94 protein-coding genes (2 of these 94 cut by a window edge) are annotated in these 115,343 nt (G+C 44.5%); 59 read left to right on the top strand and 35 right to left on the bottom strand.

Annotation, left to right across the window (positions count from 1 at the left end):
- The 4 genes in view from INQ51_RS07950 to INQ51_RS07935 are tightly spaced (at most 34 nt apart) and all read right to left on the bottom strand, a layout consistent with a single transcriptional unit that may run on beyond the window.
- Positions 1-5,185 carry the 5' portion of a choice-of-anchor D domain-containing protein gene (locus INQ51_RS07950; RefSeq protein ID WP_233377441.1) on the bottom strand. The gene continues 1,973 nt to the left of window position 1, outside the view, so only the first 5,185 of its 7,158 coding nucleotides appear in the window; it begins with the start codon at positions 5,183-5,185; its stop codon lies beyond the left edge, outside the window.
- 10 nt (positions 5,186-5,195) lie between these two features.
- Positions 5,196-6,335, bottom strand: coding sequence for an ABC transporter substrate-binding protein (locus INQ51_RS07945; RefSeq protein WP_233377440.1), 1,140 nt, complete (start codon positions 6,333-6,335; stop codon positions 5,196-5,198).
- Between the two features lie 7 nt (positions 6,336-6,342).
- Positions 6,343-6,858 carry a phage tail protein gene (locus INQ51_RS07940; protein WP_233377439.1) on the bottom strand — a complete coding sequence of 172 codons (516 nt, stop codon included), beginning with the start codon at positions 6,856-6,858 and terminating at the stop codon, positions 6,343-6,345.
- Positions 6,859-6,892: 34 nt separating this feature from the next.
- Positions 6,893-8,113 carry an ABC transporter substrate-binding protein gene (locus tag INQ51_RS07935; protein WP_233377438.1) on the bottom strand — a complete coding sequence of 407 codons (1,221 nt, stop codon included), beginning with the start codon at positions 8,111-8,113 and terminating at the stop codon, positions 6,893-6,895.
- A gap of 515 nt (positions 8,114-8,628) precedes the next feature.
- Here INQ51_RS07935 and INQ51_RS07930 point away from each other — a divergent pair.
- From INQ51_RS07930 to INQ51_RS07835, 20 genes are all read left to right on the top strand, one after another.
- The gene (locus INQ51_RS07930) at positions 8,629-9,222 is read left to right on the top strand and encodes a DUF4255 domain-containing protein (RefSeq protein ID WP_233377437.1); all 594 of its coding nucleotides are present in this window, start codon (positions 8,629-8,631) and stop codon (positions 9,220-9,222) included.
- Between the two features lies 1 nt (position 9,223).
- A complete protein-coding gene (locus INQ51_RS07925; protein WP_233377436.1) occupies positions 9,224-10,102 on the top strand; it encodes a hypothetical protein in 879 nt (292 codons plus the stop codon).
- A gap of 19 nt (positions 10,103-10,121) precedes the next feature.
- Positions 10,122-12,053, top strand: a complete 1,932-nt coding sequence (locus INQ51_RS07920; protein ID WP_233377435.1) for a phage tail sheath family protein — start codon at positions 10,122-10,124, stop codon at positions 12,051-12,053.
- Between the two features lie 29 nt (positions 12,054-12,082).
- Positions 12,083-12,529, top strand: a complete 447-nt coding sequence (locus INQ51_RS07915) for a phage tail protein (protein WP_119439243.1) — start codon at positions 12,083-12,085, stop codon at positions 12,527-12,529.
- Positions 12,526-12,966, top strand: a complete 441-nt coding sequence (locus tag INQ51_RS07910) for a phage tail protein (RefSeq protein WP_233377434.1) — start codon at positions 12,526-12,528, stop codon at positions 12,964-12,966. Before INQ51_RS07915 ends, INQ51_RS07910 begins: the two co-directional genes overlap by 4 nt.
- A gap of 2 nt (positions 12,967-12,968) precedes the next feature.
- Positions 12,969-13,127 (top strand): DUF5908 family protein, encoded by a 159-nt coding sequence (locus INQ51_RS07905; protein ID WP_233377433.1) that lies wholly within the window; start codon positions 12,969-12,971, stop codon positions 13,125-13,127.
- Position 13,128: 1 nt separating this feature from the next.
- A complete protein-coding gene (locus tag INQ51_RS07900) occupies positions 13,129-13,848 on the top strand; it encodes a hypothetical protein (RefSeq protein ID WP_233377432.1) in 720 nt (239 codons plus the stop codon).
- Between the two features lies 1 nt (position 13,849).
- Positions 13,850-15,598, top strand: a complete 1,749-nt coding sequence (vgrG, locus tag INQ51_RS07895) for a type VI secretion system tip protein VgrG (protein WP_233377431.1) — start codon at positions 13,850-13,852, stop codon at positions 15,596-15,598.
- A gap of 1 nt (position 15,599) precedes the next feature.
- Entirely contained in the window at positions 15,600-15,890 is a 291-nt protein-coding gene (locus INQ51_RS07890) for a PAAR domain-containing protein (protein ID WP_233377430.1), read from the top strand.
- A 2-nt stretch (positions 15,891-15,892) separates the two neighbouring features.
- Positions 15,893-16,303 (top strand): GPW/gp25 family protein, encoded by a 411-nt coding sequence (locus INQ51_RS07885; RefSeq protein WP_233377429.1) that lies wholly within the window; start codon positions 15,893-15,895, stop codon positions 16,301-16,303.
- A gap of 11 nt (positions 16,304-16,314) precedes the next feature.
- Positions 16,315-19,563, top strand: coding sequence for a baseplate J/gp47 family protein (locus INQ51_RS07880; RefSeq protein WP_233377428.1), 3,249 nt, complete (start codon positions 16,315-16,317; stop codon positions 19,561-19,563).
- The gene (locus tag INQ51_RS07875; RefSeq protein ID WP_233377427.1) at positions 19,551-22,304 is read left to right on the top strand and encodes a hypothetical protein; all 2,754 of its coding nucleotides are present in this window, start codon (positions 19,551-19,553) and stop codon (positions 22,302-22,304) included. Before INQ51_RS07880 ends, INQ51_RS07875 begins: the two co-directional genes overlap by 13 nt.
- Positions 22,305-22,315: 11 nt before the next feature.
- Entirely contained in the window at positions 22,316-26,539 is a 4,224-nt protein-coding gene (locus tag INQ51_RS07870) for a PKD domain-containing protein (protein WP_233377426.1), read from the top strand.
- A 1-nt stretch (position 26,540) separates the two neighbouring features.
- The gene (locus tag INQ51_RS07865) at positions 26,541-28,091 is read left to right on the top strand and encodes a contractile injection system tape measure protein (RefSeq protein WP_233377425.1); all 1,551 of its coding nucleotides are present in this window, start codon (positions 26,541-26,543) and stop codon (positions 28,089-28,091) included.
- A 3-nt stretch (positions 28,092-28,094) separates the two neighbouring features.
- The gene (locus INQ51_RS07860; protein WP_233377424.1) at positions 28,095-29,999 is read left to right on the top strand and encodes a DUF4157 domain-containing protein; all 1,905 of its coding nucleotides are present in this window, start codon (positions 28,095-28,097) and stop codon (positions 29,997-29,999) included.
- A gap of 38 nt (positions 30,000-30,037) precedes the next feature.
- Positions 30,038-33,610, top strand: a complete 3,573-nt coding sequence (locus INQ51_RS07855; protein WP_233377423.1) for a DUF4157 domain-containing protein — start codon at positions 30,038-30,040, stop codon at positions 33,608-33,610.
- A 10-nt stretch (positions 33,611-33,620) separates the two neighbouring features.
- Positions 33,621-34,484: a tetratricopeptide repeat protein gene (locus tag INQ51_RS07850; RefSeq protein WP_233377422.1), complete on the top strand. Its 864-nt coding sequence runs from the start codon at positions 33,621-33,623 to the stop codon at positions 34,482-34,484.
- Between the two features lie 27 nt (positions 34,485-34,511).
- Positions 34,512-35,840, top strand: a complete 1,329-nt coding sequence (locus INQ51_RS07845; RefSeq protein ID WP_233377421.1) for an ATP-binding protein — start codon at positions 34,512-34,514, stop codon at positions 35,838-35,840.
- Positions 35,841-35,942: 102 nt separating this feature from the next.
- Complete coding sequence (locus tag INQ51_RS07840; RefSeq protein ID WP_233377419.1) at positions 35,943-37,211, top strand: hypothetical protein; 1,269 nt, start codon at positions 35,943-35,945, stop codon at positions 37,209-37,211.
- A gap of 29 nt (positions 37,212-37,240) precedes the next feature.
- Complete coding sequence (locus tag INQ51_RS07835; RefSeq protein ID WP_233377418.1) at positions 37,241-37,957, top strand: DUF1080 domain-containing protein; 717 nt, start codon at positions 37,241-37,243, stop codon at positions 37,955-37,957.
- Between the two features lie 159 nt (positions 37,958-38,116).
- On the opposite strand, the gene INQ51_RS07830 is transcribed toward INQ51_RS07835, so the two are convergent.
- Positions 38,117-39,379, bottom strand: a complete 1,263-nt coding sequence (locus tag INQ51_RS07830) for an aminotransferase class I/II-fold pyridoxal phosphate-dependent enzyme (protein ID WP_233377416.1) — start codon at positions 39,377-39,379, stop codon at positions 38,117-38,119.
- A 278-nt stretch (positions 39,380-39,657) separates the two neighbouring features.
- Between INQ51_RS07830 and INQ51_RS07825 the strand changes: the two genes are divergently transcribed.
- From INQ51_RS07825 to INQ51_RS07800, 6 genes are all read left to right on the top strand, one after another.
- Complete coding sequence (locus tag INQ51_RS07825; RefSeq protein ID WP_410796204.1) at positions 39,658-40,461, top strand: outer membrane protein assembly factor BamD; 804 nt, start codon at positions 39,658-39,660, stop codon at positions 40,459-40,461.
- A gap of 3 nt (positions 40,462-40,464) precedes the next feature.
- Complete coding sequence (locus INQ51_RS07820) at positions 40,465-40,800, top strand: DNA-directed RNA polymerase subunit omega (protein WP_233377412.1); 336 nt, start codon at positions 40,465-40,467, stop codon at positions 40,798-40,800.
- Between the two features lie 12 nt (positions 40,801-40,812).
- Positions 40,813-42,015: a bifunctional phosphopantothenoylcysteine decarboxylase/phosphopantothenate--cysteine ligase CoaBC gene (gene coaBC / locus INQ51_RS07815; RefSeq protein WP_233377411.1), complete on the top strand. Its 1,203-nt coding sequence runs from the start codon at positions 40,813-40,815 to the stop codon at positions 42,013-42,015.
- Between the two features lie 4 nt (positions 42,016-42,019).
- Positions 42,020-42,931 carry a DUF4835 family protein gene (locus INQ51_RS07810; RefSeq protein ID WP_233377410.1) on the top strand — a complete coding sequence of 304 codons (912 nt, stop codon included), beginning with the start codon at positions 42,020-42,022 and terminating at the stop codon, positions 42,929-42,931.
- A 114-nt stretch (positions 42,932-43,045) separates the two neighbouring features.
- A complete protein-coding gene (recN, locus tag INQ51_RS07805; RefSeq protein ID WP_233377409.1) occupies positions 43,046-44,701 on the top strand; it encodes a DNA repair protein RecN in 1,656 nt (551 codons plus the stop codon).
- Positions 44,702-44,703: 2 nt separating this feature from the next.
- Positions 44,704-45,543, top strand: a complete 840-nt coding sequence (locus INQ51_RS07800; protein WP_233377407.1) for a S1 RNA-binding domain-containing protein — start codon at positions 44,704-44,706, stop codon at positions 45,541-45,543.
- 12 nt (positions 45,544-45,555) lie between these two features.
- On the opposite strand, the gene INQ51_RS07795 is transcribed toward INQ51_RS07800, so the two are convergent.
- From INQ51_RS07795 to INQ51_RS07780, 4 genes are read right to left on the bottom strand one after another with little or no spacing between them, the layout of a single operon-like run.
- Positions 45,556-46,767 (bottom strand): DUF6340 family protein, encoded by a 1,212-nt coding sequence (locus INQ51_RS07795; RefSeq protein WP_233377405.1) that lies wholly within the window; start codon positions 46,765-46,767, stop codon positions 45,556-45,558.
- 2 nt (positions 46,768-46,769) lie between these two features.
- A complete protein-coding gene (locus INQ51_RS07790; protein ID WP_233377404.1) occupies positions 46,770-47,789 on the bottom strand; it encodes a DUF6340 family protein in 1,020 nt (339 codons plus the stop codon).
- Entirely contained in the window at positions 47,789-48,838 is a 1,050-nt protein-coding gene (locus INQ51_RS07785) for a DUF6340 family protein (protein WP_233377402.1), read from the bottom strand. Before INQ51_RS07785 ends, INQ51_RS07790 begins: the two co-directional genes overlap by 1 nt.
- Positions 48,839-48,864: 26 nt before the next feature.
- A complete protein-coding gene (locus INQ51_RS07780; RefSeq protein WP_233377401.1) occupies positions 48,865-50,952 on the bottom strand; it encodes a hypothetical protein in 2,088 nt (695 codons plus the stop codon).
- Positions 50,953-51,226: 274 nt separating this feature from the next.
- Here INQ51_RS07780 and INQ51_RS07775 point away from each other — a divergent pair, with 274 nt between their 5' ends.
- Positions 51,227-52,993, top strand: a complete 1,767-nt coding sequence (locus INQ51_RS07775; protein ID WP_233377399.1) for a M20/M25/M40 family metallo-hydrolase — start codon at positions 51,227-51,229, stop codon at positions 52,991-52,993.
- A gap of 63 nt (positions 52,994-53,056) precedes the next feature.
- Here INQ51_RS07775 and INQ51_RS07770 read toward each other — a convergent pair whose 3' ends face one another.
- Entirely contained in the window at positions 53,057-53,779 is a 723-nt protein-coding gene (locus INQ51_RS07770; RefSeq protein WP_233377397.1) for a YdcF family protein, read from the bottom strand.
- 51 nt (positions 53,780-53,830) lie between these two features.
- Here INQ51_RS07770 and INQ51_RS07765 point away from each other — a divergent pair, with 51 nt between their 5' ends.
- The 3 genes from INQ51_RS07765 (at position 53,831) to INQ51_RS07755 (ending at position 57,625) form a co-directional block, all read left to right on the top strand.
- A complete protein-coding gene (locus INQ51_RS07765) occupies positions 53,831-55,264 on the top strand; it encodes a phosphotransferase (RefSeq protein WP_233377396.1) in 1,434 nt (477 codons plus the stop codon).
- 255 nt (positions 55,265-55,519) lie between these two features.
- The gene (locus tag INQ51_RS07760) at positions 55,520-56,230 is read left to right on the top strand and encodes a YebC/PmpR family DNA-binding transcriptional regulator (RefSeq protein ID WP_233377394.1); all 711 of its coding nucleotides are present in this window, start codon (positions 55,520-55,522) and stop codon (positions 56,228-56,230) included.
- 171 nt (positions 56,231-56,401) lie between these two features.
- Positions 56,402-57,625, top strand: a complete 1,224-nt coding sequence (locus INQ51_RS07755; protein ID WP_233377393.1) for a class 1 isoprenoid biosynthesis enzyme — start codon at positions 56,402-56,404, stop codon at positions 57,623-57,625.
- 20 nt (positions 57,626-57,645) lie between these two features.
- Here the strand turns inward: INQ51_RS07755 and INQ51_RS07750 are convergent, their stop codons facing one another.
- The gene (locus tag INQ51_RS07750) at positions 57,646-58,128 is read right to left on the bottom strand and encodes a glutathione peroxidase (RefSeq protein ID WP_233377391.1); all 483 of its coding nucleotides are present in this window, start codon (positions 58,126-58,128) and stop codon (positions 57,646-57,648) included.
- Positions 58,129-58,320: 192 nt separating this feature from the next.
- On the opposite strand from INQ51_RS07750, the gene INQ51_RS07745 reads away from it, so the two are divergent.
- The 4 genes from INQ51_RS07745 to INQ51_RS07730 all read left to right on the top strand — a co-directional run bounded on the left by INQ51_RS07745 (position 58,321) and on the right by INQ51_RS07730 (position 60,429).
- Positions 58,321-58,617 (top strand): ArsR/SmtB family transcription factor, encoded by a 297-nt coding sequence (locus INQ51_RS07745; RefSeq protein WP_233377390.1) that lies wholly within the window; start codon positions 58,321-58,323, stop codon positions 58,615-58,617.
- A 67-nt stretch (positions 58,618-58,684) separates the two neighbouring features.
- Positions 58,685-58,927, top strand: coding sequence for a thioredoxin family protein (locus INQ51_RS07740; protein ID WP_233377388.1), 243 nt, complete (start codon positions 58,685-58,687; stop codon positions 58,925-58,927).
- The gene (locus INQ51_RS07735; protein WP_233377386.1) at positions 58,920-59,945 is read left to right on the top strand and encodes a permease; all 1,026 of its coding nucleotides are present in this window, start codon (positions 58,920-58,922) and stop codon (positions 59,943-59,945) included. The genes INQ51_RS07740 and INQ51_RS07735 overlap by 8 nt, the downstream gene beginning before the upstream one ends.
- 1 nt (position 59,946) lies before the next feature.
- Positions 59,947-60,429, top strand: coding sequence for a thioredoxin family protein (locus tag INQ51_RS07730; RefSeq protein ID WP_233377385.1), 483 nt, complete (start codon positions 59,947-59,949; stop codon positions 60,427-60,429).
- Positions 60,430-60,536: 107 nt separating this feature from the next.
- Here the strand turns inward: INQ51_RS07730 and INQ51_RS07725 are convergent, their stop codons facing one another.
- The 8 genes from INQ51_RS07725 to INQ51_RS07690 all read right to left on the bottom strand — a co-directional run bounded on the left by INQ51_RS07725 (position 60,537) and on the right by INQ51_RS07690 (position 67,757).
- On the bottom strand, positions 60,537-61,847 hold the full coding sequence (locus INQ51_RS07725; protein ID WP_233377383.1) for a DUF3570 domain-containing protein: 1,311 nt from the start codon (positions 61,845-61,847) through the stop codon (positions 60,537-60,539).
- Positions 61,848-61,858: 11 nt separating this feature from the next.
- Complete coding sequence (locus INQ51_RS07720) at positions 61,859-62,074, bottom strand: DUF4266 domain-containing protein (RefSeq protein ID WP_119438176.1); 216 nt, start codon at positions 62,072-62,074, stop codon at positions 61,859-61,861.
- Positions 62,071-63,054: an FAD:protein FMN transferase gene (locus tag INQ51_RS07715; RefSeq protein ID WP_233377382.1), complete on the bottom strand. Its 984-nt coding sequence runs from the start codon at positions 63,052-63,054 to the stop codon at positions 62,071-62,073. Before INQ51_RS07715 ends, INQ51_RS07720 begins: the two co-directional genes overlap by 4 nt.
- On the bottom strand, positions 63,051-63,503 hold the full coding sequence (locus INQ51_RS07710; RefSeq protein WP_233377380.1) for a thioredoxin family protein: 453 nt from the start codon (positions 63,501-63,503) through the stop codon (positions 63,051-63,053). The genes INQ51_RS07715 and INQ51_RS07710 overlap by 4 nt, the downstream gene beginning before the upstream one ends.
- Before the next feature lie 232 nt (positions 63,504-63,735).
- Positions 63,736-64,095, bottom strand: a complete 360-nt coding sequence (locus INQ51_RS07705; protein WP_233377378.1) for a hypothetical protein — start codon at positions 64,093-64,095, stop codon at positions 63,736-63,738.
- Between the two features lie 54 nt (positions 64,096-64,149).
- Positions 64,150-65,064: a mechanosensitive ion channel family protein gene (locus tag INQ51_RS07700; RefSeq protein ID WP_233377377.1), complete on the bottom strand. Its 915-nt coding sequence runs from the start codon at positions 65,062-65,064 to the stop codon at positions 64,150-64,152.
- A gap of 47 nt (positions 65,065-65,111) precedes the next feature.
- A complete protein-coding gene (locus INQ51_RS07695) occupies positions 65,112-67,331 on the bottom strand; it encodes an amino acid permease (RefSeq protein ID WP_233377375.1) in 2,220 nt (739 codons plus the stop codon).
- Between the two features lie 75 nt (positions 67,332-67,406).
- Positions 67,407-67,757, bottom strand: coding sequence for a thermonuclease family protein (locus INQ51_RS07690; protein ID WP_233377373.1), 351 nt, complete (start codon positions 67,755-67,757; stop codon positions 67,407-67,409).
- Positions 67,758-68,005: 248 nt separating this feature from the next.
- On the opposite strand from INQ51_RS07690, the gene INQ51_RS07685 reads away from it, so the two are divergent.
- Together INQ51_RS07685 and INQ51_RS07680 are read left to right on the top strand one after the other, a co-directional pair.
- Positions 68,006-69,544, top strand: coding sequence for an SLC13 family permease (locus INQ51_RS07685; RefSeq protein WP_233377371.1), 1,539 nt, complete (start codon positions 68,006-68,008; stop codon positions 69,542-69,544).
- A gap of 106 nt (positions 69,545-69,650) precedes the next feature.
- A complete protein-coding gene (locus tag INQ51_RS07680; protein WP_119438181.1) occupies positions 69,651-71,138 on the top strand; it encodes a Gfo/Idh/MocA family protein in 1,488 nt (495 codons plus the stop codon).
- A 62-nt stretch (positions 71,139-71,200) separates the two neighbouring features.
- Here the strand turns inward: INQ51_RS07680 and INQ51_RS07675 are convergent, their stop codons facing one another.
- The 8 genes from INQ51_RS07675 to INQ51_RS07640 all read right to left on the bottom strand — a co-directional run bounded on the left by INQ51_RS07675 (position 71,201) and on the right by INQ51_RS07640 (position 79,713).
- On the bottom strand, positions 71,201-72,652 hold the full coding sequence (locus INQ51_RS07675) for a monomeric [FeFe] hydrogenase (RefSeq protein ID WP_233377369.1): 1,452 nt from the start codon (positions 72,650-72,652) through the stop codon (positions 71,201-71,203).
- A gap of 141 nt (positions 72,653-72,793) precedes the next feature.
- Positions 72,794-73,558: a hypothetical protein gene (locus tag INQ51_RS07670; protein ID WP_233377367.1), complete on the bottom strand. Its 765-nt coding sequence runs from the start codon at positions 73,556-73,558 to the stop codon at positions 72,794-72,796.
- Positions 73,559-73,777: 219 nt separating this feature from the next.
- Positions 73,778-75,046: an NADH:ubiquinone reductase (Na(+)-transporting) subunit F gene (nqrF, locus tag INQ51_RS07665; protein WP_233377366.1), complete on the bottom strand. Its 1,269-nt coding sequence runs from the start codon at positions 75,044-75,046 to the stop codon at positions 73,778-73,780.
- A 21-nt stretch (positions 75,047-75,067) separates the two neighbouring features.
- The gene (gene nqrE / locus INQ51_RS07660) at positions 75,068-75,685 is read right to left on the bottom strand and encodes an NADH:ubiquinone reductase (Na(+)-transporting) subunit E (protein WP_119438186.1); all 618 of its coding nucleotides are present in this window, start codon (positions 75,683-75,685) and stop codon (positions 75,068-75,070) included.
- A 20-nt stretch (positions 75,686-75,705) separates the two neighbouring features.
- Positions 75,706-76,350, bottom strand: coding sequence for an NADH:ubiquinone reductase (Na(+)-transporting) subunit D (locus INQ51_RS07655; RefSeq protein WP_119438187.1), 645 nt, complete (start codon positions 76,348-76,350; stop codon positions 75,706-75,708).
- Between the two features lie 3 nt (positions 76,351-76,353).
- Positions 76,354-77,052: an NADH:ubiquinone reductase (Na(+)-transporting) subunit C gene (nqrC, locus tag INQ51_RS07650; protein WP_233377364.1), complete on the bottom strand. Its 699-nt coding sequence runs from the start codon at positions 77,050-77,052 to the stop codon at positions 76,354-76,356.
- A gap of 12 nt (positions 77,053-77,064) precedes the next feature.
- Positions 77,065-78,246 (bottom strand): NADH:ubiquinone reductase (Na(+)-transporting) subunit B, encoded by a 1,182-nt coding sequence (locus INQ51_RS07645; RefSeq protein WP_233377363.1) that lies wholly within the window; start codon positions 78,244-78,246, stop codon positions 77,065-77,067.
- Positions 78,247-78,366: 120 nt separating this feature from the next.
- Positions 78,367-79,713: a Na(+)-translocating NADH-quinone reductase subunit A gene (locus INQ51_RS07640; RefSeq protein WP_233377361.1), complete on the bottom strand. Its 1,347-nt coding sequence runs from the start codon at positions 79,711-79,713 to the stop codon at positions 78,367-78,369.
- 423 nt (positions 79,714-80,136) lie between these two features.
- Between INQ51_RS07640 and INQ51_RS07635 the strand changes: the two genes are divergently transcribed.
- Complete coding sequence (locus tag INQ51_RS07635) at positions 80,137-81,423, top strand: DUF5103 domain-containing protein (RefSeq protein WP_233377359.1); 1,287 nt, start codon at positions 80,137-80,139, stop codon at positions 81,421-81,423.
- 136 nt (positions 81,424-81,559) lie between these two features.
- On the opposite strand, the gene INQ51_RS07630 is transcribed toward INQ51_RS07635, so the two are convergent.
- Positions 81,560-83,527, bottom strand: a complete 1,968-nt coding sequence (locus INQ51_RS07630; protein ID WP_233377357.1) for an ATP-binding protein — start codon at positions 83,525-83,527, stop codon at positions 81,560-81,562.
- 451 nt (positions 83,528-83,978) lie between these two features.
- On the opposite strand from INQ51_RS07630, the gene pruA reads away from it, so the two are divergent.
- The 3 genes from pruA (at position 83,979) to INQ51_RS07615 (ending at position 86,700) form a co-directional block, all read left to right on the top strand.
- Positions 83,979-85,616 carry an L-glutamate gamma-semialdehyde dehydrogenase gene (gene pruA, locus INQ51_RS07625; protein WP_233377355.1) on the top strand — a complete coding sequence of 546 codons (1,638 nt, stop codon included), beginning with the start codon at positions 83,979-83,981 and terminating at the stop codon, positions 85,614-85,616.
- A 102-nt stretch (positions 85,617-85,718) separates the two neighbouring features.
- Positions 85,719-86,024, top strand: a complete 306-nt coding sequence (locus INQ51_RS07620) for an FtsB family cell division protein (RefSeq protein ID WP_119438194.1) — start codon at positions 85,719-85,721, stop codon at positions 86,022-86,024.
- An 85-nt stretch (positions 86,025-86,109) separates the two neighbouring features.
- The gene (locus INQ51_RS07615; RefSeq protein ID WP_119438195.1) at positions 86,110-86,700 is read left to right on the top strand and encodes a YqgE/AlgH family protein; all 591 of its coding nucleotides are present in this window, start codon (positions 86,110-86,112) and stop codon (positions 86,698-86,700) included.
- A 116-nt stretch (positions 86,701-86,816) separates the two neighbouring features.
- Here INQ51_RS07615 and INQ51_RS07610 read toward each other — a convergent pair whose 3' ends face one another.
- From INQ51_RS07610 to INQ51_RS07600, 3 genes are read right to left on the bottom strand one after another with little or no spacing between them, the layout of a single operon-like run.
- Entirely contained in the window at positions 86,817-87,104 is a 288-nt protein-coding gene (locus INQ51_RS07610) for a co-chaperone GroES (protein ID WP_233377354.1), read from the bottom strand.
- Between the two features lie 30 nt (positions 87,105-87,134).
- Entirely contained in the window at positions 87,135-87,641 is a 507-nt protein-coding gene (locus tag INQ51_RS07605) for a thioredoxin family protein (protein WP_233377353.1), read from the bottom strand.
- 11 nt (positions 87,642-87,652) lie between these two features.
- Positions 87,653-88,231, bottom strand: a complete 579-nt coding sequence (locus tag INQ51_RS07600) for a glutaredoxin domain-containing protein (RefSeq protein WP_233377351.1) — start codon at positions 88,229-88,231, stop codon at positions 87,653-87,655.
- Positions 88,232-88,400: 169 nt separating this feature from the next.
- Here INQ51_RS07600 and INQ51_RS07595 point away from each other — a divergent pair, with 169 nt between their 5' ends.
- A complete protein-coding gene (locus tag INQ51_RS07595) occupies positions 88,401-89,105 on the top strand; it encodes a hypothetical protein (RefSeq protein WP_233377350.1) in 705 nt (234 codons plus the stop codon).
- A 141-nt stretch (positions 89,106-89,246) separates the two neighbouring features.
- Positions 89,247-91,331: a S9 family peptidase gene (locus INQ51_RS07590; RefSeq protein ID WP_233377349.1), complete on the top strand. Its 2,085-nt coding sequence runs from the start codon at positions 89,247-89,249 to the stop codon at positions 91,329-91,331.
- A 52-nt stretch (positions 91,332-91,383) separates the two neighbouring features.
- Here INQ51_RS07590 and INQ51_RS07585 read toward each other — a convergent pair whose 3' ends face one another.
- Both INQ51_RS07585 and INQ51_RS07580 read right to left on the bottom strand, forming a co-directional pair.
- Positions 91,384-92,208, bottom strand: a complete 825-nt coding sequence (locus tag INQ51_RS07585; protein ID WP_233377348.1) for a glycoside hydrolase family 16 protein — start codon at positions 92,206-92,208, stop codon at positions 91,384-91,386.
- The gene (locus INQ51_RS07580; protein WP_233377347.1) at positions 92,205-93,461 is read right to left on the bottom strand and encodes a M14 family metallopeptidase; all 1,257 of its coding nucleotides are present in this window, start codon (positions 93,459-93,461) and stop codon (positions 92,205-92,207) included. Before INQ51_RS07580 ends, INQ51_RS07585 begins: the two co-directional genes overlap by 4 nt.
- Before the next feature lie 180 nt (positions 93,462-93,641).
- Between INQ51_RS07580 and INQ51_RS07575 the strand changes: the two genes are divergently transcribed.
- The 4 genes from INQ51_RS07575 (at position 93,642) to INQ51_RS07560 (ending at position 99,324) form a co-directional block, all read left to right on the top strand.
- A complete protein-coding gene (locus INQ51_RS07575; protein ID WP_233377345.1) occupies positions 93,642-94,745 on the top strand; it encodes a Gfo/Idh/MocA family protein in 1,104 nt (367 codons plus the stop codon).
- Positions 94,732-96,216: a 4-alpha-glucanotransferase gene (malQ, locus tag INQ51_RS07570; RefSeq protein ID WP_233377344.1), complete on the top strand. Its 1,485-nt coding sequence runs from the start codon at positions 94,732-94,734 to the stop codon at positions 96,214-96,216. The genes INQ51_RS07575 and malQ overlap by 14 nt, the downstream gene beginning before the upstream one ends.
- An 888-nt stretch (positions 96,217-97,104) precedes the next feature.
- Positions 97,105-97,656, top strand: coding sequence for a helix-turn-helix domain-containing protein (locus tag INQ51_RS07565; protein WP_233377343.1), 552 nt, complete (start codon positions 97,105-97,107; stop codon positions 97,654-97,656).
- A 12-nt stretch (positions 97,657-97,668) separates the two neighbouring features.
- Positions 97,669-99,324, top strand: a complete 1,656-nt coding sequence (locus INQ51_RS07560; RefSeq protein ID WP_233377342.1) for an AMP-binding protein — start codon at positions 97,669-97,671, stop codon at positions 99,322-99,324.
- Between the two features lie 225 nt (positions 99,325-99,549).
- On the opposite strand, the gene INQ51_RS07555 is transcribed toward INQ51_RS07560, so the two are convergent.
- Together INQ51_RS07555 and INQ51_RS07550 are read right to left on the bottom strand one after the other, a co-directional pair.
- Positions 99,550-100,353: an alpha/beta fold hydrolase gene (locus tag INQ51_RS07555; RefSeq protein ID WP_233377340.1), complete on the bottom strand. Its 804-nt coding sequence runs from the start codon at positions 100,351-100,353 to the stop codon at positions 99,550-99,552.
- Positions 100,354-100,428: 75 nt separating this feature from the next.
- Positions 100,429-101,142 (bottom strand): pyridoxine 5'-phosphate synthase, encoded by a 714-nt coding sequence (locus INQ51_RS07550; protein ID WP_233377338.1) that lies wholly within the window; start codon positions 101,140-101,142, stop codon positions 100,429-100,431.
- Between the two features lie 70 nt (positions 101,143-101,212).
- Between INQ51_RS07550 and INQ51_RS07545 the strand changes: the two genes are divergently transcribed.
- The 13 genes from INQ51_RS07545 to murI form a co-directional block, all read left to right on the top strand.
- On the top strand, positions 101,213-101,875 hold the full coding sequence (locus INQ51_RS07545) for a CBS domain-containing protein (RefSeq protein WP_233377337.1): 663 nt from the start codon (positions 101,213-101,215) through the stop codon (positions 101,873-101,875).
- 12 nt (positions 101,876-101,887) lie between these two features.
- Positions 101,888-102,769, top strand: coding sequence for an NAD kinase (locus tag INQ51_RS07540; RefSeq protein WP_233377335.1), 882 nt, complete (start codon positions 101,888-101,890; stop codon positions 102,767-102,769).
- Between the two features lie 313 nt (positions 102,770-103,082).
- Positions 103,083-103,835 (top strand): DUF6089 family protein, encoded by a 753-nt coding sequence (locus INQ51_RS07535; RefSeq protein ID WP_233377333.1) that lies wholly within the window; start codon positions 103,083-103,085, stop codon positions 103,833-103,835.
- A gap of 2 nt (positions 103,836-103,837) precedes the next feature.
- Positions 103,838-104,584 carry an isoprenyl transferase gene (locus INQ51_RS07530; protein WP_233377331.1) on the top strand — a complete coding sequence of 249 codons (747 nt, stop codon included), beginning with the start codon at positions 103,838-103,840 and terminating at the stop codon, positions 104,582-104,584.
- A 4-nt stretch (positions 104,585-104,588) separates the two neighbouring features.
- A complete protein-coding gene (gene bamA, locus INQ51_RS07525; RefSeq protein ID WP_233377329.1) occupies positions 104,589-107,267 on the top strand; it encodes an outer membrane protein assembly factor BamA in 2,679 nt (892 codons plus the stop codon).
- A 67-nt stretch (positions 107,268-107,334) separates the two neighbouring features.
- Positions 107,335-107,847 (top strand): OmpH family outer membrane protein, encoded by a 513-nt coding sequence (locus INQ51_RS07520; protein WP_119438216.1) that lies wholly within the window; start codon positions 107,335-107,337, stop codon positions 107,845-107,847.
- Between the two features lie 43 nt (positions 107,848-107,890).
- Positions 107,891-108,415, top strand: a complete 525-nt coding sequence (locus INQ51_RS07515) for an OmpH family outer membrane protein (RefSeq protein WP_233377327.1) — start codon at positions 107,891-107,893, stop codon at positions 108,413-108,415.
- An 815-nt stretch (positions 108,416-109,230) separates the two neighbouring features.
- Entirely contained in the window at positions 109,231-110,142 is a 912-nt protein-coding gene (locus tag INQ51_RS07510; protein WP_233377326.1) for a hypothetical protein, read from the top strand.
- A 22-nt stretch (positions 110,143-110,164) separates the two neighbouring features.
- Positions 110,165-110,806, top strand: a complete 642-nt coding sequence (locus INQ51_RS07505; protein ID WP_233377324.1) for a porin family protein — start codon at positions 110,165-110,167, stop codon at positions 110,804-110,806.
- Positions 110,807-110,911: 105 nt separating this feature from the next.
- Positions 110,912-111,727 carry a helix-turn-helix domain-containing protein gene (locus tag INQ51_RS07500; RefSeq protein ID WP_233377322.1) on the top strand — a complete coding sequence of 272 codons (816 nt, stop codon included), beginning with the start codon at positions 110,912-110,914 and terminating at the stop codon, positions 111,725-111,727.
- 74 nt (positions 111,728-111,801) lie between these two features.
- Complete coding sequence (locus tag INQ51_RS07495; RefSeq protein WP_233377321.1) at positions 111,802-112,422, top strand: DUF417 family protein; 621 nt, start codon at positions 111,802-111,804, stop codon at positions 112,420-112,422.
- A gap of 322 nt (positions 112,423-112,744) precedes the next feature.
- Positions 112,745-114,556: a glycosyltransferase gene (locus INQ51_RS07490; RefSeq protein WP_233377320.1), complete on the top strand. Its 1,812-nt coding sequence runs from the start codon at positions 112,745-112,747 to the stop codon at positions 114,554-114,556.
- An 11-nt stretch (positions 114,557-114,567) separates the two neighbouring features.
- Positions 114,568-115,343: the 5' portion of a glutamate racemase gene (gene murI / locus INQ51_RS07485; RefSeq protein WP_233377319.1), read on the top strand. It continues 55 nt past the right edge of the window; the window shows 776 of its 831 coding nt (coding positions 1-776); the start codon lies at positions 114,568-114,570; its stop codon lies beyond the right edge, outside the window.

Raw genomic sequence — 115,343 nt, 5'->3', positions numbered from 1 at the left:
TTGAACCGGAAGATGCAATATCTGAAGCTGGCTGTGACTGTATGCTGAATTGAGATACATCGGCTCCGGTGAGACTCAACGGGGTAGAAAGTAATAAGCCGCCTTGCCCACTGTTTCTGATTTCAAATGTTGTATCAATGGTTGCGTTTACCAGGTGGTTCCCAAAGCTAAACGATTCGCCGTTGGCAATGGCCGTAGTTCCCTGGAAGAGATCTATCTCAGGCGCAAGCACTGAGATGGTAATGTCAGCAGTTCCGGTTGCTGCGTATACACTGGCATCGGTAAGAGAAATCGTAAAAGTGCGGTCGTCTATCCCCGATGGAACGGTGTAACGCAAAGCTCTAAGCAACGCCTGTACTCTTTCCCTGGTTGCGTTGGAGCTGAAGAAAAAAAGACTGAGATTTTTCCCATTTTGTCCGTTAAGAATGGCATCAACGAAAGCAATGGCAACCCCGTCAACAAAAATAACTTCAGCACCGGAAATAGCTCCGTCAGCCGTTGTGGACATATTTCCTGATGAAACCCCTGTTGTACCCGAACCTGTGAGCGAGAAGCTGCCGTTGGCAGTCCCTGAATTCTGAACAATGGATAAATTACCTCCCAAAAAGTTGCTATTATCAATATCAGTAACCGTAGCATCTCCTCCAACATCAATATTGCCTGGCGCTCCACCCACCAGTATCTGGGCATTGTCTCCATCAATGTTTGCCAGTACAGGAGCACTGGGCACAACGTTGATGGTAAAGGTGGCGGTCGTATCCTGATCTCCACCGTTGGCAGTTCCGTCGGCGTCGTTAAGTGTCAATGTAAAAATGCGTTCACCAAATCCTGAAGGAGCAGAATAGGTTAATGCCCTTAATAAGATTTGTATGTTTGCACTGGTTGAATTTGCACTGTTAAAGTTAATTTCGAGTGCATTTCCTCCCTGCCCGTCGTTGGTGGCGTGAACCGTTCCAATCGAAGTGCCATTCACTGAAATGGTTTCGCCGGCTGAAATTATTGAATCACCACCCGAAGTGGTAGTTGTACCGTCAAGCCCCCAGTTGGCGATTGTCGATCCGCTACTTTGGGTAATGGTGATGAAACCTCCGTTCATATCGTACGAATCAATATCCGAAACAGTCGCATTATCAAACAAGTCAATATTTTGAGCTTCGATAACCCGGAAGATATCCGAGGATTCTCCGTTTACACTGTCGATTACAGGCGGGTCGTTTACCGGGGTGATATCCACATTTACTGTTCCTAAAACCACATTGGTTCCACCGCCTGTTCCGGTATTACCGTTATCGTTCAGCATAATTGTAAGAACATCAGCTGCTGTTCCACTCACATTCGGATTTCCTTTATAAGTAAGGTTGGTAATTAAATCGATATAATCATTTAATACCGATATGGGGCCTGTTAGTTTTATCGTATCCATAAAATTTCCGACGTACTGGACGATACCGGTAAAGGCAGCAATTGTCAGTGTTCCGTTATCTGCCGAAATGATTAAGGTAAGGTTTGAATTTCCTGCATCCACATCATAGAGGGTTACCGATGATAAATCAATTGAGGTAGTCCGTATATCTTCAATGGCGCTAATACTGGCAGGGAATCCTGTGGCGGTTGGATCATCATTCACTGCTTGGATGTTAACAGTGTGGGTTACCACCAGGGCTGCTGTGCTTCCATCGCCCACCGTAAAACTGATTGTACGATTCGCACCGCTTGCATCAGGTGTATCTGAATTGTTGCCGTATTTTACCGCTCTTAGCGCAGTTTCCCATTCGGTTAAAGTAGCAGTTGCACCTGATGATGTTAACGAAAGGGCGCCGTTGACAGAGTTATAACTGCCCGTAATATTTCCCATTCCGCTTGTATTGGCAAATGAAAGAAAGTCATTTCCATTTTGGAAATTTGCGGAGATAAAAATTAATGCTGACGCGAGCGTCATATTGTCAACATCGGTTACAGTAATGAAACTATCAATTACTACAGCACTGCCTCCTTCTGTAAATGTAGAGATACTGGGTGAAGTTGTTACGACAGGTGCATCATTTACTGCGGTAATATCGATATTAACCGTTCCCAAATCAACGTCAGAGCCTCCACCAAGACCGGTATTTCCACTATCGTTGGCAACCAGCGAAAGGGTAGTGGCATTGTCACCATAATCATTCAGCTCTCCGGTGTATTTTATGTTTGATGCCGTATTCAAATAGGTATCAATGTTGACTGGAGTTCCGGTTAATTCGAGGACTAATGTTCCTGATCCATTCACCGTGACGCCTCCTCCTGAGCTGGCAGTCAGCGTTCCTTTTCCAACGGTTAAAGTCAACATAACCGTACTGTCTCCGGCATCATCCGTGAAGAGCGCCGCAGAAAGATCAACATTGCTTGCAACATCTTCCGTTACCGTAACGTCGGTTGGCAGGCCTGTTATTAACGGATCGGTGTTGTAATCGATCACAATATCCAAACTGTCGAAAGGCACTGTTGATAACGTTTGGTTGGTTTGAGCATACAGCCAGTTACTGAGGTCTTGAAAATTGGCATCATCCACCAATACGTTTCTTTTTGTCGGATCATATTCGGTCCGGTTGGGTGCTGTAGCCGCAAAACCATCAACTACCAGTGCCTGTATGTATATTCCGGAGGGATCCTCAGAAGTTGGAATTGTTCCACCGGATGAAGAAACCACGCCTGTATATAAAACCGAATAAATATCTTCCACTCCGTTCGTAGGATCATTGTCGTTATCCTTGTAGGCATAAAAGGTTTCTCCGTCGGTCGCCAGTGCCAGGTCTCCTGACTCCAATACTATACTTCCTGTCTCAGGAGAACCGTTGCTTCTTGTAATCGTGAAAACATCGGGGCTTGTTTCGGTAACAACCATTACCTGGCCGGCTGGTACAATGGATGCCGGTGAGGTCCAGGACAGTACTGCTTCTCCCGAAGAGAACATCAGGGTATTCTTATCGAACGAATTATCCGTAAAATAGACTTTTGTGTTGGAGGGGATATCTTGCGCTGCCACAAATGAGAAGCCATCCGGATCTACATGGTTTAAACCGGTGATGGCCACCAGGGGATCCGATGCGCTGGTATCGTCGTTTGAAATAGTACCTGTTGCATCGTTGGGAGAGCCTCCGTCGTAACCTGTTCCCGAAGTAATGGTAAGTTGAACAGACTCCTGAATTTCGACATCGGAATCGGGCACCGGAACAACCGCCAAAACAGCAGAAGATGTTCCGTCTGTAATTACGATACTACCTGAAGACGCCGTGAAAGTTGCAGCTCCGTCAACCGTGTAATCTGACGTAAAATTAGCAGTTCCTGCAACGTCAAAATTTATGGTTATGTCTCCTGAAGCGGGCGCAATCATCGTAAAAGTATAGAAAAGTGTATCTCCTGCGTCTTCCACTACATTCGAAGGTGAAACCGCGAGGGTTACAGTAGGATTGGGAGAACCGGTTGTTATGATGATATTGCTGAACGGTACAACTGACAAATCCTGGTTACTTAGTCCATGTAGCCAGTTGCTTACGTTTTGAAAGTTTGCATTGTCGACCGTTATATTTCTTTTGGACGGATCGTACTCTGTTCTGCCTGGAGCAGTTGCTGCAAATCCATCAACAACCAAAGCTCCGGTGTAAACTGATGAAGGGTCTTCTGCTGCCGGTATATTTCCACCGGAAGTGGAAGAATTACCGGTATACAGCACCGAATGAACTTCGGTAACGCCATTTAGAGGGTTGCTGTCGCCATCGGTGTAAGCATAAAAACCTTCTCCAGTAGTGGCAAAAGACATTGTTCCGCTAATGAGCGAAATACTGCCACTGTTGCCACTGTTACTGCTGGTAGTAAAAGTATTTGCCGGATTTTCTTTTACAACAATTACTTCTCCGCGAAGAACGCCACCGGCTGGTGCAGTCCAGCTTAAAACCGCCTCTGTACCGGTAAATGCCAACGTATTTGTGTTGAATGAATTTTCAGTAAAATAAATAAGTGTTCCACCTGAAATATTATCGAGAGCCACGAAGGAAAAGCCTTCCGGATCTTCCTGGTTTGTTCCGGTTATTGCCACCAAAGGAGTAACAGATTGTGTGTCGTCGTTTACAATTGTTCCACTCGCAGATGAAGGACTTCCGGCATCATACCCTGTTCCGGAGGTAAGCGTTAGGACGATAGTTTCGTCTGGCTCCAGACCGGCATCTCCAACCGGTGTTATTGTTATTGATGCAGTATTGGTTCCTGTTGAAATAGTTACGGTTCCGGCAGACGCATTAAAGGATGCAGCCCCGGATTGCGTATAATCGGTGGTTAAGGTGGCGATTCCTCCAACGCTGAAATTTGCAGTAATGTTACTGCTTGCATTCTCACTCAGAGTAAAGGTATAAGTGATTGAACTGCCACTGTTTTCAAGTACGGAAACAGGCGATGCAGAAACAGTCAAAACAGGGTTGGCTCCCGACAAATTAAAGTTTGTGAATGGAACTAATGATAGGTCCTGAGCAATTGCGTAACTCAAATAGTTGTTGGGATTTTCCAAGGCCGTTTGGCTAACCGCATTTCTCTCAGCTACGGGATCAAATTTGTATTCTACTCTTATGGGGCCGGCAAGGTCATTTGCATCATTGGGAAAACCATCCACAACAACAGCATTGGGATAATCACTAACAGGATTCTCGCCAGCAGGAATTGCTCCACCATTTTGGATGGGGGTCTCTCCCGAACCGGTGTACATTACAGAATAGATTTGGGTGATACCATTGGTCGGAATCTCGTCATTGTCTGCATAGGCATATAATCCATCTCCGTTGGAAGTTATATTGAAAGTTTGATCTGGTTCACTTGAGATGATAGCTGTTCCGGTACCACCACTACCGCTAACAGTAAAGGTGTTGGATGAAACTTCTTTTACAAAGACAACATCGCCGGTAGAAAGAGCCGATGTCACTGTAAATACAACAACTGCCTCTCCAGTTAATTGACCATTAAAGGTAAAAGCATTGGCAGCATCACTGTATTCGTTATCCGTAAAGTAAATTACTTCATTTACAGGAATGTTTTCTGTTGCTACGAACGAGAATCCGTCAGGAGTTTCGTGGTTCATACCAATCACAACAACCTTTTGAGCAAAAAGCGATTGTGCTGAAACCATTAGTATTAAAGAAAGAATGAACGTAAATGTTTTCATGCGAAATGTTTTAAGTTATGATGTAGGGATTTTGCCACCCGGAAACAGGGAGGTCTTTAAATTGTTCGTACAGTTTTTCTTCACCATTTAAGGCAAGTGTTTTTATGACTGTACGAGAGTATGGCTGCTCTGTAAAATCGTATTGCTGTACGAAATGTGCAGGCGTCTGAGATTCATGGTATGAATTATAGGTCAATTCTCCCCGGGGGCCTCTGGTTAACAGCCCGGATGAGAAGGCTCCAAGTTCTGGAGGAAGTTTTCCGCTGCTGTCGACTGAATTTAAAACGGTTAAAGCCGCTTCATATCCCAATAGATTGATTAGGTTGGGGGGGCAACTGAATTTCTTTGTGTGGGCATTTTGGAAACTTTGCATTTCCGGTTCGTCCGAATTAAAATTCCAGGTAGAGAAGGAAAGAATCCTTTTTAAGGCATAATCTTTCGAAACTTCATCGCGGAGGTCAATCAATGGAGACCAGATAAAGGGCAGGTCCTTATTTCCCAATTTTTCAGAAAGGACTTTTAACACCTTTTGTCCTTCTTTGTGGGTAAAAAGAGAGTACACAAAATCAGGTTTGTGGTACTGAAGTCCGTCAACTAAATTTTGATAAGATTCTGATTTATAATCGAAGGGAGCCACATAGGGAAAGATGATCGTTCCTCCTTTGGCGGTAAATCCCCGGACGAAGCTTTCCACAAGATGATATCCTCCGTCGTAAAAAGAAGCTGCAACTGCTGCATTTTTACCTATTTCGAGGGCCGCTGTTTCTCCTGCTCTATAGGCTGATTGCCATAGGTTCAAGGAGTGGTGTATGACAAACGGACTAACATGTTCGCGGTTTATGATATTGCCTCCAAAATCAATGTGAATGAGATTCTTTTTATAGGCAGTAAACGCCTCCACAAGTTCCCGGAGGTGGAAGATACCACAAAAGGAGATGGTCAAATCGACATTTTCCTGCAGTATCATTTTCTCTGCCGTTTTTAAAACAGAATCTCCGGTTGCATTTCCAATGCTTTCAATCAATAGTTTGGGAGCTTCAGCATTGTCACCCCGGACAGAAAGTGCCAACCTAAACCCATTGAGAAAATCAAGGGGCAGGGTCGGAAACATGTCCGACCGGGGTAACAGTATGCCTATTTTAATGCTCATCTGAAACTTAGTTTCTTGAAGGAAAAATTCCTACCAAAGCAATAGAGGTGTAAATTCCTACAAATGGATTCCGAATGTTGAATGGTTGGCTACCTCCAGCACTCAAATTGCTCACTCCTGCCAGGTTGGCGCCTGAAGTTGGGTCTTCTGCATATGCACCGGCGTGAGCGGCAAGGTAGCCGGTAGGGCTGGAGGCTTCACCTGATCCGGTATTTACAATAACCGAAGAGTTATGGTTGTGCGACGGCATATTCAAGGTTGTAAGCGTCACTTGCTCTACTCCGGATTTTTGTCCCCAGTTAACTGTACTTAATCCGGGACCGTGGCCGGGATGTACAATGGTTCTTCCCCGTAAATCAGGCAAGGCAAAAGTATTTCGTCCATCGCCTCCGAAGGTTGTCCCCAGTAAAGAGAACAAAGCGGTGTACGATGCAATCGGTAATAATTGTCCATCACAAAATGCCCAGCCACGTGGTGCAAAATTGAATCCAAAAGCTTGAATCTGACCAATAAATGGTTCCATAATTAAAAAGATTTAATGGTGAATATTAATTGTATTAGACAAACAGGTAAGGATTAAGCCAGCCTGAATGAATGTTTTCTTCATTATGATTGTTTACGAAAGTGTTTTTCGTTTCGATTTTGTCGAGTACAAAGTTCTCGGGTAGTGAGAAGATTCCTTGCGATGTCCTGCATAAATAAGCCGGGCCTTCAATCATCCCGGTTTGGGTATCCATTTTTAATTGACCGACCGGAGAATCAATGGCGAAATCACCGGAAGTGATATTTTTGCTTTTGTTGTTTTGGATTCTCTCTGCAATCAGTCCTGTTTGATAGCCCAATAAACTAAACTGATCGGGATCAACACCGTATTTATCGATGTAAGCGGATACAAAACGTAGGTTTTCCTTATTATCCAGGTTTTTAACCCACGAACTCAGGTGATAAACGTTATTGAGTGCATTTCCCGCATGGAGCAACTCTTTTTCTTCGGTAACAAACGAAGTGGTCATTACCGGGATTGATATTTTTTTGCGGGAATAAGCCTGCAGGAAAGTATTGGCTTCCTCTCCGTTCATAAGGAGAAATAAACCTTCCACTTCCTTTTCCTTCAGTTGCTTTATTGTGTGGTCGTAGAATTGCTTTTTATCCTGTTTATTGATAAAAACATTTGTAATCGTTCCGCCTGACTCTTTAACGGCGTGTTGGAATGCGTATATGGCGTCATAACCACTGTCGTACAAACCGGAAACCAGAGCCAGCTTCTTTCCAAAATTCTCCACCATAAATTTACCGGCAAGGGCCGAGTTGCGACAAAGATCCAATGTGTTAAAAACCAGGTATGGATTGTGTATCATTTCGTCGTTAGGGAAGTTTTCGCCTGCGTTGGCAATGATGGTTGGTATTTTGGCAGGAGAGGTAATTTCACTGATGCTTTGGGCCACTTCCGTATTCAAAAGCCCTACAATTAAGTCAACCTGGTTTTCATTTACTAACTTCTGGGCTTTCCTTGTTGCCTGGGAAGGGTAGCCAAATTTTACCGACTCTATGATCAGCTCAATTCGGCAACTTTCAGCAGAAACACTACTCAATGCCAGGTTTATACCGTTCATAAACGATTCGGGATATTCAGCATGTTTCAACGAAGTGGGTAATAGAATTCCAGCTTTGTAAGAATTCGTTTTTGTATTTGATGCTTTTACTGAAAAAGGAACACTTGTAGCAGCTGTACCCAGAGCCAGGCCGGCATATTTTAGAAAATTTCTTCTACTATTCATGAAGATTTGTGGTATTGAAAATTTAAAATCCATACAATTTAAGACAATAATATCTTAAATGAAAGCCTATGCATATATTGTTTAATCGATAATCTTTATGTGTTTTTAGGAAAAAAGAGTAGTGTTGTTAAAATAGACCTTGTTTCCATCAAATTCTCAGGACGTTTTAATGACATCGGATGTAGGCATTCAGAATCTATTTTTCAATGACCTTTGCGGATTTTTGTATAAATAATTTTGATTTTAGTAAAGTTTGTTGATTTAAAAGTTTTGATTTTCAGTCATTTGTTGCTTGATTGTTATTTAGAATCAATATGAGTGTTGACTGGTGTATGATATTGTCGTAAATTGCATCAACTGTTAAATCACTTGAATTCATTTTAAGAATTCATTTTAGTACAGAAGATAGACGCCAAAGCCCTTTTATCATTAGAATTTTACACGTAACCCTTGTGGGATACATAGTATTAGTGTGTTTCGGTTTTACAATTTACAAACCCTAACGTGTATAAATAATGATATACGAAACCTTGCAAATTCTAAAAGAACAGCTTGAAAAATATTTTGATGAAGTAGGCCTAAACGTATCGCTTATTCTGGATAATGTTGCCTTGTGGGAATCGGGTTCCAAAGATGCCGACAAACTGGATGGAAAAGTGATTCTGACTTTGCTAAACATAGAAGAAGAGGTGACGATGAAGAACGTGACGGCCACTCGCGTTGTGAACAATAAAACGGAATACAGAAACCCTCCGGTTAATCTGAACATCTACCTCTTGGTAAGTGCCAATTGTAACTCGTATGATTACTCATTGCGCAGTGTTTCCCGGACGCTTGAATTTTTTCAGGGGAAACGGATCTTTACTTCATCCAATACCATTTACAACCGGGCAAATGTCTCTTTTGATGTGTTGGATTATTTCAAATTCATTGTTGATCTGTACACCCCTGGATTTGAAGTGGTCAATCATATTTGGGGAACACTTGGAGGCCGGCAGTTACCGTCGGTTCTGTACAAAATCCAGATTTTGCAGATTGACCGGGAGAAAAAACTATCAACCGGAGAAGTGATCACACACATTGGTGGAACCCTCGAAAATCTACAATAAAATGACATTCTCAATAAAATATAAACCGCTTTTTGAAGTGAGAATTCTTCACCAGTATTTCCTGAATAAAGGAGCCAGTGACTTTTTCTCGATGAGCGAAGCGGATAAAGAAAAACAACTTGCCGGCTACAAAGTCTCAAAATTCTTTTTGGTCGTTCCTACAGCAAAAAGCCGCAACTTACTGGCCGGTCAGCATTTGGTTTTCTCGTTGACGAATACCGGCTTCATGATTTGGGTACAGGTAAGCGATGGCAATGATGTCGTTCCACTGATTTCGTTGGACGATGCATTGGAGCTTACCTTTTTGTTGCAACCATTAAATCACACATTCATTAACTATACCAATCTCATGTTTTCGAGCGCCGGCAAGTTGTTTTTCTTTAGCAATACAAAGCTGGATTCAGAACCTGTTTCTTTTCCTCTTATTCCACTACTGGATGATCATCTGGTAGTGTCAGAAAATTTTGTTCTTACTACCGACGGACAGAAAGATATTCAGTCGGAACTCACTCCGAGTGAACTGAAAAAGAATCTTTTCGGACTCATAAAAATACGAATGAAAGCGGATGTGGCTCCATTAAACGTCACTGTAGGTCCGAACGAAATCAAGACCTCTGTTCCCGTATTTGAAATTCTTTTCGAAAACCGGAAAACAGTATGGCGCTACATTTTTGAAACAGATCAGCAGGTAAAAAACAAAGACGATGTAAAAAAAGAAAACGGCAGTGCAAGACAGTTGATAACCAAAGATTTTCAGCCGTTGACGGAAAAAGGTTTTGTATCCATCGAACTGGACGGGGACGAACTTCCAAACCCTAATGCACAGTTGGTAAAGCCCAATTCCATCGACAACAAGATATACTCAGAAATATATATGTAACAATCAAAATTAAACAGTTATGGCAACAACGTACAAAACACCCGGCGTTTATGTGGAAGAGATATCCATATTCCCGCCATCGGTCGCTCAGGTAGAGACCGCAATCCCCGCCTTTATCGGCTACACCCAATCGGCTGTAATTGATGGCGTTGACTTTCATGCCGAAAGTATTCTCAAACCCATAAAAATTGGCTCGTTAAAAGAATACGAGTTCTTTTTTGGAGGTGCTCCCGATCCGACAACCATTAACATTGAGTTGAAAACTGATAACTCGGTGAAGTCGGTGGTTGTAAACGGTGATTTCCTTTTATACGATTCACTGCGTATGTTTTTTGCCAACGGCGGTGGCGATTGTTTTATCGTTTCGGTAGGAAGTTACGCTTCCGATCCGTTTGCCCCGGCAAACATTTCAAATACAAAAACGGCGCTGTTAAACGGACTGGCGACACTCGAAAAAGAAGACCTTCCGACACTGCTGGTGATTCCGGAAACCGTTCATCTTTCGGAGGCCGGTGCCGGTGAAGTACATGCTGCCATGTTGATGCAGTGTAATAAATTACAGGATCGTTTCTCTGTTATGGATATTGTAAACGGTGACAAGGAAGCGACTCCAACCGCTGACCCGGTGTTGAAATTCAGGAACAATGTGGGGATGAATTACCTGAAATACGGTGCAGCCTACTATCCCTGGATCAAGACTACCCTGCCCTTTAAAATTGATTACGATGCAATTGTTAACGGAACCTATAAAAAGGGAGCTGACAATAATTTCCCTGTAAAAACAGTCTTTAATAGCGGTTTGGTTGGTATAATTGATCAGTTGGATACAGATATTGCAGCAAAAGCCGCTGCCACCGCATTAACGGCAATAACTAGTCGTCCGCAACTGGTAGCACAGGCCGGAGTAATTTATGCGCGGTTTAAGGCATTTCACGACTTAACGTTTACAGATAACGATACCAATGATCCAAAATCGGCCGCCAGTCAGCATGCGAAGGCGATCGACACAGATACTCCTTTTCAGAAGTTGGTAAAACTTTTCTACGAATATGTTTATTTCAGCGATGCTGATAACGGAAGTTCACCCGCTGGAACATGGGACGATCCAATTCTGACCCTGGCAGACTTCGGTACTGACTTTCCAGCGTATATTTTCCCTGTTCCGGCTAATGACGCCAATGATATTTATACCGCAACAAGTACAGCATTAAATGCAGCGCCTTATTTCATTGCGGTATACGACAAGCTGAATGCTCTGATCAACAGTTTCTACGCAGAACTGACCGCCACACGGAAGTTCCGCACAGAAACCCTGCAGCAGATTGATCCGGTTTACTCGGGCATTATATCAGCGATTCAGCAAAAAGGTGTGGTTTTGCCACCAAGTGGAGCAGTTGTTGGAATTTATGCGGCTGTTGACGAAAACCGCGGAGTATGGAAAGCTCCGGCCAATGTCAGCATTTCGGCAGTAAAAGGTCCCGCTGTGAATATTACTTCAGAAGAGCAGGAAAGTTTAAATATTGATACGGAGGCAGGTAAATCGGTAAATGCCATTCGCGCATTTACCGGAAAAGGAACTTTGATTTGGGGAGCACGCACACTTGCCGGAAACGACAACGAATGGCGTTACATCTCCGTTCGCCGGTTTTTTAACATGGTGGAAGAATCGGTTAAAAAAGCCACCGGTGTTTTTGTGTTTGAACCCAACGACGCCAATACCTGGGTAAAGGTAAAGGCGATGATCGATAATTTCCTGAACAAACAGTGGAAGGCTGGTGCACTCGCAGGACCAACACCTGATAAAGCATATTTCGTAAAAGTTGGTTTGGGTGAAACCATGACGGCTCAGGACATTCTGGACGGTTACATGATCGTTGAAATTGGAATGGCTGCCGTTAGACCGGCAGAATTCATCGTTTTGAAATTCTCTCACAAAATGCAGGAAGCTTAATAATCGAATAATCTTTAAATGTTATAGTTATGGCAACATCATATCCAATTCCAAAGTTTCATTTTAAAGTTAGCTTTGGTGATACAGAATTTAATTGCACAGAGGTTTCCGGCCTCGATTTCGAAGCCGAGGTGATCGAATACCGTTCGGGCGCCGATGCTGAATACCACAAAACCAAACAGCCCGGTCTTTCAAAATACAGCAACATTACTTTAAAGCGGGGCACTTTTGTGGATAAAGGGCGCGAGTTCTACGAGAAGTGGATCAAAACCGTCTATTTCCAGGAAAAGGGCGAGCAGTTCAGGGGAGATCTGGTGATCAGCCTTTTGAACGAAAGCCACGAGCCTGTAGTAAGTTGGAAAGCGATCAACGCCTACATCACAAAAATTCAATCCACCGACTTAAAAGCAGATGGAAACGAAATTGCGATTGAAACAGCAGAGTTTGTGCATGAAAAACTGACCATGATCGAATGACAGGCTATTATCCACCCATAGGATTTCATTTCAGCGTTGAGTTTCCGGAGATTTCTTCCAATGGCAAAGATCAGCAGTTTCAGTCGGTTACCGGCTTGTCGGTTGATATTGATACGGAAGAAGTTGCGGAGGGCGGCGAAAACCGGTTTAAACACAAAATCCCGGTTCGTACCAAATATCCAAACCTGGTATTAAAGCGAGGTTTGCTGGTCGATTCGGAAGTGATAAAGTGGTGCCGCGACGCTGTGGAGAACTTTCAGTTTAAACCCACCGGGATCATTGTAAAACTGTTAAACGAGAAACACGAACCACTGGTTAGCTGGAGTATCGTTCATGCGTATCCCGTGAAATGGAGTCTTGTTGATCTGAATGCCGAAGAAAGCAAACTGGCAATTGAAACGCTGGAATTAACCTACAACTACTTTAAAGTGATTTAATCATGCCGATCGAGATAAAAGAACTACACATTCGAATCAATGTGTCGAACGATGCCGGCCAACCTGCAACTTCCGCAGCGCCTGTCCATTCAAAAGAGGAAATTATTGAAGCCTGTGTGGAACAGATAATGGAAATTCTGGATAGAAAGGAGGAGCGGTAAGATGTCAGGAGAACTGGTAAAACTTCAGATAAAAGCATACAGCGATGAGCAGTTTAATAACGAGGTAGCCAATGGCGAATTTCGTACCCTGTTGAATCCTGAGAAGTACGTCTTCAAATATAAGGTGGAACAGAACAGTCAGCAGGCCTCAGGGACGAGTTCGTCGGCGCCGCGTTATAACCGCACACCGCCCGAAGACCTGGATCTGGAGTTTATTTTTGATCGAACAGGTGTTCTTTTAAACTACGGGGATCCATCCACTGCTTCCGACGATCATTTATCGGTTGACGAGGGAGTGGGGATTGCCGACGATGTGGATCAGTTCAAACGAGTGGTTTTCGACTACAATGGCGACGAACACCGTCCGAACTACCTGATCATCACTTGGGGGGCACTTTTGTTTAAAGGTGTGCTCACCGAAATGGACATCACTTTTAAGTTGTTTAAATCCGACGGAACGCCGCTGCGTGCCACAGCCACAGCCAAGTTCAAAGGTTTTATCGAGGACAATCTCAGGGTGGCTCTGGAGAACAATAATTCTCCCGACTTAACTCACGTGAGAGTTGTAACGGAAGGTGATACACTGCCCTTGATGACATTCCGGATTTACGGTGATTCAAAATATTACCTGGAGGTGGCAAAAGTGAACAAGATCACCAATTTCAGAAAACTGAAAGTTGGTCAGCAAATTTTCTTTCCACCCATAGAAAAAGTATCGTAATATGCCCGAACAAAGAGTCATACCAACACAACGGTCTGCCGACCTGGTTACCTGGAAAGTACTGATTGAAGGCGAGGAATTGTCTTCAACCTACCAGGTACTGAGCATTGCCGTTGAAAAGGAGATCAACCGGATTCCGTGGGCAAAGATTGTTTTGCTGGACGGCGACCCGTCGGCTCAGGATTTTGCTTTAAGCAATGAATCATTCTTTGTTCCGGGGAAGGAGATCGAAATAAAAGTTGGTTATCATTCCGATGAGGAAACCGTTTTTAAGGGCATGGTTATTCGTCATAATTTATCGATCCGATCCGACAAGGCACAACTGGTGATCGAGTGCAGGGATAAAGCGGTGAAAATGACGATCGGCCGAAAAAGCAAATATTTCTACGAAAGTAAAGACAGCGATATTCTGGAAGAAATCATTAGTGCCCATAATCTGGAAACGGATGTGGAAGCAACGTCGGTAGATTATCCTGAAATGGTGCAATACCGTGTCAGTGACTGGGATTTTATGATCGCACGCGCGCAGGCCAACAGCAAGGTTTGTGTTGTGGACGATGGAAAGGTCTCGGTGGTGACACCTGATTACAGTCAAGAAGAAAAACTAACGCTGGTTTACGGTGCTACCATCCTTCATTTTGACGCGGAAATTGATGCCCGGAACCAGTTTGGAAACATTACCTCCTTTGGTTGGGACGTGGCAAATCAGGATGTTTGGGAGCGGGAAGCAGCAGCATTGAATGTTCCTTTGAACGGTAATATTTCGGCGGATGAACTGGCTTCAGTGATCGATCTGGAGAAACTGGAGTTAAAAGATGGCAGCGGGCTTAGCGATGCCGGGTTACAGGCCTGGGCTGATGCCCGGAACCTCTTTAACCAGCTTTCAAAATGCCGGGGAACCGTCCGTTTTCAGGGAGTTGCTGATGTGAAACCGAATACAACCATTGCTCTGGCCGGAGTTGGCGATCGCTTTAACGGGAAAACCTATGTGTCAGCTGTTCGCCATCACATGACGGAAGGAAACTGGACTGTTGATGCTCAGTTTGGCATCGATTCAAAATGGTTTACCGATAAATCGGATATCAACGAGCTTCCGGCGTCGGGCTTGCTCGGAGCTGTGCACGGACTACACATCGGAAAAGTAACACAGTTACAGGACGATCCGGAAGGAGAGTACCGGGTGTTGGTGCGGATGCCGCTGATCAATAACGACGAACAAGGCGTCTGGGCTCGGGTGGCAACACTTGATGCCGGTAATAACCGCGGCTCGTTTTTCCGGCCAGAAATTGACGATGAGGTAATCATCGGCTTTCTGAATGGAAGTCCGAACGACCCTGTAATTCTTGGGATGCTAAACAGCAGTGCCAATCCTGCTCCGCTGGAGCCGGAAGATGCCAACAACGAAAAAGGCTTTGTGACACGCAGTGAAATCCGCTTCATTTTTAACGACGACGATGTGAGTGTGACCATGGAAACACCCAACGGTAATAAAATGGTGATCAGCGATGCGGATGGCGGAATAAAACTGGAGGATGAAAACGGCAACCTGATCCAGATGGATGCGAACGGAATTAAGATCGAAAGTGCGAAGGATTTGAATTGTAAATCTTCAGCAAATACGGTAATTGAAAGCGATGTAAATCTCGAACTATCGGCGGGTGCACAATTTAAAGCCGAAGGTGGAGCGGGCAGCAGCCTGGAATCATCGGCTATTACAGAGATAAAAGGATCAATGGTGAAAATTAACTGATATGCCACCAGCAGCAAGAATAACCGATATGCATGTTTGCCCGATGGTGACCGGAACCGTTCCGCATGTGGGAGGGCCGATACTTCCCCCGGGATGCGCAACAGTGCTGATTGGCGGACAGCCGGCCGCGCGGGTAGGAGACATGGCAACTTGCACCGGGCCACCTGATACTATAGCTATGGGATCAGGAACTGTAATGATCGGCGGAATGCCCGCAGCAAGATTGGGAGATTCAACAGCACATGGTGGAACAATTGTAAGCGGATTTGGAGCCGTAATGATTGGAGGATAAAAATGGAAAAACAACACTCATTTTTAGGGACAGGATGGAGCTTTCCGCCTGAATTTCAAAAAGAAAACAAAGTAGTGAAAATGCTTCAGGACGAGGAAGACATCAACAGCAGTCTGCACATTTTGTTGACGACCCGTTTGGGCGAACGTATAATGGTGCCTGATTACGGTTGTAACCTCGATGAGTTGCTGTTTAAACCATTGAACCTGACGGTGAAAACCTACGTGATCGACTTGATAAAACGGGCTATTCTTTACCACGAACCACGAATTGATGTCAACAAGATTGCGATTGATCCGGTGAATGAATTGGAAGGCCAACTGCTGATCAACATCGATTACACGATCCGAACGACTAATTCAAGAAGAAATATGGTTTTCCCGTTTTACAAAACCGAGGGTACCGAACTATAAAAACACACTAAATGGCAGGTTGCGGAAAAGACATATTATTAACGCGTGAAGGAACGGAGCAAACACAACGTTTCAGCGAGACGCTTGATCCTTCTTGGGTTAAACTCAATAATTTTGGTTTAAGCGAATGGATGAAGTTTGCCTGGAACTTTGCAGCTCATCTTCAGTATTACGGGGTGGACGACGACGAAGTGCCTTCCGGAAACTGGCAGGATTTCTTTTTCTCGAAAGAGGAATTGGAAGCTTTCCTGGCAAAAGTGAAAGAAGGGCAGGAAATTACACCTCACCTGGCTTTGTTTGTAACCTTTGTAAAGCTGCTGGAGGTTACACAAAAGCATTTTAACAGCCTTACGCAAAGTCACCTCGATTTTTATTTCAACCGGGTATTGAAAATTGAAAAGCAGGCCGCTGTGGGTGATCAGGTTCATATTCTTTTTGAACTGGCAAAAAATGCCGTGGACGAAAAGATTGCAGCAAAAACACAACTGGATGCAGGAAAAGATGCAGCCGGAAAGAAACTGATCTATCAAACAAAAGGAGAGCTGATTGCAAATCAAACCGTTGTGGCACAGCTGAAAAGTGTTTACAACGATCATGATTTCAGTAAAATAAAGGCGGCGGAAGTGGCCAATTCCTTTGACGGATTGGGTGAAGATTTTCCGAATAAAGAAATAAAATGGTGGCCTTTTGGGTATTTCGAACCTGCTCCAAAAGATGGTGATCCCGATTTGCGTGAATATCCCGAATTGGTCGATGCAAAAGTTGGTTTTGCTGTTTCGGGCGAAATACTCGAATTGCAGGAAGGCGAACGCGATGTTTTGATACAATTGAAGTTCGACAGCAACCTCTCCGGAAGTATTTCCCGCGATGATCTGGAAGCCAACCTCGAGGTGTTTTGTACCGGAGAAAAAGGTTGGATCGGACCTTTGGAAATCCTGGCACAGTCAGGAGGAGAGGACGAAGATCCGGTATCATTTAGTTCAGGTGTAAAAAGCGGCGACCTGAAAACACTGAATATTTTGTTTCGGGTTCCGAAAGAGGAAAAAGCGGTGGTGAAATACGATGCAAAAGTACATGCAGAGCATTTCAATGCCAGCTTTCCGGTTTGCCGGGTACTGTTCAAAACCGCTGATCCGGATGCGCACAAGCTCTATCGTGAGCTAATTAGCAAAGAACTGATTTCGGCAAGTGTCAGCGTTTATGTGAAGGGTATCGAAAGCCTTTCCTTGTCGAACGATTTTGGAGACATTAATGCCGCCAAGCCTTTTTATCCTTTCACAACTCAACCTGTCAAAAAATCAAAGTTTAACATCAACTATCCCGAACTATTCAAAAAGAAATGGGGAGATCTTCATGTAAAAATTGACTGGAAAAACACACCGGATACTTTTAAAGAATGGTATGCTGCCTATCGGAAGAGTTTCAAATTTCAGATGACCTCGCTCGATTATAGCAATCAGATTTTTAGCAAAGCTTACATCGATTCACTGACAGCTTCTCCACCTGCCGGAATAGGTAAGGTAGTCGGAATGGCTAAGTTCAATTTTAGCAACCTGATCATTTCGTCTGACGTAGATTTTACGGCTGCAGTTGAGATTTTTCAGAACGAAGACTGGGAATTTGTAGCCAATAAAAAGGAAATCCCCCTGTTTGATACAAAAGAAGATGACGGAGCCTTTTCGATGAATTTTGATGTTTCCAACCCAGAATCAGATGATGATAATACCGGACCCATCCGCTTGTCATTGATTCAGCCTTTCCTTCACGATATGTTCCCGCGACTGTATGCAGTGGCGATGAGTAGTGAAGATAAAAATATACTGATTCCGAATGAACCTTACACACCCTTTGTTGAAAAAATAACACTCGATTATACCGCAAAAGCTGAACTGAAACCCAGTGGAGAAAGCTACGATATCGAGGACTTTGAATTGTTTCACGAACATCCGTTTGGGCAGGCAAAAGAATCGATTACCGGCAAGTTATCCAATAAAATAGTGGCAAAACAGGAAGCCACCAAATTGCGGGCGGTTCCGAATTATTGCAAAGGCGGTGAATTGTACATCGGCCTTGAAAATGCGCAAAAACAGCAGATCGTTTCGTTGCTGATTCAGGTTTTGGAGGGAAGTGAAAATCCGGAGGCAGAATCTTTTGTTGGCAAGCAAAAAGTGGAATGGTGGATGTTGTGTAACAACGACTGGAAACAGTTGGATACGACTGCGATTATAGTCAACGAAACGGATAATTTGCTGAAATCGGGGATTTTGAAATTCACGGTTCCCAAAGAGGCGACCAATGACAATACCTTGCTTCCGGCAGGCTACATGTGGCTGAAGGCCCGGATTCATAAAAAATACAATGCGGTTTCGAAAGCCATCGGAATTCATGCGCAGGCCGTGGTTGCTGAGTTTTCCGATAATGGAAACGATCTTTCGCACCTGAAAAACGGTTTGCCGGGAGATACCATTTCGAAAATGATTTTCAGAATTCCGAAGGTAAAAAGCTTATCGCAGCCTTACAGTTCGTTTGGAGGTACACCCGAAGAAAGCGATGCCGATTACTACCGTCGTGTCAGCGAACGATTGCGACATAAAAACAGGGCCATTTCATTGTGGGATTACGAACACCTGGTGCTTCAGAATTTTCCCGAAATTCATAAAGTAAAATGCCTGAATCACACCTGTTCCAAGATTGTAAACATGCAGCGAAAAACACGTTACCTGGCACCTGGAAGTGTTGTCGTTGTTGTTGTTCCGGATATAGTCAATAAGAATGTGTTTGACATTTATCAGCCGCGGGTGAGTAAAGCCACCTTGAATAAAATTGAAAACTACCTTAAAAAACTCAACTCTCCTTTGATAAATACGGTGGTTATTAATCCCGAATACGAGGAAGTAAAAGTGGTGCTAAAGGTTCAGTTTAATACCGGTTTTGATAATGTCTATTACAAAAAAATACTGAAAGAGGATTTAACCAAACTGTTGTCGCCGTGGGCGTTTGATACCACCGCCGAAATTCGTTTTGGTTTGTCGCTGCACAAAAGCGTGGTGATCAATTATGTCGAGAAACTGCCTTATGTGGATTTTGTAAGCGATGTAAAACTCTTTCAGAAAATCGCCGGAGCGGAAGAAGAAGTAAAAGTAGCCGTTCCGTCAAGCCCCGAAACCATATTGGTGTCCTCAAAAGCACATGTTGTGGATGACCTGATAAACGACTGTTCCAAAAAAGAAATTGAACCAGCAGAAAAATGTCAGAGCTAACAAAACATATTACCATACCCAAAGACGTGGCATCGCACGATGATCAGGATTATGCATTCCTGCGACAGAAAGGACAGGAATACATCGAACAGCTTTCCGGAAAAGTATGGACGGATTACAACGAACACGATCCGGGCATCAGCATCATGGAGGTGCTGTGTTATGCGATAACTGATCTTGGTGCGCGCATCAGTATGCCGCTCGAGAACATTCTTACTCCTCCGGCAGGAAGCGGGTTTATTAGTGATCAATTTTTTAAAGCCACTCAGATACTGCCGTCGAAACCTGTAACGGAAGCCGACTATCGCAAGCTTTTTATCGACATTGAAGGCGTTAAGAATTGTTGGCTGAAGAAATACGAGAAAACAGTTTATGTGGATTGTAAACATGATCTGCTCTCGTATGATCCGGATGATTTTTCGGGGCTTGAAAAACACAACAAAAATGAATTTATCCTGAATGGATTGTACCGGGTTATTGTGGATTTTGACGAGCAGTTTTTGAGTGAGTTTGAAGATGAAGACGCGAAAAAGGAGGAAATCAAAAAGCAGATCATCGACACATACCATAAAAACCGCAATTTGTGCGAGGACCTGGTGGAAGTGGAAGAGGTAACAACCTTTCCGGTGCAGGTTTGTGCCAGCATTGAAGTGGAAGCGGATGTGGATGAGGAAAGAGTACATGCGCAGATTTTACGTGCCATCGATAAGTATTTGTCGCCCGATATCTGGTTTTATTCCCTGCAGCAAATGTTTGACAGGGGATATACCTCGGATCAGATTTTTGCCGGCCCGGTTCTGGAAAATGGTTTTATCGATTCGCAGGAACTGGAAAAGGCCCGGCTGAGAAAAGAAGTCCGACTTTCGGATTTGATGCAGCTGGTGATGAACATCGAGGGCGTGAAACTGATCAAAGACATGTCGGTCAACGATTGCGCAAATCCTGCAAGCGACAAAGACGTATGGCTGGTTTGCGTTCCGGACGATAAAAAGCCAGTTCGTTGTCATCTCAGTGCTTTTTCTTATTACAAAGGCGTTCTTCCGGTCAACATAAATAAGAAGGCGGTTAATGCCTATCTCGCAACGTTTGAGGAAGAGGAAAAAGCTTTGCAGGAGGAGGCCAAAATCGGAAAAGAGATTCTTGTACCTGAAGGAGAGTACCTGCAAACCGGGGAGACAACTACCATTCAGAATGATTTTCCTGAAACCTACGGAATTGGGCCGGTTGGTTTGCCCAAACGTTCCACTGTTGCCCGAAAGGCACAAGCCAAACAACTGAAAGCTTATTTGTTGTTTTTTGACCAGGTTTTTGCCAGCTATTTTGCTCACCTGGGTAAGGTGAAAGATTTGCTGTCGGTAAACAATGAACTTTCAAAAACCTACTTCACACAGGCCGTTAGCGACATAAAAAACTTCCATGAAATCGTTCAGGATTATCCCCTGGAGGATGACGATTTGCTGACAGAACAATTGTTGGCTGACCTGGACGATAATATTGCGCGAAAGAACCGCTTACTCGATCACCTGCTGGCCCGTTTTGCCGAGCGATTCAGTGAATATGCTTTTCTGATGAAAACTTTGTATGGAAAATTTGCCGATCAGTCGATTGTGGATACCAAGCAACTTTTCCTGTCAGAATACGGCGAAATCACGGATGCTGACAACAACATCGAAAACAAGGGAATCAGTAACTGGCGCGGAAGTGCTTTTAACTATTTTGAACAGGCGAACGAGGATCTTTGGGATACCGAAAATGTGGCCGGAGTTCAAAAACGAATTGCCCGTTTGTGTGGAATGAAAGATTACAGCCGCCGCAATCTCTCTGAATCGTTTGTTGAAGTGTACGATTTGATCGATTCCGAGGGAGAAAAAGTATATCGATGGCGGATCAAAGATACAACCGGAACCCCGGCTTTGTCGGCTACGGTCAACTACAAATCGCCCCGGTATGCAGAAGACGAGATGTATTTCTCGATTCTGAAAGTGATCGAAACTTCACCTGAAACCATCCAAGAAGCTTTTCGGAATGAAATCGGTGATGAGTACGAGGTAGGGAATTTTGAAATACAAAAAGCAGAAAGCGGAATGTATTCGTTTGACGTGATCAACACCGAGGCCGATCCCAGCAGCGTGGACCGGATTATCGCCCGTCAGTTTTTGTATTATGAAACACAGGAGGAACTGAAAGATGCCATTATCAGCCTGATCGACTTCCTGAGAAACGATTTCACGGATGAAGGGATGTATATCGTTGAGCACATTCTTTTGCGTCCGGATGTCACCGCGGAAGAAGGATTAGCAGACGAATTTATGCCGGTTTGCACCGACAACTGTGAGAATTGCGAACCCATCGATCCGTATTCGTACCGGGTAACCGTTGTGTTGCCGGGCTGGACGTACCGTTTCAGTAACATGGATTTCCGGAATTTTATGGAAGAGCTTATCCGCCGCGAACTTCCGGCACATATTCTTGCCCGGATTTGCTGGATTGGCGACCGCAAAGGCAGCGTTGAAGATGAGAAGAATGACATGCTTCATTTCGAGAAAGATTACAAAGCCTTTTTGCTGGCCAAAACAAACATCGGGCAGGCACAGGACAAAACAGCATTGAAGAATTTGATAAAGTCAATCACCGAATTAAACACCATTTATCCATCTGGCAGGTTAATCGATTGCGACGATGAGGAAGATTCACTGCAAGGCCGGATCATATTGGGGAGAACAAACATTGGAAACCTTTAATTACAGAAGCAATGACACCGAAACTAACAGAAATTACTACCAAGTACCATACATTTGTCGAAAACCAGGTACTCACGGATGTACAACTAAACGAATTTATCGAATATTTCGATGATCAGGACCGGCTGACCCGGGCATTTTTGATCGGTGTAGGCACCGTTTGTGGTTTTGAGGTTTCCCGATCGGGCGCCAACATTGTGTTGACACAGGGCGTTGGAATTACCACCGATGGCGATTTACTGCAACTGAAAGAGGAGGGAGTCTCGCCTAAAAAACTGGTAAAGAATTCAGTTACCTATTCCCATTATAAAAAGTTTGACGATAACGAGGCTGCTTATGCGCCTTTCCGAAAACTTGTGGGTAGCGAAGAACTTACCACTACTGTGATGGATCTTTATGAGATTCTACCCACAGCGGTTGAAAATTCTTCGCCTTTGAGTGAACTGCCCAACCTGAATGAAATGGCGGTTTTGCTTTACCTTGAATCATACGCTGACGACGGCGACTTATGTACTGCCATTGATTGCGACAACCAGGGAATTGCACAGATCAATCGCCTACGGGTGTTACTGGTTTCCAAAGCCGATGCAGAATACATCGCTGCCAACGATTCTATCTTTTCAGCGCACAATAAAATCGATCAGTATTTTGATCTTCCTTCAGTGGCGGTGCGACGTGTTGTACTGAACCAGATCAATACTTCAAAATACGAAGAACTGAAACGCGCTTATCATACGGCCATCAACAGCGACGATTTGCTGAAAAACCTAAGTAATGGTATCAGTTTAATCGTGAAGAATTTTGGCGGACTTTTGCAGCTCGGAATCAGCCCGGCTACACTCAATTCAACCTTAAACAGTTTGAAGGCACAGTTTACATTCGCGGCTTACAAAACGCCTTTCGATATTCAGTATCGCTACGATTATTTAAAAGACCTGGTGGATACGTACGATGAAATCAGGCAGGAATTACTGAGCCTGAAAGAAATTTGTTCGCCCGATGTGAATGCTTTTCCGAAACATTTGTTGCTGGGATTGCTTTCGGAAATAAACACTGTTCCCAAACACCTGCGTCACGGCTTTTACCGCTCGCCGGCTTTAAGCAGTTGCGATAAATTGGAAAAAGTAAAGTCGCTGGTGCTTCGTTTGTTGGAGCAGATCAAGAACTACGGAATAAAGGTCGGTGCAATAAAAATAACGCCTTCGAATAAATTACCGGAATTGGGCAAACGCAGTATTCCGTTTTATTACAACGTAGGTACGGCTTTTCTGAAAAACTGGGATTTTTCCAAAACGAAAATATTCCGGGAGAAATTTAACCTGAGTTATCGCACGGAGAACCTTTCTACTGCACCACAAATTCAAAACCCACTCGCTTTTAATACTGATTCTTCTGATTTTCTCAGAATTGAAGGGCACCAGGGCAAAGATTACCGCGATGTGCTGGAAGAGTTGGACGACCTGAAAAAAGAATACGGACTTTCGTTCGACGTAAAGGCACTTTCAGTAAATATCAATACCGAAACGCTCGATATCGACGATTATGAATGCGAGTTCGAGGACCTGAAAGTGATGTTAAAAGCCTGGACCTCGGAACAGGATTGTATTTTGGCGCAGGTATCCAGTTTCTTTTCGGGCTTTAGCACCCGGGTTCCGGGAGCCAACATAAAAGAGGCGGAACTCGATCTCAAATCAAATCTGAAAGTCGCCTCCATTTCTACCAACTACCGAAGCGTTGATTACAATACAACTTTTCTGAAAGAGGCTACGGTGAGCAAAACAAAACTGCTCTATCAGGCAGTTGCTGGAAGTTCTGTGATTTCGGATAACATGAGCAGTGTGGAAGATACCCTGGGGGTTGAACTAAAAGCGGCCATCGACGAAAACAAAGGTGGTTCGGCTAACGATATTATTGCCAGTGCACGAACAAAGCTTCAGGAGAAAATAAATACCGAAGAGTGGAATGCCGTGCCCGATATTAAAGATTTTGTAGCCAACAAATCGGTAGAGTTGATGGCGCATACCTACATCATCACACAACGGATGCCGCTCGCGGTTCATTTGGTCGACACGGTTAAGGTGCGCGATTACAAACTTTCGCTTACACAGTTATGCGCGCTGGTTCAGAAATTAAAAGCCGGGTACCAGTCCACTTCTTTGTCGGTGGGGTTACGTGCTTTTATTGGCTTGTTGATTAACCAGCTTTCTACGGTTTGCTGTTCTGGCAAAAAAATGGAAGTCCTTTTGGATGAGATCAATAACCGGAAGGAACAGATCTTACTTCGGCTGCAGCTTTCAAAATTTATTGAGCAGCATCCGGGACTGGAACACAAAGCGGGTGTGGAACCCGGCGGCACCTTTGTTTTGGTGTATAAAAATGCGGAAGTAAGCACTGATACCGGTTCTGTAATCGATCGTGTTTCTGATGCAAACATTTTTTCAAAAGTGGATCTTTCTGCTTCAAAATCCTTACTCTCCAATCAGTTAATGAATGCTGAGAAGTTGACTTTTGCCGAGAGATCGACGGTGCTGAAAAGTGCAACGGAAATATTGAATTACGAAAGCTACATCAACAGGATAAAAGACATTCAATCATTAAATCGTTTGATTGCGCCTTCATCGGTTCCTGACAACACGGTGGTTGCAGACTTTGCATTGCCTTACATGTGTTGCTCCGATTGTGCTCCGGTGAATTTCATCATTGCCAAACAACCGGCAACACTTCGCTTGGAGCGGGATAAATATTGCCTGTTGACCGATACGGAGCCGATTTTGTACGAAGTCAGCCCGGCAGATGGTGTAGTGGCGCCCAATCCGGCAGTGGATGGAGTGAGCGTTGAAAACGGCAAAATTGTGATCCTTGCTGATGCATTCCCGGCAACACAAATAGGTGTTCCCATTAAATTTACGGTGGATAACCAGGTAACCGATGCTGTTCTAACAGTTTATGCCGGAATAAAGGCCGATTTTTCGGTGCCACAGGAACCCACCAACCAGGCAACCCACCGTTTTGTGGTAACAGGTGAGAACCTTGAAGGTGCATCTTATTTGTGGGAATTTGGAGACGGAGCTACCTCCAGCGAAGCAACACCTTCGCATACCTACAAATTGCCGGTAAACGAAGAAAACAAAGTGACCGTTAGCCTGACTGTTACGGCTTCAAACGGAATTTGCAAATATACGGTTGAACACGATATCGCCTTTGTAGAAATTAAGCCGGCCGTTCAGTTGGATGCTACCGAGTATTGTGCCAACGATAAAAACGAATACGCATTTGCGGTAAGTCCCGAAAATGCCCAGGTTGTAATTTCCGGGCCGGGTGTGATCCCAAATAATGCGGGAGGATTTAGTTTTATCCCGGCTGCCGCTACCGTTGGAACCTTTGGGTTCCTGGTAAACGGCGAAGACGCTGGTTTTAATGTTACATTATTCGCCCCTCCTGTGGCCGGTATTTCTCCGAAACAGGTCGGCAATCAGTTGATTATTTCGAATACTTCGAAGAACGCGAACAAGTTCGATTGGTCGATCAATGGTACGCCACAGAGCACCACGAATCTTAATCCGATTGTGATCAATCTTACGCCAAACAGTCCGACTGAATGGCGAATAGCACAGGTAGCTGCGGGAGCAGCAGTTTGCCCGGTGAGCCGGACTTCTGTTGGAATAACCACCAAATATGTGGAGGAACCGCCGGTAAGCAACTGTGTGGATGAAGCAAAAACAGCGATTCTCAGGGACTTGAAAATTCTGTTAGCGACCAAGCCTGACGAAGCCGGAGTGATTGGAAACATTCTCGTTCAAACACAAAGTATTTATGGTGGTACAAGTGGTTTCAACAAAGGGGTAATCGACCGGATCGATGAGTTCCTGAGCGGAAAAGCCAACAGCGAGGTTCAGGTTATGTTTGAAAAACTTTGGTTTGAAACATTCAACATGATCATTAAAACGAGCACGCAGCCCGAAATTCAGAAACTACTGATGATCTTGTTCGAACTTCAGATCCGGCTGTTCTACAATGTAATGGGTTGTCAGAGCAACGAAACGCTCAAAGCGTTTGGTGATATTCTGAACGACTTGCTCAACCAGCTAGTACAGTACTTTGAAGAACTGAAGGAACGTAAGATTTCATTCAGTGAAGCAATGAAAGCTTTTATAAAAAACTATGCAGAAAAAGTCGCCGACCGGCTTTTCCTGGCCGAGCAGACAAAATTTATAGTTGATAATGTATTAATCTGATTTGGCAACATTTGGCAACCATATTATAAACAGGGTTTTGGTGGATGTAAATCTTCGGAACGAAGAGACAGCCCACCAGATCAAAGATAACATCAGTGGGTTCTTGCAAAACGAGGTATTTCCTGAGTTGGAAAGTCTGTTGGATGAATTGAATGCAGGAAATCAGATCGTTCGATACAAGCAACTTGTTTTTGACCTGAAAATCGAAAATTGGGAGCAGCGTCATCAGGTAAAAAAAGAGCTGGTGCAGAACCTTCGGCAAAATATTGTCGAGTCGTTGGGTGTAAAGGTCCCTGCAAACGGGGAACGGTGGCGACTGGATGGAACCGGAAAAATTGCGAGCACCGGTTTGCAGGGTGAATTTGTAAGTCCTGAACAGAAAAATCGCAAAACGCTTTTGTTTTTTCTGGAGCATGGCTACTTGCCCTGGTACGGGAAACGAACGAATTTGGAGGAGCTGGTGGAGGAAAAGACATGGGAGAAACTGGTAAGTGACAATTCTTTTTCTGTTCAGCTGATTTCACTTTTTGCAAATAAAGAGAGTGCATTAAAACGCTTTGTTTTTCAGTTTTCTCACTCGCAGATTCTCTCTTTTATAGATGCCGCTAATCCTGTTTTTACTGATCGCTCCGGGTTTGAGAAGTTTCTGCAAACACTTTCAGCAACAACTCAAAAATTACTCATCGAGTATTTACTATGGGTTTCTGTGTCCTCCGGAAAAGAAATTTTCGGAAGTAGATTTTTGCAGCTGTTGCGTACTTTTTTGAAAGAGGGAATAATTTCTGTTTCAGAAAATTCAGACGATATAAATACTGAAATTCATAAAAAAATCGGGAAATACTTGAAGGACAATGTTGTTCGTCGGCATTTTCAAATTGGGGAGGAAGAACTTAAGGAAACTGTGATGTTTGAAGGGCATCACCCGGTCGAACACACAAAAAGGGGGTCTACTAAAAGCAAGGGGTCAATCGTTGAAAATGACCCAACCGTTATTTCAAAAGGATCAGTACATACTGAAAACGAAAAGGAACCGCTGTTTTTCGAAAATGACGCTGGTGAAATCACCGTTCGAAATGCAGGCCAGGTTCTTTTTCATCCTTTTTTGCTTTACTTTTTTGAACACTTCGATTGGCTGGACAAGGAAAGCAAAATCAAACAAGAATACCGGATGCTGGCTTTGCAGGCGGTACATTTTTGTGCCACCGGTGCAGAAACTTTTTGGGAGGAAGAGATGATACTGGAGAAGTTTCTTTGCGGAATTCCACTGGGAACACCCGTTCCCGCTTATAGTTTGCTAACGCCGGAAATAAAAAACGAAGCCAATGAAATGTTGCAACAGCTTGTGGACAACTGGAAAGCACTAAAAAATACTTCGGTGGAAGGAATGCGCGAGATGTTTTTCCAGCGGGATGGAAAACTGGTTCGGACGAATCAGCATTTCAAGCTGATTGTGGAACGCAAAGCACAGGATATTTTGCTGGACAAACTGCCGTGGGGCGTGTCCATCGTAAAATTACCGTGGAGAGAGCAATTGTTATTTGTTGAGTGGTAAGCTATGAGAAGAGGAAACAGAATTTACAGATCGAATTACAGTGGCCGAAGAAATCATTCTCCGCTGTTTTCACAATCCGGGGAGTCATCTTTTTTTCCGGCACAGGCCAAACTTACGGTAGGCCAGCCAGGAGATCGTTTTGAACAGGAAGCGGATCGTGCGGCAGATGCGGTCGTTAATCAAAATGTACCGGATAGCTCGTTAAACGGATTGGATAGCAATGGATTCAGGAATACCGGAGAAAGTATTTCAGAAGGAATAACACCGCTTGTTCAGCAGGAAATGGAAGACGTTGGCATTGCACAACGCCAGCCAAAGGAAGAAGAGGAGGAAATCGCACAACCAAAACTGCAGGAAGAGGAGGAACCGGTTCAGGCGCAGGCAGAAGAAGAGGAGGAACCGGTTCAGGCCAAAGAGGAAGGCGAAGAATTGCAGATGCAAGAGGAAGAGGAGGCGATACAAGGTCAGGCTGAGGAAGAAGAGGAGGAGTTGCAAATGCAGCCGGAGGAAGAGGAAGAAGAAATAATGCCAAAAGCAGAGGGCAGTGCTCAACTTGCATCAAGTGTGGAAAGCACTTTGGCTTCAAGTCCGGGAAGCGGATCAAAAATGGACAACAACATTCGCTCTGAAATGGAAAGCGGCTTCGGAGCCGATTTTAGCCAGGTTCGGATTCACACGGGGCACGATGCCGTAAACATGAACCGCCAAATGGGAGCACAGGCTTTTGCACATGGCAACGATATTTATTTCAACGAAGGAAAATACGATCCAAACTCGGAAAAAGGTAAACACCTGCTGGCACACGAACTTACGCATACCATTCAGCAAAAAGGATTTGTTAAGGCCAATGTGCAAACTACGATGGACGATAACCGGGACCTTGTTGCGGATCGGTTTAGTGGTAATTTGCGGTTGGAAGCCTGTTTGGATGGAGAACGAACGCTTGGCTATGGAAGTACAGGTAAGCCTGTTTCATTGATACAACAGGCTTTGGTGGATGCCGGATTCCCTTTGCCGGTGTATGGCGTTGACGGGATCTTTAAAAATGAAACCAAAGCTGCAGTGGAAAGCTTTCAGCGTTCGTCATCTTTGCCTGTAACAGGAATAATCGATGCCCGGACTATGGCCTCGTTTGACGGATTATTTTCGTGGGGAGCGCCAACTTTGCCCACCGGAACTCCGGCCACAGAAGCTCCTTCCATCACTTCTTCAACGATCAGCATCGCACCCGACGGAACAGCCGATGAACGTACCTTGGTGGGAGTGGGGGAATTTGTTCGCTTTACCGGAAATACGGAAGGCACCTGGACTGTCACCGGAGGAAGGATTATCGGATTAAATACGGGACAGAACATGGTGTGGGAAGCTCCGCCTGTTCCGATGGTCAGCATCATTACACTTACCAATCAGGCAGGTTCAGCGTCTATGATCATGTCAACCAAAGCACCCGACTCAATTACCTTAGAACGGTCGGCAATTCTACCCATACCTGTCGGAACGCTTGGCGCAGCAATGGAAGCTGCTATTACCGTTCATCCCTTGAACGTAAACTTTGGCCGTACGCAGTGGTTCGAGGAGCCCGGTCCGGCAACAAGTGTAAGTGGCTATTTTAACCAGTTTTCAGCGGCAGATCTTCACCACGACCCAAACCCGGATTATTTACCATTTGACGACATGAATACCGGGCTAACCGATGAGGCGGCCTGGAGGGGCGGGAATCCACCGTTCAGCAGAGGTTATCACGAGTGGGTGATCCCAAACAAATACAAGATTGACGGAGAATCGGATGCCCAGGGAAGGGTATTTACCAATGTTACACAGTCGTTCTTCGTAACCCCGGGAGGCAGTTTTATGGTGGCCAAAGCGGGAGCATTTATTTTTAGGACGCTGAACAACTTTACGATATAAACGGCAAATTTTGAATTGATAAAAGGAACCAATGATTTATGTACGAATCAAAATCGGCACAAAAAAGTAGTACTCACTCTTCCGCTGCAAACCGGAACGAGCCTTTTATTCAGCCAAGTTTAAAGGTTGGACAACCGGGAGACAAGTACGAAGTGGAAGCTGATCAGATGGCCGATCAGATTGTACAGCAAGGCAGGGCACAAAACACTTCTCAGGACACTTTTTTTTCTGCCTCCGAAAGTGTAAATGCCAAGTCGCTGAATTCCTCCGGGGGATTTTTTGGTGCGGGAACAAGCGCTGAAAGATCGGAAGAAGAAGAGGTGCAAATGAAAGCGGAAGACAGGCAAAACGATTTGCTGGTTCAGAACTCGGTTGACAACAATTTTGTTTCATCCATTCCCGCTTTACAGGCCAACTCAATCGGTTCGGCTGAAGAAGAACAAGTAAAAGAACCGGAAGAGGAAGATGTGCTTCAAACTGAATCAGTGGTTCAAAAAAGTACCGATATTCCTGAAGAAGAACCAGAGCTGCAAACTAGGTCGGATTCTCCCAACGACGCAAGTTCCGTGGAATCATCTCTTGATGCCTCAAAGGGCGGCGGAAGTCCGATGAGCGGCGATACAAAAAGTGAGATGGAATCGGGTTTCGGGGCGGATTTTGGCAATGTGAGGATTCACACCGGAAGCGATGCGGTGCAAATGAGTGAAAACCTCAATGCACAAGCTTTTACACACGGCAACGACATTTACTTCAACGAAGGAAACTATAACCCGGGAACCGAATTGGGAAAACATCTGCTGGCGCACGAGCTGACGCACACGGTTCAGCAAGGAGCTTCTGTTCAACGCCAAATGATTCAGAAGCAGGAAAACGATACAACAGCTGAAAACCCGGAAGATATACTAAAGAAATTTTACCTCCCGGCAGTAAAAGCCCGGCATTTATCGCTCTATCAAACCTGGGCATCGCAGGGAAAATTGAAGCGTTTTCAGGGCTACAGCCGGGGAAGACCAAATCAAATCAGCGTCTGGAAAAATCATTTCTGGGATAAGATGCAAAACACGGAGAGACTCGGACTTCATGAAGAGTTTTCCGGTGTTAAAAAGATAAAAACTCCGGGAGATAAAGAAATACGGGGACGGCGGGCGACTTTGCTAAAGAAGCTCACCATCGCCAACTGGGACAAACGCGGCCGGGTGCTTAAAGATACATTGGAAGTTGACCACATTGTTGAACTTCAAACCGGAGGCTGGCCTAATTCAACCACGCCCAATGAAATTGAAAACATGGAGCTGCTCGATAAAAGCTCCAATGCTGCTGCGGGGGCAAAAACCAAGTCGAACATTGTGGCTATTGTCCGAAATTATCTGGAAGCTTCCGGTGAATCGAATACTCAATCCGATGCGGAAACCTACATGGCGGCCAACACCATTAATTTTGAACAGGTGGAGCTTGGGCAAGGTGATTTTGCCGGACAAGGAGGAGAGAGCCAGTATTGGACCCGGGAAGAAATTGAGCAGGGCTTGCATTTGAACGATTTGGAGGATTTGGGAAATATCGGCGAACCGGGATCGCCTAATGAATTTGCCTTGATGACTCCCGACAACGGCTACTTGATGGAATTATTTCCGCACGAAGAAAACAGTTTATCGATTCAGTTAGGACCCGATAATGCCAAAAGCAAAGCGGTGGCCGGTATGAAAATCTCAAACATTTCACTCAATTCCGGTTATGATGCAATTGCCGCTGATCTGCCCATGGGGCAAATTACCGCAAATTGGGATCTTCCATCTGATTTTAATGCCCCGGAAGGACCTTTTACTATTTCTGTAAAAAAATCGACTAGCCAGTATGCCGGGAAAGTCGGCGATGTACCATCAATGGGGATGGATTTTGAATACCTGAGTCCCATCGAGCTATCCGGCGAATTTGGAATTAACGAGGATGGTTTTTTTGCTGAAGGAAGACTGACACCTTCTATTGAATTTTTACGAGGAGCCGAATTGGTGGTTGGAGTGCGGGGAACAGAGGCCTATTTTGCAGCCGAGTATTCTCCTTCCGATCTGAATATTCCGGTTCCGGGATTAAGCATTGATAGTTCCAGTTTGTCGGTTGGTTACAGTACCGTTGACGGATTTGGAGTAGATGGAAGTATTGAATTTCAGATGGACCCGATCGGAAGCGGTGCCATTGAAGCTGGTTTTAACCAGGAGAATGGCTTGAGACTGCGAGGCGATATTACTTTCGACGAACGACTTTTTGGTCGGAGTGAGGCCAGTGCCAGAATGGCTTATGAAAATGGTTTGTGGAGTATTGGCGGTACCTTGACGATTCCCCGAAACAAAGTGCCGGGAGTAAAAACAGCCACTATAAGCGTTGATTTCTCGGAAGAATCGGGGCTATCTGCCACCGGTGATGCCGAACTCGATATTCCTGGAATTGAACAGGGAACCTTGTCGATCAACTATGGTGATGAAGGCTTTTCGATTTCCGGCGATTTTAACCTGAGTTCTGAAATCCCAGGTATACAGGGCGGGACAGTGTCTGCTCGCGTGGGCAAGCAGGAAGGAGCAGAAGGTTATGATATTATGATTTCCGGAACAGCACAACCTGATATTCCCGGAATTGATTCAACGCTGACCGTTAGTTACGAGAATGGCGCACTAACCATTGAAGGACAGGCAGCCTACGAACGTGGAATGCTCAGCGGAAATATACGGGTGGGAGCTACCAACCGGACCATTGGTGAAGACGGTCAGCCAACCGGAGAGCCGGATGATACCATGCGGGTTTACGGTGGCGGCGATCTCACGCTGCAACTTACGCCATGGCTGGAAGCAACTGCCGGTGTTCAGTTTTTGCCCAACGGCGAGATGGAAGTAACCGGCCGAATTGGTTTGCCCAGTGCGGTGGATGTTTTTGACCGGCGCGAATTCCGCAGAAGCCTGTTTACAGTGCCAACGGTTGAGATTCCGATTTTTGCCATTCCACTCGGACCTCGTAGTATTGGTTTGGTAGCACAAATAAGTGGCGGACTCGATTTCTCCGCTGGTTTTGGTCCGGGGCAGTTGCGCGAAGTGTATGCCGAGGTTACCTACAATCCGGACCGGGAAGATGAAACAGAAATTCATGGTCACGGCGAGTTTGCCATTCCTGCGGATGCCGGACTTACACTTCGTGGCGATCTTGGACTGGGAGTTAGCATTGCCATCGCCAGTTTGTCGGGTGGCATCGAACTGGCCGGAACACTTGGTCTGGAAGGCGAAGCATCGGCCATGGTTGATTTATCGTGGAGTCCGCAAACAGGAGTGGTACTCGATGCGGAAGGACGAATCACGGTAAATCCAAAGTTTGTGTTCGACGTCAATGCCTTTGCCCGCGCCAGCCTTGGGATTGGCTGGTTCTCTATTTCCGAAACCTGGCGATACAACCTTGCCTCGTTTAGCTGGGGACCCGATATTCAGTTTGGACTGGTGTTCCCGGTTCATTACCAGGAAGATCAGCCTTTTGATATTTCATTCGACGATATTGAAGTGATCTATCCCGACCTGGATGTGATTGACATGGCGAAAGGACTGGCGCGCGACGTAAAAGATGATATGTTTGATTAATGATTTAGATATGGACAAACTAATTGAATTAAATAACCAGGGAGTTTCACACTTTCTAAACCAGCGGTTTAAAGAAGCGGAAGATTCATATAACAAAGTGCTGGAAATAGATGAACACAATGCCACAGCATTGAATAACCTGGGATTGTTGTATCACCAGCAAAAACAATACAAGGATGCCGAAAAAAGTTTTGAAGAGGCGATTGAGGCAAATCCCAGATCTTCCTATTTTCTCAATCTTGCCAATGTGCAGGTATTTTTGAAGAAATGGGCGGTGGCTGAAAAAAATTATATAAAAGCCTGCGAGCTGGATGCCAAAAACGTGAAAGCCAAAATTAGTATGGCCCGTTTTTATGAAGCGCAACGATTGTTTTCGAAAGCTGCTGATGTTTGGTTCAGCCTGATCATGCAAACCAACGAAACCCAATACAAGATAAACCTGGCCGGAAACAAAATGGCAATGGGGCAGTTTGAGGAAGCATTGGGCATTCTTTCAAATTTAACAGACCAGAAAGAAGCTGCCACGGTTTATCATCAGATCGGGATTTGCGAATTGAACCTGAAGAATTACGGCCTGGCGCTGCTGGCTTTTCGCAACAGCCTTGGGCTCTCTCCTGATAATCTGGCTACGCGTCATTACCTGGCGATAACCATGCTGGCGGCCGGAGAGCATGAAAAGGCTTTGGAAGAATTCGACTTTCTTCTGAAAATGAACCCCGAAAGTATAAAGTTTCGTTTGGACAAGGCTTCGGTGTTGTTGTCGCTTCAGCAAACCGGAGAAGCTAAGGAATTGATCGATGAGGTTTTACAACGGGATCCCGGGAATAATAAGGCGGCCAAATATCTTACTTTGATAAAGGGTGAGGAAAAATAGAGTATGCATGTATCGGCAACAAATAAAATGGAGAGTATTTATCAGCAAGTGTTTGCTTTTGTCCGGCTGGGAATTCAGCACCGGCTAAACCAGGATTTCAAAAAAGATGCTAATTCAAGTTCTGTAATCCCGGATTTTTCGTATGCTACGGATACAACTTTAGGGAAGTTCATCGCTGAAAATAAGTTAAGCAGCGAAGAAATTTTTTGTCTGTGTATGGCGCTCATGCCACACTTATCGCCCGGATTTATTTCGGGAGTAGTAGGGGCATATCTTCCCAACGGTGGCGAGTTTCCGGAGTTTGGCGGAGTAAAAGGTAAAAATCACCGGGGAATCATTCCAACCGGTGAAACGGTTCTATACCTGCTGGCCGGAAAAGACCTGGCAAAAAGAGCCGCAATGATCCGGATGTTTGAAGAGGATCACCTGTTTGCGCGGAAGAATGTACTTTTCCTGGATCAGGTTCCGATGGGAGAACCCAAAATGAGCGGTCGCCTGATTATGGATGACGAGTATGTAGATCTTTTTATTGCCGGTAAAATCTCGAAACCAAAGCTGAGCAGCGATTTTCCGGCACAGTTGATTACTACTGATTTGGAATGGAAGGACTTGGTTTTGCATGAAAAAACAATTGAGGATATTCGGGAGATTGAAACCTGGCTAAAATTCAATGCCAGGTTGATGCAAGACTGGAAACTTCACGGAAAGGTAAAGCCCGGATACCGGGTTTTGTTTCACGGGCCACCAGGAACCGGAAAAACAATGACAGCTTGCCTGCTCGGAAAATACACGGGTCGGGATGTTTTCAGGATAGACTTGTCAATGGTGGTGTCGAAGTACATTGGTGAAACCGAAAAGAATCTTTCGAAGTTGTTTGACAAGGCAGCCAACAAAGACTGGATTCTGTTTTTTGATGAGGCCGATTCGATTTTCGGGAAACGCACTAACGTTAGGGATGCGCACGACAAATATGCGAACCAGGAGGTTTCTTATTTGCTTCAGCGAATCGAATCGCACGAGGGGCTGGTTATTTTGGCTACCAACATGAAAGCCAATATTGACCCGTCGTTTACCCGCCGTTTTAATACGTTTGTGGAATTCGATAATCCCGGAGTCGAAGAGCGTCGCCGCTTATGGGAAAACTATCTGCCGGATTCAAAAAAGCTTGAAAAAGAAATTCAGGTAAAAGAACTGGCGCGTTTGTACGAATTATCGGGCGCCAATATCGTTAATGTTATTCAGTATGCCGGGCTGCAAACCCTGCGAAAAGACAACCGGCAACTTCAACTGGAGGATCTTCTGAAAGGGGTAGAGAAAGAGTATCTGAAAGAAGGAAAAATGCTCAGAAAGAACTGAGGTTTCCATTTTTATTCTTGCTTTCAATGTATCTTTTGGTCATTTGTTGAAATAAACATAAAGAAGTATTTTAGCCAACTACGACCAATTAAATACTCAAAAATGAAGATCCTGATTTCAGCATTTGTTTTAATTCTTTTGTTTCCAGTCTGGGGCATAGCACAAGCTGAAGCCAATTATGACGAAAGTAAAGTTCCTGCGTTTAAGTTGCCCGATCCTTTGGTAACTTTTAACGGGAAAAAAATCAAAAATGTAAAACAATGGGAAAAGAAGCGACGACCCGAGTTGCTCCACTTTTTTACCGAAAATTTTTACGGTGAAGTTCCCGGTGAGCTGAAAATCGATGATGTTCATTTGATTGAAGAGAGTGAAAGCGCATTGAATGGAAAAGCACACCGCAAACAGGTGGTTCTGTCCTTTAAAAAGGACAATCATACGCTCGATTGCACGATGCTCATTTATTTGCCCAGAAATGTGGAAAAAGCCCCGGTGTTTTTAGCGTACGACTTTCTTGGAAATCATACCATCACCAAAGATCCGGAGATTGTTATTTCGGAAGCCTGGGTGGCCGATAAACCTTCGCTGGGAATCATCAACAATCAGTTGACGGAGCAATCGAGGGGAGTACGTTGCGACCGTTGGCCGGTCGAGAAAATCGTGGAAGCCGGTTACGGGCTTGCCGTGATTTATTATGGTGAAGTGGATCCCGATAAAAACGATATGACCGATGGTATTCACCCGTTCTTTTATGTCGACGATCAGGAACAGCCTGCCAATAACGAATGGGGGGCAATTGCTGCCTGGTCGTGGGGACTGGGAAGAGCCCTGGATTATTTGGAAACGGATGCAGACGTGGATGCTTCGAAAGTGATTGTGTTTGGGCATTCGCGTTTGGGAAAAACGGCTTTATGGGCGGGAGCTACCGACCAGCGTTTTGCCGCTGTTATTTCCAATAACTCGGGTTGCGGGGGAGCAGCTCTTTCCAAGCGTCGGTTTGGAGAAACCATTGCGCGTATTAACCGCAGTTTCCCGCACTGGTTTTGCAACAACTTCAAGAATTATAGCAACAACGAACAAACTTTGCCGGTAGACCAGCACGAGTTGATCGCCTTGATCGCTCCCCGTCCGGTGTATGTGGCCAGTGCCGAAGAAGACCGCTGGGCCGATCCGAAGGGCGAATTTCTTTCTGCGCTCTATGCCACACCCGTGTTTGAATTGTACGGGAAAAAAGGAATTTCGCAGCAGGAAATGCCGCCGGTAAACCAGCCGCTTTTAAATACTGTCTCCTATCATATCCGAACCGGAGAGCACAATGTAAAGGACTACGACTGGGAGCAGTACATTCGCTGGGCCGACATGTTTGTAAAATAATACAGAGAATAACTTAACACCTACCTATTATGAGAGCACCTTTTTCCCTTTTGTTAATAACCGTTTTGTTTACGGCATGTAATCTTTCAAAAAAATCGGAACCTAAAGATCCAACCGTTCACCTTTTTAACGGGAACGATCTTTCGGGATGGCACGCCGATGTTCCGGCTGCCGATCAAAATCCGGATACTGTGAAATCCTTTATTGTTCGGGATTCGTTGTTAGTGAGCATGGGCGATCCGCGCGGGCATTTGATCACCGATTCAGTTTACAGTAATTACCGTTTGGACGTGGAATATCGTTTTGCCGGAACGCCTGGAAACTGTGGCGTTTTGGTGCATGCATCAACACCGCGGGCACTGTACCAGATGTTTCCGAAATCGCTGGAAGTGCAAATGCAGGATGGTCAGGCGGGCGATTTTTGGTGCATTGTAGAAGATGTTACCGTCCCCGACATGATTGAACGACGCGGCCTTGAAGAAAGCTGGGGAATAACCGAAGGTAAAAAACGGCGGATTTTAAATCTTACCGACGGTTCTGAGAATCCGGTAGGGGAATGGAACCACATGGTAATTGAATGCGTGGCAGATACCAGCAAAGTTTGGGTGAACAACGACCTGGTTAATTACGGTTACAACTGTACCGCACAAAAAGGACAAATCGCGGTTCAGGCGGAAGGATCGGAAGTGGAATTCCGGAAAATAGATTTAAAACCGATTGAGAAAACCACCCCTATACAACTATAGATTTTTGATTTTGATTTGTTTTGAAATACTTGCCAATCGTCCTTCCTTGCTCGCAGGGAAGGAAATGAGGATGGGGATGAATGTATTACCGGAACGGATTTGACTTTTATAAAAAAAGGGAGCCATGAGCTCCCTTTTGTATGTTGTTGTTTTGATTGATTACATATCAACTTCCACTTTGGCAATTTTACCGGTGCGGTATTCGCCTGCCAACAATTTCTTTCTGGTTTCTTTAAAAGCTGCCAGTGTCAATTCAACATCTTCCAGCGTATGCATGGCTGTTGGAATTAAACGCAGCAAGATCTCGCCTTTAGGAATTACCGGGTAAACCACAATTGAGCAGAAGATTCCGTAATTCTCACGCAGGTCGTAGATCATTTGAGTAGCTTCTTCCTCGCCACCTTTCATATAAACCGGGGTAACCTGGGTATTTGTTTTGCCCAAATCGAAACCGGCTTCTTTTAACCCGTTTTGCAGTGCGTTTACAACTGTCCACAGTTTTTCGCGCAACTCAGGCATCGTACGGATCATATCCAAACGTTTCAGCGCACCCATTGTCATAGCCATTGGCAACGACTTGGCAAAAGTTTGCGAGCGCATGTTGTAACGTAAAATGTAGCAAATGTCGGTTTCGCAGGCAATAAAGCCACCAATACCGGCCATAGCTTTGGCAAAGGTTCCGAAATATAGGTCGATGCCATCCTGTACTCCAAAATGTTCGCCCGAACCGGCACCTGTCGGTCCCATTGTTCCAAAACCGTGTGCGTCGTCAACAAACAAACGGAAATCGAACTCTTTTTTCAGGGCTACAATTTCGTCGAGTTTACCAACCTGTCCGGTCATCCCAAACACACCTTCGGTAATAACCAGGATACCGCCGCCTGATTCTGCCGCCCGTTTAGTGGCAAAGGTCAGCATTTTACGCAGCTTCTCCATGTTGTTGTGCTGGTAAACAAAGCTTTTTCCGCCTTTTGCTTTGTGCAGAAAAACACCATCCATAATACAGGCATGTGACTCCGAATCGTAAACGATCACGTCTTTTCGGCTGGCAAGGACATCAATGGCAGAAACCATTCCCTGGTAACCGTAGTTCAAAAGGAAGGCATCCGGCTTGCCCACAAATGCGGCCAATTCACGTTCCAACTGCTCGTGTTTTACGGTTTGCCCCGACATCATTCGAGCTCCCATCGGGTACGCCATCCCATATTGGGCAGCAGCTTCGGCATCCGCTTTTCTTACTTCAGGGTGGTTCGCCAGTCCCAGGTAGTTGTTCAAACTCCAGGTTAAAACTTCTTTTCCCCGGAAGTTCATTCTGGCTGCAATTTCACCTTCCAGCTTTGGGAAAGCAAAATAACCGTGAATTTGGTCCATCCACTTACCAATGTCACCTTTATTGTTTCTGAATTTTGCGAAAATATCCATGATAATTCGTTATTAAAAGTTCGATTACAAGGGTGCAAATGTAAACTTTTTTAAAATCTCAGCAAATGTGTTAAATAATTCTAAGCGCTTAGCTTCCACATTCAATACAATGTTAAATTAGCGCAAACTAAATACGAAGCTAAACTTCTATTGTGTTAAAAATGAACTGGGTAGATGTGAGCTTCAATTAGTTACAAACAATGAAATTTTGATATTCTTTTAGTTCCAGTTAATTAAAAAAAGTATATTTTTGCGCCATGTTTATGAAAATGAGATTTTTGTGGGTATCATTGGTATTGGCAACCCTGTTGCTGACATCTTGCGGAGATTACAACAAGATTGTAAAAAGTACCGATTACGAATTTAAATATAAGAAGGCCGTTGAGTATTACGATGATGGTGAGTATGTAAGGGCCGGAACGCTTTTCAGGGAGTTGGTAAATATTTACCGCGGAACAAGCCGTGCGGATAAAATTTACTATTATTATGCCAAGTGTATGATTGGGCAAAAAGATTACCTGATGGCGGGGCATTATTTTAAATCGTTGGTAAAAGAGTTTCCGATGAGTGAATACTCCGAGGAATCTCAGTTTATGATCGGTTACTGTTCGTACCTGATGTCGCCAAAGGCACGCCTCGACCAGCAGGTTACACTTGAGGCCATTGATGCCTTGCAACTGTACATTAACCTGTATCCATACAGCGACCGGGTGGCAGAGGCAAACCGTTTAATTGACGAACTGACCGAGAAGCTGACCTACAAGTCGTTTTTAAATGCTAAATTGTACTACGATTTTGAAATTTACAAAGCCGCGGTTGTAGCGCTTAACAACAGTCTGGAAAAATTTCCTGACAGCAAGTACCGCGAAGAATTAAAATACATGCTTTTAAAATCGAAGTATTTACTGGCTTACAAAAGTGTGGTCGATAAACAGGAGGAACGTTATTCCAACGCATTGGATGAGTACTTCTCTTTTATCGACGAGTATCCGGAAAGTAAATACCGAAAAGAAGTAGATAAATTCTACGAAAAAGCATCTGAAGTGTTAAATTATAAAGAACAAGAAACTAATATCAATTAGAAAATGGATTACAAAAAAACAAAAGCTGCACCGTCGACTATTTCGCGTGACCTTGACGTTTTGACACAGGAAACAGGTAACATTTACGAAACAGTGATGGTATTGGCTAAAAGAGCAAACCAGATTTCTTCGGAATTAAAAGAGGAGTTGAACCAAAAACTTCAGGAGTTTGCTTCTTACACTGATAATCTGGAAGAGATTTTTGAAAACCGTGAGCAGATTGAAATTTCGAAGTTCTACGAGCGTTTGCCAAAACCAACATTGATCGCTTTCGAAGAACTGAAAAACAGTGAAATCTACCATCGCAACCCTGCAAGGGAGAACAAACAGAGAATTTAATTTCACGCCCTTATGCGGCTGAAAGGCAAAAATATTATACTTGGAATTACGGGAAGTATTGCAGCTTACAAGGCAGCAATACTTCTTCGGCTTTTAATAAAGGAAGGAGCCGAGGTTCAGGTCGTGATTACTCCGGCCGGGAAAGAGTTTATTACACCGGTTACTTTGTCTGCATTGTCGAACAAACCGGTGGTGAGCGAATTCTTTGGTGCCAACGATGGTTCGTGGAACAGCCACGTGGATCTTGGTCTGTGGGCCGATCTGATGCTGGTGGCACCGGCAACCGCTTCAACCTTGGGGAAAATGGCCCACGGAATTGCTGACAACATGCTGGTAACCACTTACCTGTCGGCCAAGTGCCCGGTGTTTATTGCTCCGGCGATGGACCTCGATATGTTTGCCCATCCTTCTACGCAACGCAATCTTTCCATTCTGAAAGAATACGGGAACAGCATTGTTGAACCTGCTTCCGGAGAGTTGGCCAGTGGCCTGGAAGGAAAAGGCAGAATGGAAGAACCCGGAAAGATTCTGGAGCTGGTAGTGGAACACTTTTCAGCAAAAAAAAAACTTCTGAATCATAGGTTCCTGGTAACTGCCGGGCCTACTTTCGAGAAAATTGATCCCGTTCGCTTTATTGGAAATTACTCGTCAGGTAAAATGGGGTATGCCATTGCCGAAGAACTGGCTGATCAGGGGGCTGAAGTAACACTCGTGTCCGGACCTGTATCTGTTTGCACTGCCAACAACCGTATAAACGTGGTAAAAGTGGAGTCGGCACAGGAAATGTACGAGCAGTGTGTATCCCGGTTTGCGGCTTGCGATGGCGCTGTGATGTGTGCTGCCGTGGCTGATTTTACGCCGGTGGATAAAGCAGCACAGAAAACAAAAAGAGGGAAGGAAAACTGGTCCATCGAATTGGAACCGACAAAAGACATCGCTGCCGAACTCGGGAAACTCAAAAAAGACAACCAGCTTTTGGTGGGCTTTGCGCTCGAGACTAATAACGAGCTGGAAAATGCACAGAAAAAACTGGCTAAAAAGAACCTTGATTTTATTGTGCTGAACTCTCTGAATGATTCGGGTGCTGGTTTTGGAGTGGACACCAACAAAATTACCTTGGTGGACAAGGACAATAAACCGGAGGTTTTTGAGTTAAAGTCTAAGAAAGAAGTTGCCCGCGATATTGTTAACAAAATTATTGAATTGAAAGCTTGATAACATGATCAGAAAAATTGCAAGTACCTTATTGATTACAGCTTTTGTGGTGTTTACTGCCTTTGCGCAGGAACTGCGTTGTAATGTTACGGTTTCTGCTCGTGGAATTCAGGGGGCCAACCAAAACCTTTTCCGGACCATGCAATCAGATATTTACGATTTTATGAACAACCGTAAATGGACGGAGCATGTGTATGGTTACGACGAAAAAATCCGCTGTAACCTACTTATTCAACTCGATGAGCAGGTTTCTGCTGACGAGTTTAAAGGCTCTATTATTGTTCAGCTAACACGTCCGGTATTCAATTCGAGCTACACTTCCACTGTTTTGAATATCAAAGACAACGATTTTCATTGTAATTATGTGGAGTTTCAGCCGCTTGAATTTAATGAAACATCGAATCGTGACAACCTGACCAACATTTTGGCGTATTACGCATACATTATTCTGGGGTTTGATTATGATACGTTTTCCGCGGAAGGTGGAACAGAATTTTTTCAGAAAGCCCAGTCGATTGTCAACAACTCGCAAAATGCGCGTGAACGAGGCTGGAAATCCTTTGAAAGTGAGCGCAACCGCTATTGGTTAACCGAGAATATTTTAAATAAATCTTATTCTTCGTTCCGTAGTTGCATGTACAGTTATCACCGCGATGGACTGGATATCATGTCGGACAGGGTGGAAGAGGGACGTGCCAACATTGCCAATTCCTTGCGCGATATTCAGAAAGTGTTTCGCCGTCGCCCGTCTACTTACATTCTTCAGATATTTTTTGACGCCAAAGCCGATGAACTGGTGAATGTCTTTTCCAAGTCGTTTCCCGACGAACGTAGTCGCGTGTTGGCTATCCTAAACGAAGTGGATCCATCAAACGGCAGCAAGTACGAAAAGATCAAAGAAAGCGAAGATCTTTGATTTTGCTGAAGTACCCTTTAAATCTTTACGTTTGTAATTCTTTTTTGAAATAACTGAAAAGAAAAAGTCAGTTGTCCGATTTTTGGTATTTTTATTCCGAAATACGATTTGAACATGCTTGCCAGGTTATACATATCCAATTATGCTTTGATACAGGAATTACAGGTTGATTTTAGTAAAAACCTGAATACTGTTACCGGGGAGACCGGTGCAGGTAAATCCATTATTTTGGGCGCACTTGGATTGATCATTGGCAATCGGGCCGATTTATCGGTGTTAAAGGAAAAGGAAGAAAAGTGCGTGGTGGAAGGCCAATTTGAGGTAAAGAACTACCAACTGAAGGCATTTTTTGAAGAGAATGACCTGGATTACGACGATCTCACTATTCTGAGAAGAGAAATAACACCCGCCGGAAAGTCGAGAGCTTTTATAAACGATACCCCGGTAAACCTGAAAACACTACGTGATCTTGGGTTGAAGCTAATTGATATTCATTCACAGCATCAAAACCTGGAATTGGGGAACCAGAAATTTCAACTCGATTTGGTGGATGCAGTGGCAGGAGCCGGCGAAGCACTCGAGGCTTACAAAAAGCAGTTTCGTTTGTACCGGAAAACAGCCAAAGAATTGGCAGCGTTGAAAGAGCAGGCTGAAAAAGAACAGGCTGACCTGGATTATTACCAGTTTCAGTTTAGCCAGCTGGAAGAAGCAGCACTGAAAGAGAACGAACAGGAAGAGCTGGAAGAAGAACTGGAGCGTTTAACACATGCTGAAGAGATAAAAACAGGTTTTACAACGGTTGTTCAGCTTTTGGACGATGAACGTTTTTCGGTGATTCAGCATGTAAAGGACGGCAGAAAAGCACTGGAGAAGATAAGGAATTACATGGCGGAAGCGGCTGGTTTGGAAACCCGCCTGGAGAGTGCCATGCTGGAACTGCGCGATATCGCTGACGAAGCAGATACTTTGGCGGAGAAAATTGAACATGATCCGGCACGGATTCAGGAAGTAAACGATCGGCTAAACCTGATATACAGTTTGCTGCAAAAACACAATACCGATAATGTGGCTGCCCTGATTGAGCTGCGGAACGAACTGGATCAGAAGATCAGCAAAGTAACGGGGTACGACGACGAAATAAAGGAGAAAGAAAAAGAATTGGCGGGTCAAAGCAAAATCCTGGAAGAAAAGGCTGTTGCGCTTAGTTCCATTCGTAAAAAGGCATTTCCGAAGATTGAAAAATCGGTGGTGGAGGATTTGCAGCAACTGGGAATGAGCAAAATACGTTTTGTCGTGGAACACAGCCTGATGTACGATTTTGGTTCAGAAGGAAAAGACGAAGTTGCTTTTCTGTTTAGTGCCAATGCCGACTCGGCGCCCGATGAGATATCCCGCATCGCATCCGGAGGTGAAATGTCGCGGCTTATGCTGGCCATTAAAAACCTGTTGCGTAGTTCCAAAGCATTGCCAACCATTATTTTTGATGAGATTGATTCCGGGATTTCCGGGGAAGTGGCTATGAAAATGGGAACCATTATCAAATCCTTCTCTTCAACAACACAGATTATTAATATTACACATCTCCCGCAAATTGCGGCGCGTGGCGATGCCCATTTCAGGGTTTATAAACTCGAAGAAAATGACCGGACGATCACGTCAATCAAACAACTTACCGAAAACGAACGTATAGAAGAACTGGCAAAAATGGTAGGTGGCGATAAACTCACCGATACAACCATTAGTGCAGCTCGCGAACTTTTAGCAAATTAATTATGGCAGAAATAGGAAAAATAAATACGCTTGGCATTGTTCGCGAAACAGCCAACGGAGTATATCTTGACGGTGGCGATCATGGTGAAATTTTGATGCCCCAAAAGTTTGTAACACCCGAAATGAAGGCGGCTGAAGAGGCCGAAGTTTTTGTTTACACCGACTCGGAAGACCGTTTGGTGGCAACCACCGAAAAGCCGCTTGCCAAGGTGGGTGACTTTGCATGTCTGGAAGTAAAAGAGGTAACCCAGGTGGGAGCTTTTCTTGATTGGGGGCTTCCCAAAGACCTGCTGGTACCTTATCGCGAACAAAGAGAAAGAATGGAGGTGGGGAAAAGTTACTGGGTGTATATATTTCTCGATCTGCTTTCCAACCGGGTAGCGGCAACTACTAAATTCCAGAAGTACCTCGATAATACGCCTCCCGATTACAAACCCGGGCAGGAAGTGGACCTGATTGTTTTTGATGAAACAGAACTGGGGTATAAAGCCATTGTAAATCGCGAACACTCCGGAATGTTGTACAAAAACCAAATATTCCGTGAGCTGAAGATTGGCGATAAAACCAGAGGTTTCATTACCAAGGTAAGAAAAGATGAAAAGATCGATCTAATTCTGGACAAACCCGGGTATGCCAAAGTAGATCCTGTTTCGGATAAAATTTTAAAGGAACTGAAAAATAACCGGGGGTTCCTGGCGGTGTCCGATAAGTCGTCGCCCGATATGATTCAGGCTTTGTTCGGAATCAGCAAGAAAACGTTTAAACAGGCTATTGGCGGACTGTATAAAAAGCGGCTTATTTCTTTTGAATCCGACGGAATTCGTTTGCTGGAAGACGAATAACGGCCGTGCTGGTTATTGTTGTTCAACAAGCTGCATTTGTTTGTCCAATATTTTGAAGTCCAGTTTCCGCGCTGCTAAAATATTCAGGTAGCTTTTGCAGTTGTAGGCATGCATTTCGTCCTTTTCCTTGAAAACGTGATACGACTGAACCACCCAATCAATGGCTGCTTCAATATCGTTTTGCATTTCGCAAACCAGCCCCATGTTGAACATGCACTTGGCGGCAATGCGCTTATTGGGATTGCTGATGTTCTTTTTCCAGTGTTTGGCAGCTTCCAGCCACTGGCCATCTTTTATAAGCTCGTTGGTCTGTTTCAGGTCTACGTGACCCGATTTATAGTACATCCGCTGGACTTCCATCCAATGCGGGATCAGCATGTGCGCGAATTCAGTACCGGAAATATCAGCCGAATTCAACACCGCATCTCTGCGTGGCGGAACAACGTTTAATGCGTTTTGAAGAAAGATACATTCTCCTTCCCATGTAATAGGATTCTTATGTAAATATTGGTAGTGGAAAAGGTTTTTATTCAGATCATATATACTCCAAAGTGCATTTACTTCTGCCAGCTCAGTGACTTTGTAATAGCCTTCCACGAAGAATTCGTTGGTGTCAATTTCATTGCGGGTAAAAAAATGATCCAAGGACAAAAAGAAATCGGCTCCGGTTAAGTCAGCAATTTCTTTGAGTTTATCCGATGTATAAAGCCCGAATTCGGTATCAAGTATCTTTTCCGAAGTTTTGTTTTTGGTTGCGGTGGGATACATTTTAAAGTACTGCGAAAGCACGTAGGAATTAACGATCCCCACATACGAATCGTAGTCAGAAGTATCTATTTCTGAGACATGTGAGAATGAAAGCGTATCTTTTACGCTGGTTGCTGAATAGTCGGCAGCCCGGAGTTCTATTATTGTATCCAAAAAATCCTGATTACTAAGTTCTGACAGAAAATACTCGTAATAGATTCTGGAGGCAACACTGTCGAGGTTGGTGGTGTCGCTCATTGCCTTTCCAAGAACATTATAGTTAATAAGTTCCGGGTTAAAGGCAATATTCGTATTATTATAACGTACGGCCAGCTTGCGGTATTCGCTTGGAAGAATGATCTCCGACGGTTGAATGATCTCAATTTTCACCAAACTTACATTGTAAAAAGTGGTGCATCCCTCGAGAAGTGCAGTTACAAACAGGCTTAGCATCAGAATCAGAGGGGAGCGGCTCATTGTTATTGGTTTAGTAGGGTAATGTCCTTCATTCGTTTTCGGAGCGCATTCTGGTAATGCATGATTCGTTTGATATCCTCCTTGCTGCGGTATTTTGTGGCAAGTTGCATGGCTGTCGAGAGCCATTTGTAGGCCGTATCAAGGTCATCTTTCATTTCATAAGCCAAAGCCATGTTGTACCGTGCCTGAATTGCGATCTTACCGTTATCATCTCCCACATAGCGTTTCCAAAGCAAAATAGCATTATCCCATTCCCCTTTTTGAAGAAAGGTTTCGGCAGAAGCAAAGTCGGGGAGAGGCGGCACAGAATACATGCGGTTTACATTTTGCCACGAGGCAAAAAATCGTTTGGCATAGTTTTCCCCTGCCATTTGAGAGGCAATTTTTAAAGCCGTTATTCGTGGTGGGAGCAGTGTTTTGCGCTGGTAATTTCCCTGGTCGTCGTACCCATTCCAGAAAATGGTATCGATCATGGTTTTGCGGTCGATTATTTTTTCTTCCACGGGATTGTATACAGCCCACACAGCCGCGGTTATTACTTCGTTCGATTTGGTGGGCATATCGGCAGTTGACGAATACTCGTTGTAAAAACAGGAATACGTTTCCAGCGAAATCAGCAGATCACTTTGTGTCTTTTCGGTGATGTTCCGGATCAGATTAAAATCAAGCGCAGGAAGTTTATTTCCCCTGTGCGTTTTGAAAAGCTCTGGGAAAATATGAATGGTTTCAAAAGTTTGATGGCTTTTGAGGTTCCCAGCCAGCTCCTGCATGGTCAGGTTAACCAGCACCGAATCGAGGTTGGCCGGATCATCTTTTGCCTTTTTGAGCCTGTAATCGTCTTTGTAAAAGTGAAGGAGGGTGTCGTTGGTGTACTTGAAGTTCCGGTAAACAATGGCTGCGTTCTTGGTCTCGGAAGGCACAGCAATTTTGCCGGGTTGATATACCTCGATCTGGTATTCTTTGTAGACGGTGCACGAACTGAACAGTGCCAGTAAGACCGCCAGTGTTAGGATGCGGTTCATTATTTTAGTTTTTCAAGTTCCTGTCTTCGCAGTTTCAGACGCTCCAGGTAGTCGTAAGTCGTTTGTCTGAACATGATGTTGTACGACTCCAGCCCCCATTTTATCGCCTCGTCAACATTCCCCTGAAGTTCGTACCCAACTGCCAGGTTAAAGGCAGCTTTACTTTTGGTTGTCTTTGAATTGCTTTCTGCCGCAACTTTCTCCCACAGCTCCATGGCAGAGGCCCAGTCGTTGTCGTTCACCAGGTTTTCGGCTTGTGTCATTCGGTCGTCTTTATCACTTAGGATAAGCCGCTGCTCGCGGTTCCATACCGTGCTTATTTTTTCCGAGAAATCAAGGGCAAGGGCAATTCCAGCCTCCGAAAGTCCCTGTTTTACCGTTGTGAAATGAGAAAATAATTCGCGGGCTGATCCGGCTCCGTCTTCCCAGTAAATAGTATCCCGCATAAACTCGCGCATGATCACCTTTTCCTCTAGCGGGTCATAAATCCGGAAAAGCGCTTCGTAAACAACCGCCATTTGCGCTCTTGCAATTTCGTAAAAAGCATCGTCCGCAGGGTTGTAATAACTTTCTCTCTGGTATTTGGTAACCACGCGGGTCTGAAACATATCAACCGACAAAACAGCATCGGTTTGAAAGGTTTCACAGAGGTCTTTTACCTCGTTCCACTGCATGGTTTCGCTTAAAAACGAATTTTCTTTGTGATCAATAAAACGGTTTTCAGGAATTACATAGTCGTATCTACCCGATTCAAACAGCAATTTGCCCAGCGCCTGCAGCATGGTGTCGGCCGATTGCAGGTCGTGAATAACGGTATCTACATCAAAAGCTTTTTTGAAAAATATATTCTGAAGTGTATCCGACGGAGTGTCGGTATACGAGTCGTCAACGGTTCGGTTTACCAACACCAGGCTTTGTATCCTTTCGGGGAGTTCCTGCTTGGCTTTGCGAGGTATCTCAATGGTAATGTACTTCGACGAAGAACAAGATACAGCCATTAAAAGGATCAGCGGCAAAAACCATATAAATTTTCTGAAGTTGGTATTCATACAGCGCGTTTCAGTTACACCCCAATTTAATAAATTCCCCAGTATTTTCTCAAAAACCATTCCACACTCACCAGCAGCAACAAAACAAAAAACAGCCATTTAAGGTTGAGCAATTCATTCACCATTTCCTGGTAATAATTTACTGCCTTGGGCTTGTTCCCGGTTTTGAGTTCTTCAATCAGCTGATTGGCATTGGCTGGCAGGTAAAACTTGCCGCCACTAAGCGAAGCCAGCTGATAAAGTGTTTGGTGATCGGCTCTGGTAACCACATTCTCCAGGTTCACCGGAACAACCGTGAAACTTCCTGTTTCGGTGTATTCTTCGGAACCTATATTTACCTTCGCCTCGAATGTGTAATCCCCCAGCGGCAGGTGTCCTGCGTTCAAATAATAATCTTCTCCCTGAACGTCAAACGTAAAGTTAAAATCTTCGTCGTTCGAGTTTTTGAGTGCAATGTTCACCTCGCCTGTTGTAATCCTTTCAAAGGCATCGTTGTACACTTCTGCATTCAGGATAACATCGTCGGTTTCTGAATAAACAGGGGTAAACTCAACAATAAAATTATCTTCGTTTTCGCGCAAGGCAAGGTATTGAATTAGCTGGTTGATAAGCTCGTTAAAGCGGTCGTGGCTCTGGTGCTGGTAATAGTCGAAAAGACGCCACCGCCAAATTCCTTCACCCAAAATAAAACCGATTTTACGGCCGTTCTTTTTTCCAGTGGCCAGCAGCGGTTTCCCGGTTTCAATGTTTTTTAGTTTTTGATACAGCAGAGGAGTAAAATCAGCATCTAGTTCATAGTCGGCAAAAGCGACATTTAGCGGAGGAAATTTTGGCAGGGCCTCCACAAAATCTTCTGATAAGCGGAAAGTCGCATAAACCGGGTTGATTACAGGTTGGGCTTCTTCTCCCGAACCTGCGAGCGGCGTTATTTGGACACCCTGGCCGAAAGTGTTTAGCTGTGGCAGAAAAGTTTCGCTGCCCGCAATAAAAAGAACCGGCAGTCTTCCGGTTTGGGCTTTTTCGATCACCTGCGCCATCGATTTTCCCGAAGTTGGCAGCTGGTTCAGAATAATCAGGTTATAATCGTTCAGGTTGGCCGGATAGGGCTCTTCGGTAAATATGCTTACATCGTATGTTTTTTGATCTTCCAGCGTGTTTTTAATGGCTCCGATATCGGGATGCGAACCATCGGAAAGAATCAATATTTTTTGTTTGTTTTCCAGCACATTGATCACAAAACCGGACGTGTTGTTTTTGGTGTTTCGTTCATTTTCAACGGTTTCAATGCGGGCCGTGTAATGTTGCAGGCCTGTTTTGTCGGCATCCAGAATAAATTCGCGGCTTACAAAATAATTGTCGTTGGGCGGCGTGATCATGATACTTTGAAGTTCTTCACCACCTTTTACTATTGATAGTTTCAGCGCTTTGCCTTTTAACTTTGAAAAGTGTACATCCACCTCTACCGGGAATTTATTTCCGGAAAAGGCGGTACGGTTGACACGGATGTTTTGGATTCTTGAATCTGCCACAATGGTCGTATCTCCAAATCCGACGGTATAAGCCGGAAAGTTAATGTCGCTGAGTTGATTTACCGGGTTTCTTCCCTGGTTGTAAATCCCATCTCCCACCAGAATCAGCGCTCCAATGTTTTGGTTGAAATGATTGTTGCTGACCTTTGTCAACACATCACTGTAATCCGATCGTTTGCCTGTAAATGAAAGCTCGTCACCAACACTGGTCTCTTCCCCGAAATAGTAATTCACAACTTCAAAATCGGCACCCAGTTCTTTATTTAGTTCTTTTTTTAGCTCTCTTAACTGTGTGGCAAGTGCTGTGGAATCGGGTCCGGATATCATCGAAGAAGAATTATCCCAGGCAGCGATGATCAGCGGGTTTTGTGTGATTTTTTTCAGGTTGCGCCAAAAGGGCGATAAAAGCAATACGGCAATCAGAAAAAACGAAACAAAACGAAGTGCTGTTAATATTCTGACCTGCGTTTTGCTGAGTTCGCTGTTTGCCTTGTTTCTGAAATACAGTAAAATTACAATACCCAGCGCTGCCATCACAACTGCGAGCAAGAGGATAAACCAATATTTTGTTCCGAATGAGATCAAATTGAATGAATTTTGAAAGTCGTAAATATACGTAACTCCTTTTTTAAAATAAGGATTTATGAGTATTATTACATAGTAAATAAAGGTTGCGGTGAACCTGAACGGAGCATTGGAATAAGAGGTAGATTAACGGTATTTAGAGGGGAGAAGTGGAGAAACGAAAGGAGTTCAGAACTGCTGCCTGAAAAAGAGCGGATTCCATTTTCGAAACGGAATTGTGTTGTCGGAATGTATTGTTGAACTAAACCAAAAATATTGACCAAACTATATTCTTATGAAAAATACGATATTGCTTCTTTGGGTTTTGGCGCTGACTGCCTGTGGTCCGAAATTCAATCCCGAAATTACGGTTGACGATCTGAAAGAGAATATTTATTACCTGGCTTCCGATTCGTTGCAGGGGCGAAAATCAGGTGAGCCGGGCGGCTTTCTGGCTGCTGAATACATCCGTCAGAAGTTTGAAACTGCCGGTTTGCAATTGTTGTACGACAACGGTTTTCAGCCGTTTAGTCTGGTTGCTGACGCTGAGTTGGGAGATGGAAATTCGCTTACAGTGGGCAATACATCATTCGAAGCTAAAACCGATTTTTTACCCTACGCTTTTTCAGCCAATTCCACGGTTGAAGCAATGCTTGTTTTTGCAGGTTATGGAATGGAAGTTGACCGCGATTCGTTGAAATGGAACGATTTTCTTGGGGTGGATGTCGCCGGAAAATGGATGTTGGTACTTCAAGGCGATCCCGATTTGGAGAATCCCAACAGCCCTTATCTCGAATTCTCAACCGAGCGTGCCAAAGCGCTCACCGCTTCCGATAAAACTGCCGCGGGAATTATTTTGGTGGCCGGTCCGGATTTTAATGAGAAGGACGAACTTTCTTCGCTCTTTTTTGATAAGAACAGTAGCCGCTTTGATATGCCCGTTCTGCAGGTTACGCGCAAAGTAGCCAATGAGATGCTTGCCGGAACCGGTGAAACCATTGAATCACTCGAAAATAGGATGAAGGAAGAACACCGTGGATTTAACCTGGAAGTTACGACTTCGGTTAAAGCAACGGTAAATGTTCAGCTAAAAGAGAAGGAAACCCGAAATGTGGTGGCCATGTTACCTGGTTGGGATGAGACCTTGAAAGACGAGGTCGTGGTGATCGGGGCGCATTACGATCATTTGGGAATGGGCGGTCCCGGCTCGGGTTCACGCGCCGTGGATACGATAGCCGTTCATAACGGGGCCGATGACAATGCATCGGGTGTAGCGGCGGTCATTCAGCTTGCCGAGAAAATGGCCGCTGAAAAAGCAAATAAACGAAGCTTGATTTTTGTTGTTTTTGGGGCCGAAGAAATGGGGCTGGTAGGCTCCAAAGCGTTTGTAAACGACCCTCCGGTTGCCAGCGAAAAGATGGTGGCCATGTTTAATTTTGACATGGTGGGCCGTTTGGATACAACAACGAATGCACTTAGTGTCAGCGGAACAAAAACATCGGTAGAAACCGAGGAAATACTAAATGACCTGAATCCGGGTTTTGAACTGGCTTTCTCGAGTGAAGGAATCGGTCCATCGGACCACGCTTCGTTTTATTTGCAGAACATTCCGGTGTTTTTCTTTTCCACCGGGGCACATCCGGATTATCATACCCCGAAAGATGATGCAGAACTGATCAACTACGAAGGCGAGAAAAAGGTGCTTGACTATGCGGCAGCGGTGATCGAAGATGTGACCAATCGCGACCGGAAACTAACCTTTCAGGAAGCGGGCAGCAAGTTTCAGCGGAGCAGGGGAGGACGTTTCAAAGTTACATTCGGAATTATGCCGGATTATGCCGGGCTCGAAAAACGCGGAATGCGTATTGATGCTGTTACAAAAGGAAAACCGGCGGACAAGGCTGGCATGCAGCGGGGCGATATTATTACCGCAATCGAAGGCAAAAAAGTAAGCAATATTTACGATTATATGAGCCGCCTGCAAACGCTCGAAGCCGGAGAAAGAATTTCAGTTGATATCATTCGCGACAATAAAGAGACGGTACTTATCGTTCAATTGTAGCAAGCGTAATAGTTTTTTTATAACCAGGGATGCCGTTTTCAAATGGAGTACATCCCTGTTTTTTTATATCCATCCCCGAAGTTTGTAATACGACAGCGCAAACATTTCGCGTGCAACCAGGATCTCGTATTTCAGGTGGTTCCACAGCTGGTACCGCATGTTGATGTTTTGCCCCACATCGGGCACTAAGATTTTGTTTCCCCCCAGCTCGTCGTCTTTGAACGAGAAATCGGCCTCGGCAGCATTTTCAAAAGCCGGCAAAGCATTTACCTTTTCAAAACCCACTTTCCGAAAACTAAGAACCGCTCTTCGCATGTGTTCCGGTGAAGTTACGAGGAGTACCGGAGTTTTGTAAGCGATTAAACCTGCACAATTCATAGCCTGCGAGCGAGTGTTGGTGCCTTCGGCTTCAAAAAGAATTTGTTCTGCAGGAACATTTCTTACTTCCAGTTCTGCTTTCATTTTTTGCGGAGTGCTCAAATTGTCGTCCAATTCACCGGGCATTGCAATGATAACCTTGGCATCCGGAAAACTTTTGGCTGCATGGGCGGTGTACCAACTACGCATCAGGTTCGACTGGCTGGGCATGCCGCCACCGCCGAGAAGCACTATGTACTGCGGTTTTTGCTGTAATTCCGATTTACTGGTTCCGAGCCAGTGATAAGCCCAAAATGGCGCAGAAGTGAGCGCGGTAAGCACACAAAGCAGGAAAAATATGCCAGCGAACATCAGGATCGTTCGCAGGAGTCTTAAAAAAAAGATACTTTTGACTTTGGTTTTCATCATAACCATCGAAATTGAGAAGTAAAATTACATTAAAATTAAATACGCTGACTTTTGAATACAACAGTTAAAAACGAGCTGATAGAACTTTTTGAGCATCAGTTCAGTGAGAAAGTTGAACGATTTGAGATGTTGCCGCAATCCGGTTCTTACCGCGAATATGCACGAATGGGAAATGCAACCCGGACAGTGATTGGGGCTTTCAATAACGACGTGAAAGAGAACACGGCTTTTCTTTCGTTCTCCAATCATCTGTACAACAAAGGGATAAAAGTTCCGAAGGTTTATGCCGTAAGTTCTGATTTAAAGAAATACCTGGTGCAGGACCTGGGAGATACAACTCTTTTTGGCTACCTCACTGAAGTCAGGGAAAAAGAAGGTTTCTCTGAAAACATCATCAGCCAGTATAAAAAAGTGCTGAGCGCTTTGCCAAAGATTCAGATCATTGCCGGTAAAGACATCGATTATTCGGTTTGCTATCCGCGTGAAGCTTTCGACAAGCAATCGATGATGTGGGACCTGAATTATTTTAAGTACTATTTTCTGAAACTGGCCAAAATTTCGTTTGACGAACAAGCTCTGGAAGATGATTTTCAGCAGTTTAGTAACTATTTGTTGAGTGCCAGTTCCAAATACTTCCTGTACCGCGATTTTCAGTCGCGCAATGTGATGTTGAAAGACGACGACGTTTATTTTATCGATTACCAGGGCGGACGTTTGGGTGCTTTGCAATACGACTTGGCATCGCTTCTTTACGATGGAAAGGCGGACATTCCGGAAAGCGTCAGGCAGCAGCTGTTCAATTTTTACATCAGCGAGCTTAAAAAATACATGAAAGTGGACGAGGAGCGATTCACCGCCTACTTCAAAGGTTTTGTCCTGATTCGCATTATGCAAGCCATGGGAGCTTACGGTTTCCGGGGCTTTTACGAGAAAAAGGAACATTTCCTGAAAAGCATTCCATTTGCGCTGAAAAACCTGGAGTTGTTGTTGAAAGACCTGAAACTTCCGTTAGAATTGCCCGAGTTGGTGAATGTTTTGAAACAACTGAGCAAGTCCGAAGTATTGAAAGAGATCGGTCAGTCGAAGTCTGATCTGACGATCCGGATTACAAGTTTCTCTTATAAAAAAGGTATTCCGGAGGATCCTTCAGGGAACGGTGGTGGGTATGTTTTCGACTGCCGGGCCATTCACAACCCAGGAAGATACGAGGAATACAAAAAGCTGAGCGGAAAAGATGTGGCGGTTCAGGAGTTTCTGGAACAAAAGTCAGAAATGGGACTTTTCCTGGAATCAGCTAAAAACCTGGTGGAACAGTCGGTGAAGGTGTACCTGGAGCGGGGTTTTACTGATTTGTCGGTAAGCTTTGGATGCACGGGCGGGCAACACCGGTCGGTTTATTCGGCGGATAAACTGGCAGAGTTTCTTCAGAACAATTATCCGGTGAATGTTGTTGTAGTTCACCGTGAAAGGGATAATTGGCGATGAGCAAGAAAGCATGTAAAAAGAAAGATTTTGAAGATAAAAGCGACCCGCATTATGAGTGTAAAAAATGCGGGGCCAAAGTAAAAAAGGAAGACAAGGTTTGTAAGCCCAAAAAGATTTCCTGATGCCTATTCTTCACTATTGGGGATCAGGTAAGTGGCAAAAATCAAAAATGTAGCAGTTTTGCATTTCATAACTTGGTTATTAAAAGCCGAGTTTTTATTTTCGCAGCAAATTTCAAAAATTTAAAAATCATCCATGGGAAGAGCATTTGAATACCGCAGGGCAGCGAAAGAAAAACGCTGGGATAAGATGTCGAGGGTTTTTCCGAAACTTTCGAAAAAAATCACAATTGCAGCCAAAGAAGGGGGACCTGACCCGGATATGAACCCGGCCTTGCGAACAGCCATTTTAAATGCGAAGCACGAGAATATGCCGAAAGCCAACATCGATTCGGCGATTAAACGTGCCTCAGGCAAAGATGCTGCTGATTACATTGAGGTGAGCTACGAAGGAAAAGGCCCGCACGGAGTGCTGGTGTTTGTGGAATGTGCCACCGATAATACAACCCGTACGGTTGCCAACGTAAAAAGCTATTTTAATAAATCAGGTGGAGGCCAGGTGCCCAACGGTTCGCTGGAATTTATGTTTTCGCGTAAAGCCGTTTTCGAATTCGACCTGCCCGAAGGAATGGAGCTGGAAGAAATGGAACTGGAACTGATTGACGCTGGTTTGGACGAAATCGAAGAAAACGAAGGCAAATATTATGCATCGGGCGATTATACCAGTTTTGGCGATTTGGCTTCGGCTTTTGAGCGGCTTAACATCGAGCCCACTAAAGCGGAACTGAGACGTATTCCAACCACACCGGTTGAATTTACCGAAGAGCAACTCGAAGAAATTGAAAAAATGCTGGATAAACTGGAAGAGGACGACGATGTTCAGGCAGTTTATACCAACATTGCCTAATCAGGTTTTTACAATAATTGAAAAGAACGTATTCGCATGAGCGGGTATGTTCTTTTTTTTGAAAGCCTTTTACCATCGGTATTTCTGAGTTAACCCCGAAAAATGCTTCACTTATCTAATAAATGGCAGCACAGTTTTTCTTTTATCCTATATTCGGGAAAAACTTAACTTATGCTACCTGTCCGTAATTACATCCGACATTTTGCCGAAATATGGGAGAACAGTCCCAGTGATTTTCCCGCCTTTTCAAAAGAGTATTCAACCCAGGAAAAACGGAGCCGGGAAGCGAATTACGAGCTCTTCCAGGAGAAGATAAAATCACTACAAAAACCAAAGGAAATAAAGGCGATAAAAAGTGATCCGGGTGCTTCTTTCTTTCCCATGTTCAAAGCCTTTCTGGAAACGGTTTTTGATTTCGAGAAAGATCACCTGAAAGTGATTTTGTCCGAGGAATTCAAAAATGTTTCAAAAGACTTTTTTTACAAAGCCCGCGAGTTTGGGCCGGAGTTGAAGCCAAGCGATATTTACCAGGGAATGCGCAATGTGTGGATCATGAACGGAGTACAACTGATGATGAAACTGCCGGTAAAGATCACCCCGTCGGTGTTTGCCTATTCGATGATCTATCCGTACAGCGATAACCTGTTGGATGATCCGGCCATTACCGATCGCGAAAAAGAAGAATTTTCAGAGCGTTTTAACCGTCGTTTGCACGGAGAGGATGTTCAGCCTATTTCTTTTACCGAAAGCCAGTTGTTCAGGCTTGTGGAGATGTTTGAGTCTGAATTTCCGCGTACTGATTTTCCGCTGGTTTACGAAAGTTTGTATGCCATTCAGCAAGGACAAACCAACAGCTTAAAGATGTGTGCTGAAAGTGGGTTGTCGGATAAGCAGATTCTGGAAATTTGTTTTGAAAAAGGCGGCGCTTCGGTTTTAGCCGACGGTTATTTGGTGGCCGGCCGGCTTACTCCAGAGCAGGAACAAGCCTTGTTTGGCTATGGTGTTTACCTGCAGTTGCTCGACGATATTCAGGATGTAAAAGAAGATGCGCAGGCATCTACCAAAACGATTTTTTCCTGTCTTCCCGAAAATGATTTGGGAACTTTTGTAAACAAAACCGTTCACTTTGGCCGAACTGCGATGGCGGAAATGAAATGCTTCCAGGAAATTGAGAACGATGATTTTATTGACCTGATGAATCACAGCATCGAAACCATGATCATTGAATCAGCTGGCTTGAACAACGGCTCGTTTTCCCCGGAATACCTGAATGAACTGGAGCGTTATTCTCCCCTGCATTTTGGGTTTGTTCGTGAAAAAAGGGCACAGTCCAAATCGCAACGCTTCGCCCTGTTTCAAAAATATTTTGATTCGGCCAAACCTGCCGCAGTTTAGTGCCTGATGCTTCAATCTCTCTACTTTATCAGTTTTTCGATATAAGGTTCCAGCTTTTCTGGTTGGGTAATGGGAGCAAAGCGTTTGACAGGTTTCCCGTGTTTGTCGATTAGAAACTTGGTAAAATTCCATTTTATTTTACTGCCGAACAAACCGCTTAATTGTTTTCTGAGGTATTTAAAAATAGGGTGGGCATGTTCTCCGTTTACGTCAACTTTCGAGAACATCGGAAAGGAAACACCATAGTTAACCAGACAAGCTTCTGATATTGACTTTTCATCACCCGGTTCCTGGTTCCCAAACTGGTTGCAGGGAAAACCGAGAATCACCAGTCCGGCATCCCTGTATTTGCGGTACAAATCTTCCAAGCCGGCGTATTGCGGAGTAAAGCCACACTTGCTGGCGGTATTGACTACTAAAATGATTTTCCCTTTAAAATCTTCCATCGAAACTTCTTTGCCCTGTATACTTTTAGCGGTAAATTGATAAAAGTTGTTTTCCATTGTTGAACAGTTTTGTGTTTTTCCAGATTATATCACACACGATACAAGTATAGCGGTTTTATTTTATGTCGTGTACGATACAACCCGGTATTGACTCATCTTGATGGATAATTGATCGTTAAAAATATTCCGGATACCGAATGCAAATTCAAAATTGTTCGTATTTTTGCGAACAACGAACAGAAGAAGATTATGGAAGTAAAAATCATGTCGGACGATCAACAGAAACTGGCACGTTATGCCAAAGCGTTGGGACATCCGGTGCGTGTGTATGTTATGCAGTTGCTGGGGCAGCAGTCGTGTTGCTACAGTGGCGATTTGAGCGAAGAGTTGCCCATTGCCAAATCAACCCTTTCGCAACATCTGAAAGAATTAAAAGATGCTGGGTTGATCCAAGGCGAGATTGAAGCTCCCCGGATAAAATACTGTGTAAACAAAGAGAATTGGAGCGAAGCACAGGAATTATTCAAAACATTCTTTAAAATCTGAATCTTCAAAAAAATTTAGATGGATTGTTCGTGTTTCTACGAATTACGATTAAAAATTAACAATACAAATGACGATGGAAATAAAAGTATTAGGTACCGGTTGTCCCAAATGTAAAAAGCTCGAACAGCTTACCCGCGAAGCGGTTTCGGAATTGGGAATTGAAGCTACCATTGAAAAAGTGGAAGACATTTACAAAATTATGCAGTTTGGGGTAATGCGCACTCCGGGGCTGGTGGTGAACGGAAAAGTGGTGATGTCGGGAAGACTGCCGAAAACAAGCGAAATAAAAGAGCTGCTGGAGAATGCGTGATCGTTTAAAAATACTGCTCCGGCCGTTGATTCTTTTGCTTGTATGGCTGTTGGTTTACAACAACCTGCATGAAATGGCCGACCTGATTGTGTACCGCCTGATTGGATTGAAAGAAGGGACACATCTGGCCGAATCTATATGGTTTTTCATTTTTGAAGTTCCCAAGGTGTTGCTACTTCTGGTTTTAATTGTGTTTTTGGTAGGTGTGATCCGAAGCTGGTTTTCGCCCGAGAAAACACGGAAAGCACTCGAAGGAAAATCACTGTTTGCCGGGAATGTAATGGCATCGGGGCTGGGGATTCTGACCCCGTTTTGCTCGTGTTCTGCCATTCCCCTGTTTTTGGGATTTGTGGAAGCCGGTATTCCGATCGGTGTCACCTTTTCGTTTTTAATAGCGGCGCCTCTGATCAACGAAGTGGCACTTATACTTTTGGCAGGCTTATTTGGCTGGAAAGTGGCTGTGATTTATGTGGTTACCGGCCTGGTAATTGCCACCATCTCGGGCTTTTTGATTGAAAAGTTAAAGCTGCGGAAATACGTGGCCGACTGGGTGTTCCAAGTAAAAGCCAACCAGGCTTCCGTAGAAGAAGAGAAACTGACTTTGGCTGACCGGATTCAGACCGGTTTTGACACTGTAAAGGAAATTGTCGGAAAGATCTGGATTTATGTTTTGATAGGAATCGCAGTGGGGGCAGGCGCTCATGGTTATGTTCCGGAAGATTACCTGGCCAGGATTATGGGAGATGGAAGCTGGTATGCGGTTCCGCTGGCGATTTTAATGGGTATTCCGCTTTATTCCAACGCGGCCGGAATTATCCCCATTGTGGCGGTTTTAATGGAAAAGGGAGTAACCTTGGGAACAGCATTGGCGTTTATGATGTCAGTAATCGGCTTGTCTCTTCCTGAAATAATTATCCTGAAAAAGGTGCTGAAATGGCAGTTTATTGTCATTTTTGTTTCGATTGTAGCCACGGGAATTACGATCGTAGGATTTTTATTTAATTTCTTACAGCTGTAAAATGATTAAAAAGCACGGTTTTCTTGTTATTCTGATTCTGTTGGTAGGAGCTATGCTCATCCTGCTGTTCAACAGGGATAAGTTGTATGACTATATTTCGGGGCAGATGCAACAGCAGAACTCGGAGCAGGAAAACTTTGTGGCTAAACAGTTTGTGCTATCCAATTACAACTACGCTGAAAACGGGAAGGATTTTGAGTTCACGCTGCTTCAGTTTAAATCATCGGGATGTGCGATTTGTAAACAGATGGAGTCCGTTTTGGAAGAAATCAGAAACTGGAGCGGGGCAAAAGTGAATGTTCAGCTTATTCAGATCATGAATCCCGACAGTCAGGAAATGATGAAATATTTTGGAGTCTCTGCGGTTCCGATGCACATTTTACTCAATAAAAACGGGGAAGAATTTTCGCGCAGTTATGGCTTTATTTCTGCCGATGACCTGAAATCCCGTTTTCATGAAAATAAAGGGAGCAATAAGAACTGACGGCGAAGCTTAGTGCGCTTTGACCATTCAAATGAGTTCATTCGTGAAGTGTTCCGGAGAACGGTTTTGATCCAAGAACGCATGCGAATGAACTCATTTTTATCTGATTAATTGTCAAAAACAAATTTTAACCCGAACGAGAACATCGAGGCACTAAACTTCGAATTCCGGTCGTATTTGTTGTATTTCAGATCGACACTTTTCAGCCCGAATTTGTAAATGTGCTTGCTGGTAAACACATCGGTATAGGAAACTCCAATTCCAAAATTGTTGGCGTGGAATTTCGACAAGTCGTAATCCGAAGTGTAATACTTTTGGGTTGACAAATGCTGGTTGTACGGTGTAAAATAATCGGCTGCGGTTTGATCGTAGTATCGGTACGATGGATAGATCGTGAATTTATCCGTAATCTTCACCGGTATTTCGATACTTGCTGTGTTGGAACTGATTCCCCAGTCGTCGAAATAATAACGGTAGTAGGTTCTGAGCGTTATCCGCTCGTTTACGAAGTAGTTGAGTCTACCGCCCAGCGCGGTTTTAAAACGCGAATTGGGCAAGCGTTCAATGGCTTCAGCCAGGTGAAAATTTTCGGCAAAGGCGTCTTCCACGTCGCTGAAATAAATGCGGTGGAAGGGTGTTGAAAGCAAACCGTCCTGGAGAATAAAATCAGCCGACAAATAGACATTCATCCGGGACGATAGGATTTGCGAAAATCCAAATCCCGCTGAGTAGGAGTTCCTGCCTTTGCTGCTTATCTCAGTAAATTGCGGCTGGTAATTTCCCTGTATCTGAATTCCCTGTATCAACTGGTTGCCGGGAGTGCCACCAATCATGGAAGGCCGTAATTCAACCGGATAGATCAGGCTCCAGGTATCGATGTAAACATTTCCGTGAAGCGAGAATTCGGTGTTCTTTTCGTTGAACAGCCAGGTATAGGAGCCGCCTCCACCCACCGAAGTATAGTCAAATTCGGCAGAAAACGAGAGGTCAGCCGACCAAACACGGTTCCGGTCGTCGGAACTGTGGCTGTATCCAACAATGCCGTTGATCCATACATCGCTTCTGGAAGCACCGCTGCTTGCCACAAAAGGATCGGCCGGTTTTTTCCCGTCAAACGGATCGATGTTGCTGGACGAGGCCGACGAGTAAGCCGAAATATTTGCCTGTATTGTAAGTACATCGTCGTCGTTCAGCGGAACACTTACCAGGATGGTGGGAGAGAGGTCCTGCAGGTCTTCAGTTCCTTTTCCACCCGTAACCGCTGCATTTTCTCCACTCTGGTCGTAATAGTTCATCAGGAATTCCACTTCGGCACTTTCGAGTACCCGTTTTTTATACGACCCGTTGTTGTCAGTTTCTGATTGTGCCAGTAAAGCACCCGATAAAAGAATTAAAAATAAGCTTAGTACTACTTTCATGCTTCCGGAATTTAGTTGCAGCCACATCCTCCGCCGGTTTTGCCTCCGTTGGCTCCTGATGCCGCTTCGCGGTACGATTGAAAACTGTTTTGAAATTTATCGATCGAACGCTGGCTCAATGCCATGTCCGGATCGTTGATGTTCACCTTTTCATACTCTTTTAGCACGGTACACGAACTAAAAAGCAGAAGGCCTGCAACCATCCATACCAAGAGTTTTTTTCTCATTCTGTTTCAATTTTTATATTTTCTGATTGATGAATCTTTCCCTGATCATCTACTATAATGCATTCGATATGCGGAAGTTGGTTGATGCGGTCGATCCCTGCGTCAATTCCCAAGACAAAAACAGAAGTGGCCAGCGCATCGGCCAGTTCGGCTTTTGGCGCAAAAACAGTGGCGCTGATGATACCGGTGGCGGGGTAGCCGGTTCTGGGATCAATGATGTGTGCATACCTTTTCCCGTTGAAATTCACATATTTTTCGTAGTCGCCCGATGTTACCACTGCTCCGTGTTCGATGGGAAGCAATGCAAAGGCTTTGTTTTTATTCATTGGGTTGGTAATGGCCACCATCCAGTCTTTTCCGTTGGGTTGTTTTCCCCAGGTGTTCATGTCGCCCGAAGCATTGATGATTCCTGCTACGACCCCTTTACTGATCAGCAATTCTTTGGCTTTGTCGGCAGCATAACCTTTGCCGATGGCACCAAAACCTATTTTCATGCCTTCCTTTTTCAGAAAAACAGTTGAACTGGCTTCATCCAGAACAATGTTCTGGTAACCGACTTTTTCCACCGATGCTTTGATCGTTTCTTCCGATGGCATTTCTTTCATGCTACCGTCAAATTTCCAGATTCGGTCCATGGAGGCATAAGTGATGTCAAACGCTCCGTCGGTTAATTTTGATATACTGATGGCTCTCTGTATCAGTTTAAAAAGCTCGGGCGAAACCTTTACCGGGTTTTTACCGGCTGCGGCATTTACGGCTGATGTTTCGGAGTTCGGATCCCACGATGAGATTAATTTTTCAATACGCGTAATCTCATTCACCGCTACATCTATAAACTGGGTGGCTTCGGTTTCGCTGTTGGCTACTACCGTTATTTCAAAACGGCTGCCCATTAATTTGAGCGTACGTTTATACGGTTGATTGGCCAGCGAAAAGCCGGTCAGAAAAATCAATAATATGGGCAGTGGAACGCGCATCATTTTTTGCTGATGGATTCCAAATGCTCGAGGTATTCCCCGGGCGAAAGTTTTTTGTATCCCGTTTCCCCGAGTACCTTACCGTTTTTATCCAGCATGGCCACAAAAGGGAAAAATCCTTTGGGATTGTACTTTTCAGCCAGATGCTTGTTGAAGGTGATCTGCTCACTGTCGGGCTGGTTTTGTTTTTTTCGCGGGAAATCGGCCTTGTAAACCACCCAGTGATCGGCTGCATAAAGTTTAAACTCATCCGAGTTCCAGATTTCCTTTTCCAGTTTCATACAGGGGGCACACCAGTCGGATCCCTGAAAAATGAGCAGAATGTTTTTGTTCTCGGCAGCCGCTTTTGCCTTGATCTTGTCAAAGTCGCTTGTTTTTTCCTGTGCTGAAAGTGTGAGGGTAAAAAGTACGAATAGAAAAGCAATCAAAACTTCGTTTTTTTTGAAATGCATTGTCAGTTGTATTAAGTGAATGATTTTTTACGAAATTTTGTTCATATAAACCCCGTTCGGAAAGAATTGTTTTTTCAAATATTGATTTTAACGTTTCTTAGTGTTATACCAACCTTAGCTTTGCAAGAACTTATTATTTCACGCAGATTACGCAGATTACAGCAAATCAAAAGAGTAACGAGCCACAGGCTCAATCTAATTACTAACTGGTATCAGATGAACATTCCGGGTTTTACCCATTTCCCGGGTTTCGATTTTCATTCTTATTGTAAAGAACAAATCCCAGGGCTTCCGCTTTTACTTGATCTTCTTCGGCTATGCTAATAATTATCAGGCGTCCGGTGGGACAAGTACATGCCTCGCAAAAAGGCCCTTCGGAATAGATTAAGGAAGAAATCCTGAAAACAGAAATACTGTTGTCTTCGAGGTATTTTTGCACGGCATAGCGGTAGTCATTGTTGCCAGAGCGATAATCGTCCCATGCGTTCATACATCCGGTCTCCACAATCGCGAGTTCAATTCTGTCTTTGTCGTCGCGGCAACCAGCAAAAACAACGAATAATACAAAAATCAAAAAGTGGATCTTTTTCATGGTGGTTATTTATCCAAAGATTAAAAGCAGCGGCAAAGGGTTGCGTGAAAGATTTTATTTTGAAGGACTATTTTCTCCGCTAGTAAAAAAACGCGTGGTAGGATAGGCGAAATGAATATCTTTTTCGCTGCCAAAAGCTGTTAAAATACGTTGCCAGATCTGATTTTCAGAGCCCCTTCGTGTGCGCGGATGACAGAGATAACGAATGGTGAGGCGTACGCCAAATTCTTTTACCGAGGTGTAAACGATCGGGGTGAGGTGCTTGTAGTAGATCATGTAATTTTTGCTGGCTTCCAGTATCTCTTTTTTTGCCTTTTCAGGAATACCTTCTTCCAGTTCGTTAATGATTTCTTCCAGTATTGTTTTGGCCTTTTCCCAATTGCTTTCGAAGGTGATGTTTACTTTTATTTCGTTCCATATGTATTCAAAACCGGCGCTGTAATTGGCCTGTGGCTCCAGAAAAACCTTTCCGTTGGGAATATGGACAATACGCCCGGTACTTTGGTCGGCTTCCACCCAGTTTCCAATTTCCAGAATGGTGAACTGGAACAAACGGATGTCGATAACATCGCCTACGTTGTCGGCAATCTGAACCCGGTCGCCCACTCCAAATGGCTTTCTGAAAATGATAAAAAGCCACCCGGCCAGGTTGGTTAGCGGATCTTTCAGGGCAATGGCAATACCTGCGGTAAAAAGTCCCAGGAAAGTTCCGAATTCCTCAAAGGCTTTGATCCATACGGCCGCAATCATTAACAAGCCGATAAAGGGCAAAGTCATCGAGAGCGATCTTTTCCACTGGTAGCGTACTTTTACATCTTCGGTGCGGCGCCAAACCAGTTTTAAGATCAGCAGGCGAAGCGCCGAAAGAAAAATAATGATCAGTACAGAAACCACTACTTTGCTAAATGTCTCTGTGTTTAATCCTATGTGGTGTGTGATAAATTCGTTGAATTGATTCATAATAACCATGGCAGTACAGTCGGTTTAAAATACAAAAAACTGTTTGAAATTTTAGCTTATTCTATGGCTTTCTGGTTTTTGGAATGTACGAATAATACGGTTCCCAATTCGTCGTATCCCTTGAACAGCTCTTCTTTACCGTGTTTTACCAGTTCTTCCCGGAGACCGATGAGTGTAAGTCCTGCTTTTTGCGAATGTTCCGCAATAATCGTTTTGGCCGAAACCCCGGCGGGTTGCAATATCACTCTTACGTTTTTCTCGTTAATGGGCAGTCGTCCAAGGATTATCAGGTTCTTGAGTTCTGTTTTGGTGCTGTCCAGTTCATTCTCTTTGCAAAGGGCGAAGATCTTGATTTCCGTTCTTTTCAAATCAGGGTGCCCCAGAATAATAAAGCTCAACAGGATCATCAGGTTGGAGTTTTCGGTATCAAGCGAGTTGATCCAAATGTGAATACCATTTCGCATGTTCATGGGCTTCTCGGAGCAGGCCAGGATACAGATATCAAACCTGCCACTGTTTACCAGTGCAAAGTTCTCCACCACTTTTTTCAGGTTGTCGGGCTGTTCCTTGTCGTATTCAAAAATGATCATGTTGTTTTCCATCCCTGCAACACCTGGTATCTGAATCGCCTGCGAAATTGCGGAGGTGTATGACGGAGAAATGATGGTATCGACATAAACAAAGTTGTCCACTTCATTAATGGCCTCCAGTATGTCAGACAACTTTTTCTCTGCCAGTTTAACCGTATTTTTTGAGTAATAATCTTCGATCAGGTGCAGGTAAGTTCCAAAACCATATTTGTAGGAAATCCAGTTTAGCAGCTGAAAAGCTTTGTTTTTATGAATGGGTTTGCTCGATATACAGATCGCACTCGGGCGCCATTCCTGTTGCGAAACTTTTGCCCGTCTTTTCTGCAACATGATTTGGATATCGCGGTTCAGCTGAAAAATGGCATTGGCGAAAATGGATGCAAAGCCTTTCCTGTTTTTATGGTAATGGTTGATGTACAGGTAAATCAATGTCATAACGACAATCGCCAGGAAAGCATATGCGGTACTTATTTTGAACATTACCCAACCCGAGACAAGGAAGCCCACCAGCGAAATGTACCAGCGCGATTTAAAAGTAGGTCGGTAGGATGGTGACGATCCAAAATGGTTCAGAAAGGATATTAAACAGAGCGATCCGTAAGTGACCATAAAAAACATAGAGATGATGGATGCTACCGCGTTTACGTTGCCAAGCGCCACAAATACAAAGGCAATAACCGAAGTTACCAGTGAGGCGTTTTGGGGTTCATTGTCTTTGGGATTTCCCCTCGAAAGCCACAGGTTTATTTTTTTTGACGGGAAAGCTTTGTCTAAAGCCAGTGCCTGCAAGGTACGGGGTGCAACCATAAACGACCCCAGAGCCGAAGAGAAAGTGGATGCTGCCAGCCCTAAGGGAATCACTACTGCTCCCGCAATGGCAATGTCTCCCATAACCAGTTGCTTGTTCAGCAGGTCTTCAACCGAAGCCGAAGCTGCCAGCTTGAAAATCACAAAAAAGTAAATGATCATTCCTGAAAAAGTTGCCAAAATGGTGCCGAGAGGAATCGATTTTGATGGCTTTTTGAGATCGCCCGAAAGTCCCACTCCGGCGGTCATACCAGTAAAGGCCGGGAATATAATGGCAAACACCAGGAAAAAGCTTTCAGAGTTGCGAAATTTACTGTCGGCCAGTGAATAGTTGGCATTGGCAGCGTGGCTGGTGTCGCCGAGGAAAAACATGATCAGTGAAATAAATAATATAGCCACCACAAAATAGAGTGCTTTTACTCCCAGGTTGGCACCTTTTTTTACGATCATAACGGCCAGTCCCAGCATTACAGGCAAACTGATTACCTGACGAGGCAGGATTAGATCAAACTTGCTGGCGAGGAAGTTAAAGAAGAACTCAAACGATTCGGTAAAGGCAATGGTATAAAATGCCACACTGATTGCTTGCGAGAAGAACAGTGCGATGCCAATGGTGGCACCGATATTTAAGCCAAACGACCGCGAAATAATAAAATATTCGCCGCCACCTTCCACGCGCTTGTTAGTGGCAATTTCAGAAATGGCCAAAGCTGTTGGAATGGTTACCAAATGCCCCAAAAGTATGATCAGTACAACTCCCCAAAAACCAAGTGTTCCGACTGCAAATCCGAAACGCAGGAAAAGTATTGCTCCGAGTATGGTAGAAATGGCCGTGAAAAATACCGGAGCCGTGCCAAATTGTTTTGTCTGATTTATCATAAAAGAATCAATCTTGTAATACTATAAGACAGATCGAAGATAAAATGTTTTATGTTATTCTGTCAATTGTTCTGATCAATATTCCGCAACAACAGCCAGGCCTTTTTCCACCAGATCGTCGTTTAAGCTTACCAAACTGTCAGCTAAACGAATTACCCCGATGTAACGCCCAAACTTACCCACATCCTTGTTGGTTTCCACAATCACTTCGTACTTGTTTTCCTCCATGCGTTTAAGTACGTATTCCTTTGCTTCCATCCCACTTTTGTATTCTTCGCTGTCTTTCTTTACGTTGTATGTTTCAGGGGTATTAATTCCGCGAAGCCGGATGCGTTGAAGCGTTGTTATTTTAAATCCAAGATCGATCACCAGGTCCAGTGTATCTCCATCCACAACGCGGTCAACTTTTGCTCGATAAGTGTACATGGTAATGTTTTTTGTATGATTTGTTTTTAGCACATAATTTAAATCAAGATAAGGAATGTAGCGGTAAATAGTAAATTTCCGTTCATATATATTTTTCTTCGGAGGAGCTCAGAAGGCATTCTTGCAGTGTTCCATCTTTCTGATTTTGTAGGAGCGTGGCGAAGAAATTTCCGATTGTCTTTATCTCTTTTATTGATGTACAACTTATCTTTTGCTAACTTACGGCAAATCAAACTGAACGATCTGTTATGCCTAAACTTGCTGAACCGGCTAAAAAGAAATCATCGATACTTGCACTGGTAGTTGCTCCGCTAATCAGTTTATCTATTATCCTGTTTGCTGATCTGGATCCCGGAAATCCACAGGTTACTTATTGTTTTGCGATTGCCCTGTTGATGGCTGCGTGGTGGATCACGGAAGCTATTCCGCTGGCAGTAACGGCTTTGTTGCCGGTGGCTTTGTTTCCGCTTTTCGGAGTAGTGGATGGCAAAACGGTTTCGGCCATGTATTTTAATCACCTGATCTTTCTTTTTATCGGTGGTTTTTTGGTGGCGTTTGCGATGGAACGCTGGAATTTACACCGGCGTATTGCACTGAAAATTCTGATCCTTTTCGGAATCAGCCCCGGCCGGATTTTGCTGGGTTTTATGCTTGCCACTTCCTTTTTGTCGATGTGGATGTCGAACACCGCTACTGCCATGATGATGGTCCCGATTGCTTTGTCAATAATTATGAAACTGGAAGAAAGTCTGGGTAAAAAGAAGATGGGAAAATATGCGATTGGTTTGCTGCTAGGTATTGCTTATTCATCTTCCATAGGCGGAATTTCTACGCTGGTGGGTACGCCGCCAAATCCATTGCTCGTTAGTGTGGTGGACATCATGTTTCCTGAGATGCCTGAAATATCGTTTGCCGACTGGCTTATTTTTGCATTTCCGGTTACGGTCCTGATTTTTATTATCGCCTGGTTGCTGCTTTATTTTATGTACAAGCCCAAAAAGAGCTGGGAGAAGCTGCAAATTGATGATTTTAAAAAAGAATACAAGGCTTTGGGCAAAATGAAGCCCGAAGAACGCATTGTATTGGCGCTTTTTTCAATACTGGCATTTTTGTGGATCTTCCGAAGCGGGTTTAGTATTCAGTCGTTTGTTATTCCCGGCTGGTCGCAATTGTTCGAAACCCCTTCCTATATCAACGACGGAACAGTGGCTATTTTCATCTCCTCCATACTTTTTATGATTCCTTCAGCGTCTCAAAAAGGAGAGCGGATCATGGACTGGGAAACTACCCGGAAGATGCCCTGGGGAATTATTCTTTTGTTTGGAGGTGGATTTGCACTCGCCGAAGGATTTGTAGAATCGGGTTTATCGGTTTGGTTTGGGCAGCAAATGGCTGGTTTAGCCGATGTTCAGCCCATTGTCATTACCTTTGTTGATGTTGCACTGATGTCGTTCCTAACCGAGCTAACCTCGAATGTGGCCAGCACCGAAATGATTTTACCGATTCTGGCAGGCCTGGCAACTACCATAAAAATAAATCCGCTGTTGTTGATGATTCCTGCCACATTAGCAGCTTCTCTTGCGTTTATGCTTCCGGTAGCCACGCCTCCCAATGCTATCATTTTCGGAACCAAACGAATCAAGGTAAAAGACATGGTTCGTACCGGGTTTCTGCTAAATCTTGCCGGGATAATTATTGCCACACTTATTATGTATTTCTGGGGTACAGTGGTTTTTGACATCGATGTTTCTGTCTTTCCTGATTGGGCTGCCGCTGCAATCAAATAGAGGGTGTATAAAAGTCATAAATTTTTTCATTGATTAAAACAATCTTTGGAAAAAATTTAATAAGTTTGACATATATTCTGTATAATATCTATAATTTATTATTGTAATGAGTACAAATCGTAGAACGTTTCTGAAGCACATTGGTATGGGAGCCGGTGTTGCTGCAACCACTCCTTTGTTGAGTTCGTGCAACACAACATCGGATGAAGAAAAGGTAAAATTCATCCGCGAATCGGCGGAGCGTGTTCCGGCCATGAATTTCAATATGTGTGGTTATGCTGCACCAAAACTCGACAAAGTGCGGGTTGGTTTTGTTGGAATTGGCGACCGCGGCTCGGGTGCTGTAAAAAGAATGACTTACATTGATGGCGTTGAAATTGTGGCCTTGTGCGATGTAAGACAATCGGCCGTTGACGGAGCGCAAAAAATACTTGCCGAAGCCGGTTTGCCAAAAGCCAAAGAATATGTTGGCAGCGAAACTGAATTTAAAAAGCTGGCAGCAGATGGAATCTGCGATTTGATTTATACCGCTACTCCCTGGGAATGGCACGTGCCGGTAGGAATTGCTGCTATGGAAGGTGGCGCGCACGCTGCGCTGGAAGTATCGGCTGCTAAAACCATGGACGAGTGCTGGCAGATGGTCGAAACGTCGGAACGTACTAAAAAACACTGTGTTATTCTCGAGAACTGTTGCTACGATTTTTTTGAACTGCTTACTTTGAACATGGTTCGCCAGGGTGTTTTTGGTGACCTGATTCATGGCGAAGGTGCCTATATTCATGATTTGGATTACTGGCATTTCAACAAACCGAAGGACGAACAAATGTCGGACGGTGCTTATTACAAGATGTGGCGTTTGCGCGAGAACACCCACCAGGCCAATGTTTATCCAACTCACGGACTTGGTCCGATTTGCCAGGCAATGAATATCAACCGTGGCGATAAAATGGATTACCTGACAGCCATGATCTCAAACGATTTTACACTGAAAAACAGAATAGAAGAAAAGGCGAAGGAAGATCCGTTCTTTGAACAGTTTGTTGGGTTGGAAATGCGTGGAAACATGGACATGCAAATGATCCGCACCAACAAGGGAAGAACCATTCTTATTCAGCACGATATTTCATCACCCCGTCCGTATTCAAGAATACATATGTTAAGTGGTACCAAGTGCTTTGCCCAGAAATGGCCTTTGGAACATATCGCTTTTGGTCACAGCGTGGCTGACGAGGCCAAGAGAAAAGAGCTGGAAGAAAAATATACTCCGGAAATTGTTCGCAGGGTAGGCGAAATGGCCAAACAAGTAGGCGGACACGGAGGTATGGACTTTATCATGGACTGGCGTTTGATCGATTGCCTGCGCAACGGGCTTCCGGTTGATATGGATGTTTACGATGCTGCAGCCTGGAGTAGTATTTGGCCTCTAAGTGAATGGTCGATCGCCAATGGCTCAAAGCCAATTGAAATTCCTGACTTCACACGTGGAGCATGGAAAACGAACAAACCGGTTGAACCTGATTTCTCAGCCGGCGGAGGAAACACTAAAGTACGCAATCTTGTAGATGCCAACGCTGAAGGACAGCTAAGCGTTTAGTAGTATAATTTTCATAGAATTAATGGAAGCCGTTTCCTTTTGGGAACGGCTTTTTTATGCTACTATTTCAGGTTTACATTGAAAAGCTTGCGGTTTCCGGCTAATTCGCCCAGTGAGGCCGGGCCGTTTATACAGCCACCCTCGCAACACATAACTTCAATAAAATTGGCAGGTGCTTTTCCTTTAGCATAGGCTTTCAGCATTCCCAACGCTTTTTTATCGATGCCGTTTATGGCCAGTTCGTCAATTTTTATGTCGGGGCGTTCGGCTTTCACTGCGGCAGCCACTCCTCCTGACAAGGCAAAGCCACGGTCCAGTGTTTTGGCGTTATTGCGTTTTTCATTGTCAGCCAAATTGCCAAGGTCGATATCCAGTGCCACGATCATGGCATTCAGCTCTTCAAACGATAATACCAGGTCTACTTTGTCGTTTTTGCGGGCTTCTTTTCGTTTGCCAATACACGGGCCGATAAAAACGGTCTTGGTTCCCGGATATTCTTTTCTGGCAATATCTGCGGCATACATCATGGGCGACGGAGTGTCAGACACAAAGGGGCGAAGACCGGGAACATGCTTGTCTACAGCTTCGACGTAACTGGGGCAACAACTGGTGGTCATAAAAGGCTGTCCATGTTCAATGCGCTCGGCAAACTCGGCCGATTCATGAATTACAGTTTGACGGGCACCATCGGCCACTTCCACCACTTCGTTAAAACCGATTTCTTTGAGCAGGCTTTCAATCTGCCCGGTGGTAAGGTCGAACTGTCCGTGTATGGCCGGTGCAAACAAAGCAGTGAGGTGTTCTTCGTTGCGGATGGCCATCATCACATCAATGATCTGGCTGACTTCGAAAATACTGCCAAACGGACAAGCTACGAGGCATTTCCCGCAATAGATACACTTGTCATCGTCGATGCGCTCCACGCCGTATTCGTCTTTCGAAATAGCACCAACCGGACATGCCGCTTCACATGGAATAGGCACGTGAATAATGGCGTGGTACTGGCACTGTTTCATACAAATGCCACAATTGATACAGCTGGTGGGATCGATTTTTGCCTGGCCGTTTTGCATGCTTACTGCGCCTTTCGGGCAATTCATGATACAAGGGCGTGCCACGCAGCCACGGCACAAATTACTTACTACGTACTGCGCTTTCACACAACTGGTGCAGGCTTCGTCAACTACGGTAAGTATTTCGTTTTTTAACGAAGGGCGTTCTTTGGCCTGCTTGGCATAATAACGAAGCGGCGTAAGTTCGTCTTGCTCTTCATCGACTGTAAATCCCAGCAGGGGAAACATTTTGTATTTGATCACTGCTCTTTCCTTGTGGATACAACAGCGATGCTGCGCAGGCTTTCTCTTGGGTGCCATTTTTATCGGAATCCGATCGATCTCGTCTTCCAGCCGGCCATCGGCAAAAAGTTGTACAATCTGTCGTAGAAGTTCACGGCGGATGATGTGTGTGTTGCTTGTATAGCCCATTTCCCTGCTTTGATGTTTTTGATGGCGCAAAAGTAGTATTTTTTAAACGTCCATCATTCGATTCTTTAATTTGCCGATACTAGTTAAGACTGGGTTAACGAAATTGTATTTTAAGTTCACTTAAATGAATAATGTCCTGATTTAATACTTAATAGCCCTTTTTTCTGTCCGTTAAAAATGTTGCACCAAAGCTGATCTCCACCATGAAAAGTAGGTGGATTCCAGTTCTTTTTGACTGGGAAAAGGATAGAACAAGAAGCTCTTGCTGTCGCCGATAAAAAAGCCGTCTTCAATGGTGCGGTAGGGCAGTTCGCTTTGTCGTACCCGAAGCACGGTTTTGGTGAGTCGTTCCGATGTTTCATTCAACTTTATCAGGCACTCGCGCAGGTGAGCCGGATTTCGGTACGGCAGGTTGTTAAGTGGCAGGGTAGGGTCGTTCGCCAATTGGTTGAGCTGCAACTCTACAAAAAACAGTTTGGGCACCGAAACCGGTGTTGAACCGTTGGTGAGGTGCTGAATAAATTCGGCAGGATTGAGTTTACTGGCTACCATGGTAGAAAACGGATTGTATTGCTGGTACAAATGAATATCCTTTGTGGTTTTGGCTACATATTCGGCGGCGTGTATTTCCAGTACTTTACCATCGTCGGTGGCCAGGTAGAGATTCTTTAAGGCATCAAGCGGAATGGATTCAAACACCCTGTAGATGGATAAATAAACCGATCTTTTGGGTTCTCCGTTTTCATAGGGTACGAGCTTTTCTTCTACATAATCCAGCGGCAATTCAACTTTCGAAGGATCGATTTCAAAGTATACCGACTGCGAACGCAGGTTTTTCCTGGTACCTACAGCCAGGTAGTTTCCAAATTCAAACGGCCTAAGGTGCGATGCGATCAGCGATTCGGGAGTAGCAACCAGGTAATAATGATTTTCCATGGCTATGAATTTTAGTTAGTTGATACTTCGTTTATCTGCAACTCTCAAAATAGAAGTGCAATGCACCCGGGTTTACGAAAATGTGGGCGGTGAGGTTAGAAAAAGGGTGGGAGAGTTTTCATGATAGTTCATTGTTTGAGGATCTGGAAGTAGGTAAAGAAAAAGCCACCTCTCTCAATTGAGAAGTGGCTTTTATATTTTTTGAAATACTTTGCTGAATTAGCTTCCGAAATCGTCGAACAATACGTTCTCGTCCGGAACACCCAGGTTGTAAAGCATTTTTTGTACGGCATCGTTCATCATTGGCGGGCCACACATGTAGAAATCGATTTCTTCGGGCTCTTCGTGCTGGCTCAGGTAGTTGTCGTGAATTACCTGGTGCACAAAACCAGTTTTGTAACTAACGCCCAATTCATCGGCAGCAGGGTCTGGTTTGTCGAGAGCCAGGTGGAACTCAAAATTCGGGAAGTTCTTTTCTATAGCTCTGAACTGGTCGTAATAGAAAACTTCTTTCCACGAACGTGCTCCGTACCAGAAAGTAACTTTCTTTTTGGCTTCTTTAACCGTATGGAACAGGTGGAACAAATGCGAACGCATCGGGGCCATACCGGCACCACCGCCCACAAACATCATTTCGCTGTCGTTGTCTTTCAGGAAGAATTCTCCGTAAGGACCCGATATGGTTACTTTATCACCCGGTTTCAGGTTAAAGATATACGATGAACAAATACCCGGATTTACCTTTTTAAAGCCGTTGCTGGCGCGATCCCACGGTGGGGTTGCAATACGTATGTTCAGCATTACAATGTTTCCTTCGGCTGGGTGGTTGGCCATTGAATAAGCACGGAAGGTTGGTTCCGGGTTTTTCATTACCAAATCAAACATGCCGAATTTTTCCCACTCTTCGCGGTATTCTTCCTCAATGTCCATATCCTTGAAGTTGACATCCACTTTGGGAACATCAATCTGGATATATCCTCCTGATTTAAAGTCGAGTATTTCGCCTTCCGGAAGTTTCACCACAAATTCTTTGATGAAGGTTGCCACGTTGTGGTTCGAAACCACGGTACATTCCCATTTTTTCACGCCCATCACTTCGTGAGGCACTTCAATGGCCATGTCTTCCTTCACTTTTACCTGGCAAGCCAAACGCCAGTTTTCATTTTGTTCTTTGCGGGTGAAGAAGCCGGTTTCGGTAGGAAGGATAGACCCGCCTCCCGATTCTACCTGGCAACGGCACATACCGCAGGTACCACCGCCACCACAAGCTGATGGCAGAAGAATTTTATTGTTTCCCAACGTAGTAAGAAGGGTGTTTCCCGGTTCGGTTTCCAAAACTACGTCTCCTTCGTTGATGTTTACCTTAACAGATCCCGACGGAGTAAGTTTTTTCTTGACATAAAGCAAGATGGCCACCAAAAGAATAATAACGCTCAGGAAAACCACTACACTGGCAAGAACTACAGTTGTTGTCGATAGTATTATCATTGTCCGTTTGTTTATTCAATTTTACAATTTAATACCCATGAATCCCATGAATGCCATCCCCATTAAGCCTGTAACAATGAAGGTGATACCCAGCCCACGCAAGGGAGCCGGTACATTGGAATATTCAATTTTTTCACGGATAGCGGCAACGCCAACAATAGCCAGGAACCAGCCTACACCCGAACCTAAACCATAAACCGACGCTTCGCCAATGTTTACAAAGGCTTTTTGCTGCATAAATAGCGAACCTCCCAAAATTGCACAGTTAACAGCAATAAGAGGAAGGAAAATTCCCAGCTGGGTGTAAAGAACGGGAGCGAATTTCTCCACTACCATTTCCACCAACTGTACCATTGATGCAATGATGGCAATAAACATGATAAAAGACAAGAAGCTTAAATCCACGTCAGCCAGCGAAGGGCTGAGCCACGTAAGTGCTCCTTCTTTTAATACGTAGTTTTCGAGCAGGTAGTCAACCGGAACGGTAATACCCAACACAAAAATTACTGCTATTCCCAATCCGGCAGCCGTACTCACTTTTTTCGAAACTGCAAGGTATGAACACATGCCCAGGAAGTAGGCAAATACCATGTTTTCGATGAAAATCGACTTAACAAATAAATTTATTAGATTTTCCATGATAATCTGATTTCTATGGGTTAGTTTTCAATTAGTTTACGATTACGGCTACGTTGTACCCATATAATAATTCCAACAGTGATCAGTGCCATCGGAGGCAGGATCATCATACCGTTGTTCGCATAGAAACCACCGTTTGTAATGTACCAGCTGTCAGGAATAACCTGGAAGCCGAATACCGAACCGGAGCCAAGCAGCTCGCGGAAGAAACCAACAATGATTAATATTACTGCATAACCGGCACCGTTTCCGATACCATCAAGGAATGATTGCCACGGGCGGTTACCCAGGGCAAAAGCTTCGAGCCGTCCCATGATGATACAGTTGGTAATAATCAAACCAACAAATACCGATAATTGCTTGCTTACGTCGTAAACATAGGCTTTTAGAATCTGGTCAACCAGAATTACCAATGAAGCGATAACCACCAGCTGAACAATAATACGAATCCGGTTAGGGATGGTATTTCTCAACAACGAAATAATAACGTTTGCAAAAGCTAAAACGATGGTAACCGAGATCGACATTACCACGGCAGGTTTTAGCTGGGCTGTTACCGCCAGTGCCGAGCAGATTCCCAATACCTGCACGGTAATCGGGTTGCTGCTATTCAGCGGATCGGATAACAGTTTTAAATTTTTCTTTGAAAATAATGGTTCGCTCATGGCTTAAGATTTTTTCTTTTTTAAGAATTCTTCATATCTGGCAAAGTCGTCGAGAAGCATTTGCTCAAGCCCTTTACTGGTGATGGTACCTCCTGAGATGCCATCTACTTTGTGGTCGGCTGGTGCGTCCTGTCCAACTTTTGCTACGATAATGGAAACCAGTTGACCTTTGTTGTCAAAAAGTTTCTTACCAATAAATTGTTTCTCGAATACCGGGGTGGAAATTTCAGCACCCAATCCGGGGGTTTCCCCCTGGTGGTCGAAGTTGGCACCGTAAATGGTGTTCATGTCTTCGTCTAAGGCTACAAAGCCCCAGATAGGTCCCCAAAGACCTGTTCCGCGAAGCGGAAGCACATATTTGACGCCTTGTTCTGTTTGACATTCAAAAACCGGCAAATGCATTTCTTCAACAGGTTTTGCGTACTCCCTTTTCAGGTCGGTGTTAAACGCATCGCCTTCTACTTTTTCGCCGTTTACATTTACTACGTATTCGTTTACTATTTTTTCAGCATAGATCTTTTCTGCATCAGCAGGAGTACTGGCAATGTTTACCGATGCCAGGATACTTTGCTTTTTCTCCACCTCAATGTTCCGTACCTGTTGGGGCTTAAGCGCCATGGCAACGGAAGCCAGAATCGCTGCAACCAGGACTACCATGATTGCGGCGTATAAAACTGTATATGTATTACCGTTTCTGTTCATGATCTTTAATTTTTAAGCAGTTCTTCCACTAACGGTTGCACGTTTCAGTCTTTTCTTAATGTGGCCCTGAACAACATAATGGTCGATCAGCGGTGCAAAGGTGTTCATCAACAGAATGGCAAGCATCATTCCCTCCGGATAGGCGGGGTTGACAACGCGAATCAATACTGCCAGAATACCGATAAGGAAACCATAAATCCACTTTCCGCTTACGGTTTGCGAACCTGAAACAGGATCGGTGGCCATAAAAATGGCGCCAAACATAAACCCACCTAAAATAAGGTGATGCCAGAAAGGAATTGCAAAGAATACCTGGTTGGCTTCAGAAAGGGAAGCGCTACCGGCAAAAGCATTCAGGATAAGTCCCATAACTGCACCACCGGCAATGGTTGAAAGCATGATCCTCCAACTTCCGATTCCGGTAACGATTAGAAGGACTGCACCGATTAAAATAGCCAGTGTTGAAGTTTCTCCAATCGATCCGGGGACCAGTCCGAAGAAAGCATCGGAAGCAGTGTAGGAAATAACTCCGGAAGCTGCATCGCCTAGCGGAGTGGCACAGGTGATGGCATCAGTTGCCTGACTGCCGGCTACCCATACTTTAATTCCCGACATTTGTGCCGGGTAGGCAAAGAATAAAAAGGCACGGGCTACAAGAGCCGGGTTCCAGATGTTCATTCCGGTTCCACCAAATACCTCTTTACCGATGACCACTGCAAAGGCTGTTGCCACGGCAATCATCCAAAGCGGTGTTTCAACAGGCATTACCAGCGGAATAAGCATCCCCGAAACCAGGAATCCTTCCTGTATCTCGTGGCCGCGAATTTGCGCAAACACAAACTCGATACCCAAACCAACGCCGTACGAAACGATGATGATCGGAAGTACTTTCAGCAAGCCGAAAAGGAAAATTTCAAAAAAACCGGTTGAAGCAAGTTCACCGATTGCTTTGAAGTGTTGGTACCCGGTATTGTACATCCCCATAAGGATGGCCGGCACCAGTGCCAACACTACCATTCCCATGGTACGCTTCAGATCGATGTAATCGTGAATGTGCGTTCCCGATTTGGAAGTGTTCTTTTGAACAAAGAACAGTGTGAAGAAACCATCGTGTACGGAATGAAGCCAGTGGTACTTGGCGCCTTTCTGCACATAAGGTTTCGTATTCTCAAAAATGTTTTTTATAAAATTCATTTCATTTTATTGTTTACATTCCATTGTATTCGATAAAACTTGCCCGCTTATTCGTCATTTCAGAATAACAGAAAACAGGTTTGCTTCATCTTTTAAGGTTGAATTGATTACGTGTAAAAATTAACCAAGTTCTTTAATCATAACGTTAATCCCATCGCGGAGAATCTTTTGCACTTCAACTTTTGAAGTACATGCATATTCACAAAGAGCCAGGTCTTCTTCTATTACTTCGTAAATACCGAGTTGCTCCATTTTATCGATATCGTTTACCAGGATCGCTTTCAACAAGTGAACCGGCAGAATGTCGATCGGAACCAGTTTTTCGTACTGACCTGACATAACAAATGCACGCTCGCCGCCGTGTAGATTGGCGTTAAGTGTGTATTCTTTTTTCGGGAACAGTTTGCCTAAGAATGCTTTGGATGCACTGAACTTATCAAAACCAGGCGAAGCCCAGCCCATAAATTCGTATTCATCACCTTCCGGAATCACAGTTATCTGCGAGTCGTAGAAGCCAAAGTATTGCTGAGGACCTACTTTTTTACCGGTAAGCACGTTTCCGCTGATAATACGCAGATGGTAATTAGCTTCCACCAGTCTTTCCTGTACAAGCGAAGCTACCGGGGCACCTACTACCGTTTGGTAATATTTAGGCGCTGACACTTCGGAGCCTGTTAACGCTACAATTCTGCTGAAATCCACATTTCCGGTCTCAAAAAGACGGCCGATCAGCAGAACGTCCTGTACGGTTAATGTCCACACCACTTCGCCTTTGTTAAGCGGCTGGGTATTGGCAATTTGTACTCCAACGTTTCCGGCAGGGTGCGGCCCTTCGAATGTGTTGATCTCTACATTTTTAACACCGGTAAATGCGGAGTTCGCATTTACTCCCAGGTAAACTTTTCCCTCGGTAAGTTTTGCAAGGGCATTTACTCCGGTCTGAAACGTCTCAAGCTGTCCTGCAATTACAAAATTGTAATCGGGTGCCAGTGGCGCCGTGTCGAATGTTGAAATGTAAATCGATAATGGTTTTTGATCGGGAGATGCAATCACTCCGTACGGCCGTTTTTTAATAAATGGCCACAAACCACTTTTCAGAATCTGCTCTTTAACCTCTTCTCCGGATAAAGTATTCGGATCTGCTTTTTTAAACGAAGCGGAACCTGCATCTTTATCGGTCTCAATTACTACTTCCAAAATTTTACGACGCTCACCACGGTTGATTGAAACCACTTTACCGCCAACAGGGGCCGTAAAGACAATTTCAGGGTGGTATTTATCGTAAAAAAGCGCATCGCCTGCCTTTACAATGGCTTCGGCTTTAACACTGAGTTTTGGAGTAAGTCCGGGAAAATCGGTTGGTTTCAGAGCGACTGTTGCCGGGACCGGCAATTTTTCGAGTACCTTTTCAGCACTGCCTTTTAGCTTAATGTTCAGCCCTTTTTTTAACCTAATCACTTCTGACATATTGATTTAAGACTAAGAATTATTTCAGGTTGGCAAAAGTAATAATTAATTGCTGTTAGACAATGCGAAATAGTAAAGAGTTATTATCAAAGTATATGAATATATTAATAAGTTAAATGAATTTGAGAACTTTCAAATAATCAGTGCATTTAGTTCTTTTCAAACAGGGGAAAAGGCTTCAGATTAAATTAACATTTTTGAGCTTATTGTATTTTGGAATATATTTTGACAGACTTACCGCTTTCAATTGAAATTCATAAATTTGATATTTGCAGAAAATAAATGAAACCGGAACGAATTTTTATTTTGTAAGCGATGGCATGCAACAGTTTAAACTTTAGTTCGTTTGACTTTTTATGTAGTTTTCTGCCCGGTTTTATTTCTCCGATATTTGGAGAGGCATATTATAAAATACAACTGAAAATGAGAAAATTCCTGACTCTGATAATGGGGTGTTTGGCCCAGTTCACTTTTGTGAATGCTCAAACCAACGATTTCTATTACGAAACAGCTGTTTACAAGGAAGAAATAAAGTCGGCCAAAATGTTTCGGGAGGGTTTTGTTTTGTCGAATCCGGTTTTGGGATTGAACGAAGACCAGCGGCTGGTAATGAAATTTGACGATCTTGTGGCAGATGTAAAAGACTATTATTATACCATCATCCATTGCGATGCCGACTGGAAAGAGAGTTTTATTCCGCAGCCCGATTACCTCGAAGGTTTCCCGGAAAACCCGGTGGATGATTATGCAAAGTCGTTTAATACCACTTTCGACTATATCAATTATCAGATCGTACTGCCCAACGATCACGTACAATTCAAGGTTTCAGGAAATTATGTGCTGGTGGTATTTGAAGATAACGACAAAGAGAAAGTTGTACTGACGCAAAGATTTTACATCTATGAAGATGTGGTAAATATTGCAGGTACTGTCAGGCGGGCAACTACCGATGCTTTTAAAGGCGAAAGCCAGGAGATAGATTTTACGATTAACCATCCCAACTTGGCGATTTTGAATCCGCAGGAAGAGGTGAAAGTGGTGATCATGCAAAACGACCGCTGGGATAATGCCATAAAAAACCTGAAGCCACTTTATATCCGCGACGGGCAATTGGTGTATGACTATAACCGCGAGAATGTTTTCAAAGCAGGCAACGAATTCCGGTATTTCGATATTCGCTCTAACCGCCTGAACGGTGAGAATGTGTTTTCCACCGATTTCTTCCGCCCTTATTATCACAAAACACTCAAAACAGATGAAATCAGGGCCAATAAGAAGTTTTTCCCTTACAAGGAAATGAACGGGAAGTATTCCATCGAAAGTCAGGATCAGGAAGTACGGGATTATGATACCGAATGTGATTATGTGTTTGTTCATTTTAGTTTGCCCATGGAATCGCCGCTGGTAGGAGGAACTGTTAATGTATTTGGTGCACTTACCCAATGGAACGCCAATAAAGGCAACGAGATGACCTACAATTTCGACAACAGCACCTATGAATTAACACTCCTGTTAAAACAAGGCTACTATAATTTTATGTATGTGTATGTGCCGCAAGGGGCGCGGGTAGCCGATCATACCAATATCGAAGGTAGTTTTTGGGAAACCGAGAATGATTACCAGATTTTTGTGTATTACCGCGATTTGGCCGGGCGTTACGACCGACTGGTGGGCTATCGACAGTTAAATTCGGTGGTAAATAGGTTTTAGGCAGGTGCTCTATCTAAGTGGCCGGGCGTTGTCATGTCAAAAGCAACGTTGCCTATATTTCTCATCTGAAAATACCTGCGATTTTTGCTTTGTTGGTGAAGGGAATGAAAGAGGCTAAGTGCTGAAAGGAAGAGAATCAACTTACGATCTTCATATAACCCTGCCCGTCGCTGAATGGAATTGAGAACCAAAACTGGCTTCCCTGTTCCAGGGTGGAATCAAATTCAAGCTCGCCTCCCAAAAGTGCCACGTAATGCTGGGCAATCGGCAGGCCGATTCCAGAGCCTGAGGTAGTTTGGTTGATGGAATTGGGGATCCGGTAAAAACGACTGAAGATGTTTTCGGACTCTTCTTTCGGGATACCAATGCCGGTATCAGCCACCACAAATTTTATGTATTCGTTCCTGATCATTTCGTAACCAATGGTTACGGTTCCTTTGGTGGTATATTTTACGGCATTGTCGAGCAGGATCATCAACGCTTCTTTTAATAGCTGGTTGTCGGTGCTAAAGCCAAACTCGGGGTTGTGCACATCCAGGTTCATGCGAATGCGAACATCTTTTGAATCGGGGATGTGTGGTGCGTATTGGTTGTAAATGTCGCGTAGCAGCCCGTTAATTCTGCAAAATGAATGCTTCACCTCAATCGCTTCCGTTTCAATTTTGGAGAGGTGAATGGTGTTGTCGATCATGTTCAGCAACTGTTTCCCGTTTTCGGTGATGGCGTCGGTCAGCTCCAATCGGTCGGACTGTTCCATTTCGGCGTCCGACAACATCCGGGTAAAGTTGGTGATGATGTTCATCGGTGTCCTGATCTCGTGCGATAAATTGGCCAGGAAAGCCGATTTTAAACGGTCCGATTCCTCGGCGCGTTTCAATGCCTTTTCAAGTTTGAATTCAGCGGTTTTTCGTTTAGTAATATCCCGGGCGACCGAAATAACCGAATGCGCATTCAGCTTGGCCAGTCGCATTTCAAACAAAAAAGTTCCGTTGGGTGTATTCAGCGAATATTCGATGCTCTCGATTGAGTTGGACCGGATACAATTCTGGATACAGGCATATATTTTATTGGCCAGGTTCTCGGGAAAACCGGTATTGAATATCGAACTTCCGATAATGTTGGCATCTTCCACTTTAAACAGGTCGCTTTCCTTGATTACAAAGTCTTCGTAAACGCCGTCCTTGTCAATAACAAAGAAAATGTCGGGGATGGCTTCCAGCAGCACTTTGTAGCGTCGTTTGTTGGCTTCCAGTTCTGCCATTTTCTTTTTTACCTTGGTAATGTCTTCAAAGATCAGGTAGTAAAGATTGTAGCTTGGATTAATAACGTGGATTTTAAACCATTTGTCGATGTGCGGCGCCTGTATCTCCGAAATTCCCTTCCGGCTGAAAAGCACCGTTTTGTTTACGTCCAGTTTTCCTTTAAAGATAAGGTTGAAAACATAATGTGCATCCTGTCCCTGAACTTCGTGCAGGTTAAGTTTGAAAGCCGCTTCAAAGGCATTGTTTACTTTGTCGATCGCCAACCGTACCACATTTCCGCCTTCGTCGCGCTCGGCACTAATGCGTGAGATCAGGAAGGGAGAATTTTGAATAACCCTGTTTAAGCTTACGGTCTGTCGCTGGAGTGCGTCTTTTAAACGGTCAATAGCGTGATTAAAGTGCCGCCTTAAATAAAAGGTCGACAGGAAAAACGCAAGAAAAACAAAAAACGGATTGGTAACAATGGGATCAAAATAACTGAACGAATCCAGTAAATGATCGGCTATGAATAATTGAAATCCAATGGTTGCTATGGACAATAAAAAGTAAAGAAGAATTTTACCGTCGTTGTTGGAAAAGAAATAAAGAAAAACGAGCCCTGCGATCAGCCACCAGGTTGAAAAATGAATGGTTTCAACCGGGGGGAGATGGGCGCTGAATTCAGAGATATAATAACCGTATATAAATACCGGCGTAAGAAAGACGATGTTGATGGCGCAGTTATTTTTACCATTCAGAACACACACGACCGATAAAACAGATGCTGCCAGCAAAAGAAAATCGCAGATCAGGCATAAAGTTGCATTCGGAACAAAAAGATGACTTATCAAAATAGCAAGCATGATACTGCCGATTGAACTCCATATCATCAGCAGATGAAAAAGCTGCTTTTGTTTAGCCTCAGGGAGCGCAGCCCAAAACCTATCACTCAATATTTTAGATAATCTTTTTAACAATAAGGTAAAGGTATTAAAAATGTGTCAAATCACATTCAGAAGATTTTATTTCGCTAATATATAATTTCCATTGGTGAAAATAATGGATTTGGGAACTTCTGTTTAAAGTTGGTTTAATCTGCCTAATTGGTGTTTAGGTAACACTGTAAAATTGTGATAAAAGTCACTAAAGTATTTTACCGGGCTGGGAACGAAAGTTTTATGTGGAATGGAATTGGTTGAGGATTGGCTATTCCGGGTAGTTTTTGGCAAGCCCTGATATTTGTTATGATTTGAGCGGGCTCTATTTTATAGTTTTGTAGCAAACGAAGGAATTTTGTAACAAAATAATAGAATTATGCCAAAAGGAATTTTTAATGTACCGGTTGCCAAAAACGAGCCGGTTTTGAGTTATGCTCCCGGATCGCCGGAGCGAAAAGAGTTGCAGGCAAAATTAGCCGAATTGCGTGCACAGGAAATTGATCAACCAATGATCATCGGAGGAAAGGAAGTTTATACCGATCGTAAGGTTCGGATGTGTCCTCCGCACGATATTAAGCACACGCTGGGGTATTTTAACCAGGGAGATGCTTCGCATGTGGAGATGGCGATTGATGCGGCTTTGGTTGCACGTGAGAAATGGGTGAACATGTCGTGGCAACACCGTGCCTCTATTTTTCTGAAAGCAGCCGATCTTCTTGCCGGCCCTTACCGTGCAAAAATCAATGCTGCCACTATGCTGGGGCAATCAAAAAATGCTTTTCAGGCAGAGATTGACGCCGCTTGTGAATTGGCCGATTTCTTCCGCTTTGGGGTACAGGTAATGACTGATATCTACAAAATTCAGCCGGAATCAGCCAAGGGAATGTGGAACTACAACGAATTCCGTCCGCTGGAAGGATTTGTATACGCTTTAACTCCTTTCAATTTTACGTCGATTGCCGGTAACCTTCCGGCGGCACCTGCATTAATGGGGAATGTGGTTGTTTGGAAAGCTTCGAAAACGGCGGTATATTCTGCCGGGGTAATCATGGAGATTTTCCAGGAAGCCGGTTTGCCGGATGGTGTTATCAACCTGGTTTTTGCTTCAGGTCCTGCTGTGGCAGATATCGTTCTTACGCATCCTGATTTTGCCGGAATTCATTTTACCGGTTCAACGGGAGTTTTCCAAAGCATTTGGAAAAAGATTGGTGAGAACATTTATAAATACAAAACTTATCCCAGAATTGTAGGGGAAACCGGTGGAAAAGATTTCATTTTTGCTGACAACACCGTCAACAAACGGGCACTTGCCATCGCCATGTTGCGGGGTGCTTTCGAGTACCAGGGGCAAAAATGTTCTGCTGCTTCGCGTGTTTATGTTCCTGAAAGTATCTGGCCCGAAGTAAAAGAGATTTTTGGCGCCGAGCTGGCCACTGTAAAAATGGGACCGCCGGAAGATTTTACCAACTTTGTTAACGCGGTAATCGATGAAGATTCGTTTGACAAACTGAAAAGTTTTATCGACGGTGCCCGTGAAGACAAAGATGCGGAAGTGATTTTCGGTGGAAATTGCGACAAATCTGTAGGTTATTTTATCGAGCCAACAGTAATCCTTGCCAAGAAGCCGGATTATATTACCATGCAGGAAGAGTTGTTCGGACCAGTGCTGACCGTTTACGTTTATGACGACGAAAAACTGGATGAAACACTGGACATTCTGGACAAAACATCGATTTATGCGTTGACAGGTGCCGTAATGTCGCAAGACCGTTACAACATCGAGAAGATTACCAAACGCCTGGAAAATGCTGCCGGTAACTTCTATATCAACGACAAGCCAACGGGAGCCGTGGTTGGACAACAGCCATTTGGCGGAGCACGTGGGTCGGGTACCGACGATAAAGCCGGTTCGATCTTTAACCTCCTTCGCTGGACCTCTATCCGTACCATCAAGGAAACCTTTGTTCCACCGGTAGAATATACCTATCCGAATTTTCAACCGGATAACGAATAAAACATACCAACTTTAAGTTGTTCATAAAGAGGAATCGAATTATTCGCTTCCTCTTTTTTTTGAGCCAAACGATCCTTATTTTTGTGCATCAATCTGTTATAAATGATCAGGGAACTGTTACAGTCGGGGGCTTCTAAAATTTTGGGCAATAAGTATTTAATTGCTTCGGTTGTCTTTTTGGTATGGATTCTTTTCTTCGACGAAAACAGTATCACGCGTCATTTAAAAGACCGGCGGCAGCTGAGCGAACTGGTTCAGCAAAAAGAGTATTACGAAGAGCGGATTGCTGCCGATAAACGAAAATACGAGGAACTTCACAAAGGAAAAGCTGAACTGGAAAAATTTGCCAGGGAGCAGTATTACATGTCCAAACCCGACGAAGACGTTTTCATAATTGTGGAAGAATAGAACATTTTTGGGGCCTGCCTGTTTCTACTCAGTAAGAATAATCAACTATTTGATGCATAGTAATATTTTCTTATATTGCTGTTAAATGGCTAGTAATCTCGACATATTCAAAATTAAAACGAACAACGTTGCACCACAAAAAGGGCGTATTCTGATTGCTGAACCTTTTTTGTCGGGCAACTATTTTAACCGCTCGGTGGTATTGCTGGTAACGTACAGCGAAAAAGGGGCGGTGGGTTTTATTTTGAATAAAATGGTCGAGTTCCCGATCAACGAAGCGTTTCCCGATTTCCCCGATTTTGATACCCAGGTGTATCTAGGCGGGCCGGTGGCTACCGATTCCATTTATTTTATTCACAAGCTGGGCGACCGCATACCGGGAAGTATCCATGTGATGGGTAACCTGTACTGGGGCGGAGACTTTGAAGTGATAAAACGGGAGATACGGCTGGGAACGATTGATTCTTCCGAGATACGTTTCTTCCTGGGCTATTCGGGTTGGGATGCCGGTCAGCTGGAAGAAGAACTGAAAGATGATTCGTGGCTGGTTACCGATGTAGATCAGGAGTCGGTAATGGGAGAGATGGATCCCAATTCCTGGTTTCGCTTTGTTAAAAGGGCGGGAGCCCGCTATTCTGTCTGGAAGAACTTTCCGGAAAATCCTTCGATGAATTAATTTCTAAGATCACTTTCTATTTGATCAAATAAAAAAGCCGATCCCGGTAAAGGAACGGCTTTGTATGTCGATGTATAAAAATGTTCTGACAGATTTTGTAAAATCCTGAATTCAGCTTAAATCGATTCGGTTATTACAACTTTCGACAGGATTTCGGAATACGGCAGCAACAGGAATTTTTTTCCGTTGAAGTCGATTTCGGTACCTGCATACCTTTTGTAAAGAACCTCGTCCCCAGGTGCTATCTCTGCATTTTCGATGTTACTGATTGCGACAACCTTCGCAACTTCCTGTTTTTCTTTGGCAGAGTCGGGAATAATAATCCCGGAAGCGGTTGTTTGCTCTGATTTGTCTTCAGTGAGTTCCAACAACACATTTTGGTTAATGGGCTGTAATTCTTTCATTTTACACGTGATTTTTAAAATTATATCGTTTTAATTATTCGCCAAAAGCAATTTATCTATGTTTTGTGCAAACATCTTCTTTGTGTCTTCTTTGGTGCGTGCAATACCCGAAGTCATGGTTGGTTTGCCGCTCATCGGGATGTAAAGAAAGGCCGGAATTCCTTTCACGCCAAAAACAGCAGCCAATTCGCGTTCTACTTGTGTATCAATCTTGTAAATGTGAACTTTCCCGTTGTAATCTTTGGCAATTTCTTCCAGAATGGGGGCAGCTGTGCGGCACGGGCCACACCAGTCGGCATAAAAATCGATAAGCGCCGGTTTGTCACCCTTGTATTTCCATTCCTGCGGCGATGCTTCATAGTCCCATACTTTTTCCAGGAACATGGCTTTCGTAAGCTTTACACTGCCTCCCTCTTCTGCGGCTGCACTAACAGCTGGCTTTTCACTGTCGTTTTTGTTTTCCGATTTTGCCTGACAATTGCTAAATCCAAACAGGATTCCACCGGCAATAACAATGCTTAAAAATGTTTTTTTCATCTTATTTATATTTAATTTATTTCTAATAAACTGTTAATCGTTGCTTTGTCAAATCCTACCACCATCCGGCCGTTTATTTCAGTTTGCGGCACTCCTTGCTGGCCGCTTTTTTTCATCATTTCGGCAGCCGCTTTTTGATCGGCAGCCACGTTTATTTCGCGGTAAGCAATGCCGTGTTCCTGAAAATGCCGTTTCACCGCCGTGCACCAACTGCAAGTGGGAGTGGTGTAAACGATTACGTTTTTATGCGCTCTCGAAGTTACATTTTCTTTTGAAACCGCGCCTGCCTGCACTACCAGGTTTTTATACTGTTCCGGATTTTGACAACCCTTGACAATGTTTTTCAGTTTCCCTTTTTCGAAACATAAAAGAGAAGGAACACCTGTTACTCCGTATTCCCGGTGAATGTCGCGAACGTGGTTTACATCAGCCAAACAAAGAACTTTTTTCATGGGCTCAGAGGCGAGCATGCTGTAATTTTTAGAAGCACAATCACTTTGTTCAGAGCCTTTTTTAAATAACAAAAGCCACACACTTTCGTTCTTTGCCAGTTCATTTTTTAACGATTGAAAAGAGTCAATTTCTTTCATTTGACAAATATATGTAAATATTTAGATGTATACATAACAAACGTTGTGCCATAGTTTGAGCAGCGCTTTTACCTTCCAAAATGATAAATAAGCAGATTTTTTTTTTCTGCTCACGCAACCTTTTGGTCAGAAATTAAATCTTGGTGATGAGAATTAAAATTAAACAGTGATGAAAAAAGTAGTATTTGGGTTATTGATCGCGATGAGCTTTACGCTCGTATCGTGTCTCGATGATGATGACGGATATTCATTGGGGAATTATTGGATAGGTTTTGGGATTTTACAGGAGGAAGATGGGACTTCCGTTTTTGCCATGGATGATGACACTAAACTGAAACCCATTGGTTGGGATCATCATTCGGGATGGAATGATGATTTTACACCGGGGTCGCGGGTTTGGATCAACTATACCGTACTGGGGGATGATAAAGACGAAAACGGAAAGATCACAACTTATTTTGTGAGGGTGAACGAAGTACGCAAGATTTTGAAAAAAGGAATCTTGGATCTGACTCCTGAAAATGCCGATAGTATTGGAAACGATCCGATTATTGTGCAGGATGTTTGGATGACAGACAGTTTGTTGAATTTCCAGTTAAAATACTGGGGATACCACAAAGTTCATTTCCTGAACCTTGTTAGCAACCCTGACAATACGTCTTCGGAAGAAGGAACAGTGAAACTAGAATTGCGTCATAATGCCAACGGCGACGCAGAGTCTTACCCGTATTCGGCATTCGTGTCGTTTAGTTTGAACCAATTGCGTGTGGAAGGAATGGATTCCATTAAAGTGGAGGTTACAACCACTGACTATGAAGATGTAGACCACACTTACAAAAAGGTGTTCAACTATTCTGATCTCGAGTTGCCATAGCCATAAACAATTAAACATTCGATTAGAATTAGGGAAGAGGTATCGTGAGGTACCTCTTTTTTTGTTGATAATGATGGTAGTAATCATTGTTAAGCTGCCTGTATTTTATTTAATTTGAAACTTCATTTCGAAATAAATATGATGAGAACTATCGCAACAATTTTTATGCTGACGGTACTTTTGTACAGTTGCCAGCAAAAACAACAGGTAAAGGAAACAACAAAAAACTACGTTCCTGAAACCCCTGTCCTTGAGTCCGACAAAATGACACCGGAAGTACTGTGGTCGTTTGGCCGGCTGGGTGGCGCACAGGTTTCACCCGATGGGAAAACAGTGCTTTACACGGTTACTTATTACAACATTGAAGAGAACAAGTCCTACCGGGATGTCTACACTGTTCCGGTGTCGGGTGGTGAAGCAACGAACATCACCAACTCGGTAGGGAACGAATCGAACGCTGTTTGGCGGCCCGACGGGAAGAAGATCGGATATTTATCGGGTGCTTCGGGCAGTGTGCAAATGTGGGAAATGAACCCCGACGGAAGCAGCGCCAAACAGATCTCGGATATTGAAGGCGGAATTTTCGGATTTCAGTATTCGCCCGACCAGGCAAAAATTTACTACCTGAAGAGCGTAAAGCTTGATCCGAGCGTTCAGGATCTTTTTCCTGACCTGCCAAAAGCCAATGCACGAATTGAAAACGATATTATGTACCGTCACTGGGATACCTGGCACGATTATACCTATCAGCACATTTTTGTGGCCGACTATTCAGGAAAGATCCGCGAAGGAAAAGACATTATGGAAGGCGAGCGTTTTGATGCACCAATGAAGCCTTTTGGCGGCACCGAACAAGTGGTTTGGAGTACCGACAGTAAGACCATTGCATACACCTGTAAGAAGAAGGTGGGGAAAGAATACGCGCTTTCAACCAACTCTGATATTTATTTGTACAACATCGAAACCGGGAAAACCATCAATTTCACTTCAGGAATGATGGGGTACGATCAGAACCCGGTGTTTTCGCCCGATGGCAAATACATGGCCTGGGAAAGCATGGAGCGCGACGGTTACGAGGCCGACAAAGTGCGGCTGTTTGTTGCCGATCTTGAAACAGGCGAGAAAAAAGACTATTCCGAACATTTTGATCAGAATGCAGCCGGCCTGAATTGGAGTGCCGACAGCAAATCCATTTATTTTATCAGCGATATTCATGCTACCGAAGAAATTCACCGGCTCGATTTGGCGGATGGTTCCATTGCACGCTTGACAAATGGCGTGCACGATTACCACAGCGCAACGCCGGTAGGAGATAAACTTTTGGCTGAAAAGGTTTCGATGTCGCAACCGGCAGAACTTTATTTGGTTGACCCGGTAACCGGCAAAGATGAAGCTTTGACAACCGTAAATAAAGGTATCCTGGATCAGCTGACCATGGGAAAAGTAGAAAAGCGTTGGATGGAAACCACCGACGGAAAACAAATGGCTGTTTGGGTGATTTACCCACCACATTTCGACCCTGCAAAAAAATACCCGACTTTGCTGTACAACCAAGGCGGTCCGCAGGGAACCGTAAGCCAGTTTTGGTCGTACCGCTGGAATTTCCAGATGATGGCGGCCAACGATTACATTATTGTAGCGCCCAACCGCAGAGGATTACCCGGTTTTGGTCAGGAATGGAACGAGCAGATCTCAAAAGATTATGGTGGCCAGAATATTGAAGACTTGCTAACGGCCATCGATGTAATGGCCAAAGAACCTTATGTGGATGAAACACATCTGGGTGCGGTAGGTGCCAGCTATGGCGGTTTCTCGGTGATGTATCTGGCCGGTCATCACGAAGGGCGTTTCAAAGCCTTTATTGCGCACGACGGTATTTTTAACTTCGAGCACATGTACACCTCGACCGAAGAAATGTGGTTTGTAAACTGGGATTACGGCGGCGCTTACTGGGATAAAACCAATGCTGCCGCACAGCGTTCTTACTCCTTTTCGCCTCACAAATATGTTCAGAATTGGGATACTCCGATTCTGATCGTACAGGGCGAAAAAGATTACCGTGTTCCGGCAGAGCAGGGAATGGCGGCATTTAATGCGGCAGTATTGCACGGTGTGCCTGCACAAATGCTGTATTTGCCCGAAGAAAACCACTGGGTACTGCAACCGCAAAACGGAATTTTGTGGCAGCGCGTTTTCTTTAACTGGCTGGACAAGTATTTGAAATAAACGATTTCAAAGTATAAAAAGAATCGTCATCTGTAAGAGGGTGGCGATTTTTTTATTGGTACACCTTCACCCAATCAACGATCATGCTCACCGGCAGGTCTTCGGGGGTGATTTCGCCCACCCAGGAACCGCCAAGCTGCTGGTCGATCAGGATGTAAAAGGGCTGATCGTAGGGCCACTGTGTGGAATCAACATCCGCAACCCGCGGATAGGTAAAGGTATTTTCCCCGTTCAATAAAAACTCGAGTCTGTCGGGATACCATGCCAGCCCGAACACGTTAAAAGCAGCCGTATCGATTTCGGCGGTGCCACCATGCGGCGGATTGTCTTTCTGTCCAAGTTCGAGTGTGTAATACGAATGCGTGGTCTGGTATATTTTGGTTTCGTAATTCAGGTGTTCCATTATGTCGATCTCTCCGTTTCGCGGATAATTACCGTATTTCTTTTGTTCCGCCAGCATCCACATGGCAGGCCACGCGCCACGTGCATTTTCAAGCCGCGCACATATTTCAATTTTCCCGTACTGAAAAGCAAATTTCCCCTTGGTATAGATCCCTCCGGTTAAATAAGGGCGCGAATCGCTGATGGTGTCCGTATTCTGAATACCATTCAAATAAATGCACCCGTTTTTGAAAGAATAGCAAGCCGGATCATCCGACATGTGTTTTCCCCAGTCGGCATTGTTGGGAGGTATTTTTGTCCACTTCTGGGTATCTAGTTCTGTGGTGTTAAAGTCATCTTTCCAAACCAGCTCCCATTCTTTCTCGCTGCGGTTGGCATTCTGTATAAAAATGTACCGGTTTTCGACTGTATACGGTTTTTGCTGATTACAGGAAGTGAAGAGGAGTAAGAACAGGATAACAGGAAATAATTTCATTTTGACTCTGGTTTTAGTAACAATTGCATTGAAGAAGCAGCCGTTGCCTCGCCTTTTTTCTGAATCAGATCGCGGGGTGTATCGTCGCCTACTTCATAGGTGAAAGCCTCGGCATGAAAGGCATGAAAAATTGATTCAGAAGAGCTGATGTGAAGAGCATCCTTTTCGTTGGGCTTGACGTTAGGTATGTAGCCAGGTATCTGTTCAGCAGTGGCCGCTATTATTTTCGGAACCAATCCGGGCATGTTGCCGTTCAGCTTGGGGAAAATGGTATAGTAAATATCCTCAATGGTGGAGTGAAAATCGATGGACAAATAGAATTTACCTCCCTTAATGACTTTGTCCTGCATAAACCGGCGGATAAGCTGGGTTTCCGGCTGCCGGAAAGCTTCCCAGTCGCGGTTCAGGTCTATGCCACCGGCATTGTGCCGCCAGTGCCCGAGGTCCACCCCGTCGGGGTTTACGCACGGAACGACATAGGTCAGGTATTCGTTTCGGAAGCTTTGGGTGAGTGAATCGGAAGCACACAGACGCTCCACAAAGGCTTTCATGGCCAGCCAGCCGGTAACTTCCGGTGGGTGCTGTCTCGACAGGATCATCACCATTTTCTTGCTTTCCGGGTTGCCAATTTGCAAGAGGCTGATGGATTTCCCGTTCCGGCTTTTGCCTATTTCCTGTTGTGTTACAAACGAAAATGTGTCCAGTTGCGCTTCCCAGCGGTCGATGTCTTTCGAAACAATCAGCTCCTGGGCGGCAATCCAGGTGGTATCGGGGCTTACCGAAACATCAAACTCACAAAACGTAGGTGCAAGCTTTCGGGAAATCGAAATCGAGTCAAGACGATAGCTGGCCGAATCAATTTTTGCCCAGGTTTTTCGGTCGCGGCTCAGTTTGGGATAGTAACGATGACTGCCCCCTTCGTTGTAAGTAATTTTTACACGGATGTTTCTTGGGGTGTCGCTCCAAACCTTAAATGCATACCACGGGCTGGCGTTAACCGGCGTATTTTCGGGCGTGATCAATACCGTTACATGGTCTTCACCGGTCATGGCAATGCCATTCAAACGGGCGCCGTCAAATTCATTTGAAAAGTGCAGCCCTTTCCCAATGTGATATGTTTTCTTCCATTGATATTGAATTGGGCGGGTTTCGGTATTTACCCGCTGAATAGGTTCCTGGCCTTTCCATTGTTTATCTCCACACGACCAGAAAATGGCCCAAAGAAAAATGAAATAATACCATCGTTTCACCATACCAATCAGAATAATGATTTTAATGACTAAACATAAAAAAGTAAAGGATTGTTGTTTCGTTTACTTCATTAGCAGGCTTAGATTATTCAGCTCTTTTGGTAGCTGTATCATAATTTTGGTTAAAGCTAAGCATTTTCATTCAAAACTTTAATTTTGCAACACAATCAATTAAATGAAAAAATGCAAAAAATACACGTTGGTTTTATAGGGGCAGGAGGCATTGCGCAGGCACATGTTTATGCGATCGAGGCTTTAAAATTTTATTACAATGAGATTCCCGAGATTATTCTGGAATCGGTATCTTCGGCAAGGCCCGAAAGCAGGGAGCGGTTTGCGCAAAAGTATGGTTTTCGTGAGGCGCAAAGTCCGGAAGCTTTTTTTGCCAACCCAAAACTCAATGCCGTATTTATTCTGGGGCCCAATAAAGTCCATTTCGAGCATTTTGAAAAAGCATTGAAAATGCCGGGTATCCAATATATTTATCTTGAAAAACCGGTGTGTTCGTCGTTGGAAGAGGAGCAAAAAATGAAGGAATTACTGGCAGATGCCGGTTCGTCAGTGAAGATCCAGGTGGGATTTCAATATTTGCAAACTTCGGCGGTGCGTGAAGGCTTGAACTTCTGGAAATCGGGAGTACTGGGCAAACCCATTCATTTTGATTTGAAATATTACCACGGCGATTACCTGCACGAGGAATACCGCAAAAAAAGGGTAACGCGCCTTACTCCGGCACCCGATGGCGGTGCAATGGCCGATCTGGGCTCTCACGGAATCAGCCTGTTAATGGCTTTTATGGGAGAAGAGATTCAGATTGCCAGTGCTTTGCAGGCGGGCGATTTTGAAGGCGTTCCTGCCGGTTCCGACCTGTTTAGTTCGCTGTCGTTGTTCGAACCGCAAACCGGCGCGGTTGGCAACATGTCGGCAAGCCGCATCAGTTCTGGCTCCGGCGATTTGGTACACCTCGAAATTTATGCTGAAAAAGGTGCTTTTCGCTATTCTTCTCAACACTCCGAATATTACGAATATTACCTCGAAGGCTCCAATCAGTGGGTAAAACAGATCGTGGGCAGCCATTACAAACCGATCACCAGCTTCCCGTCGGGGCACGTGCCTCCGGGATGGTTGCGTTCGTTGGTGCATGCGCACTACCTGTTTTTCTCGGGTGATGATGCTGCCGCCAATATTGCCGATTTGCGCCACGGACTGGCGGTGCAACGCATTGTGCGGGAGACTGCCGATCATTTGACCACTTTCAGAAAGAAATTCAAAAATGAACAAGCGTAAAAGCGGAATATTGCTGCACATTACTTCCCTGCCGGGGAAGGAGGGGATTGGAACGCTGGGAGCGGAAGCTGTTAAGTTTGTCGATTTTCTGAAAGAAACAGGGCAAAAAATCTGGCAGATACTTCCGCTGGGGCCTGTGGGATATAGAAATTCGCCCTACCAGTGTTACTCCGCTTTTGCGGGTAATCCGCTGTTGATCGATCTGAAAGTATTAAGCGAAGAAGGTTTAATTCCGAATGAAGACCTGGCCGCAGTTCCGCGGTTTCCGGCAAAAGAAGTGAATTTTGATAAAGTGGAACGCTGGAAAATGCCTTTGCTTCGCAACGCTTTTCAGGTATTCCGGGATCGAAATTTTGATCGGTACCGCGATGAATACGGACGTTTTCTGGACGAACACAACTGGTGGCTGGGTGATTATGCTTTGTTTATGGCTGCCAAACAGCATTTCAACAACGACGACTGGCACCTTTTGCCACGTGCCATTAAGTTCAGGGAAGAAGCCGGGTTGAATGCTTTGAAACAGGAGCTGGCCGAAGAAATTGAATTCCGGAAGTTTTTGCAGTTTGTGTTTTTCAGGCAGTGGCACGGTTTGAAAGCTTATGCCAACGAAAACGGTGTGGAAATTCTGGGCGATGTGCCTTTGTATGTTTCGGGCGATAGTGCGGATGTGTGGGCGAACACCGATATTTTTGTGCTCGACGAAAACTTGCAACCGACAGAAGTGGGTGGTGTTCCGCCCGATTATTTTTCGGAAACCGGACAGTTGTGGGGAAACCCTGTTTTTGACTGGGAGCGCCTGCAAAAGCGCGGTTACGACTGGTGGGCCGCGCGGCTGCACTTTAACCTGCGGATGTTTAACCTGGTACGGATCGATCATTTTCGCGGACTGGAGTCTTTCTGGTCGGTGCCGGCCGGCGAACAAACAGCCATCAACGGCGAGTGGATTCCGGCGCATGGCCACAACCTGCTGAGTTTGATCAAAAGTCATTTGGGAAAACTGCTGTTTATTGCCGAAGATCTGGGGATCATCACTCCCGAGGTGGACAAACTGCGCGAAGACTTTGGATTGCCTGGAATGAAAGTGTTGCAATTTGCTTTTACTACCGATGCTGAAAACAAGGACCTGCCGCATAACTACGGGAAGAATTTTGTAGTGTACACCGGCACGCACGACAACAATACGACACTTGGCTGGCTAAATGCACTCGAAGGCGAGGAGAAGCGTTGCGTGAAGCAATACCTGAAAGGCGAAGGCAAGGAAGCTTTGGCGGAGTTGCTGGAAATGGCGCTGGCTTCGGTGGCACGAACTGCCGTGGTTCCCATGCAGGATGTGCTGGAACTGGGTGAAGAAGCCCGGATGAATACGCCCGGAATACCCAGCGGAAACTGGGCCTGGCGGTTTCGCTGGAGCGATTTAAAAACCCATCAGAAAGGATTGCTGAAATCGTTAACCGGGAAATATAATAGGTAAAGCTCAAAAGGTTACCTAAACCGTTTTTTGCTTTGCGAAAGCAGGGGATGGGCTTGCTCCCCAAGGTAATTGCTTTCTTACCCAAGAGGATCATAGATTTTACCAAAAGGATTGTTTCGCTACCCAAGGTAATCTCTATCATCCTGGAGGTAATGGTTCCGATACCACGGTAACCATAGCTTTTACCTAAAGGATTGCTTTGATCCTTAAGGTAATCTCTATAATCCCGGAGGTAATCAGGCTGATTACCTGGGTAAAAACTCCTGTTCCCAAGAGGATTTCTATGTTGCCCGAGGTTTGAAAAGCGCTGAAAGTGGCTGTTGGTACGGGATGCGGTAGTTACTCGGATTTCCATACTGGTTTTCCGATACCGGAGGTATCACATGTTTATAGCTTGGACAGAAATGCGTTTGTGCGACTCCGGCCGGAGTCGTATTCGCGATTCATCATTTTTGCTATCAACATTTGAATCCTCCGGATTCTGTTTATTGCCAACGGCTCGCAGCTCACGGCTCATAGCTTATTTTAGCATTTTCGCGAGGGTGTTGATTTTCGAATGATGATTAACGATTGTTGATTGCAGAATTTTCAATCCTCAATGTTCAAAAACTCGCGGCTCTTAGCTCACAGCTCATAGCTTATTCTAGTATTTAAGCATTTATGCATTTCCGCATTGTGACTGATGGACTGAATTTTCAATGATCAATTTTCAATGATCAATATTCAATATTCAATTGCCAATGACTCGCAGCTCGTGGCTAGTGGCTTGCAGCTTCTTGCTCATTTCTGATTTATTTGTAAAGACAGGAGATAACTTACGGGCTGAAGGTCCCTGTTTATCGGGCAAAACAAGTATATTTAGCGAAAACTAAATCAATTAAAACCATTATGAACGAACAGATTCGCGAAATTGCATTACGGCTAAGTGGCTTGCGCGAGGTGCTGGATATCCCGGTGGAGGAAATGGCTGTAACCTGCCAGGTTTCGGTAGAGGATTATCTGGGGTACGAAAGCGGGAAAACCGATATTCCGATTGGCGTGCTGCAAAACGTGTCGAAAAAATACCAGGTGGGTTTAACAACTTTGTTGTTTGGCGACGAGCCCAACATGAAATCATATTTTCTTACCAGGGCGGGGCAGGGACCTGCCATCGAACGCTCGAAAGCTTATAAATACCAGGCACTTGCTGCGGGGTTTGTGGGGCGAAAAGCCGATCCTTTTATTGTAACCGTGGAGCCGGAAGAGGAAAAACCGGTGCATTTAAACAGCCACAACGGGCAGGAATTTAACCTGGTGCTGGAAGGACGAATGCTCCTGACGGTTGGCGGGCATGAACTGGTGCTGAACGAAGGCGACAGTTTGTATTTTGATGCCACGCTTCCGCATGGAATGAAGGCGCTCGATGGAAAAACAGTGCGGTTTCTCGCAGCTATTTTTTAAAAACAGAAAGGCATGATTGAGAAATATTTAAAACAGACGACCTTTACTGATTTCGAAGATTTTAAGGCCAACTATGAACTGATTGTCCCCGAAGATTTCAATTTCGCTTACGACGTGGTGGACGAATGGGCGGCACAGGACCCGCACCGAAGAGCTTTGCTGTGGACCAACGACCAGGGAGCATGCCGCAGTTTTACCTTTGGCGAGCTAAAGGAAATAACCGACCGTACGGCGGGGTATTTTGCGTCGCTCGGAATAGGAAAGGGCGATATGGTGATGGCGATTTTAAAACGCCGGGTGGAGTTTTGGTTTACCATTATCGCACTGCACAAGATCGGGGCGGTAATTATTCCTGCAACCCACCTGCTGACCCAAAAGGACATCGTTTACCGTGCCAATGCGGCAACGATTAAAGCCATTGTTTGCGATGGCGACGAGCTGATCATCGGTCATGTAAATGCTGCCATGCCGCAGTCTCCTTCGGTGGAGCACCTGATTTCGATTGGCCCGCTTGTTCCCGAAGGCTGGGAAGATTTTCAGCAGGGAATTGAACAAGCCAAGCCTTTTGAACGTCCGGCGGAACCAACTAAAAACAGTGATCCGATTATTGTGAGTTTTACTTCGGGAACCACCGGCGATCCGAAAATGGTGGTGCTCGATAGTGTGTATCCGCTGGGGCACATTGTTACGGCAAAATACTGGCAGAACCTGCACCCAAACAGTTTGCACCTGACGATTGCCGATACCGGCTGGCTAAAGGCGGTTTGGGGAAAACTCTATGGACAGTGGCTGGTGGGAGCGAGCGTGTTTGTGTACGATCATGAAAAATTTACGCCATCGGCCATTCTGGAAGTGCTTTCGAAGCACCGGGTAACTTCGTTGTGTGCACCACCGACTATTTTTCGCTTTCTGATCCGTGAAGACATGAGTCGGTACGATCTGTCGGCGCTCGAATGGTGCACGATTGCAGGAGAGGCGCTGAACCCGGAAGTTTACAACCGGTTTTACCAGTTAACCGGCATTAAACTGCGTGAAGGTTACGGGCAAAGCGAAACCACGCTTTCGGTGTTTACCTCGCCCTGGGTGGAACCCAAACCCGGTTCGATGGGCCTTCCCAGTCCTCATTACGAGATGGAACTGCTTACTTCTGACGGACGTCCGGCAGAAGCCGGTGAACAGGGACAGATCGTGATCCGCTACGATAAAAGTTATCCGACGGGGCTGTTTAAGGGATATTACCGGAACCAGCAACTGACCGACGAAGCCATGTCGGAAGGGATTTATTACACCGGCGATCTGGCGTGGAAAGATGAGGATGGCTATTTCTGGTTTGTGGGCCGCGCCGACGATGTGATCAAAAGTTCGGGTTACCGCATCGGCCCGTTCGAGGTGGAAAGTGCCTTGATGACGCACCCGGCAGTGGTGGAATGTGCGATTACCGGTGTTCCGGATGAAATTCGCGGACAGGTGGTAAAAGCTACTGTTGTTTTGGCGAAGGAATACAAAGAGCAGGCCGGAGAAGGTCTGGCGCAAGAACTACAGGACCATGTAAAACAGGTAACGGCACCGTATAAATACCCACGGGTAATTGAATTTGTAGAGGAGTTGCCTAAAACGATCAGTGGCAAAATCCGCCGCGTGGAAATCCGTGCCCGCGATCGCCGATAAATGATTTCCCGGAATTCAACAGAAATGAAAACATTATTAGTTTCTGAGTTTAACGCTGCTTCGGGAGATTTAGAATGTTTTGCGAGTATTTTGTCGTTGATTTTTGAGAAACTTTCATAAAAAACTGCCACAAATACATTTGAACACTGAAAATGCGGATTTCGATTTTATTCGCTGTATTTAGCCGCGGAAATCGGTTATGCGCGTTTTCAGCGTTCTGTTTACTCAGCAGCAAAGCATCACTGCTTCCATAAATTTTTTGGGTTGTTCGGCATGAAGCCAGTGGCCCGCTCCGGGAATGTCCACGATTTTGGCTTCGGGGTAAATTTCTTTGATCAGGGCTTCGTCCTCGGGCAAAATGTACCGCGACAACATACCACGGATAAAAATAACCGGGTAGGCCGTAATCGGGGTGCGGTCGTCAAGCCAGCTTAGATTAACCCCGCTGACGATTTCATCCAGATGATCGTACAATACTTCCACGTTTACCCGCCACTGATATTGTTTGGTGGCTTTGTTTTTCTCCACATTTTTCAGCAAAAACTGCCGGATGCGTGCATCGTCCAGTTTCTCGGCTAAAAAATCATCCACATCGGTTCTGGATTTAACCTGCGAGAAATCGATTTCCTGCATGGCCAGCAGAATATTCCGGTGCAGGTAGAACTGGCTGTCTTCTTTCAGCAAGAGGTAATCTTTGGGAGCAATGTCGGCAATCACCAGCTTTTCGACGCGCTCGGGATAGTCGGCCGCAAACCACATGGCTGTTTTTCCGCCCATGCTGTGCCCGAGCAATGTTGCCTTTTCGATGTTGTGCAGGTCAAAAAACTCCAGCAGGTCGGCGCGCATGTCGTTGTAAGTATGCGAAGCGGCAAAGGGAGAGCGCCCGTGGTTTCGCTGATCGAGCATGTAAACCGTGTGCTTTTCGGCCAGGCGTTTTCCAATGTTCATCCAGTTGTCCGACGATCCGTATAATCCGTGGACCACCACTAACGGCGATCCGCTTCCATCTTTTCTGTAAAACAATTCCATAAAATAGTTTTTAGCTGTGAGCCACGAGCCGCGAGTATCCAGCATCAAATATCGAGTATCGAATATCCAGTATCTCTACTTTAGACAATCGAGGTATTTCTGAATGGTGGTTTCGAGTCCCAGGTACAGTGCATCAGCGATCAGGGCGTGTCCGATCGAAACTTCCTTCAGGTTAGGTACTTTGTGGTACATAAACTGCAGGTTTTCGAGGCTGAGGTCGTGCCCGGCATTTACGTCGATCCCCAGGTTTTCGGCTACCTTGGCTGCCCGCACAAACGGCTCAATTGCCTGGTTTTTGTCGATCGGGTAGAGTGTGGCATACGGTTCGGTATACAGCTCAATGCGGTCGGTACGGATTTCAGCGGCACCTTCCACGGCTTTTTCATCGGGATCAACAAAAATGGATGTTCTGATTCCGTGCGACTGAAGACGCGCGATCACTTCCTTTAAAAAGCCCATGTGTTTCCAGGTGTCCCATCCGTGGTCGCTGGTCAGCTGGTCGTTCGAATCGGGAACCAGCGTTACCTGGTCGGCCTGAACTTCGATCACCATTTTCAAAAAATCTTCACTGGGGTAGCCTTCAATGTTAAATTCGGTTGTAATCAAGGGTTTAATCTCGTAAACATCCTTGCGGGTAATGTGTCGTTCATCCGGTCTTGGGTGAATGGTAATTCCTTGTGCCCCAAATTGCTGGCAGCGGATGGCTGCATCTTTTACACTTGGCATACTGCCGCCACGTGAGTTTCTCAGTGTGGCAATTTTATTTATATTTACACTTAGTCTGGTCATTCCTTAAAATTTTTGGAACGCAAGTTACAATTTTCGGGTATAACCAGTAACGATAAACCGTAAAGTTTTGTTGGCAGATCGACTCATATCAGATGCAATTATTCCGATGCGCAGCAGCGATTCCGGGAAAAAAGCCTTGAATTACATGGATGTAAACCGTGTGTCGCATATTCCGGTTGTGGACGAATCGAAGTACCTGGGCCTGGTTTCGGATAAGCTGATCTACGACCTGAACCTGATGGACGAACCGATTAGCCGGGAACTGGACAAACTGAACACAACGCATGCTCACGTCGATCAACACATTTTTGAGCTGGCGGTGCTGATGTACAAACTCAAAATCAGTGTTTTGCCGGTACTGGATAAAGACCATTATTACATGGGTTCCATAACACTGTATGACCTGGCCCGGAGATTTGCCAGTTTGTTTTCGCTGCAGGAGATGGGGGGCGTACTGGTACTCGAGATGAATGTAAATGATTATTCGGTGGCACAAATCACCCAGATCATCGAAAGCAACGATGTGAAAATTCTCAGTTTCTTTGTGGACCGCAAACCCGGAACCAACATGCTCGATGTGATTATTAAACTAAATACAGAAGAACTTTCGGCGGTGGTACAGGCGCTGATGCGTTACGATTATAATGTTAAGGCCACTTACCAGGACCGTTCGATGTTGAACGATTTGTACAAGGATCGTTACGACCAGTTCATGAAATTTATGAATATTTAAAGCAACTTTTAGATGAAGGTAGCGGTTTTTGGAACCCATGTTTCGGAACATTTTACACCCGTTTTACAGGAGTTTTTTGGTTTTCTGAAAGCACACAAAATACAGGTGCAGTTGTACAAACCCTTTTACGATCACCTGATAAAGGAGATAAACACAGATGTTTATTATTCCTCTTTCTTTCATTCGCATGCTGACTTTGACAGCGGAAATGCATTTATTTTTAGTGTGGGAGGCGATGGTACCTTTCTTCAGTCGGTGCTGCATATACGCAACTTCAAGGTGCCGGTTATTGGAGTAAACGCCGGGCGGCTTGGGTTTCTGGCCGATATTTCAGAAGAACATATGCGGGATGCGCTGATTCATATCTTTAATCACAACTATAAAGTGGTGGAACGTTCGATGCTCGAAATTGAGTTTTCGGACCGCGAAAACCTGGATTTTAATTATGCGCTGAACGAAACTACGGTGTTAAAGACTGATAACTCGTCGATGTTAAACGTGATGGCTTTTATTGACGGGGAGTTTCTGAATAACTACTGGGCCGACGGTTTGATTGTAGCTACCCCAACCGGGTCGACGGCTTATTCGCTGAGTGTTGGAGGCCCTATTTTAACACCCGATTCCGAAAACTTTATAATCACCCCGCTGGCGCCGCATAACCTCACCATCCGGCCCATTGTGGTGCCCGACAATTGCGAAATTGTACTTAAAGTGGAAGGCCGCGGCTCCAATTACCTTATTTCGCTTGATTCGCGTTCGGAGGCAGTCGAGTTTTCGACCCTTATCAAAATACGCAAGGCATCCTTCAAATTAAAAACCCTGCAGCTTCCTGAGCAGCCCTTTTTCAGCACCTTACGGAATAAGCTGATGTGGGGCGTTGACCGCCGAAATTGAAATTCATCCAATGCTTAACAATTTTTAATCTTTGTTTGTGTTTTATAAGAGCGACAGGTTATGTTATTTTTAGAATTATATTACTTTTGTAGCTTTTGAAAAACGAAGGAAAGATCGATTTTTTCGATTAAAAATGTTGAAATTCAGTTGTTTATGAAAGCTGCTGGCCGGGAGTAAAAAGTTGTAATTTAACCCCGTTTTTTGATCCTAACGAATCTGAAACAAAGCCAAACCTTTCTTAAAACAATTCGGCAACAAGGATAAAAATAACATGCCTGAAATCAGAGTTAAAAAAACGAAATGGAATGCCAATATGAAAAGACTAGCATTGGTGTTTGCAATTGTTTTGATGACGGTATCAGGACATGCACAAAGAACAGCCGACATCGGGATTTGGGGCGGAACGTCAACCGTTTGGGGCGACATGGATAACAACGCCGCATTTGAAACATTCAACCCTACTTTCGGGGCTTATTTCAGGTATAATTTTAATGCGCGGGTGGCTTTAAGAGCCATGTTCCTGACCGGAAGCATGTCGCGCGAAGGCACAGTGGAGGAAGCACCCTGGGGATTTGACAAAAGCGCCCAGGACCTGACATTGCAGGCCGAAATTAATTACCTGAAGTACATTCTGGGGAAGAAGAAACTCCGCTTTAGTCCTTATGTTACGATAGGCGTTGGGGTATCGTATTTTTCCTACACATTTCGTCCCGAGGACGTTTTTGTGTTTAATCCCGATCATCCCGAGATTGAGATTGACGGTAACGGAAATTTTGTGGCCCGCGGCGAAGAGTCGGAAGTGGTGCCCACCATTCCGTTTGGTATTGGTTTTAAATACACCATTGGCGAACGTTTGGGATTGGGAGTTGAATACCAGATGCGGAAATACATGAGCGACCGACTGGACGACCTGGATGATCCGCTGGCATATAAAATCGGAACAGAGGAGGTTTCTTATAACCAGAACAGTCATAACAACGACTGGGTAGGTTATTTGGGCGTTCACCTTACTTATAAGATATACATTGGCAAGAAAGCTTGCCCGGCCTACGAAAGCAAACAATAAGAATGGAATCGTTCAGAAATAAGATAGATATCAACAACATACCACAGCACGTTGCGATCATTATGGATGGGAATGGCAGATGGGCGGAACGGCATGGCAAGGCTCGTATGACAGGGCATGAGCATGGCGTGGAAGCTGTTCGTGCGGTTGTGGAAGGAGCCGGGGAAATAGGGGTGAAGCATCTTACGCTTTATGCCTTTTCTACCGAAAACTGGAACCGGCCCAAAGCCGAGGTTGATGCCTTGATGGGCTTGTTGGTACATGCCATTGAGATGGAAACCGATTCCCTGATGAAAAACAACGTACGTTTGGATACCATCGGCAATATTGAAGCCATGCCCGATCCGGTACGTAAACAACTGGAACAGTGTATCCTCCGGCTGAGCAAAAATACCGGGCTGAACCTGATTCTAGCCCTGAGTTACAGCGGACAGTGGGATATTCTGAATTCCGTTACAAAAATTGCAAAAGACGTTGCTGAACATAAACTGAAACCAGAAGAGATAAATAATAAACTGTTCAGAAGTTATTTGTCCACATCCGGCGTGCCGGATCCGGAATTGCTCATCAGAACCAGTGGTGAGTACCGGATCAGTAATTTTTTACTGTGGCAGATTGCTTATTCTGAATTGTATTTTACTTCAAAGTTATGGCCTGATTTCAGGAAAAATGACCTTTTTGAAGCGATCGTAGATTACCAGAACAGAGAGAGAAGATTTGGAAAAACAAGTGAACAGTTAATGAGCTAATTTTATGATTAAACTACAAAAGTCGATAATAGGGCTTTTATTCCTATTTGTAACTTTTTTACCGCATGCAAAGGCGCAGGAAGCCGATAGTACCAACTTTTCGGTTTATTATTCCAGTGCCAGGAAGTACACGATTGCAGACATTCAGGTCTCCGGGATTCGTTACCTGGATAAAACCGTGTTGATTCAGTTATCCGGGCTTACCGTGGGCGATTATGTCGAGGTGCCGGGAGATAAAATTACCGAAGCAATCAAAAAATTATGGCAACAGGGTTTGTTTTCGGATGTGAAAATAACCGCCACTAAAATTGTAGAAGGCGACATTTGGCTCGATATCTATTTACAGGAGAGGCCCCGTCTGTCGGATGTAAATTTCTACGGCGTTTCCAAATCAGAAAAAGATGACATTACCGAAAAGGTTCTTTTGTTGCGCGGAAGCCAGATTACCGACCACCAGGTAAACAGTGCACAACGTACTATAAAAGGAATATTTACCGGAAAAGGCTTCCTTAATACCGATGTAAACATTGTTCAGCGCGATGATAGCACACAGAACAACAGCGTTATCCTCGATATTTATGTGGACAAAAAGGAAAAGGTAAAAGTTAACAACATCGAAATTGAAGGAAACGAAGCCTTGTCGGACAATACTTTGGAAAAGGCGATGAAGAAAACCAATGAGAAGTCGTTGCGTAATTTCTTCAAAACCAAAAAATACCTCGAAGAAGAGTACGAAAAGGACAAGGTAAACATGGTTGACAAATACAACGAAAAAGGCTACCGCGATGCGGTGGTGACCAACGACTCTGTTTACCAGGTACAAGTGGGGAAAAAGAACAAAACCCGTGTCAATATCGACATGACGGTGGAAGAAGGAAACAAGTATTACTTTGGCGACATAAAATGGGTGGGTAACACGGTTTACCCGTCCGATTACCTGGGCTTGCGTTTGGGGATCAAAAAAGGAGACGTATTCAACCAGAAGATTCTGGATAAACGCTTGTTTGACAACGACGAAGGTTTGAACAACCTGTACCTCGACCAGGGATACCTGTTTTTTAACCTGGAACCGGTAGAGGTGAATGTTAACCAGGATACCATCGACTACGAGATGCGTATTATGGAAGGCAAGCAGGCTACCATCAACGAAGTACGCATTGTGGGGAATACCAAAACACACGAACACGTGGCCCGAAGAGAAGTTCGTACTTACCCGGGCGACCTTTTCAGCAAAACATTGTTGATGCGTTCGTATCGTGAATTGGCGCAGCTGGGGCACTTCGATCCCGAAGCGATTAACCCCGATGTGCAACCTCACCCCGAAGACGGAACGGTTGACATTGAATACCAGCTGCAGGAAAAAGCCAACGACCAGATCGAGCTTTCAGGTGGTTGGGGAGCCGGTATGTTTGTTGGATCGGTAGGTCTGAAGTTTGCCAACTTTTCGGTGCGTAACATCTTTAATAAGGAAGCCTGGCGTCCGCTCCCGACCGGTGACGGACAAACACTTAGTTTGCGTTATCAAACCAGTGGTAAATACTACCGCACGATAAGTTTATCGTTTATTGAGCCCTGGCTGGGTGGTAAAAAACCCAACTCTCTGTCACTTTCGCTTTCGCATTCAAGAATCAACTACAGCGCCAATAAATATTACCAGTCGTACAATCCCTACGGTTATGGCGGCTACGGTGGTTACGGTGGCTATGGCGGTTATAGTGGCTATGGTGGCTACAACCCTTACGGCTATGGTTACGGAAGTTATTATCCCAGCTATAATTACAATTACGGATCGGAAAGCGACAACGCCGATGACGCCCAGATTTGGGAAACAACAGCGCTGGCGCTGGGATACGGTTACCGTTTGTCGTGGCCCGATGACTACTTTACTGTCTACCACGAAGCTTCGCTCGAACACTATAACTTGAGAAACATGGGAAGTTATTTCGCGTTCCTGGCCGATGATAACGGACAGGTAAACGGAACGTTTAACAACCTGGGTTTTAAAACCGTTTTTGGACGTAGCTCGATCGATAATCCTTTGTATTCGCGCGGTGGTTCAAACATTTCGTTAACCCTGAAAATGACTCCTCCGTACTCGTGGTTTACCAATAAGAATTACTCGGACGAGAACCTGTCGAACAAAGAACGTTACAAATGGATCGAATACCACAAGTGGTTGTTGAAAGGACAGATATACAACCCGCTGACAAAAAATACCAACCTGGTACTGCGTACAGCCTTTGAAATGGGCTTCCTCGGATATTTTGATAAAGGAAGACAATCGCCGTTTGAAGGATTTATCGTGGGTGGTTCGGGTATGTCGGGCTATAACATGTACGGAACCGACTATGTGGCTTTAAGAGGTTACAAAGATTACAGCTTAAGTCCTTCCAGCGGATCGAAAATGTACTCGAAATTTACCATGGAACTTCGTTACCCGATTACCCTGAAACCGAGTGCAACGATTTACGCACTGGCCTTTATTGAAGGAGGTAACACCAGTATGTCGTTCCAGAATTATTCGCCGTTCAATTTGCATCGCTCCGCAGGGGTGGGAGTGCGTATTTTCCTCCCGATGTTTGGTTTGATGGGGATCGACTGGGGATACGGATTTGACGATATACCGGGCTATTCAGACGCTGCAGGTAGCCAGTTCCACTTTGTTATCGGACAGCAGTTCTAGAAAAACGTTTTACGATTTGGCATAAAATATGATAGGTCGACACCAGAATAATTTAAATTGATTTACCATGAAGAAATTAATTTTGACAACAGCCATACTTATTTCGTTCGTGTTTGCATCGCAGGCACAGAAATATGGTTTCATCGATTCAGAATACATAATGGAGAACATTCCTGCCTACACAGCTGCCCAGGAACAGTTAAATCAGCTGTCGTCGCAATACCAGAAAGAACTGGAAGCGATGCATGCCGAAGTTGAGCAGATGTACCAGGATTTTCAGGCCGAAAGTGTGTTGCTTTCAGAAGATATGAAACGGAAACGCGAAGACGTGATCATCTCGAAAGAAAAGGATTACAAACAATTGCAGCGGAAGTATTTTGGCCCCAGCGGCGATTTGTTCAGCAAACGCCAGGGACTGGTAAAACCGATTCAGGATGATATTTTTAATGCCGTTCAGGAGATCGCTACCGAGGGCAGTTATGCCGTTATCTTCGACAAAGCCGGAGGCACTACTTTGTTCTTCACCAATCCGAGGTACGATCTAAGTGATCAGGTTTTACAAAAACTCGGATATAAGTAAAATAAAATTATATTTGCAAGCAAAAATTTAGACCACGCTAATTATGAAAGATTTAATGAAATTACTCGCAGTGCTCCTGTTTACGGTAACCGCTGCTACTGCTGCTAATGCACAGACTTTGAAGTTCGGACACATTGACCTGCAGGGACTGATACAAGTAATGCCCGAGAGAACGGCTGCTGAAGAAGAATTCAATAAATTCCAGGCCGAATTGGAAGAGATTTTGGGAGATATGCAGAATCAGTTGCAAACCAAATATGCTGAATTTGAACAACTGGGTGCCGATGCTTCTGAAATTAAAAAGAACGCAAAAGTGGCCGAGGTTCAGGATATCCAACAACGTATTCAGAATTACCAGGTAACTGCGCAGCAGCAACTTCAACAAAAACAAGGCGAACTGTTACAGCCGGTTTTTGACAAAGCTGAAAAAGCCATCGAAGAAGTGGCCAAAGAAAAAGGTTTGATCTATGTATTTGACGCAGGTGTGGCCAACCGTACCATTCTGTACAAATCAAATCAAAGCCTGGACCTGCTTCCGTTAGTAAAAGCAAAATTGGGAATTCAGTAAGAAATTTTCTTTAAGATATAAAAGCCATCCGTCAGCCGACGGGTGGCTTTTTTTATGACCAATATCCTCAAAGGTTCGAAAAGCCTTATCGTTCTCGAACCCCTGTTTGCCGAGAGACATGTGTACCAGATTCAGTTTTTGCCGTTGCCATGTTATTATAATCCAATGATTGGCCGTGGAACGATTGCATCTGTGGTAATTCTGCCTTTGCGAGCGCCTGTTTTTGCGGCGCATGGTTATGATAGCTTTTTTATCGGAGCTTGTGCTTGTGCCTTGCTTCATGGTGCGTCTGCATACCCCGGGATGCTCGCTCCGTCCGTCGGTTGACGGATCGGCCTGATTCCCCGGGGCTATTACGCTATCGCCCCTTCAGGGCTTTTCCCTACGCTGAAAGTGTCGGAGCTTAACAGCCCGGTACGAAGTGTCGGGTTAGAAGCGATGAATGCCTCCTCGTCCGGCGAAGAAAGTTGTTGGGTGATGTTTCGCGGTTCCGGACGAAATTTTGCTAGGACAGCCTTTGGTGAATTCCCACGAGGTGAGAAATCCGCCGGACATGCCTTGGTAGTTCTCCTTGTCTGAAATTGGGTACAATCAGCAAAATCTTTTTATACCCTGCAAACAAGGATGAGAAATTATTTTTATTTTTAATCCGGTACTCAACAGATTATCAACCAATACCCAATGCATGAAAACAATACTAGGCAAAGTGCAAAGCTCTCAACAGCGAGATAGACATTTCAAAAGCGAAAGAAATGAATACAGTACACATACATTAGCGCCTATTTTGAACGCCCAATTGATAATAGTTGAATGTTATGGAACAAAGCATTGATAATCTTTTAAAAGGGTATGAAAATTCGGATAGTTCTCTAAAACTTAGAATTCTTTACGACAATGGAATTGCGTTGTCGAAAGAGGAAGCTTTAAAGGAACTGATGCGTTCGGCGGTTGTTAAAAGGTTAACCGGCGATATTATTGAAAAACCATTGTTTTATGTTTGGCGAATAGTTGCTTTAAGCGAAATCCCTTATTCCATTCATTTAGAGTATACGCAAAATTTAATCGAAAGAATTTACAGGAAGTTGGCAACACCTTACGGGTTTTCTTTAAGCGGAAATGAGAAAATGTTTTTGCCTTGTTACAATGCAATGCTTGTGTCTGCCTTGTCGCGCTTAGGCAGGTGTAATGATGCGGAAGTTCAGAAAGCGGTGGATTGGATTATGACTTATCAGCCCATGGAGAGAGGATTGGAAGTGATAGCTCCAAAACTGGAATTTAAAAAATATGGCGGCTGCTTCAAAAATACACCGTGTTATATTGGGTTGGCAAAATCGGCTATGGCGCTGCTTGAGTATCGAAAGGCTTGTAAGACCAATGAACCGGACGATAAAATCAAAATGGGCATAGACTACCTTTTGAAGCATCAGTTGTTTAAGCGTTTAAAAACCGGAGAACCCATAACCAAACGGATTCTGGATATTTCATTTCCCGAATCCTATCATCTGAATATTGTTGAATTGGTGAGAATAATGAAAGAAGCAGATTGTACCGACAAAGAACAAACAAATGAAGCCGTTTCGTATTTATTAAGCCAACGCCGGAAAGATTCAAAGTGGAAAATAAATTACAGGTATAAAGCGGATGGTTACATTGTTTTTGACCAGGGCTCAAAATCTGGCGACTGGGTTTCGTACATTATCCAGAATTCAATAGAAAAACGGGTTTAAAGAAGACATAAAAAATAACCGTATGAAACGAATGATGACCACCATTGGATTAATTGTATTCGCAGCAGTTTATCTGAAAGCACAAAGCCTCGAATTAGGCGTAAAAACAGGTGTAGGCGTGGCCAACACCCACATTACCTCGCTTCCTGAAAGTGTAAAGCAATCGGATGTTTTTTCACCGGTGCTGTCGTACAGTGTAAACGGAAGCCTTTGTTTCCAAAGCAAAGGATGGTTCGGAATTACCGCCGAACCCGGGATCATACAGAAAGGCTGGCTGATGAACAAAGGGGAGGAGCTTGAAAACAAAATACGCTTACACTACCTTCAACTACCTGTTTTGGCCGACTTCCATGCTACTGACAAATGGTTTTTTTCCATCGGCCCCGAGCTGAATTACCTGGTAAAGGCAGCGAATAAATCGGAGTACGGAACGGAAGACATTACCGACTTAAGCCGGAAATTGGAACTGGCGGGGGCGATCGGGTGTGCCTATAAATTGGGTAGCAAGCTCGAGGTTGGCCTGCGTTACAGCCACGGACTGACGCAAACGTCTGACAAAGTGTTTTGGGCCGGCGAGACACAGGGCGACAGTCAACGAGAAATGAAGGATTACAACCAATACCTTCAAATGTACCTGAAAGTGAATCTGAAAAGGCTGCGGTGAGCCAAAGCTGGCCGAAAAGTTTAGATTTGTATATCTTAAGCGGACGACGGAAGATACGTCGGCCCGTTTCAGCAAAAAGCGTAAGAAGAAAACTTGTAAACAGAAATGCTGTCCATACAATATAAAGAAGCCCTGTTTTTTGCCCGCAACTACAATGTGCCGGTGTATTCTATTTTATTGGTTGAAGATGTTGGGCAATTCTCGATCAATTTTGTAAACTACAAAATAGAGCCGAATACTGTATTGTTTCTTTCTCCGTATCAGAACTTAAAATGGTTGGAGAACTGGTCCGCAAAAATCAAGCTGCTGCAGTTTCACGGAGATTTTTATTGCATTGAATACCACAAAAAAGAAGTGGCCTGCAACGGATTGTTATTCAATAATATTTACCTGGAGCCTTTTATTGCGCTTGATGAAAGCCGATTTCAGGAAGTAAGGCTGTTGATGGAAAAAATGGAAAAGGAGACCACCACCAACAAACGCTTTACTGATTCTGTTTTGAAATCGTACCTGCAACTTATTTTAGCCATTTGCAGTAACGAAAAAATTGATGAGCACGACAATGCACTTGCAAAAGCGCCTTTTGAAAGTAATATCCTCCTGTTTCAGGAGGTTTTGGAGATCCATTTTCGGAACGAACGGAGTCCTTCATTTTATGCGGATCAATTAAGCATGTCATCTTCTTCTTTTACCAAAAAAATAAAATCCCAGTTTGGAAAAACACCCACCCAACTTATCCAGGAGCGCGTAATATTGGAAGCCAAGAAGTTACTGCACTTAACCCATAAAAGTGTGAAAGAGGTCGCTTTGGAATTGTATTTTGAAGATGAATTTTATTTTAGCCGGTATTTTAAAAACAAAGTTGGGCTGGCTCCCACGCATTTCCGTGAAAAAGTTGGAATCTCAATTGTGGCAAAATAATCCATTAATCATCCGGCTTTATCCATTCTTTCGGTTGGTGCCTGTTCATAGTTTTGCGCTTAAAATATTTTACTATGAATAATTTACTTGACTTCCTGGCAAGCCGGCAACCCAGCTTTATTCACCTGGTTCGGATCGCCATTTTTATTGTGATGGCCTGGATTGGTGGGCTAAAAGCGTTTCAGTATGAAGCGGATGGAATTGTGCCCTTTGTCGCCAACAGTCCTTTAATGAGTTTCTTTTATAAGAATTCAGGGAAAACAGTGATTAACCAGGACGGAGAGTCGGTGGCAGCGTACCGGCTACACCGGAATCCTGAAGGTAAAATGGTTGCCAAAAATATTGAATGGCATAAATCAAATGGAACATACATTTTCTCGTATGGATTGGGGACCGTCATTGTAATCATTGGCACCTTAACTCTGTTAGGTATTTGGCTCCCAAAAATTGGACTAGTGGGAGGATTGTTGACTTTTGGAATGTCTTTGGTCACCTTGTCCTTTCTTATCAGTACGCCGGAAGTATATGTGCCAAACCTGGGGGGCGATATGCCAACGCCTCATTATGGCTTTCCTTTTCTGTCAGGAGCGGGGAGACTGGTTTTAAAAGATGTAATTATGTTGGCCGCCGGCCTGATCGTCGCTTCGGATTGCGCCCAAAGGATAAAAGCTTTGGGTAAAAACGGAGTGCTCTGATAGCACGAAGCCCTCGGATGCGTGTTCGCTAAACGGTCGGGTATCAATCTTGGAAGTTGATCCTGTTACAGTATCGGGTGTAAAATAACCGCCCAAAACTACCGGTAAAAGGGCCACTTGTTGTACAACAGGTGGCTTTTTTTCATTCAGCAAGTGCTTGCGGGCATCTATCTGTTTGATATTCCACAACATCGCAGCAGTGGGGCTTTCAGCAAAGTTTTTCGGTATTTCGTGTTGTTCGGATAGAGGATATCAATTATATTTAATGGCAGTAATAATGCATTTTGCAAGGCCTTTTCAATCATGTCTAAAACTTTACGAAATGGAAGATAACGCAGCTCTGAATAATACGAAGCTATTTGAGATAGCCTGGGAGGTTTGTAACCAGGTGGGAGGAATTTATACCGTAATACGTTCCAAAGTCCCGTCGGTAATCAAAAAATGGGGGGTTGACAATTATTTTTTGGTCGGCCCTTATTTTGAAGAGCAGGCAGCTGCCCATTTCGATCCGGCAACCGACTATTCAACGCCGATCGGGAAAGCCGTATTGGAGATGCAGTCGAGAGGCTTTGATGTACATTACGGGAATTGGATTGTTTCGGGGCGCCCGAATGTGGTGTTGTTTAATCCGTATTCGGTGTATGACAAATTGGGCGAGATCAAGCACTACCTGTTTCAGGACTATCATATTTCGATTCCGGACGGGGATGAGCTGCTGGATAAAGTGGCGGCTTTTGGTTTCCAGGTGAAAGAATTCTTTCATTATTTGTGCAACAATGGTTTCTGCGGTACCAATACCATTGCTCATTTTCACGAGTGGATGGCCGGGATTCCGATTCCGGGAATAAGAAAGTCGAACCTGAATATTAAAGTGGTTTTCACTACGCATGCCACTTTGCTGGGCCGTTACCTGGCCATGAACGACCATGAGTTTTACGACCATCTTCCGTTTTACAACTGGGAGCAGGAAGCCAATAAATTCAATGTGCGCCCTATTGCCGAAATCGAACGGGCTTCGGCACATGGTGCCCATGTTTTTACTACAGTGAGTGAAGTCACGGCCCGCGAATGTGTATACTTACTCGGACGCACGCCCGACAAAATATTGCCCAACGGACTGAACATCCAGCGTTTTGAGGTTTTGCATGAGATGCAGAACCAGCATGTGCAGATAAAAGACCGGATTCACGAATTTGTAATGGGGCATTTTTTCCAGAGCTATTCGTTCGACCTCGATAAAACCCTGTACTTTTTTACTTCGGGGCGTTACGAATACCAGAACAAGGGCTACGACCTGACACTGGAAGCGCTGGCGCGTCTTAACTGGAAAATGCAACAGGCGGGGTCGGACATGACCGTGGTTTCGTTCTTTATCACCAAGCGGCCGTTCTATTCTTTCAATCCCGAGGTGTTGCAGTCGAGGGCACAGATCGAAGACGTGCACCGTGTAGCCGAAGAGATAAAAGAGCAGGTAGGGAAGCGTTTGTACAATAAAGTTACCACCGCCAGTGGTTCGTATGCGTTTCCTGATTTAAGTGAACTGGTGGATGATTACCTGCGGTTAAAACTACGCCGTAACGTGCAAAGCTGGAAAACCAACAGTTTGCCCAAAGTGGTAACACATAGCCTGGTGGATGACGCAAAGGATGAAATCCTGAATTTCCTGCGTACTTCCAACCTGGTGAACCATCGTCACGACAAGGTGAAAATTGTATACCACCCTGATTTTATCGCGACTACCAATCCGCTGTTCCGAATGGATTATACACAGTTTGTAAGAGGTTGTCACCTGGGGATTTTCCCGAGTATGTACGAGCCTTGGGGCTATACGCCGCTGGAATGTCTTGCCAGTGGGGTGCCATCGGTAACCAGTAACCTGGCCGGGTTTGGTGATTATGTTGTAAATAACCTGCCTCAGCATGATGAGCAGGGAATGTACATTATTGACCGGACCGACGGAAACTTCCACCGTACAGCCGAGGAATTGGCCAACATGCTTTTTGATTTTGTAAATATGACAAGGCGCGAAAGAATTGCCCTTCGTTACCGGTGCGAGGAAGCTTCGATGCACTTCGACTGGTCAAATCTGGGGAAATATTACGACGACGCTTATAAACTTGCCCTACAGCGCTAACAGAATAAAATATGAAGTACGCCCCGATTGGTGTTTTTGATTCAGGATACGGCGGCCTGACAGTTTTGAAAGAACTGGTGGATACGCTGCCTGAGTATGATTTTTTGTACCTGGGAGACAATGCCCGTACGCCCTATGGTACCCGTTCGTTTGATGTGGTTTACAAATACACGTTGCAATGTGTGAAATACCTGTTTTCGCAAGGGTGTCCGCTAATTATAATTGCCTGTAACACCGCTTCGGCCAAAGCACTTCGCAACATTCAAATGCTTGATTTACCCACGCTGGCACCCGACAACCGGGTACTGGGAGTAATACGCCCCAGTGTGGAAAAAGTGGCGGAGATTACACAAAACGGACATGTTGGCGTGCTCGGAACAGTGGGAACAGTAAGTTCTGAATCGTATCCCATTGAACTGGAAAAGTGGTCGGGTGGGAGAGTGAAGTCAACCGTGCAGGAAGCCTGCCCCATGTGGGTGCCTATTGTGGAGAACAACGAGATTGAAACCGAAGGGGCAGAGTTTTTTGTGAAAAAGAACATCCTGAATATTCTTCAGAAAGATAAAACGATTGACACACTGATTTTGGGGTGTACACACTATCCTTTGCTTGAAAATCTGATTCGAAAATATGTTCCGGAACAAATCGAAATATTGAAGCAGGGACACATTGTGGCAGAAAAGCTGACCGATTATCTGGAGCGGCATCCCGAAATGGAAGTACGCTTGTCGAAAGGAGGAAGTATTGACTACCGAACCACCGAATCGACCGGAACTTTTGAAAGCAA

Source organism: Maribellus sp. CM-23 (assembly GCF_021354595.1).
Classification (GTDB): domain Bacteria; phylum Bacteroidota; class Bacteroidia; order Bacteroidales; family Prolixibacteraceae; genus Draconibacterium.
Note: the sequence above shows the minus strand (reverse complement) of the source record. Positions and strands in the feature narration are given on the sequence as shown.

Excerpts from the sequence above, each read along its gene's own strand:
- INQ51_RS07890 (WP_233377430.1), top strand. The coding sequence starts at position 15,600 with ATGCCACCAGCAGCAAGAATAACCGATATGCATGTTTGCCCGATGGTG.
- INQ51_RS07670 (WP_233377367.1), bottom strand. The coding sequence starts at position 73,558 with ATGGAAAATCATTATTACCTGGTTGCTACTCCCGAATCGCTGATCGCA.
- INQ51_RS07585 (WP_233377348.1), bottom strand. The coding sequence starts at position 92,208 with ATGAAATTATTTCCTGTTATCCTGTTCTTACTCCTCTTCACTTCCTGT.
- INQ51_RS07655 (WP_119438187.1), bottom strand. The coding sequence starts at position 76,350 with ATGAGCGAACCATTATTTTCAAAGAAAAATTTAAAACTGTTATCCGAT.
- INQ51_RS07845 (WP_233377421.1), top strand. The coding sequence starts at position 34,512 with ATGGAGAGTATTTATCAGCAAGTGTTTGCTTTTGTCCGGCTGGGAATT.
- nqrF (WP_233377366.1), bottom strand. The coding sequence starts at position 75,046 with ATGATAATACTATCGACAACAACTGTAGTTCTTGCCAGTGTAGTGGTT.
- INQ51_RS07560 (WP_233377342.1), top strand. The coding sequence starts at position 97,669 with ATGATTGAGAAATATTTAAAACAGACGACCTTTACTGATTTCGAAGAT.
- INQ51_RS07610 (WP_233377354.1), bottom strand. The coding sequence starts at position 87,104 with ATGAAAGAATTACAGCCCATTAACCAAAATGTGTTGTTGGAACTCACT.
- INQ51_RS07595 (WP_233377350.1), top strand. The coding sequence starts at position 88,401 with ATGAAAAAAGTAGTATTTGGGTTATTGATCGCGATGAGCTTTACGCTC.
- recN (WP_233377409.1), top strand. The coding sequence starts at position 43,046 with ATGCTTGCCAGGTTATACATATCCAATTATGCTTTGATACAGGAATTA.
- INQ51_RS07915 (WP_119439243.1), top strand. The coding sequence starts at position 12,083 with ATGGCAACATCATATCCAATTCCAAAGTTTCATTTTAAAGTTAGCTTT.
- INQ51_RS07565 (WP_233377343.1), top strand. The coding sequence starts at position 97,105 with ATGAACGAACAGATTCGCGAAATTGCATTACGGCTAAGTGGCTTGCGC.
- INQ51_RS07555 (WP_233377340.1), bottom strand. The coding sequence starts at position 100,353 with ATGGAATTGTTTTACAGAAAAGATGGAAGCGGATCGCCGTTAGTGGTG.
- INQ51_RS07740 (WP_233377388.1), top strand. The coding sequence starts at position 58,685 with ATGACGATGGAAATAAAAGTATTAGGTACCGGTTGTCCCAAATGTAAA.
- INQ51_RS07790 (WP_233377404.1), bottom strand. The coding sequence starts at position 47,789 with ATGAACCGCATCCTAACACTGGCGGTCTTACTGGCACTGTTCAGTTCG.
- INQ51_RS07685 (WP_233377371.1), top strand. The coding sequence starts at position 68,006 with ATGCCTAAACTTGCTGAACCGGCTAAAAAGAAATCATCGATACTTGCA.
- pruA (WP_233377355.1), top strand. The coding sequence starts at position 83,979 with ATGCCAAAAGGAATTTTTAATGTACCGGTTGCCAAAAACGAGCCGGTT.
- vgrG (WP_233377431.1), top strand. The coding sequence starts at position 13,850 with ATGCCCGAACAAAGAGTCATACCAACACAACGGTCTGCCGACCTGGTT.
- INQ51_RS07770 (WP_233377397.1), bottom strand. The coding sequence starts at position 53,779 with ATGATGAAAACCAAAGTCAAAAGTATCTTTTTTTTAAGACTCCTGCGA.
- INQ51_RS07835 (WP_233377418.1), top strand. The coding sequence starts at position 37,241 with ATGAGAGCACCTTTTTCCCTTTTGTTAATAACCGTTTTGTTTACGGCA.
- INQ51_RS07640 (WP_233377361.1), bottom strand. The coding sequence starts at position 79,713 with ATGTCAGAAGTGATTAGGTTAAAAAAAGGGCTGAACATTAAGCTAAAA.
- nqrC (WP_233377364.1), bottom strand. The coding sequence starts at position 77,052 with ATGAACAGAAACGGTAATACATATACAGTTTTATACGCCGCAATCATG.
- INQ51_RS07620 (WP_119438194.1), top strand. The coding sequence starts at position 85,719 with ATGATCAGGGAACTGTTACAGTCGGGGGCTTCTAAAATTTTGGGCAAT.
- INQ51_RS07615 (WP_119438195.1), top strand. The coding sequence starts at position 86,110 with ATGGCTAGTAATCTCGACATATTCAAAATTAAAACGAACAACGTTGCA.
- INQ51_RS07635 (WP_233377359.1), top strand. The coding sequence starts at position 80,137 with ATGAGAAAATTCCTGACTCTGATAATGGGGTGTTTGGCCCAGTTCACT.
- INQ51_RS07605 (WP_233377353.1), bottom strand. The coding sequence starts at position 87,641 with ATGAAAAAAACATTTTTAAGCATTGTTATTGCCGGTGGAATCCTGTTT.
- INQ51_RS07515 (WP_233377327.1), top strand. The coding sequence starts at position 107,891 with ATGAAAGATTTAATGAAATTACTCGCAGTGCTCCTGTTTACGGTAACC.
- INQ51_RS07760 (WP_233377394.1), top strand. The coding sequence starts at position 55,520 with ATGGGAAGAGCATTTGAATACCGCAGGGCAGCGAAAGAAAAACGCTGG.
- INQ51_RS07705 (WP_233377378.1), bottom strand. The coding sequence starts at position 64,095 with ATGAAAAAGATCCACTTTTTGATTTTTGTATTATTCGTTGTTTTTGCT.
- INQ51_RS07940 (WP_233377439.1), bottom strand. The coding sequence starts at position 6,858 with ATGGAACCATTTATTGGTCAGATTCAAGCTTTTGGATTCAATTTTGCA.
- INQ51_RS07495 (WP_233377321.1), top strand. The coding sequence starts at position 111,802 with ATGAATAATTTACTTGACTTCCTGGCAAGCCGGCAACCCAGCTTTATT.
- INQ51_RS07505 (WP_233377324.1), top strand. The coding sequence starts at position 110,165 with ATGAAACGAATGATGACCACCATTGGATTAATTGTATTCGCAGCAGTT.
- INQ51_RS07850 (WP_233377422.1), top strand. The coding sequence starts at position 33,621 with ATGGACAAACTAATTGAATTAAATAACCAGGGAGTTTCACACTTTCTA.
- INQ51_RS07795 (WP_233377405.1), bottom strand. The coding sequence starts at position 46,767 with ATGAGCCGCTCCCCTCTGATTCTGATGCTAAGCCTGTTTGTAACTGCA.
- INQ51_RS07855 (WP_233377423.1), top strand. The coding sequence starts at position 30,038 with ATGTACGAATCAAAATCGGCACAAAAAAGTAGTACTCACTCTTCCGCT.
- coaBC (WP_233377411.1), top strand. The coding sequence starts at position 40,813 with ATGCGGCTGAAAGGCAAAAATATTATACTTGGAATTACGGGAAGTATT.
- INQ51_RS07860 (WP_233377424.1), top strand. The coding sequence starts at position 28,095 with ATGAGAAGAGGAAACAGAATTTACAGATCGAATTACAGTGGCCGAAGA.
- INQ51_RS07830 (WP_233377416.1), bottom strand. The coding sequence starts at position 39,379 with ATGGATATTTTCGCAAAATTCAGAAACAATAAAGGTGACATTGGTAAG.
- INQ51_RS07695 (WP_233377375.1), bottom strand. The coding sequence starts at position 67,331 with ATGATAAATCAGACAAAACAATTTGGCACGGCTCCGGTATTTTTCACG.
- INQ51_RS07930 (WP_233377437.1), top strand. The coding sequence starts at position 8,629 with ATGATATACGAAACCTTGCAAATTCTAAAAGAACAGCTTGAAAAATAT.
- INQ51_RS07885 (WP_233377429.1), top strand. The coding sequence starts at position 15,893 with ATGGAAAAACAACACTCATTTTTAGGGACAGGATGGAGCTTTCCGCCT.
- nqrE (WP_119438186.1), bottom strand. The coding sequence starts at position 75,685 with ATGGAAAATCTAATAAATTTATTTGTTAAGTCGATTTTCATCGAAAAC.
- malQ (WP_233377344.1), top strand. The coding sequence starts at position 94,732 with ATGAACAAGCGTAAAAGCGGAATATTGCTGCACATTACTTCCCTGCCG.
- INQ51_RS07490 (WP_233377320.1), top strand. The coding sequence starts at position 112,745 with ATGGAAGATAACGCAGCTCTGAATAATACGAAGCTATTTGAGATAGCC.
- INQ51_RS07680 (WP_119438181.1), top strand. The coding sequence starts at position 69,651 with ATGAGTACAAATCGTAGAACGTTTCTGAAGCACATTGGTATGGGAGCC.
- INQ51_RS07715 (WP_233377382.1), bottom strand. The coding sequence starts at position 63,054 with ATGATGCGCGTTCCACTGCCCATATTATTGATTTTTCTGACCGGCTTT.
- INQ51_RS07690 (WP_233377373.1), bottom strand. The coding sequence starts at position 67,757 with ATGTACACTTATCGAGCAAAAGTTGACCGCGTTGTGGATGGAGATACA.
- INQ51_RS07710 (WP_233377380.1), bottom strand. The coding sequence starts at position 63,503 with ATGCATTTCAAAAAAAACGAAGTTTTGATTGCTTTTCTATTCGTACTT.
- INQ51_RS07580 (WP_233377347.1), bottom strand. The coding sequence starts at position 93,461 with ATGGTGAAACGATGGTATTATTTCATTTTTCTTTGGGCCATTTTCTGG.
- INQ51_RS07875 (WP_233377427.1), top strand. The coding sequence starts at position 19,551 with ATGTCAGAGCTAACAAAACATATTACCATACCCAAAGACGTGGCATCG.
- INQ51_RS07755 (WP_233377393.1), top strand. The coding sequence starts at position 56,402 with ATGCTACCTGTCCGTAATTACATCCGACATTTTGCCGAAATATGGGAG.
- INQ51_RS07910 (WP_233377434.1), top strand. The coding sequence starts at position 12,526 with ATGACAGGCTATTATCCACCCATAGGATTTCATTTCAGCGTTGAGTTT.
- INQ51_RS07530 (WP_233377331.1), top strand. The coding sequence starts at position 103,838 with ATGGAATCGTTCAGAAATAAGATAGATATCAACAACATACCACAGCAC.
- INQ51_RS07590 (WP_233377349.1), top strand. The coding sequence starts at position 89,247 with ATGAGAACTATCGCAACAATTTTTATGCTGACGGTACTTTTGTACAGT.
- bamA (WP_233377329.1), top strand. The coding sequence starts at position 104,589 with ATGATTAAACTACAAAAGTCGATAATAGGGCTTTTATTCCTATTTGTA.
- INQ51_RS07535 (WP_233377333.1), top strand. The coding sequence starts at position 103,083 with ATGAAAAGACTAGCATTGGTGTTTGCAATTGTTTTGATGACGGTATCA.
- INQ51_RS07800 (WP_233377407.1), top strand. The coding sequence starts at position 44,704 with ATGGCAGAAATAGGAAAAATAAATACGCTTGGCATTGTTCGCGAAACA.
- INQ51_RS07905 (WP_233377433.1), top strand. The coding sequence starts at position 12,969 with ATGCCGATCGAGATAAAAGAACTACACATTCGAATCAATGTGTCGAAC.
- INQ51_RS07775 (WP_233377399.1), top strand. The coding sequence starts at position 51,227 with ATGAAAAATACGATATTGCTTCTTTGGGTTTTGGCGCTGACTGCCTGT.
- INQ51_RS07540 (WP_233377335.1), top strand. The coding sequence starts at position 101,888 with ATGAAGGTAGCGGTTTTTGGAACCCATGTTTCGGAACATTTTACACCC.
- INQ51_RS07810 (WP_233377410.1), top strand. The coding sequence starts at position 42,020 with ATGATCAGAAAAATTGCAAGTACCTTATTGATTACAGCTTTTGTGGTG.
- INQ51_RS07750 (WP_233377391.1), bottom strand. The coding sequence starts at position 58,128 with ATGGAAAACAACTTTTATCAATTTACCGCTAAAAGTATACAGGGCAAA.
- INQ51_RS07925 (WP_233377436.1), top strand. The coding sequence starts at position 9,224 with ATGACATTCTCAATAAAATATAAACCGCTTTTTGAAGTGAGAATTCTT.
- INQ51_RS07500 (WP_233377322.1), top strand. The coding sequence starts at position 110,912 with ATGCTGTCCATACAATATAAAGAAGCCCTGTTTTTTGCCCGCAACTAC.
- INQ51_RS07880 (WP_233377428.1), top strand. The coding sequence starts at position 16,315 with ATGGCAGGTTGCGGAAAAGACATATTATTAACGCGTGAAGGAACGGAG.
- INQ51_RS07725 (WP_233377383.1), bottom strand. The coding sequence starts at position 61,847 with ATGAAAGTAGTACTAAGCTTATTTTTAATTCTTTTATCGGGTGCTTTA.
- INQ51_RS07720 (WP_119438176.1), bottom strand. The coding sequence starts at position 62,074 with ATGAGAAAAAAACTCTTGGTATGGATGGTTGCAGGCCTTCTGCTTTTT.
- INQ51_RS07900 (WP_233377432.1), top strand. The coding sequence starts at position 13,129 with ATGTCAGGAGAACTGGTAAAACTTCAGATAAAAGCATACAGCGATGAG.
- INQ51_RS07700 (WP_233377377.1), bottom strand. The coding sequence starts at position 65,064 with ATGGTTATTATGAATCAATTCAACGAATTTATCACACACCACATAGGA.
- INQ51_RS07945 (WP_233377440.1), bottom strand. The coding sequence starts at position 6,335 with ATGAGCATTAAAATAGGCATACTGTTACCCCGGTCGGACATGTTTCCG.
- INQ51_RS07920 (WP_233377435.1), top strand. The coding sequence starts at position 10,122 with ATGGCAACAACGTACAAAACACCCGGCGTTTATGTGGAAGAGATATCC.
- INQ51_RS07840 (WP_233377419.1), top strand. The coding sequence starts at position 35,943 with ATGAAGATCCTGATTTCAGCATTTGTTTTAATTCTTTTGTTTCCAGTC.
- INQ51_RS07870 (WP_233377426.1), top strand. The coding sequence starts at position 22,316 with ATGACACCGAAACTAACAGAAATTACTACCAAGTACCATACATTTGTC.
- INQ51_RS07935 (WP_233377438.1), bottom strand. The coding sequence starts at position 8,113 with ATGAATAGTAGAAGAAATTTTCTAAAATATGCCGGCCTGGCTCTGGGT.
- INQ51_RS07785 (WP_233377402.1), bottom strand. The coding sequence starts at position 48,838 with ATGAATACCAACTTCAGAAAATTTATATGGTTTTTGCCGCTGATCCTT.
- INQ51_RS07600 (WP_233377351.1), bottom strand. The coding sequence starts at position 88,231 with ATGAAAGAAATTGACTCTTTTCAATCGTTAAAAAATGAACTGGCAAAG.
- INQ51_RS07645 (WP_233377363.1), bottom strand. The coding sequence starts at position 78,246 with ATGAATTTTATAAAAAACATTTTTGAGAATACGAAACCTTATGTGCAG.
- INQ51_RS07630 (WP_233377357.1), bottom strand. The coding sequence starts at position 83,527 with ATGCTTGCTATTTTGATAAGTCATCTTTTTGTTCCGAATGCAACTTTA.
- INQ51_RS07520 (WP_119438216.1), top strand. The coding sequence starts at position 107,335 with ATGAAGAAATTAATTTTGACAACAGCCATACTTATTTCGTTCGTGTTT.
- INQ51_RS07730 (WP_233377385.1), top strand. The coding sequence starts at position 59,947 with ATGATTAAAAAGCACGGTTTTCTTGTTATTCTGATTCTGTTGGTAGGA.
- INQ51_RS07745 (WP_233377390.1), top strand. The coding sequence starts at position 58,321 with ATGGAAGTAAAAATCATGTCGGACGATCAACAGAAACTGGCACGTTAT.
- INQ51_RS07735 (WP_233377386.1), top strand. The coding sequence starts at position 58,920 with ATGCGTGATCGTTTAAAAATACTGCTCCGGCCGTTGATTCTTTTGCTT.
- INQ51_RS07510 (WP_233377326.1), top strand. The coding sequence starts at position 109,231 with ATGGAACAAAGCATTGATAATCTTTTAAAAGGGTATGAAAATTCGGAT.
- INQ51_RS07550 (WP_233377338.1), bottom strand. The coding sequence starts at position 101,142 with ATGACCAGACTAAGTGTAAATATAAATAAAATTGCCACACTGAGAAAC.
- INQ51_RS07575 (WP_233377345.1), top strand. The coding sequence starts at position 93,642 with ATGCAAAAAATACACGTTGGTTTTATAGGGGCAGGAGGCATTGCGCAG.
- INQ51_RS07820 (WP_233377412.1), top strand. The coding sequence starts at position 40,465 with ATGGATTACAAAAAAACAAAAGCTGCACCGTCGACTATTTCGCGTGAC.